This window comes from Arthrobacter sp. Y3221160 (assembly GCF_059092585.1).
On the sequence record NZ_JBNHHU010000001.1, the window covers coordinates 1,201,295 to 1,315,279 of the forward strand.

Here is a 113,985-nt window from a genome sequence, read left to right on the forward strand (position 1 = left end):
GGCTGCACCGGGGTGCTGTGGAAGGCGGCTGCCGGCAGATCGGGATGGCTCCGCGGTACTTGAAGATTGCCGGGAAATGGCAAGACCACAACCTACGGGGTGCGTCTCCGGGACTGGCTAGTGCTGTCCCTCTTACGTAGCGCGCGCCGCCGCAGGAGCACCGACATGGCGACAATAAAGAAAAGGATGTAAAGCCATGCGGGGAATCAGCCGCGCCCAGACGGGGGCGGATACGAGGATCAGAATCAGATTCGCCACTGTCAGCCCGAGTAGACAGATCGCAAAGGGCCACCACAGGGGGTCTGGCTTCCATGTCGCCATGCCCCGAGCCTAAACCTGAGGAGGAGGGAGGGGTACCTCCTTCGGCCGGCTATGGTTCCGTCCGCCTGCATAGCCATCGCGAAAGCGTGCGGGCACTCCCTACAGCACAGGAACCATGATGACACCGAGGATAATTGCGGCAATGCCGAGCAGCCTCACCTCGACTGCTGCGCCTGGCCGCTAAGAACACGGGATTCTAGCGGCCATCGCAAACGTCTCAGGGAGATTAGAGACTATACATTGAACCTAAATTCCACCACGTCCCGTAGCCGAATAACCTCACCCCGAATTCAAGTCCTCCCTGCCGAACGTGAACCCGGAGGCCTGTTCCAGACGACCGAACTGAACCTGACTCGCAAGCCCTTCGCTACTAGATCGAATAACAGGGCTAGGCTGTCATCTTGTTCGCCAGTTCGTGCTTCTCCGGGGTGAACTCCACCGGCAGGTTTGGCCTGACATAGTTGTCAAACCATGCGTCGTGCTGCGTGGCCGCCTCCCAAATCTCCACAACGGTCATTCCGCCTTCGCTCTCATAGGCGTAATGGGCGTTGAAGCCGGGGGCGGCCATGAGTTTGTCCCTGAGAGCGGCGGCGATGCCTTCGTACTGCTCCCGGGTCAGGCCGGGCACAAGGCTTTGGACCAGAACAGTCATGGCGGACTCCTTTGTAGGCGACTGCCGGCCGGGCGGACGGATCCCGCGGACAGAGCCGGCGCAGCCGAAGCCTACGCCGGTAGCGGCGCCTGCGACAGGGCTGGATGGTGCCCCGTGGGGCTGCGCCGACACCGTCGCCCACAGGGGGTCACAACCAGGGAGTCACTCACCGGTAGATGAAGACAAGTCCATTAGCTTCTTCAGACCAAGAATCAGCCTCGTACAGAACCGCCGACGGCTGCCATGCTGCAAAACGGCATCATTTGACTAGGTGCGGGTCACAAGAGGACATAGCCGCTAAGAACACATGTTCTTAGCGGCTATCGCAAAAGGTCTCAGGGAGATCAGGAACTGCACATTGAATCTAACTTCCACCACGTTCCGTAGTCGAATAACCTCTCTATGAACCAAACAGTTTAGACCGTATGTGGCGAGGCGAAGCGTGCCTGCGAACACTCACCCGAGATCGGGGTCCCAGCGTCTCCGCGACATCCATCCCGCGGACGCCCAGCATCCGGGAAGCTGTGGTGCCGAACCGGCCCGCTAGGTTGTCCATGTTTTTCCGGCCGCCGTCCACCCCGGTGACGCTCACGCACATGCCCCGCTGCCGCAGCCGTGAGGCTACGGCTGCGGCGCGGAGCTCTTGCCGGCGCCGTCGATGCCGGCCAGGGCAATGGACAGGTCACGTTTCTTGAGCATCGGTTTCATTCCCATCCATTGTCTCAAGCCCCTCGCGGCCGCGCGCCCCCTAGCCAAACCAGACGGGAGCCGTTCACCTCCATGCCACAGCTACCGGCGCATAATTGCCGGTTCCGCGCACGACAAACGCGTCTGCTGGCTGCTGCCGGGGATCATGACGACCTCGGCAGCCGGCAGCAGGAGCGGCCCCGCCCGGCCGGGCTGCCCGCAGACCTGATGCCGGAACGGAGTTTGCAGCCAGGCCTCCCCGGCGCGGGGACTGACCCTTTTCAGTGGGCGACTAGAAGTTTCACCGCCACGATAATGCTGGCAACGGCGGCCAGGGCGATACCGCCCCACAGGGCCCCTGCGCTAGCGGACCTGCCGCTCAGTCTTTGGACGACAAGACCGATGGAGCCAAGGCGGAACAGGATCAGCCCTGACGCTGCGGCGAGGCCCAGCCGGTCGTCAAATCTGCCCAGCGCGGAAAGGCCCACCATGACGGCCGGCATCAGCCCGGAGGTCAGGATCGGGACGGCATCGCGCAGCTGCTGAAGCATTTCCGTGCCGGAGACCTTGCCGCCCACCGCGGAGGCACTGAAAGTGTGCGCGAGAACGTGCGCCAGGAAAGTGGTCAGCGCTGTTCCCGTGATGTAGATCAGAGCTTCACCGGTCCGGACCGCGGACGGAGTGGAGGCGACAATGGCCGCCTGTACCAGGACATTGCCGTACACGTAGGCCGAGATCCGGCTTACGGCCCTGCGGGGATTCACCGGCCCGCCCGCCCTGTGGCGCAGACGGATGGACCACGGCCCGCGACTGGTCATGGCCACAGCCTTGACGGGTGCACGGCCGCACCGATCGAAGCCGGTGCAGGCCACCGGCGGGAAGCCAGCGACGAGAGGCGGGGCAGAAGAAGGCCGAAGCCTGAGCCCTGCCCCCGCTTGCCAGAGCGCAAACCGGGGAGAGGCTCCGCGGGATGACCGCAGCTTCCTTCCGCCCGTACTGATCGGGCTGCCCTGCACCAGCGCCGGGCAGATGCGGTGGACGAAACGCTCACCGACGGACTTTCAACTTGATGCTCTTCGGCCGGTACCTCAAATCCCGGTTCAACGGAGCTCCCGCGCTAAGCATCGCCGTCACCAACGCCGGCAGCAGCAGCGGGCGACGGGCTGGTCCTGACCGGATCAAGGTCAGGAGCGGCCTTCCAGGCGCCTTAGTGCTTCATCGCGGGCACGTTGAATCTTGTCCTGGTGCCTGCCTTTGCTCGCCTTCTCGGCAAGGACGGCAGCCTTATCAACTACCCTGCCACCGGCCTGCCTGACCTTCGGGCTTTGAAGCGCGCTTTTTACCTTCGGATTCCCTGCCACTTCCCTGATGATCCTGCTGAGGCCACTCAAACCTGCCATACGTATTGCTCCTCCATTTACCCGTCGGGCCGATCCCGACCACGACGTATCGGTGTCCCCAACTTAACGCATTCAGGACCCGGATCATCCCCGCTTCGGTAAGATCGGCGATTGCCGGCCCTCGGACGGGCGCGCCTGCTCATCATGCGCCGGAGGGCGTCGTGCGGCCAGCGCAACGGGACGACTGGACCATGCGCACAGGCTCCTTCCGCCAGAGGTACGTGAAGCTGGGAGCACCTGCGTGTACTGCCCGCAGTCACTCCGTTACCCTCGGCACAAAAATCGCGCGCAGTGATTCAACCTCGGGTGCGTCCCGGCTGCACACAGCGGCATCGCTGGTTAAGGAGCCGGGACGTGCAGCAGCGCTGGTGCCGGCCCGGGTTCCGATTGGTCTCCGGCTGCGAAACCCGGATAGAGTGAAAATACGTAAGGGAGTATTCCGAAGCGCTGCATACGTCAACACGTCAGGCACCGATGCCTTGCCGGGTGCAGCGGCCAGCCGGAGGGCGGGCGGAGAGACTTACCCGGCTCGCTGCTACCCACCTTACGAAAGCAGGAATACCTTGACTGTTCCTCCCCTGATCTGGGGCATCACCATTGTCGTTATTTTGGCCCTGCTGGCCTTTGATTACTTCTTCCACATCCGCAAAGCGCACGTTCCCCAGCTGAAGGAAGCGGCCATTTGGTCCGCCATCTATGTGGGCATCGCCATCATCTTCGGCATCCTCGTCCTGATCTACGGTGGCCCGGCTATGGGCTCGGAGTATTTCGCCGGGTACATCACGGAGAAGGCGCTCTCGGTCGACAACCTCTTTGTCTTCCTGATCATCATGGCCAGCTTTAAGGTCCCGCGCGAAGATCAGCAGAAGGTGCTGCTGTTCGGCATCGTGTTCTCGCTGATCGCCAGGACCGGATTCATCTTCCTCGGGGCGGCCCTGATCAACTCCTTCGCCTGGGTGTTCTACGCTTTCGGATTGATCCTCCTGATCACTGCCGGCAACCTGCTCAAGCCCGAAACCTCCGGCGGCGAAGCGGACAACTTCATGATCCGTCTGGCCCGCAAGCTCTTCCACACCACGGACCACTACGACGGCGACAAGCTGTTCACCATGGAAAACGGCAAGAAGGTCATGACGCCGATGCTGCTGGTCATGGTGGCCATCGGCGGAACGGACATCCTCTTCGCCCTCGACTCCATCCCGGCGATCTTTGGTCTTACCCAGAACGTGTTCATCGTCTTCACGGCCACGGCCTTCTCGCTGATGGGTCTGCGCCAGCTGTACTTCCTGATCGATGGTCTGCTGGACCGGCTAATCTACCTCTCCTACGGCCTGGCCGCCATTCTGGCCTTCATCGGCGTCAAGCTGATCCTGCACGCCCTGCACGAGAACAACCTTCCGTTCGTCAACGGCGGCGAGCCGGTCCCGGTCTTCGAGATCACCACCGGCCTCTCGCTCACCGTCATCATCGGCGTCCTGGTCATAACCGTGGTCGCGTCGCTGCTGAGCAAGGCGGGCAAGGCGCAGACCGCGATCAATAACGCCCGGCGGCACGCGGTCAACTACCTGGATCTCGAATACACTGCGGACCCGGCCGAGCGCGAGCGTATTTATAGTGCCCTGCGTGAGGAGGAGCGGCAGATCGAACAGATGGAGCCGAAGTACCGCAACAAGGCCAAGGACGTGGACAACATCCGTGCCAAGGTCGCCGAGGCACACCGGCAGCACGGGCAGCACCTCGCCCGGCAACCGGCCGTAGTCGGGAACGAATCGAAAACCCGGAAGTGATTTTCGAACCCGGCTATAAGCTGCCCCCGCTTCAGTAGCCGCGGCAGGGGCCGCGTCCCTGGCCCGGGGTGGCACCCCGGTCTGCCCTCGGGCCTTGATAAGTCGGGGAAACCGGGATGAAAGGAAAAACTTGGCGCAGCTTGAAAATGCGCGGGAACTAAACGGATTCATGGCACAGGGCAGGCACGTCCGGCACTTCATGATGTCTTACAAGTTCGCCATCGACGAGACGATGACGAAACTGAACATCCTGAAGGAAGAGTTCAACCACGCCCGCGATTACAGCCCCATCGAACACATTAGCCACCGGCTTAAATCCCCCGAAAGCATTGTGGCCAAGGCCCGGCGTCAGGGCCACGGGCTGTCCCTGGACGAGATCCGCGAAAACGTCCGTGACATTGCCGGCGTCCGCGTCACTTGCAGTTTCATTTCCGACACCTACAAGGTCTGCGACATGCTCACCGGGCAGCACGATGTCACCGTCGTTCAGATCAAGGACTACATCAAAAACCCCAAACCCAACGGCTACAAGAGCCTGCACGTGATTCTGCGGATACCGGTGTTCAGGAGCGACCGGGTCGAACACGTGAATGTGGAGATCCAGATTCGGACTATTGCCATGGATTTCTGGGCCAGCCTTGAGCACAAGATCTACTACAAGTACGACCGCGACATCCCCCCGCGCCTGCTGCATCAACTCAGGGACGCCGCGGACGTGGCGAACCGACTCGACAAGGAAATGGAACAGATCCACGACGAGGTAGCGAACCGTCACCCCGCCCCCGATCAGCCGCCGGGGACCTACCTGCCGGAACCGTTCCTGCACGCCGTCGGCAGGAACACACCAGTCTCCGGCAGCCCTGTTGCCGAAGAGAGCTTTGCAGCCCGGGCTCCTCTGGCCTGAACCCATCCCCGGAAAGCGACCGCTGAACGCAGGACGATGACTAACCGCCTCAGTCCTTGCAACAACGTTTACTTGTTAGCCAGTGAAAGAAGGAGAACTTCCATGGCATCCGAAATTAATCGGGTCGAACATACTCCCACTCCAGCCCGCCTTGATGACGTTTCCGGCCTTCGTCGCGGCGACCAGATCGAGGCCACCGGCCCCGGCAGAGTCCGCTATCGCGGCCGGGTGGAAGAGACCGCCCCGGAAATAGGGGTCGTCTGGATCACGGACGAACCTCTCGGCAACCGCAGCATGCTCGACACCGTCGACTACAGCATCCGCGTCATCCGGAGCTGAGACGCAGAACTGCCCGGTTTAAACAATGGGACCTCCCGCGTGATCCGATACCACAGGATCGACCCAATACAGCGGATTTGGCAGGACGATCAGAGACAAGTGCGATTCCAAACAATCATGTATGGACCCCGAAGCCCTGCAGCCAGAACCCAAAAAATCCGGTGAAGGCCGATAACAGCGCGCATATGCCCCCGGCCGGAGTCGCAAGTGCCAATGGACTCCCCCAGCCGACCCCCGGGCCCAGGTATTTCGACAGTCTCTGTCTTGCGGCGTCCGCGTCGGACCGATTGTCCGGTCGGCGCCGTTGTTCTGGGCGCTTAAGCTGGCAGTATGACTGGTTCCTCTCCCGGGTGTTTTGAGCGGATTGTTCTCATCTACAATCCGGACGCCGGCAAGGCCCCGGTATATTTGGCCGAACAACTGCGCGGGGACCTAGCCCGCCGACTGCCGGATGTGCCGGTTCAGGTGCGCCACACCGAATCGGCCGGCCACGCCCGCGAACTGGCGCGCGCTACGGCGCAGGACGGCAGGCCGCTGATTGTTTCCGTCAGCGGCGACGGCGGCTTCAACGAAGTGGTCAACGGGGTGATGGATGTCCCGGGCACGGGTGCAGTCTGCGCCCTGATGGCCGGTGGTAACGCCAACGACCACCGCCGCAGCACCCGGCGGCAGCTTCTGATCGACGCGATTGCCGGCGGCGAAGTCAGGCGGATCGACCTGCTGAGGCTGCGGGTCGGCGGCGGGGCACAGCAGTGGTCGCGCTACGCACACTCCTATATCGGGTTCGGCCTGACGCCGCTGATGGCCATCGGGATCGAAAGGGGCCAGAAGGGAGTAGTAAAGGAACTCGTCTCGGTAGCCCGCACGGTCACAGGACTGCGGCCCTTCGAGATCGTCCGGGCCGATGGCGCCCGGGCGAGACTGGACAGCCTGGTCCTTGCCAACATCCCGGATATGGCCAAGTATTTCAGGCTCAGCGAGTCCGGCCATCCCGCGGACGGGAAGTTCGAAGTAGTGATGCTGCCCCATGCCAGCAAGTGGCGCATGGCACTGATGACCCTCCGCGCGGTGACAGTGGGCTTGGGCGAACAGCCCAGCGTCAGCCGCTACGCGTTCACCACGACTGATAGCATCCCGGTCCAGACTGACGGCGAAATCATGACCCTCGCTGCCGCGTCGGAGGTGTTGGTGGAGTCGGTGCCAGGAGCCTTGGCCGTCATCGGCTGAAGCTGTCCGGGTGACGGTCCGCCTGAACGGAGCTTCATGCCGCCAGCAGGAACCTGCCTTCGGTCAGCGGGACTGGCTGGCTTCCGGTTTCAGGTCCTCTCGGGTCCGGGCGTCAGCGGACACGGAGAAGTCCGCCTACGGCCGCGATGAACAGGACCAAACCAAGATTGACCTCTCGGCATTCGTCCTTCGTCCAAGCATTAGGCCAACCGTTGCCACTCTGCTCTTACGCGGTTTCTCGCCCTACGCGCAACTACAGCCTGCGCTGTCGGAACATGGGGAAGGACTCCCGCACCCTGGCTACCGTCTCAAGCGAGATATTCACCGTCCCAAGACCGGGTTCGAGGCCGAGGTCGGCTTCGGTGGCGCCCATCGGGTCCACCAGAGTGCTTCGGCCTACCGAGACCGGCGGCGCCTGGCACACTCCAGCCACATATACGCTGTTTTCGATGGCGCGCGCGGCGTTCAGGGCCAGCCACTGTTCGGTCTTGTGCGTACCTGGCACCCAGGACGAGCAGACCAGCAGGACCTGGGCGCCCGCGTCGGCAAGCGATCTGGCCAGTTCCGGGAACCGCAGGTCGTAGCAGGTCATCAGGCCGAAGCGCGTTCCTTCGGATTCGAACACTACAGGACGAGTGGACGGGCCTGGCTTGATGAACGTCGACTCGCCGAAGCCCTGGGCGTCGAAAAGATGGATCTTCCGGTAGGAGGCCAACCGGTTCCCGTCTTGCCCGAACGCCACCAGGGTGTTGTACGCCTTGCCCGGTTCGTCCGAGGTTTCCACCGTACCTGCCACCAGCGCGATGCGGTGGCGACGGGCGGTGCTGGCGAGTTGCTGGCAGACAGGACCGTCCAGGGGCTCCGCCACTTCGGGGAACGTCGCGTCCACAGCCTTTTTCTCGTATGTGGCGTATTCCGGGAAGGCGACCAAGGTGGCGCCGTCGCGGGCTGCCTCAGCGGCGAACCGGTCGATCGCGTCGAGGTTGCCATGGATGTCGGTGCCCGACGAAAGCTGCCCGAGCGCTATCCTCACGATTGTTCCTTCCATTGGGTCAGGCGTCGGACCCTATCAGGCGGTCGCCTCAACCGTGGCCTTTTCCGTGGCGGTCATTTCCGGGGGTGCCGCCTTAAAGCCTTTGGTAATCAGCGCCAGGACAACCGCGCCAAGTACCAGCCAGGACACTCCCAGCGTGATCGCGTTACTGTCCAGCTGTGAGAGCAGGTAGGCGCAAATCACGGCTCCGATCACCGGGACCACGACGTAGGACACGGGATTCAGCCGGCGCCCGGCACGGCGCTGGCGCACGTAGTGGAACACCACCGAGGCGTTGACCAGGCTGAAGGCTGTGAAGGCGCCGAAGTTGATGAATGATGTCGACGTGGCCACGTCGAGGAAGATCGCGATCAATCCCACGATGCCAGTGAAGATCAGGTTTACCACCGGAGTGTGAAATTTCGCGCTGAGTTGGCCGAAGACAGCCTTGGGCAGGACGGAGTCCCGCCCCATGGCATAAAGGAGGCGCGAGGCGCTGGCCTGCGCGGCGAGGCCGGAGGCGAACTGCGCCACCACCAGGCCGGCGAGGAAGACCGCGCCGAACAGCTGCCCGCCGATCTGCAGTGCGATGGAACTGGCCGCTGAGGCCGAGTCCTCGAACACGCCGCCGGGGTGGACCAGCTGGGTCACGTAGGACACTGCCACGAAGATACCGCCGCCGATCAGGGCGATGAGCATGATGGCGCGGGGCATGTTCTTGCGCGGTTCGACGGTCTCCTCGGTGAGGGTGGTGACGGCGTCGAACCCGAGGAACGAGTACGCGGCGATGGCGGCGCCGGCGGAGATGGTGGCGAAGCTCGAGGTGTCGTTGAAGAACGGCTGAGTGCTGGCCAGGCCGCCGAAGCCCGCGGTGGACACCACATTGCCGATGGACAGGGCCACAAAGAACACGATGACCAGCAGCTGGAACGCCATGAGCACGTAGTTGGCCTTGTCCGCCACCTTGATGCCGAGGATGTTCAGCAGCGTGGTGATGAGGATGAAGCCAACGATCCAGACCCCAACGGGGATCCCGGGGAACTGCGCGCTCAGGTACGAGCCGCCGATAAGCCAGATCACCATCGGCAGGAAGAGGTAATCCAACAGGATGGCCCAGCCGACGAGGAATCCGACCCTAGGATCGATCGACCGGCGGACGTAAGTGTAGGCGGAACCGGCCACGGGGTATGCGATGGCCATCCGACCGTAGCTGTGGGCCGTGAACAGCATGGCGACCATTGCCACTAGGTAGGCGGACGGCGATGCCCCGCCGGTGGTCTCGGCAATGATGCCGAAGATTCCCAGGACAATCAAAGGGGTCAGGTACGCCAGGCCGAACAAGACCAGGGAGGGCAGTTTCAGCGTGCGGGTGAGGGTTGGTGATGTCGTCACAGGTGTTCCTTAGGCGATGAAGGACTGAGGAGCCCAGGTAGCAGGGCTTATCCTGCCCTGGTAAACGGGAAGTTCGACGGCGTCTTCTCCGTCGCGGAACTGGGACCAGGGCCGGTTAAGGTTTTCGGTGCCGTGGGTTCTGACATGCTGGACGGCGGCGAGGTCCAGATCCGCTGTCAGCAGCACCGGGGCGTCGTCGTCGGCCTCGGCGAGGGTGTTGCCCTCCGGGTCGACAATGATGCTCCTGCCTTTGCCTGTGGGCCCGGCACAGTTGACGCTGACCACGAAGACCTGGTTTACGATGGCGTTGGCCTTGGCCAGCACGAGTTCTTGCCGCCGGTCCGGCGTCGTGGTTTTCACGACGTTGAGGATGACCTCGGCGCCCATCCAGGCGAGCTGGCGGGACACCTCCGGGAACCACGCGTCGTAGCAGATGTTCAGACCTACTCTGCCTATTCCCGCCAGATCCACGGTGGTGAACCGGTCGCCGGGGTCATAGGGCTCAAACGGGCGCCAAGGGAAAACCTTCCGATAGGACCCCGCAAGCTCGCCCTCCGGGGACAGGACCAGCTGGGTGTTGAACAACTGCCCTTCTGGACCGCGCTCACAGACGCTGCCGGGCACCAACCAGATGCCCAGGTCGCCGGCGAGCTGCCGGAGCTCGTTGACCCGGGGTCCGTCCAGCGGTTCTGCGGACTCCTGGAGCATTTCGGTGCGCTGCTGGTCCGGGTCAGAATCCCCAAACAAGTGCAGCTCAGGGAAGACCACCAGCGTACTGTGCGGCTTGACAGCGAGGGCGGCTTTGACCTCGTCCGCGAAAGCCGAGAGGGGTTCACCGATGAGCCGGGGCGGGGCTTGGGCAGCGATGAGGGGAAGAATGCGTTGCATGTTATCTCCACGTTGGGGATGTGATCCGGACTATATTAGATCAGAATGATCTAATTATGGGAAGGGGTGATGAGAGGCCGTAAAGTAGCGCTTATGATCCGTCTGTTTGAGGACACCGCCGAGCCCTCGCCCATCCGTTCCGGAAGGATGCCCGGGACAGACCGCCGAAGCGCGATCGATGCCGTCCGACTGCGGATTGGCATGGCGATTTCGCTGGGGTTGCTACAGCCCGGGGAGCGACTGCCCGACCAGGAGGACGTGGCCCTAGGCCTGTCGGTCAGCCCGATCACTGCTCGCCGAGCGTTAGCGAGTCTGGCGCAGCAGGGTGTGTTGGTCCGCCGTCGCGGCCGGGCCGGGGGTACGTTTGTTGCGGACGAGCCGCCGCGGAGCGTGTTGGCCGAACTGTCGGCAACACCGGCCGAGTTTCAGGCTGTAAATCGGTTGGTCGACAGCAGACTGCTCTTCGAATGCGCTGTAACGCATTACGCGGCGGTCAACGCCACAGCTGAACAATTGGAGGAGCTGGACCGACTGACCGTTGAGATGGCAAAGTCCACGGACTGGTCCTATTATCACCAAGCGGACGAGCGGTTCCATCAACTGGTCGGCACCGCGTCAGGGCTGGGCACCGCCGTCGAGGCTTACCACGATACGCTCACGGAGCTCTATGAGTACTTCATCCCCTACCCGATCGAACGGCTGCATAAATCGAATGGCGACCACATCGCGCTCGTGGCGGCCATGCGCGCCGGCGACGTTCAGGAAGCCGTAGAGGTCTCCCGCAGACACGTGGACATCCTGCACCGAACCATGTTCATGGGCTTGGTTCGTGGCGAGGCCACATCCACCTCTACCTAATGCACCCCCCTCGAAATACACCTTCGCTCCGCAGACACGAAGTTTCGGGTGACTTCTTGGTCGCGCAGATCTTTGAGAAAGCGGGCCTGCCTGAGAGTGTCCTTCACTTAACCTCTGGGGATGCCGCCACGGGTACAGCGCTGGGCGCTGACCCCAACGTCCATTCCTTTAGTTTCACGGGATCCACGGCTGTGGGACGTGCAGTGGTGAAGGCGGCGGCCGAGGCCCTCAAGCCGGTTCAGGTCGAGCTCGGAGGCAGCAACCCTTTCATCGTTCTCGAGGACGCGGATCTTGATGTTGCTGTGCAGGTCGGTCTGGCATGTTCTGTTTTCGCAACGGGCAAGAGTGCCTTGTCGCCAGCCGCCACCTCGTGCACGGGTCTGTCATAGCCGAGTACACCGAAAAGATCACCGCAGCAGCACGCGAAGTGAAAGCGACGGACCCCCGCAGCGATCCGACCACCATGCAAGGTCCCCTCATCAACCAGACTTCGGTCGATCGCGTGCTCGACCTCATCGCAAGAGCAGAAGCAGCCGGAGCACAAAGCTCTGCGGCGGCAACCCGGAGGGCCAGTACTTCCCGGCAACGGTGCTTGAAAACGTGCATCGACAACCCGCTCTTCCAGGAAAAGACTTTCGCACCGGTCGTTGCCATCACCTCATTCAAGTCGGACGAAGACTCCTTGGAACTGGCTAACGCAACCGAATACGGGCTCACGGCTGCCATTTCAGCCGGGACGTCGATCATGCGGAAGTCATTGCCAGTCAGCTCATCGTCGGAAACGTCCACATGAAACGACCTCACCGCTCTGGCTGTCGCATGAGCCCCGCTGGCCGGCATCGGTGCCTCCGGAAACGGGGCAGCGTTCGGCGGCTCCTCCGATGTGGAGGCCTACGCCCGCTGGGAGTGGCTAACGAGGAGCTGAGGGAAGGACGCGCGGCAGCTCCGCTCCGTCAAGCACAGGCATCACCGCAGCTAGAAATACCCAGGAGCCGAGTGCAGAAACCAGTCCCTAGTTTCTACAATCCGACAGGCGCCAACGCCGGGACTGAAGTTGCTGAGCGCACCCCAACGGTGTGCCTTCCTGTCCACCGGGGTGTTTTCCGTTGTGTGCCGGTTTAGGCGGCCAGGGCAATACCAGTGGGGGTCCGTGCGAGTCTGGCCGGGGGGATGATGCTAAGCCGGCATTCGGACTGGTCCGGATCGACCCGGCGCGGCAACTGCCGTGCCTCACAGCACCCCAGAAGCTGTTCCATGGCTTCGGCTTGAACGGTTGCCCGCTTCAGGTCAAGGACGATGTCCAGGCCGAGAGTAAGCGAATTGGCTCGTCTGGCCACGATATACAAGGCCTTGACGTTTCGGGTAGTCACCCGGCCCCTGATCCCGATTCGGGCCTGTGAGCCATCAAGGTCCAGTTGAACGAGGGCTTTCACCTTGTCGCTCGTCCGGTCGCCACCCGCAGCATCCAACGCGCTCGAGGTCGGATTGGGCGCCTCTGTCTGGTCCTCAGACAAGGACAAGGCCCGCGAGTGGCCGCCCGGACCCAGGCAGGCACCGTGTGGATCAACAAGCACGGTGCCGTGGACCCGCGGGTTCCGTTCGGTGGTGCGAAGCAGTCCGGCTATGGCCTGGAATTCGGCGTCGAAGGCCTCAAACACCTCGGCCAGCCCCAAGTGATCAGCTACTAAGCACAGCGCCGGTCCGTGCGCTCAACTTCACGTATATGACGAGGGGCTGGTCCCGCAGCATCACCTGCGGGACCAGCCCCTCGTCATAGGAAACTTAGACATTGAAGCGGAACTCCACCACGTTCCGTAACCGAATAACCTCTGGCGCGGCCATAGGCAAGTCTTCATGTGGCTAATGTTCCGCTCGCTCCCCACGGAGTTCGTCGAACTTTCCGCTTCGCGATATGAATTACCAATCCGATGCTTGTCCAGAATTTAACAAAGGCCAACCAGTAGCATTTCTGTACGAACAGGAGGCGGGTGTGGCCGTCACAGCGAGCGAAGCCCGGCGCAACCTTGACAGTTTCATTGACGAGTCCACCTCGACCGCACCGCAGTAGAGATTGTGTCAAAGCGTGGGTCCGCGGTCTTGACGTCGAAAGCCGAGTACGACTCGTTGATGGAAACAAGCTACCTGCTGGCGTCGCCCAGGAACGCGCACCGTCTCATGTCGGCTCTGGAATCCGCCCGCGCGGCCGATACCGAGCGCAGGCGATGACCCAGTTAGGCCATGGTTCACGATTCCCGGCCCTGAGTGCGGATTGACTGGAGCCCTTTGGTTCCGGGATTGATACTAGGCCGACACTAGACTCCGGAGTATGAGCAATCCGCAGACTTTCCCTGATGCCTCGTCAGACTCACCCACACAACCGGTTTCGACCCGGCCGCGCGCTGAAGTGACCACGCGGGTGGCATTCGCGTGCGCGCTGGTCGCGGTCGTGTTCACCTGATTCACCACATTCGCCGCGCCCTTGGCCGCGCAGCAGGCGGCGGCCCGTGGGGACTACGGCAACCTTTTCACGTTCTGGACCATCGCCTGGGGCATTGTGCTCGTCCTCGATCTCTTAGCCCTTGTCCTTGGAACCAGAGGCGCACGGCAGCCCACAGGGAAGGTGCCCTCAGGTGCCGCGATCGGTATCGGCGCGACAGGCGTGCTCGGTGTCCTGGTGTACAACCTCGTGACATTCCAAGTCATGCCCTTCATCAGCTGAGAGCAGGCCCAGTCTCCAACGGTCTCGACGCGTCCGACATGCGGTTCTCGGCGCGGGCCAACAGTCCAACAGGTGGGCGGCTCCATGGCAAATAACGCCGGAGACTTACGTGGCCGGCTCGACCATTTGAAATCTACGGTCGCCGCAATCACCTTGACTACACGCGGCGGGGCGCACTCGATGCCATCTCGCCCCAGTTCATGGCGACGTAGAGGGCCGGGACCCCGCCGTTGAGGGCGTCGGCACGATGTTGTGGTTGAGGCGGAACAGGTTCTGCGGGTCGAAGCGGTTTTTCAGGGCCACCAGCCGGTCGTACGTTTTCGGCCCGTAGGCCTGGCGCGCGGCGTCGGTGGCGTCGTAACCGACTTCTGCACCGAGGAAGTTGACGTATTGGCCGTGCTCGGCAAGCGGCTGCATATTGGCGTAGGCCTTCCGGGCGAACCCGCTGAGCCGCTCGTCCTCCGCTGGGTCCTTCCAGAAGCCGTATACATTCAGCCAGTACTTCGCCGAACGGTTGGGAAACGCTGTCGCATCCTCGGGCACACGTCCGAAGGCCCCTTGCATGTGGTGGATGTCGATCCCCGTTCCGAACCACGTCACCTCGGAGGCGAAGCCGACCAGGACATCGACGGCCTCTTCATCCAGTCTGGAGAATGACACGTTCTTCCAGTACCCCCGGGCTCCCTTGGGAAAGAGGCTGTCCATGGCGGACTGCCACTCCAGCCAGGCCGCGGGCCCCACTTCCTCCTCGTCCGGGAGTGCCGCTTCCCGCAGCTGCCCAATCAACTCGAGCCCTGGCTGATGGTTCTCGGAGGCCCAGGCAAAGCCGATGATCATCCACGGCTCCTCCCCCATCTCGAAGTCGGGCGGCAGCACCAGGATCGAGATGATCGGGTTCATCTCATCGGGCAGGTCCTGGGTCCAGCGATCAAAGGCCTGCAGGGCGTCCCTCCAACGCTCCGGGCGGTAGAAGAAATTTCCCCCCAGTACGGCAGCCGGCAACGGACGGGCCCGGAAGGTGAAAGATGAGACCACTCCGAAGTTCCCGCCCCCACCGCGCAGGCCCCAGAACAGCTCGGGGTTTTGCTCCTCGCTGACCTGCAAGTGCTCGCCTGTGGCGGTGACGACGTCGGCGGAGACAAGGTTGTCCAAGCTCAGCCCGTTGGACCGGGTCAGCCAGCCCACACCGCCACCAAGGGTCAGCCCGGCGACCCCGGTCGCGCTGATCACCCCGAGCGGGACGGCAAGTCCGTGCGGAACAGTGGCATGGTCGACGTCCGCCAAAGTCGCACCGGGTCCGACGGTCACAAGCCGCTGCCCTGCTTCGACCTCCACACCGCGCAACTGGCCCAAATCCAGCACCAGGCCGCCTTCGACCGTGCCATGGCCGGCGATGTTATGCCCGCCCCCGCGCACAGCCAGCGGCAGCCCGGTGCTCCGCGCCATGTCCAGGACGTGGTCGATGTCAGCAACCGTGCCCGCCCGGATAACCGCCCGCGGGTGCACGTCGATCATCCCGTTCCACACTGCTCGGGCCTCGTCAAAGAGCGGATCCTGCGGTTCAACCACCGACCCGGCCAGATGGCTGCGCAGCTCCTGCAGGGCGCGGTCGGTTTCGCCGTCCTGGTCGCCATGATCCATTGTGTTCATTGGTCTGTTGCTTCCCTGACGCGGGGGTTTGACGTCCCTTAATCCAGCAGTGGATTAAAATTCGCCGGTGCCGGCGATGCCCGGGCGGTACCTGCCCAGGACGCGCCCTGAGGTGTTCCGGCCCGGGAATACGGTCCAGCCGACAATGCACTGGAACAGCGCGTGGTGGCCTCAAGTATAGATTCGCCCGAGTCACCGGACAACAGACCCACCGGAGTGCCTGCTTTTCAAGGAAGAGCGAATTGGCCGATCTTCCCTGAAGACCCTGACATGGAGCACCCCTCCGCCCTACTCAGACAAGCTGAGGGTGGTCCGGGAAGCCGCCGTCCGCCGTCATCATGCAGGAAACGACAACCCCTAGGCAGCCCGGTCAGAGCGGGAGTAGCATACCGAAATGGATCACCCGGGAGATGCCGGGCAAGGGCTGGCGCCGCCACTGCCAGGGACCGCCCAGCGGGCAACCGCACTAGCCTGGAGGGTCGTATGGGACAGCATGTGAAGGCCGGGGAGCTGGAGACCTGGACGGAGCAGGTCGGCCAGGGCCCCGACGTGCTGCTGATCGGCGGGCTCGGGGACACAGTGGAGTCCTGGCAGTTCCAGCTGGACGGGCTGGCGGACCGTTACCGGATGACGGCTTTCGACAACCGCGGGGCTGGCCGGACGGCCATGCCCCAGGGGCAGCCGACCGTGGAGGCGATGGCTGACGACGCTGCCGCGGTGCTGCACTCGTTGGGAGTCTCCTCGGCCCATGTGGCCGGGTTCTCCGGCGGCAGCATCATTGCCCAGGAGCTCGCGCTGCGCCACCCCGAAGCCGTCCGCAGCATGGTGCTGCAAAGCACGTGGTCAGCGATGGACGACTTCATGAAGACGATGATCCGGGCCTTCCACTGGCAAGCCGAGCTGGCGCCCAGCGAGCGTGACTTCCTGGAGGGGTTCTTCATCTGGGTCTACACCGCCAGGGCCCACAATGACGGGACGGTCGACCGGTTCATCGAGGACGCCATGGCCTTCCCGCACAAGCAGAGCACGGAGGACTTCCTCGCGTTCGCCGACGCCTGCGCGCGGCACGTAACGGCCGGCAGACTGAACGCCATTCAGGTTCCAGTACTGGTGCTCGCCGGCGGCGCCGACAGGATGAGCCGCCCTGAGCTCGGTAAGGCGGTGGCCGATGAGATCCCCGGAGCCCGGTTCGAGGTAATGGAGGAGGAAGCGCACCAGCCCTTCCAAGAGGTCCCGGACGCCTGGAACGCGCGGGTGGATGAGTTCTGGCAGGAGGCGGAGAGGCTCCACTCGGGTACGACGTCGAGCTAACCCCGGCACCCGATGTCCTTCTAAGTGTCGGAACGCCGGGCAGCAGCGTCTGCCATTCCGGGATCCCCGGTTCAAGGACTGTTGGCCAGTGACTCGCTTTCGGCCCGAGGCCTCGCTCTCCGTCTAGGCGGATCGCCCCGCCAACCAGGCGAAAGCAACCACCAAAAATGAGTATTTTCCCGAATTGTTGAATCCGCCAGCGCCTGGGCCAACAGGTCCGCGGCGCGGACGAGCCGCGGACCCAGCCTGGGCGAACCGGAGCGGATAACGGCGGCGACTCGCTATTATGTACCCCTCAACGGGTCTTAGCCTTTGCCAAGGGTAGAGCGAGCATAAGGGAACTCTCTATGTACAACCCTTCTCGCAGGCGCTGCGTTCGACCAGCCCTTTTGCATGTTTACGGGCTGCTGCGCCCGGCCCAGGCCGCCATCAGGAGTCCTGTCAGCACCGCCGCCCCGGCAAAGCCTTCCGACGAGGTCCAGTCAGTGGACGGCTTGGTCAGTGCGACCGTAATGACCAAGCAGGAGAGCAGGAACTCAGTGCCAGCCCGCACCGGCTGCCCCCGATAGACAGGAGATGCGATGAAAAGTGTCAGCGGCACCCACTGCACCGCGGTGAGCAGGAGGGGCCGAAGATCGGATAGAACCCGGACATAACGAAGAACAGCCAGGATGCGGCCAGGGTCGGCACGAACAGGGACAGTTTCACGGCCTGCCGTTTCCTTGATGCTGAGCGCCCCTTTCTTCATCAGGTTCGCTTTCCCAGGTTTGGTCGGGTCTTAGGAGCGGGTGAATGCCAGTATGCCGGCTGCCATTCTGGTTGCCGCTCCGTGCTGGACGATGTGCGGCTTGCCCTGTATTTCCAGGAAGCGGCCGTGCGCAGCGATGGCTGCCAGTTTTTGGCACCAGGACCGGGGCGCCACCGGATCGCGTGAGCCGCGGACTACCAGAACGGGCTGGGCGATCCGGCTCACTCTCGCTTCCAGATCGTAGGACATCATCACCGGAAGTTCGGTCAGGTACCAGCGTATGCCGGAGCGCACGTAGTCGGTGAATACGATGGCATTGCCCACCGGGCTTTCCGTGAGCGAGTTGGCCCCCAGGGCGAGGGCTTGGAGTAAGACGCTTCGGCGTGCTGAATCGACAACGGGGCCGATCAGCACAACGTGCGAGACCAGGTCAGGCCGTATCAGGGCAAGTTCGGTGGCGAACTGCGTTCCCATGGAATGCCCGACCACCACGACCGGTCCGGTGCCCAGCTCAACGAGGGTGCCCGCGATGACAGCAGCATACTCTGCGACGGAAATCTGCCGGTCCGGCTTCGCGGCAGCACCGAATCCCGGTAGGTCGAAGGAATGGACTTCTCCGTGTCCCGCCAAGATCCGCTGCAGCCTGCGGTAGTAGCGGTGGGACATGCCGATACCGTGCAGCAACACGAAAACAGGGTTTCCCGACGTGGCGTGCGGCCCGGCCAGAGAGTAAACATGGGCGTCCCAACGGCCGGTGGTCACAATCCTTGCCGATATTCTGGTGTCCGCGTCCCCACCCGGGGTTCCGCGCGTGCCGCGCCTTCCAGCCGCGGCTGGAGTTTCTGCGCTTTTGGGATCCATCAGGTCACCTTACGGGAAGGAGCAGACCGGGCCGGCAGATCGGACACCACTTATTCCCGGACCTACCGTACCTAAACCTTCGAAGCTATCCAATACGGAATCTTAACGGGGCCTCCGACAACGGGAGGGAGGATGAAAGCTGCGCTGGAGCCAAGCAGTCGGCTTCAGCGCTTGACCCTGCTGCCCTGCAGCGCTCGGGCTTGCCCGGTAGCCCTGGACACTTCACGTTCGCTATCACGGCCGGTCCAGGTCATCGGGACCGCGGAGTACTCGGGGCCGCGAAGGTTCACCCACCAGGCAAGCCGCGCAGACTCAGGCGCGTCCGCGGGTAGCGGGACGGCCTTAGCAACGTGTTTAGCCGAGAATCGGCAGGGCCGAGGGTGCGCTCTCGACCTTGACGAAGGTGCCGGCGTCTACGGACTTCACTTCACCGTCGATCTGATAGGGCAGGGGCTTGAGCGTGGTGAACTCGTAGCTGCTTACGCTGGGCTGGTCCCCGAGCCCCTGGGTGGTGGCGCGCAGGGCCTTCAGCAGGACCCGCCACTTGGACATGTGCGGGAAGATAACCACTTCGAATTTTCCATCCGAGAGCTTGTCGTCGGCCTCGCTGAGCGTGGCGTACTTCGCCATCTCGGCAATGTTAGCGAAGACGATACTGTCGAACTTCCGGCGCTTGCCGTCGCTCTGGAGGATTGCGAAGGGCTGAAACTTCGAAAATGTCCGCACCACGGAGAACATCTCCTTGAGGGCGCCTTTGCTCCCCTTTTCCAGATCGATCGCCATCACCGGCGTCAGACCGAATCCGACATAGGAGTGCGCGTATTCATCCGGAGCGTCCGGCCCTTGGCCGGTGTGGATGCGCAGCAGGTCGATATGCCGCACCCGGCCCTGGGCGATCGCTTCTGCCAGCGGCATCGTGCCCGTGGTCCGCCGGTGATCATTCGCGTTTCCAGCCGCCATCACAGCACACACCGCGTTAGGGTTGCCGGACTGCATGACACCGTTGACCACTTCGTTGTACCCGCCGTCACCGCTGACGGACACGATGAGCACGTCGCGGCCTCCGGCAGCCGCCTCACGCGCCAGCGTGACGGCATGGCCCGCATGCCCCGTTGGCTGCAGCCTGATATCCGGGGCATAGGACAACAGCTCCCTCAACCCGTCGCACAACTGCTCCGCCAACTTCGGTGCATCACCGGTGCTGTTGGGATTGAAGATGATGACAATCGATTCAAAGCTCCGTGCAGAATCCATCACGCACTCCAGTAAAAACTAGTGGATGCCCACCGTGCACCGACCCCGTCGAAAATACAAGGCCAGCCCCGGAATCCGCCTCGCCGCCCGGACAGCTGCCATGGTCCCACTTCATCATGAACAGGCCACGCAGGCCTAGAACCAGCACCGTTTAGCCGCCAGGCGGAGAACGCCGGCAACGGCGCTTCTGTCCTTGGACATTCAGCCCTGTCCAAGCCTGCCGGACATTTCCGTGACCAACAGCAAGGACTCACATACGCGGTCGAGTCGGTGCCGAGCGCTGCGGCCAACGACATACCCTTGAAATTGACGACCAAAGTAGCTCATCATTGCGCTTGGAACGACCGACCGATAAGCAGGCAAAGCGAGGAAAACGGTGAAGCAGCGTCACATCTCCGACGACGGCGGCGTGACCTGCCAACGCAGTCCAGATCCCGACGATTCCCCCGGGGCTCTTACGATCGACCAACTACTCCTTGAGAGCCGCATCGGGCTCGAGCGTGTTCACGCTTCGGATCTTGAGCGGGAGATGGCTGGGGGCGCCCTTGTTGTTGACACACGGCCGGTCGATCAGCGAGAACGCGACGGAGATCTGCCGGGAGCGGTCGTCATTGACCGAAACGTTCTCGAGTGGCGGCTCGACCCTTCCAGCCCCCACCGGCTCCCGATCGCTGACGACCCCGCTCGACGGATCGTGGTCGTCTGCAATGAGGGCTACAGCTCCAGCCTCGCTGCCCACACCCTGCAACGGCTGGGACTGACCCGTGCGAGCGACCTTATCGGCGGTTTCCAAGCCTGGGCAGCACTGCGCAAGCAGTCCGGCTAAAAAGCGTGTCAGGGCGGCGGACCGTTTCCTCGCCAAAGGTTGGCCGGCGCCGAGGCCCGGCCGCAGATAGCGCAGCGGACGACGCATCGACTGGTTTCGATGATCCAGTTGTGAACAGGATCGTCGACGACGAAACCCCTATCCATGGGCAATGGCCGCGGGTCAGAGGACTTTCTTCACCACACTGGACTTTAGTTGCATCCGCCCAAACCCAGGAACAGTCGCATCAATGTCGTGATCGCCCACGCCGTCCTCAATGAGTCGGATGCCGCGCACCTTCGTGCCGACCTTCACGACACCGCCACCGGCGCCCTTGACCTTGAGGTCCTTGACGATCGTGACTGTGTCACCATCGGCGAGCACATTGCCAACGGCATCCTTGAACGAAGCGGTCTCGGGCGTGGTCTCGGCCGAGTCTTTCGGCCATTCATGGCCGCACATCGGGCACACCAGCAAGGGGCCCTGCTCGTAGGTGAACGCCTCGTGGCACTCCGGGCAAGCCGGCAGACCGTCAGACATTGAAGCGGAATTCAACCACGTTCCGTAGCTGAATAACCTCAGGGTACGGCCTCCCTGAGCTAGGCCGTCATGGACCAGCGGACCTGTTTGGATCGCGATGCCGAAGGCCACGAGATTAGCCGGGGGGCGAAGTACCGCCAGCAAAGCTAGGACTCACCGCATCGCCACACGTAGAAACGTCAGGAGACCAGATCCTCATCAGCAGGTGCCTCTGACGAGTCGTCGGCGTCGTCTACCCAGGCGAAGGCTGCAGATACTGCAGCCTCGTCAGTCTTGAGGATGCGCAGTCCCGTGCGTGCGAGCGAGTAGAACTGGTCCACCCAGGCTGTAGCCAACTCGACGTTTCCTCCCATGTTTAGCGACAAACTGGGAATGAGGTGCATCCCGTGGAGAACATTCAAGCAGGGCTCCATCACATGCGTTTCCACTGACCACCATTCAGAGTGCGCTACCCCACTAGAGAGCGAGTACGTCTGCCGATAGAAGTCCAGGAGATCAGTTTCTTTAGCCATGTCGCGGATAGACTTGCCGTCAGCGAAGGTGTCTCGAGTATCGACTGTTCGGTGATCGAGCACGTCATCGTTGTGGCTTAGACGCTGGAGTTCGTCGATGCTTTCGCGAAAGCCAGCGGCTCGCGCTTCGTCAGGCAACTCGTCTGAGATGCGTGCGTAGAGCTTCGCCTTGCCGGCCCCATATTCCTGGAACTGCCTATAGATAGTTGGGTCCTGCTGCGCCATCCAGTGAAGGTAGATCCTGGTCTCTACCAACATGCGACCGATGTGTGCGCCGTGTTCCAGGCACCACAGATCGGGAGCACCCAGCACCGCCACGAGATCACGACCGGCACGGGCCACAAGCCCGGAAACAACTTCCTGTCGTTCGTTCGCGTACAGGTGGGCCGGGGCAGTTTCCAGCGCCTCGACGAAGCTGCTCAGCACGTCCAAAGTGAATCGGCGCAGGTTCTCACCGCCATCGGGCATGGAAGTTGGCTCGGCTTCATCGGGGTGGACGGACGATGCAACCCGCCCATCCTGTCGGCTGTCAGCTGGTTCCGCGGGGCCGCCGTCGGGGCTTTCGGCGTCCCGCTTCCGAATGCATCTGGATGTCATCGAGTTCGCTCCCCAGAACACGCGTGCCCACTTGATCGCTTCATCGAAGTGGTTTAAATCATCGGCCTGCACCACCCCTCTGTGTGCACCCCACATCGCACGCACCGTCGTGTCAGCCGACGCACGGGTGGCGAGGTCACCCGGGTAGTTCTTCAGCAGATCGATCGTGGGGCCGCTTGACCTGAACGTTCCGGCCTGGACGGTGCTCCAAGTACGGAAGCATTTCAGCAGTGCCTCATGATGGCCGTCCCGAAGGACAGAGAGCAGCGCATCCCGGATCAGTTCCAAGTCTCGTTGTTTCGGTGGTGTGACCTCGACGTCACCGACAAGCCACGGGGCCGGCAGATACGGGTACGACGCCAGCGCGCTGCGGACGCCTTCAGAAAGCAGGCCATGTCGGCTGGCCTCGTCGACGACGATTTCGGATGCATCGGAGAACTTGGCGTCCAGGGCAGCCAGATGCGAGAGTCGGCCGTCCAACGCCTCTGCGACCCACGCCACCTCTCCATGATGGGCGAGCCCTTCCTGTACAGCTTTCTGCCATTTCACGAACTGCCGGAAGCTGTCAGCGCCTTGCTCTGCAAGTACGAGTGCGGGCCAGAGGAGATCCGGGAAGTCGTCCTTGATCCAGTTCCCCAGAATTAACATGCCGGTCGCTGCTAGAGGAGACTTGAACACGCGGCCTTTTTTCACATGGCCAGCCATGGGCCCCGAGTGTTGGTTTGGCTTCCGGATGCTCATGTCAGAAATCTACCTCGTTGATCCGACACAGCCGACTAGCTTCGCAACCGCGTCGATGTGTCGATGGACCGCCCGCGCCGAACTCAACGGGCCTCCCGGCCGGCGCGTGCAGATTGGAGCGCCCGAGCAGTCAATTGCATCGCTGTGACAGCACCTAATAACCTCTGACATAACAACTGCCCAAAGGCCGTACGGGGCGGCCACCCAATGAAAAAACCTGTGGTGCACGCCTATGCGTTCGGCCTGTTATCCAAGCCGAAGCAGTTTCACTTCTGCCATGAATTCTTTGCGGCCAGGGGCCGTGCCACACCATCTCCGACTCTATGACAATGCTGTTCACTACCCGACTAGGAGACCAGAGCTTGAGCAGGTCATGCGGCAGCCCCTTCCGTGCTAACGGATTAGATGTTTCGGGCCCCTTTAGATCCTCGGACTCGAAAACGGCCTCGAGACTCGATTTGCCATGCAGCATCATGGCGTAGTGCGCCATCTGCCCTGTCTTCTCGAACATATGACGGAACACACTGAGGTAGGCATCTTGAGAAATCGAGCTAGGTGAGTAGTGGATATCCTCGAACACGGAGTGCGATCTTTCGTCCATTCAAGCGCTGAGCGCACTACTTGTATTTGCCTACTGTGGCGGCGTGTTCAATCTTGGCCGCCATGATATTGCCCTGATTCCAAGGTGAGCCCGTAGGGGACCTTGGTGCTCAACTCGACGGTGAACCGGCCCGGAGCCAATTTGGTCACCAAGATGCCTCTGGTGGGGTTGTTTCTGGCGACGTATTGAAGCTCCTGTACCGAGGCGTTTAGCTTCTCATCGGCTTCGGAGCTTGTGGCCGCCGCTACCGTGATGTGGGCAGCGGTTATTGTCATGTTTGACCTGCCTTTTCTTATAGATGTTCTTCCGGCTACGGGCCGGTCGGACCGGTTTCTGCTTTGACTGGTAGATGACTATTAGATCCAGCGTGGTGCTGCTGGCGTCCCATTTTTGCTGGAGAACACGCCGTTCCGGGAGCGGCCGCAGGCGAACGCCGTGATGTCCGACAAGGTGCCGGAAATGATGTCTGGGTCTGTAGAGGCTGCGTCGCCGAGTTCAGTGACGGTGGGGGCACCGGCGATTTTCAAGAGCAGATCCTTGTCCTGCCCGCGCGCCCTCCATGCTCCGGTGATGTCTCTGAGCAGGCGTTCGAGGACGTCTGGAGGGATTTGGTCGAAGTTGGCTCCGTTGTCTAGGTCGATCGCGTGTACCCAAACTTCGCGAGTGCGCATCCATACCGTTTCCGAAGCGGGGACCGTGCGGCCTTGGGCGGTTTTGATCTCATGGTTCCAGGCTGCGGACGGGGTGTCGCGCCATTCCACGTTGAGGTGGATAGCGGAGTGTTCATAGAGATTGCGCAGTGCGGCCGGGGACAGGGTGGCACCGTAGTCGATTTCATGGTTGCGTGCCTCGGCGGAGGTGTACATGGGGGTCTCGATGCCGGTATTGGCCCACTCCATGAGGCGGGCGATCGCGCGGGCGTTGTAGCCGACATGCGCGATGACGTGCGCGCGGGTCCAGCCGGGCAGCAGCGAGGGTGCACCGAGTTCGTCATCGGAGAGTTCGTTGAGCTTGCGGCCGAAGAACGCAGCGCCGCGGCGGGCGGTGAGCAGAGCTGCCTTCAGCTCCGAGTCCTGGGTGAGGTCCTGCCGTGCGACCATAGGTACTCCTTCGGGGAGGCGTGGAAGATCGGTGCGGCGAGGCCCGCGCAGTGACGGGCCACGCCAGGATATCCGTGTTGCTGCTAGACGATGGCGGGAACCACTGCCATTGCCCTGTTGCGCAGGGCGCCGAGGCCGTCGATGGAGGTCTCTACTGTCTGGCCGTCGGTGAGGTAGCGCTGGGGGTTGCGGGCGTGGCCCACACCGCCGGGGGTGCCGGTGATGATGACGTCGCCGGGGTTGAGGCTGATCATCGTGGAGATGTAGGAGACGAGGAATTCGGGGCCGTGGACCAGGTCGCCTGTGGAGGCTTCCTGCATGATTTCGCCGTCCACGGTGGTGCGGATGGTTCCGCCGGGGGTCCATTCGTCGGTGGTGACCAGGGTGGGCCCGAGCGGTGTGGAGTTTTCCCAGTTCTTGCCCTGCAGCCATTCCTTGGTGCGGAACTGCCAGGTGCGCATGGACACATCGTTACAGATCGAGTAGCCGGCGATGTGTTCTGCGGCATTGGCTTCGCTAATGCGGCGGCCGGATTTTCCAACCACGACGGCGAGTTCGGCTTCCCAGTCTATGGCCGTGTCCTCGGACGGCAGTTCGATGTCGTCGTTGGCGCCGATGAGGGTTTCGGCGTATTTGGAGAAGAGGGTGGGGTATTCGGGCAGCTCGCGGCCCATCTCGAGGATGTGGGTGCGGTAGTTCAGGCCCACGCAGACGATCTTGCCCGGCCTGGTTACCACGGAGGCCAGGTCCGCGCCGGCGGCCGGATGCTGTCGGCCGGTTGCTGTAGCGGCAAGGTTGCGCCAGTCAGGGTTGATGAGGAGTTCTCCGACGTCGGCGAACCCGGGAATTTCTGTATATGTTTCGTCGTCCAGGCGGGCGGCGCGGGTGGATCCGTTGATGCGGAGGGTGGCGAGCTTCACTTGGTGGTTCCTTCGATGTAGGTGCGGTTGAAGTTCAGGCGTTCGATGATGGGGTGGTCGCCGAACTGAAAGAGGTCGAATTCGGTTTCGGCTTGCAGCGACCAGGCAGCCCAAGACGGGACGACGACCAGGTCGCCCTTTTCGAGAGAGGTGGTTTCGCCGTTGATCACAATGGCGCCGCGTCCTTCGAAGACCTGGTAAACGCTTGAGCCGACTTCTCGGGTGGTCTGGGTCTGTGCGCCGGCCCGGAGCCGGTGGAACTGGGCGCGGATGGTCGGCATGACATCGCCGCCGGTCGTCGGATTCACGAACCGTATGGCCGCGTGCCCTTGGGAAACGGTGGCCGGATGGCCTTCGTCCTCAAGTTTGAGCTGCTCGGCCAGTGCCCGGTCGGTGTGTTCCCACCGGTACGCGCCGATTGGGGAAGAGACGGTGTTGTCCAGCCCGGAGAGCGGGCGCAGGCCCGGATTGGCCCAAAGCCGTTCGGAGCGGGAGATGTCCGGGGTGGACTCGTCCGTGACCCGCTCGGTGCCGAATTCGAAGAACGCTGTGTCCGTGTAGTGCACGAACGGTATGTCCAGGCCGTCGATCCAGGCCATCGGCCGATCTGTCTCGTTGTGGTGGCCGTGGAAGTTCCAGCCCGGGGTCAGCAGGAAATCCCCGCGGGACATACGTACCGGATCGCCGTTGACAACGGTCCAGACGCCCTCACCCTCGACGACGAACCGGAAGGCATTCTGCGAGTGACGGTGCTCGGGAGCGGTCTCGTGTCCGCCGAGGTACTGGATCGCAGCCCACAAGGTCGGGGTCGCATAGGGGCGCCCGCCCAGCCCGGGATTCGCCAGGGCGATGGCACGGCGTTCTCCGCCTCGGCCCACCGGGACCAGGTCCCCTGCACGCTGTGCCATGGGCAGCAGGTTGTTCCACCGCCATACGTGCGGAACGGCTTGGGGCCTCGGATGCATCGGCATCAAATCGCCGATTTCCGTCCACAACGGGATCAGGTTCTCCGCGTCGAAGTCCTTATACAGCTGGTCCAACTGCTCTTGCTCCTCGGCAGTAGGTGCCGGAGCGAGCATCTGATTGTCGGTCATTAGGAGGTCCTTTATGTACTGAAGTCGATATAGCTGGTGTAACTAGCGGTCTGAAGAGCAAAGCCGACCGGTCAGCGGCTTTTGACCTCTAGTTCCATGAGGTCCCTGCCTACATGCAGTTTCCCTTTGTACCCGTGCCGGGCTTCCCTCCAGCGGCGGTCGGGAGTGGTCGCGGGAACCAGATGCGAAAGCACGAGGTTCTTGGCGCCTGCCCGTTCTGCCACGTCACGACCGACTTGCTCGATCGTGGTGTGCGAAGCAAGGAGGTGCTCTTTCACTGCCTGGCCCCATTCAAGAGGCAGTGAGGCAGCCAGTTGGTCTGCGAAATCGGGATCGATCACTTCATGCACCAGGTAATCGGCGTCCTTGGCCAGATCAATCAGATTCTCGCTAACGCAGGTGTCCCCGGATACAACTACTGATCCGTCGGGGGTGTCGAACCGATATGCAAACGACGGTGCGGTGGGACGATGATCCACCAGCGTGGCAGTGACGGTAACCTCTCCGTCTTTCCAGACGTGGATCGGTGTCTGAAGCCGCGGGGGTATGCCTGCTGGATCGATTTCCCAGAGTGAGCCGAGGTCTATGTCGTGGACTTCGAAGCTGGTGTCCGGCGAGGCAGCGTTGCTGTCCCGGGCTCTGTCGTTGAAGTCGGCGGAGAACGCCTGGCGTAGGTAGCCGGTCATGTCCGTAATGCCGGGCGTCGGGTTGTCCGGGTTGAATGGTTCCGGCTCGGGACGGTTGGGCGGGAATACGCGGGTCATTGACCCGCGGTTGCCGGGTCCGAACACCTGCACGGGGGCGTTGGTTCCGTTGATCATGTTCATGCTGCCGGTGGAGTACATCGCTGGCCACTCCGCCACGTGGTCGCTGTGCAAATGGGTAAAGAACACGCCGCGGATATTGCTGAATGCGTTCCCGCCAAAGCCTTCTCCGGCCAGACCGGCCGAAAGGAGCCGGACCTGTGAGCCATGGCCAAGATCGACGAGGTACACCTTGTCCTCGTAAACCACTGCTGTGGATACTCCAAGGCGCTCGTCCGTGAGAATGTTGGGGCCGCCTGCGGTGCCGAGCAGCACAAGCCGTGTTCGGGCCTTCTTCTTTCCCGGTCCAGCATGGGCAGGAGCTGGGGTGGCCACCAGGGCGGCTCCGATGGTGCCAAGCGTTGCCAGTCCGGCGCCTTGAAGCAATTGACGACGGGAAGCAACGGGAAGGCCTTCTAGGGCCGACGAGATGATGCTGCACATAGCAAATTCGCCTCTCTGGAGGTTCGCGTGGGGTTGCAGAAAAGAAGTGTCCGGCCCCAGCCGGAGCAGGACACTTGTGATCGCTCGTGCTGGCAGACCTGGAAGGGCAGAGCGTTTAGGTCAGACGCCTGCCACTTCCGGCGTGCCGATCCCGCCTGCCACGCTTTCGGCGCCGGGCAGATCCTGGGTGAGGACTGCGCGGTTGAACAGGCCCTGGTCGGCGACGATCGTCTGCCCGGTCATGAGGGTGTTGTGGCGGGAGGCGAGGAACGCGTAAAGCCAACCGTATTCTTCCGGCGTGGGCAGGTGTTTGAGCGGCATGAGTTCCTGGAACTGGGCCAGGAAGTTTTCCTTGGGGATGTCGGACTGCTTCATGTGGTCCATCCCCAGCGCGCGGGGTCCTTGCAGCTGGCTGTTCGCGATGCCGGAGGGGGCGATCCCGTTGACCCGCACGCGGGGCGCGAACTCGAAGGCCAATTGGTTCACGACGCTGCGTACGGCGCCCTTGCTCGCGGAGTAGAAGAGGCCGCCGCCGTCGGCAGCGTAGGCCGCGGTGGAAGCGGTCAGCACGATAGCGCCGTCATTTTGTTCCAGCAGGTCCACAAAGATCTTGGCCGAGAGGACGTAGCCCAGGACGTTGACGTGGAAAAGCTCGTCGAACAGCGAGGGAATCTTCTCGAGCGGTGTCTTCGCCAGGGGAAGGTTGCCGTCGAAGACGCCCTGGGATCCGATGAGGGCGTTGAGCTTACCGTAGCGGTTCTCGATGGCAGCCCGCATCGTCTGCAGGTCTTCGATGCTGCGGACGTCGCCCTGGCGGATCAGGATGCGGTCGCCGAATTCGGCTTCAAGGTCGGCGACCTTGGCGGCCGAGACTTCAAGGATGGCGACGTCGGCGCCTTCGGCAAGGCATTGGCGCGCTACGCCGAGGCCCAGGCCGGAGCCTCCGCCGGTAATCAGAACGACGTGGTTGTCTAGCAGTTGCACGGGTGCTCCCTGTATTGGTTGAGAAAATTTTGGTGGTCAGGTGCTGGAGGCCTGCAGGTCACCTGCTGCGGCCAGGGCCTCGTCCCAGCTGGCCTGGCGGCGCAATAGTTTGAGGTACTTTCGCAAAGAGCGGTCGCGCCCGCACGAGAGTACTGCGTGGAACGCTCCGGCGCTTCCGTAGAGCACGAGGTACTCGCTCGATTCGACCGAGCCCTCGGCCACCACAGAGGCGTCCTCTGGATGGCGGCGTCCGTAGCATTGAATTTTCCGGTCGAACTGGTCCGTCCAGTAGTACGGCACTGCGGTGTAGGGATCCTCACGCCCGGCAAGGATGTTTGCGGCGACGTGCCGGGCCTGCTGGGAGGCGTTGGTCCAGTGTCCGACGTGGGTGCGCGGACCGAGCAGCGGATGGTCGTACAGGGCGACGTCGCCGGCCGCCCAAACGCCGGAAACAATGGTGCGCCCGGCAGCATCGCAGACGACGCCGCCAAAGGTTTCGTCGGGTTCGACGCCGGATCCGATGAGCCATTCGGTGTTCGGCTGGATACCGGTGCCGGCTACCACGTACGGCGTTTGGTGCACGGCGCCGTCGGAAAAGGTCAAGGTGTAGTCCCCCGGGCCGCCTTCGACCGCGACGACGAGGGCGCCCATCCGCAGGTCGGTGCCCTGGATCAGGTGCAGGTCCCTCAGGTCGGATGCCACCTCCGGTCCCACACTCTGATTAAGCGGCAGGTCTGTGGCACCGAAAACTGTGACATCAATGCCGCGGGTGCGCAGAGAGGCAGCGATCTCAAGACCAATGAAACTGGAGCCAATCAAAGTTATGCGTCCGTAGTTTGCAGCCGCACGGCGCAGCGCAAGTACGTCTTCGACGGTACGCAATGAGGGTAGCGGCTCTCCGGTTGCAGTGGTTACGGTCCGGGGACGGCTGCCCGTGGCGATCACGACGGCGTCCCAGGGCAGCGGATCCCCGTCCGTGGTGATGACGTAGTGCCGGTCGATGTCCAACCCGGCTGCTCCCTGTCCCAGCATCAGATCGATGCCCAGTTCGGCGAAATGCCCCGGGTCGCGCAAGGGGACGGCTTCGGGTTCCTCATGGGATGTCAGCAACTGCTTGGACAGCGGCGGCCGGTCATACGGCAGGTGCCGTTCGTCGGAGAGCAGGGTAATGGATCCGTCGAAGCCGCCTTGCCGTAATGTGTCCGCGACGGTTACCCCGGCCACGGACGCACCGGCGATGACGATGTTCCGGGGCAGGCCGGTCATGATCCTCCCTCGGGCCCGGACAGACTCAGGGCCTGCGCCGGGCAGGCGAAAACGGCCTCTTCGACATCCTCGCGGTCTTCTTCATTAATGATCTGGCGATGCAGTACGGCTGCGGGGCTGCCTTTGGGCAGCTCGAAGACGTCCGGGGCCAGGCCGACGCAGATACCGTAAGCGCGGCATCTGGTCGTGTCCAGATGCACTTGGAGCGACCCGTCGGGCTGCACGCCGACGGACATGCCAGTCACAGGATCACCGCCAGGTTCGGTGTCTCGAGCGAGGTTTCGGTGTTGAGGACGCGCCGTGTCAGCAGTCGCGGGCCCTCTGGGGTGAACCGGATGGTGTCCTCGCGGCGGGCAGGGACCAGATCGAAGTAGGGGTCGATGCCGCGCTGCCTGTATAACAACAGGGCGCTGGCGACGGCGACGACGTCGGGCCGGTCTGTCGGGGAAATTTCGATGCTGCCCACTAAGCGCATGGTCCGGGACGGCGGGACCTCCGAATAGGCGATGCCTGTGTTCAGGCGGGCGATGCGGGTGCGCAGATGCTCTTTGGTGTCGCGCATGCGGTACCCGGGCTGTGCATATTCCTGGCTGCGCGGCTCCGATGCCTGCCTGATCGGCACTTCGTAGAGCAGATCCTCGTCAAGCAGGTCCAGCCATTCGCCCTCGCGGCCCTCGTCGAGCAGGCGTGACTCGGTGGCAAGGAACTGGGTGATTGCCGCGCGCAATTCCGCGTCGGTCTCGAGGGGAACGTTGTTGGTGACAGTCATGGCGTTAGTTCTCCTCGGTAGTAGTCGTCGCGGGTGCGGTGGATGGTGTTTCGCCGCGCATGACCTTCAACCAATGGCGGTAGAACGCCAACTGGCTATGCTCGCCGTAGCCGGTCGGTCGCTGGATGCCGGGGCCTTTCCAGTCCGGGTTGGGTGACTGGTCGACCTCACTGTTGTTGCCTTGTTGGAAGTTGAACTTCATGCCGGCTTTCCGTGCCCACGGGCTGGCGGCGGCACGCGGGATGCCTTCCCACGCAACTGTGTCGTCCTGTTCAAAGATGCCCGCAGAACCGAACACGAACTGGCCAGTTGTGTAGGTTTCCTGGACTTCTTCCGGGGACTGGAAATCCCAGACGAATTGCCAGCTCCACAGCTCGATTTCTCCGGGGCCGATCGGCTGCCACTGGCGGAAGCTCGTAACCACCGAGACAGGCCCCCCCGGCACGGCCGGTGTGGCGAACCGGATCATCGACAGGTTCGGAAAGATGGTGCCGACCGTCGGAGGCTCGTGGTTGACCATGTTCAGTTGGGCCTCGTCGAGACCGGACAGATCGAACTGCGACTTGATCTCGTCCGGGTATCCCCACAAGGTGAAACCGGGATGAATGGCTTTGGTCCAAGCGTGCCCGACGAAGTTGTGGCCATTGCCAAAGTGGTACGCCCGCGCGATTTCGCAGGAAAACTCCAGGCCTTGTGAGACCTGAATTTCCTGGGTGCCCCAGTGCAGCACGTCGAGGTGGTAGACGTCCCCGGAAAAGTTTTCCGCTGCGGTCTTCCAGTCTGCTTTCACCTTGTAACGGTCCGGTGGGCCGGCAACCCGCATCCCCTGGGGATGGAGCCCGACGATGGCGTCCAACATCCAGCCGGCTCCACCCAGATATTCGTCCAGCGGCGGAACGTCCTCGGACAGTGACGCGAAGATGAAGCCCTGGCGCGTATCGACACGAGGGGCGCGCATCAGGCTCCAGTCATCGGGGTCCAGCCTCTCGCCATAAGCATCCTGCATGTGGGGAGTTCCGACCAGCTGTCCTTGGCTGTTGTACGTCCAGCCGTGGTAGGGACACTTGAAGAACCGGGAGTTGCCGCTGTCTGTCTGGCAAACCTGAGTGCCGCGGTGCCGGCAGAAGTTCGACAGGACATTGATGCCGCCTTTGCCGTCGCGGGTGACGATCACCGGGTCCACGCCAATGCGCCGCTGCACGAAGTCACCGGCGTTGGGAATCTCGGTCTCGTGTGCGACGAAAACCCAGTTATTGGTGAAAATGCGGTCGATCTCCGCTTGAAAAACAGTTTCGTCATTGAAGATTTCGGCGGGCACCAAGTCCTGTGCGAGTCCCTCCTCGACCCGGTCCAGGATCGCGTCCAGTGTCCTGGACGGGGTCTGCGGCGGAAAAGTCTCTGTCTGCGTCATGTCCGGTTGTCTCCTTCGACATGTGGCGGCCCGAGGGCCGAATGAAAGTCCCCTGTAATTGAGTTGCACTGGACGCCACAGGCATCCCGAAAATCTGTGTTGGGTGTCACACCTGTTGCCGTTTGACCAGCTTAGGGAGCGAGCAGCTACCACCGGAAGTGAATGTTGGCGATGCCTAACATCACTCAAATCGATAGTCGAAGGTCGAGGACCCGAGTGCCTCGTCATTTAGCTGTTGAGGGGCGCGCCCTCCAGGCGGCGGAACGGGCGGTTGAGCTGTTCCTCTATGAACGCCGCCTGCCCGGGCAGATGGGTACGCAGGCCGGCCGCGAATTGCGGGAGGTGGTCGGCGCTAACAGCCATCTCCGCCAGAAGAATGCGGTGGGAGACCTCTTGGACCAGCTGCGTCCGCGGCGCGCGGAGGGCCGTGACGGCGCCAAGGGACTCCTCGACCGGGCGTTCAACTGCGAGTTCATCGGCCAGAACGACTGCGTCCTCCAATGCCATGGCGGCGCCTTGGGTAAGGTTCGGAGCGGAGGCATGCGCGCCGTCGCCGAGCACGATGACCCGGCCGCGGTGCCACGGCGGCGGCAGATGGACTTCGCTCAGGGGGCTGTAAACGATTCCGTCGTCCGGAAGCATTTCGCGCAGTTGGGCTACGAGGCCGCCGTAGCCGGCGAGGCGTTGATTGAGGAATTTTTTGAAGTCTGCGGGCGCGTAGCGGGCGTTCTCGGGTTCCGCGCAGACATGCAGCAGGTACATCTGCGTCGGCGACAGAGGGATGAGGCCGGTGTTTGAATGATCGCCGTGGAAGAGCATCGTGTGGTCTACGGCTGCGGGCCGTGGCAGCATCGCGCGCCACACGGCATAGCCGGTATAGGCAGGCTCGCATCCGTCACCGAACAGGCGCCGGCGCATTGGGGAGCGTATTCCATCAAAGGCGGCTACGGCGTCATATTCTGCGCGTGTTCCGTCCGTGAAGCGCACGGCAATGCGGGCTCCGTCGTCGTGGAAGTCTTCCACCGTGGTTCCGTAACGGATCACGGCTCCGTGACCGAGCGCCGCATTGGCCAATATGTCGTGGAGGGCCGAGCGTCTAAGCGCGTTATTCGGCGGTACCCGCTCGCTGCCGAGCCCGCAAACGGTCTCGACGATCGGTGAACCCTGCCAGTCGTAGTGGCTGTTTCGGTCAAACGCGAATCCGGCCTCTAAGCATTGCTCGAGGACGCCCAGAGCGTCGAGTGCACGCAGCGAGTTGCCGGGCTGGTTAATGCCCACACCCACGACGGCGTTGTCCGGCTTGAGCTCAACCACGTCCACCTCGGAGCCGTTACGTGCGAGAGCAGCGGCAGCCGCCAGGCCTCCAATCCCTGCCCCCACCACGAGGTACTTTTTTACAGGCAATCCGACCACCGCTTTCTTTTGCTGTTCCGGTTTCCGTACGGTAGTTGGCACACTAGGCGCGGTGGACTGGCTTCGGAACGGGATATTGTCGATGAGAGGCATCGCGGCGATCAATACCTGAAGTTTTTGCGTCCCCGGCACGGCGGGACGCGGCTTCCCGGCAGCCTTGACTGGCGCGTCTCCCTTCCTGAAAGGCAGCAGAGTATGGCGAAAAACCTGGCCAATATGGATCTGAATCTGTTGGTGGCTTTGGACGCATTGCTGGCAGAGCGTAACGTCACGCGCGCGGCCGAACGCCTGCTGGTGGGCCAGTCGGCCATGAGTTCGACGCTGGCGAGACTGCGGCGTCTCTTTGATGACCCTTTGCTGGTCCGGGAGGGCAGGGGGTTGGCGGCGACGCCGTTGGCAGAATCACTCATCGACCCGGTGCGCCAGGCTTTGGGCATCATCGAGGGGGTCTTGACCGTGCGCAGCAGCTTCGACCCCTCTATTGACCACCGTACTTTCACGATCAGTGCCAGTGATTACGTCACGCTGGTTTTGCTGCGGCCGTTGATTGAAAAGCTGGCGAAGGAAGCACCGCACGTGCGGGTGACCATTATCCCGGTCTCCGCGGGAGACTACACCGAGGATCTGAGGCGGGAACAAGCGGACCTGCTGATTGTTCCCCGCGAACTGCTTCCAGCACAGACCGGCTACGCGCAGGCACCCTTGTTCTCGGACGGGTACGTCGTCGCAGTGGATGCGGACAACCCCGACGTTGGCAACGAGATCGACATGGATCAGTTCAGCACCCTCCCGTACCTCGCCTATCAGTCCGCAGGGCGGGCCTCCTTGGCCGATCTGCAGCTGGACCAGCTGCAGATCCGGCGGAATGTGGAAGTTACCGCGCAATCGTTTCTGATCGCGCCGTTGCTGCTACGGGGGACGCGGCTGATCCTGCTGGCCCATTACCAGCTCGGGCGGCTCCTGGCCCAACAGCACCGGCTGCGGCTGTTGGAACCGCCCATGCAGCTCCGACGCCTGGAACAGGTGATGGTGTGGACCCCGCGGCACAACACCGATGCCGGCCATGAATGGCTCCGCGGGCGCCTGATGGAAGTTGCACGCGAGCTCACCACTTCAGAGCAAAGGACAAACTAGCGGCCCGGGCATTGACCGAGTCAATGCCACGCATGCAGCATCGACCACTTCCGGGTCGCTGCCGCGTTTCATACCGTGCAAAGGAGAAGCGCTCCGCACACAGACCTCCACCTGTGCGGGGCCCAGACCTACGCAGAGAGGCGTCTTGCCGTGTTTGAGATCTTTCCCGAGAAGTACGTATGGAACCTGTCGGCCAACATTGCACTGAGCAGCGGCGGGGAAATCGAGGAAATCCTCGAGGCCTGCCGGCCCCTCGTCGACGCCCAGAACCGCGGTGAGGAGCCCGGAACGGAAGCCTTCTTCGAGTCATGGCAAACCGTCGCTGACCGGCAGGTCGAGCTGGCCCACGAGAACATTGACGCCGGCCGTGAACTCAGCGCCGCCACGCGCCTGCGGCGGGCCGCGATCTACTACCAGATCTCCGAGCGCATGCAGAGCCGTTGGTTCACGCCCCGGGAAGGTGCTTATAAGAAGATGCTCGCGGCCTTCGCCGATTCCGTACGCCTCGGCCGGGAGAACTGTGAATTGGTGGAGGTGCCCTACGGCGACTCGACGCTTCCGGCGTTGTTCGTCCGTGCGGACAACGTTGACGGGCCGGCGCCGGTGATGGTTCACTGCAACGGCCTGGACAGCAGCAAGGAGATGATCTACTGGTCTGGCATCGGTCAGGAGTTGGCCCGCCGCGGAGTCTCCACGCTCATGGTGGACCAACCGGGCACCGGCGGCGCCTTACGGCTGCAAGGGCTCACCGCCATCCATGATAGTGAGCGCTGGGCTTCGGCCTGCGTGGATTTCCTGGAGCAACGCCAGGACGTGGAATCGAAGCGGATCGGGATGATGGGCTGGTCCCTCGGAGGGTACTTTGCTCCCCGGGCGGCAGCCTTCGAAAAGCGGTTCAGCCTCTGCGTGGCCTGGGGCGCCAACTATAACTGGGGCGAGTTGCAAAAGCGGCGGCTCAAGCGTGAGGGAGACCGGCCGGTGCCCCACTACTGGGACCACGTGCTCTGGGTCTGGGGACAGGACAATGTCGAGGAGTTCATGGAATTCGCTCCCCGTGTCACCTTGGAAGGGGTGGTGGAGCACATTACCGTCCCGTTCCTTGTCACCCATGGCCAGAACGACCGGCAGATCCCGCTGGAATACGCGCAGGCGCAGTACGACCAGGCGGTGAACAGCCCCAAGCGTGAACTCAAGATTTTCACGCCCCGTGAGGGCGGTGTGGAGCATGTGAGCGCGGACAACCAGCCGGTCGCCACAAACTTCATCGCCGATTGGGTTTCAGAAAACATCTAGACCCTCTTTGCGGCGCTGCCAGCGCCCCGACGACGAGCCCCGTGCCAGCGTCCTCCGCACCGACGGAGGAGCCCGCGCGGGGCTCTTGGTGCTGCCCGTCGGGGTGTCCCCTGGTGGCACCCGGCTCTTCAAATTATTAGCGATGCACGCATTGATCGCATCAATGACAGTCATGCGTTTTCGGTCCCTTCCGGGGCGATGGTGACCTGCACGACAGTTGAACCAACGCTCGAATCGGAGCGCACCAGCCGCCCGGCGTGCCGGCGGAAGAAACCACCCATCAGGAGAACACTCGTGGAAAAGCTCCTCTCCCACATTGCCCATCTTGAAATCGCCAGCCCGGATGTCGAAGCTTCGGCCGAGTTCTATGAGAAGCACTTCGGTCTGCGAATTGTCGACCGCATCGACGGCGCCGTCTACCTGCGCTGCTGGGGCGATTACTACCGCTACAGCCTTGTGGTCCGCGAAGGCCGGGCCCCCGCGCTGACCCGCATGGCTTGGCGGACCGAAAGCGCAGATGCACTGGAGGTCGCGGCGGCACGCGTGCAGGAATCCGGCATTGAAGGCGCCTGGGTCGAAGGCGGCAACGGCCACGGCCGGGCCTTCGAATTCATCGGTCCCTTCGGACACCCCGTCCGGCTGCTCTGGGAGCTGGATCGCTTCGAGTCCGGGCCGGAGTGCGCATCGATCTATCCGGACCGCCCCGAGAAGCGCTCCAGCCACGCCGCCGCCCCCCGCTTCCTGGACCACGTCACCATTGCCAGCACCGACGTCGATGGCTTCGCCGAATGGCACCGCGATGTTTTGGGATTCCGACTGATGGCGCGCACCCAGCTCGACGACACCAACGTCAGTGTCTTCTCCGTTCTGACCACCAACGAAAAGTCCCACGACCTCGGCGTCGTCCTGGATCACTCGACGACGCCCGGCCGCGTGAACCACATCGCCTTCTGGGTCGACACCCACGAGGAACTGCTCATCACCGCCGACGTGCTGATGGAAAACGGCACCCCGATGGAGCACGGCCCCGGCGTGCACGGTATCGGCGAGCAGCAGTACCTGTACTTCCGGGAACCGAGCGGGCTGCGCGTCGAGCTGAACTCCGGCGGCTACCGGAACTATGTGCCGGACTGGGAGGCCAACACCTGGACCCCCAGCCGGGGCGGCAGCAACTTCTACCGCAACGCACCGATCCCCGACTCGATCTTCCAATCCTTCCCGGCCGCTGACGGGCTGACCGCCACCGAAGAAGGAATCCACCCGGATATGTACGAGGCACTCGTCAACTCCTAACCGCTCTGCGGGCTGCGCAGGCCGGCCAATGCCGCCGGCGCAGCCCGCACACCACGTCCGCATCACAAGCGGGTTCCACAATCCCCTGGAGAAGCCATGGCAAAAATCAGCCCTTATCGGGAGTTCAGGACGGGCTGGCCGACACTGGTGTCGGTGACCGTCGGATCCGCCGTCGGCGTCACCGCCCTCCTGTTCTACAGCCTCGGGTCCTTCACCTCGTCCCTGGGCGCGGAGTTCGGGTGGAGCCGTGCACAGGTCTCGTCGTCCTTCCTCTACACCACGATCGCCCTAACCGTGATGGCCGCTCCGCTCGGCTGGCTGCTCGACCGGTTCGGGCCCCGCCGCATCGCACTCGTTTCCGTGCCGGGACTCACGCTTTCGTTGCTATTGCTAAGCCAGTTCCAAGGCGACCTGATGTCCTTCCACCTGCTCTTTGGCGTAGCTGGACTGCTCGGGGCGGGAACGACCTCGGTGGTATACACGAAAGCCCTGAACTCGAAGTTCTTCGCCAAGCGCGGAATGGCCCTGGGCATCAGTCTCGCCGGCCTCGGCGTAGCCGCCCTGGCCCTCCCCGCGCTCGTCACCGCCGTCGTGCAGCCCTTCGGATGGCGGGCCGGGTTCCTGGCCCTCGCCGCCCTCTCGCTGCTGGTCATCCCGTTCGTGTTCTTCGGTTTCCGGACCGATCCGGCGGCACCACTTGCACCCCTTCAGGCCGTCGGCTCAACGCGCCGGGAGGCACTCAGTTCACGCACCTTCTGGATGCTGCTCGTCGGCTTCCTGCTGGTGGGCGGCTCGGTCCCCGCCATCATCCCGCACATGGTCCCGCTCCTCACCGACGCCGGACTCACGCCCCAATCCGCCGCAGGCATCGCCGGACTCATCGGTCTGGGCGTCATCATCGGCCGGCTGTGCATCGGCGCCCTCGTTGATCGGTTCCACGCCCCTTTCGTCGCCGCACCGCTGTTCCTGCTCACCGCACTGGGATGCCTGCTGCTGCTCTGGGGAGGACCACTCATGGCCCCCGTGGCCGCGTTCATGGTGGGGCTTTCGTTCGGAGCCGAGGCCGATCTCATCGCTTTCTTCTGCGGCAACTATTTCGGCCTCCGCAGCTACGGCTTCATCTACGGCCTGATCTACGCCGCGTTCTCCGTGGCAATCTCGATCGGCCCGATTTGGGCCGGAGCCTTCTTTGACCGGACCGGCAGCTATGACGGCGCGCTCATCACCGTCGCGGCATTGCTCGCCGCGGGCTCCGCCGTCGTACTCGCCCTCCCCCGCGATCAACGCTACGCCCGGACCCAAGACACGCAGAACCTTCCCGAGCCTTTGCCCGCCACCACCGGCGCCTGAACTGCCGACGCTGCCCCGACGCCCAAACAACCTTGACACCCACCACTATTCAAAGGAGTGACGGACCTTGACCCTCACCACCGACCTTCCCGGCGCTTTGCCGGCCGAGACGACCCACGGTTGGGCCATCGGCACCGATGTAGGCGGGACCTTCACCGACCTGTGGCTCCGCTCCCCCGCCGGCGAGTCTTATGTCTGCAAGTCCCCGACTACCGCTGACGTCGTCACCGGCGTCGTCAACGCCATCCACCTGGCCGCCGACCTCGCCGGACTCACCACGCGGGAACTTTGCGAGCAGGTCCATCGCTTCGGGCACGGCACCACTGTCGGGCTGAACGCGCTGCTCACCGGCCGCTCGGCCAAGACCGGACTAATCACCACCCGTGGCTTCGGTGACGTCTTGGAAATCGGACGGTTGCGGCGAGGCACCGCCAGCCTGAAGGGCCTGGACCTGGGGGATTACTTCCTGCGCGGGCAGATCCCCCCGCTTGTCCCCCGTGAACTCGTCGTCGAGGTCACTGAACGGGTGGACGCCAACGGCGGCGTGCTCACCCCACTCGACATCGAGTCAGTCCGCACGGCGGCGAAAACACTGAAGGCCGAGGGGGTCGAAGCGGTGGCCATCTGCCTCCTGTGGGCTACCGAATACCCCGGTCACGAGCAGGCTGTCGCCGAGATCATCGCCGAGGTCCTCCCCGACGCGTTCGTCAGCATGTCCCACGTCATCGCGCCCTCCGTGGGCGAGTACGCCCGCGCATCCACCACCACTGCCAACGCCGCGCTGGGGCCTATCGCCGGGCACTACCTGCTCAACTTGGAACGCGAGCTGCGCGCCCTGGGCATGAACGCGCCGATCATGATGACCACCAATGCCGGCGGCGTCGTCCCGGCGGGAACGATCACCTCGTCCCCGGTCAACGGCCTGCTGTCGGGTCCGGCCTCCTGCGTCGTCGCCGGGCAGTCCCTGGGCAAAGAACAGGACCGCCCGAACATCCTGACCATGGACGTCGGCGGCACCTCGTTCGACGTCGGCGTCGTCGTCGACGGCGTGCCACTGCTCCGCGAAGACGTCACCTTCGGCGGAGCGGACATGCGCGTTCCATCCGTCGACATCGCCAGTGTAGGAGCCGGCGGCGGTTCCATCGCCGCCGTCGACGGCGGGATCCTCAGCGTCGGCCCGCGCAGTGCCGGCGCCGTCCCGGGCCCCGTCTGCTACGGCAAGGGCGGCACGGAGCCAACCACTACGGACGCTGACCTGGTGCTCGGGGTCCTGGACCCGGATGCCTTTGGCTCCGGCGGCATCACCTTGGACCGCGAGGCCGCGGCCCGGGCCATCGAGGAGCAGGTCGGCCGCCCGCTGGGGTTGAACGCCATGGAGGCCGCCCGTGCGATCCGCGTGGTCTTCGACACCACGATGTCTGATCTGCTGCGGTCGGTCACCATTGAGCGTGGCCACGACCCCCGCGAATTCACGCTGGTAGCCGGCGGCGGCTCGGGCCCCTCCCACGCCTGGGCGCTGTGCCGCGAACTGGGCTTGGAAGGATTCCTGGTTCCGGCAACCGCCACCGCCCAATCCGCGTACGGGGCAGGAACCAGCGACCTGAAGACCACCTCGTCGCGCACCAGCTACATCCGGCTTGCCAGCGGCGCCACCCCCACCACCGAGCACGCCGCAACGCTCACCCAAGCCATGGCGGCCACCACCCGGGCCGCCCTGGATGCCATCCCCGATCCTGACCACGCTGCGGTCACCCATACTGTCGCGGTCCGCTACCACGGCCAGGCCCATCACCTGGATGTAGTCCTTCAACAGTCCCCGGACGCGCAGGACCTCGCCGACATGCTGTCCCGATTCGAGGCCGACTACGAATTGCTCTTTGGTGCCGGCTCCGGATTCCGGGAGGCCGGGTTCGAGATCCTCTCGGTCCGCTCCGTGGCATCCCGTGCCGCCGAAGTCCTGGCCGCCGCTTCGAACGGTGAAGCCTTCGAGGACCTCGGAGTTCGTCCCGTCGTTTTCGATGACCCGGATACCCCCGAGAACACCCGTGTCTACGGGTGCCGCTGGCCGGCCGGCGGCCAAAAACTCGCCGGACCGTGCCTGATCCATCTGCCCGGTTGCGTCGTTGTAGTGCCGCCGGGTGGTTCCGCCGAAACCGACGACGCCGGCGTCATCCATGTGAAAGTAGGAAACCAGTGAGCCTCCTCGAGACCTCCACCATCCCCGTAGCCGCAGCAGCGGTCCCCGGAACCGACCCCGTCACCGCACAGGTTGTCCGCAGCCGGCTCGTCGCGATTACCGACCAGATGCGCGTCGCGCTGCAGTCTGTCAGCGGCAGCCCGACCGTCACCGAGGCCAGTGACTTCTTTACCGGCCTCTACCTGCCGGACGGGTCCTTCGCCACCATGGGCCACCAAGTCACGTTCGAAGCACCGCCCGTAGGAGCACTAATCCGTCACCTGCGCCAAAGCAACATGAAACTGCGCGAGGGCGACCGAATCATCGGCAACGACCCGTTCATCGGAGCACTGCACCAGAACGACGTGCAGATGTGCGCCCCCTTGGTGGTCGACGGCGAAATCGTTGCCTGGGCCGGCGTGATGGCCCATGAAACGGACATGGGCGGCATGGACTTCGCGTCGTGGTCGCCGAAAGCCAAGGAGATCTGGCAGGAGGGACTGCGCATCCCGGCGGTGAAACTGGTCGACGGCGGTGTCCTGCGCGACGACGTCCTCGACATGATCCTCGCCGCCACCCGCCTGCCGGCCCAGGTTGGCCTGGACATTCGCGCGTTCATCGCCACACTGAACGTCGCCGCGGAACGTCTCACCGAGCTCTGCCGCCGCTACGGGACCCCCGTGGTGCAGGCCGTGATGGTCGCCATGGTGGCCGACTCCGAGCAGCGCATGCGCCAACGCCTGCGTGAAATCCCGGACGGCGTTGTGCATACACGCGACTTCCTGGAACACGACGGCCACACCGACAAGCTCTATACCGTCGACCTTCTGGCCACGAAGAAGGGTGACTCCCTCATCCTTGACTTTTCCGGATCCTCCCCGCAGGCCCAGGGATTCGTGAACTGCTCGCGGGCGGGCCTCATGGGCGGCGTAGCCGGCGCGCTCATCCCTACCCTGGGCTTCGGCCTGCCGTGGAACGACGGCCTCCTGCGACCCGTCGAGGTGACGGCGCCCGACCGGCTGATCTGCACCGCCATGTCGCCGGCCCCGGTGGGCAGCGCCACCGTCGAGACCATCTGGGTGGTCAGCAATGTCGTCTCGGCAGCACTGAACAGGCTGCTCACGGCAGCTCCTCAGCACGCGCACCGCGCCCAGGGAATCAGCAGCGGCACCATGGCCACCTTCAACCTGAGCGGAATCAACCAGTACGGGGAGAAGTTCGGCCTGCACCTGATGGACCCACTCGCGGGTGGATTCGGTGCGTTCACCGCACATGACGGGCAGGACGCGGCCGGTCCTATCAACGCGCCCTGCCCGTCCATCGCGGACGTGGAGGTCAACGAACAGAAAACTCCCCTGGTCTACCAATACCGACGCCTGGCCCAAGACACCGGCGGTGCGGGCCGCCGCCGGGGCGGCGTTGCCGCGGAAGTCGCCCTGACCGTGTCCATCCCGGAAGCCGAGGCACTCGTGATGACTCACGGCGTCGAGGTACCCAACTCCGCCGGTCTCTCCGGCGGCCTGCCGGGCGGAACCATCAGCCAAGCATTCGCGCCCGGATTCCTGGATCGTGCGGATCCATCCGCCGAGCTGAACGCTTCGGTGCAGGTCCCGGAAGCCTTTCAGGACCTGGGTTCGAAACCCGGAGCGTTCCCCATGCGTGACACGGATGTCTTCGCCGTGACTTGGCAGGGCGGCGGCGGGATCGGCGACCCGCTGGACCGTGATCCTGTCGATGTGCTCGCAGACGTGCGCCGCGGCGTGGTCAGCGTGGCCGCTGCCCGGGAGACCTACGGCGTCGTTCTCATCGGCGCAGAGACGGGCCGCCCCTCGGGCTGGGACGCCGACGCCACGCTCCGACTGCGGCGCGACCTTCGGGCGCAGCGCCTGGGCGTTGATCCGGAGACGCTTCCCCTGGCTGCCGACGCCGTGGGTCCCGACGTGGTTCCCCATGAAATCGCCGCCGGGGAGCGCTGGCTCGCGCTCGGCGACCGGCTGCGCGCCGTGGTCTCCGCAGCCGGACAGTGGCGCGTGCAGACGCTCTCCGGCGCCGTACTCTCCACCGGGTCCACCCGATGGCGCGACGGGGCGGTGCGCGTCGATCTGCCCCTCCCGCATCGTGTCGGCCGAACCTTACACCGGGATCTGAAGGCGACCGGCTGGCTCTGCCCGTCGAGCGGTGCCCTGCTGGCCGTGGACATCCATCTGGTCTCCGAAGAGCCCTTCCACGACCTCGAACTCAACCTCGCCTCCGGCATCACCGCCGATCTGGCAATCACCGCAGAGGAGAACTGACATGGCCAAGAACGCCGAATTCGGCCCGCGCAAGGTCATTGTGACCGTCGCTCCCACCGGAGGGATGGCCACCAAAGACAAAGTCCCGAACCTGCCCGTCACCCCGGAAGAAATCGCCGACGACGTCGTCGCCTGCTACGAAGCCGGCGCAAGCGTTGCCGCCATCCACGCCCGCCGCCCCGATGGCCTGGCAACCTGCGACCCGGACACCTATGCCCGCATCAACTCCCTGATCCGGTCCCGCTGCGACATTGTGCTGAACAATTCCACCGGGGGTGGCATTCACGGAGACATGATCCACCAGTTGGACAACGGCCTCTGGGAAATCGACTTCAACGAAAGGATCAAGGGACTCGACGGCGCCGGAGCGGAGATGTGCACGCTGGACGCACATACGGTCTGCGCCCACGGCGGCGGCAGGGAACTGCTGGTGACCACCACGCCGTCGCGTTCGCGCTGGCTGGCCGAGCAGATGAAGGCGCGCGGAATCAAACCCGAGTGGGAGGTCTTCAGCATCGCTCACATCATCCAGGACGTGACGGAACTGATCGAGGAAGGTCTGGACGAGGCACCGTATTTCATCAACATGGTCCTCGGCGCGCATAAGGGATTCCAAGGCGCACTCCCCTACACGCCCAAACTGCTGCAAAGCATGGTCGAACACCTCCCCGAAGGCTCCATCTTCAACGTCAGCGCCATCGGCCCCGCGCAGCTGCCGGCCACGGTCCACGCCTTGCTCCTGGGAGGGCATGTCAGGGTCGGCCTCGAGGACAACCTCTCATATGAAAAGGGCGTCCCGGCCACCAATCTCGCGCTGGTCGAGCGTATGGTCCGCATCATCCGCGAACTCGGCATGGAACCGGCAACCCCATCCGAAGCCCGCACCCTCATGGGTTTGCCCGCCCTGGAACGGGACACCGCCAGTGCAGTGACGGGCTGAGCGATGGAAAATCCTGGGAGCCTGCACGGTCAAACCACTGTCGCCTGGGTCGATACGGATGCATCGGGCCGGATCCACTTCACTGCCGCCTTCCGCTGGGTCGAAGCCGTGGAGCACAACGCTTACCGGGCCGCAGGGCTCGGAGATCACATCCAGGCACTCCCCCGCCTCAGCATTGGCGCCACCTATCGCCGGCAGCTCACTGCCGGCGATGGGATCGAAATCGAACTGCGGACGGCCCGCGTCGGCAACACTTCGATCGGTTACGAATGGACGATCCTCCACAAAGGCGAGCCCTGCATTGACGGCCACCACACCGTTGTCCATGTCGGATTCGAGGGGAAGCCTGCTCCCCTTCCAGAGGAGCTGAGGGCCCTGCTCGCAGAATCCGCTCCCGCCTAACCCACTAAACTCCCGGCCCCGCCCGCCAGCTCTGCTCAACGGGCGGGGCCGTGAGGCACGCACACCGGGCGTGCCAGGTTCCACCAGCTACATCATCTGTTCAACGACGAACTAAGGAATCCAATGATGCACAAAAAGATCTGGCTCGCCGCGGCCTTCACCGCCGTGGCACTCAGCACCGCAGGCTGCAGCACCTCCGGGGCTGCAACACCAAGTGGGCAAGCGAGCAACCCGGACACCAACTTCGCTACGATCGCGGACGCGGACTTCGCCGGTACGAGCGGAAAGGCCCCTACAGCCACGGTCGAGACGGAGCCCGGCCAGGACGTCTGGATCCTGTCCTGCTCCCAAATGTCCGAGGGTTGTGCCACGGTCAGCGCTGCCGCGACAGAGGCAGCCGAGCTGCTCGGATGGAAAACCACGGTCTACGACGGTGCATTCGGCGTTGGTGGCGCCTATTCAAATGGAGTCCGACAAGCCATCGCAGCCAAGGCCGACGCGATCATCGTCGTGAGTGTTGACTGCAACCTGATCCAGGCACCTCTTCGCGAAGCCAAGGACGCCGGTATCCCCGTAGTCCAGGCTTTCTCATTTGACTGTGACGACCCCCAGATCGGCGGGGAGCCTTTGTTCACTGCGTCCATGAAGATGACCGAGGAACACCCGGATCTGGCAGGCTGGATGCAAGAATGGGGCGCGGCCAAGGCCCGGTGGATTATGTCGGAAACGAACGGCGAAGCCAAAATCATCAACACTGTCTTCGACGGTAAGATCCTGGGCAACCACGCCAACAAGGGTTTCACTGACCAACTGGCCGAGTGCGGCAAATGCGAAATCCTCGAAGACGTACACGTCGCCGACTCCGACATCGCCTCCGGCGTCCTGCGCCAGAAGTTTTCCGCGGCCTTGACCGCGAATCCGACGGCGAACGCCACCAACGCTCTCTTCGACGGATGGATGAGCGCGTCCGGTCTGGCTCAGGCCATTAATTCTTCGGGCCGGGGTGCCACGATCGCCGCCATGGGCGGCGAGGGCCTCGCGCCCAATATGGGATTCATCAAGGAAGGCCGAGGCCAAAGCGCAGCCGTCGCCTATGACGCCGAGTGGTTGGGATGGGCCACTGTAGACGTCCTGGCACGCGCCTTCGTCGGACAGGAACAGGAGGTCCAAGGCCTGGGCTGGCAGACGGTGGACGCCGCGCACAACACGCCCGACGGGGAATCGGCTTACAAATCGGCGTATGACTTCCGCGCCGACTACCGGACCGCCTGGAACGTTAAGTGACAGCGCCCCGTCTCGCTCTTCATGGTTTACGAAAGGCTTACGGGAACACAATTGCGCTGGATGACCTCGGCCTCGAGATAGGGGCCGGGGAGGTCCATGCCCTGTTGGGTGCCAACGGGTCAGGGAAGTCCACGCTCGTCAAAATTCTGGCGGGCGTGACAACCGCTGACGCCGGGACCATCTGCCTGGCAGGCCGGGAACTGGCAGCACGGAATGTGACCCCGCAAGAGTCGAAGAACCTGGGACTGCGCTTCGTTCACCAGGATCCCGCAGTGTTTCCCACAATGTCGGTAATGGAAAATCTGGCCCTCGGCCATGGTTATCAGACAAGCCTAGGACGTGTTTCCTGGTCGGCTCTAAAGCAGCGGGCCGGGGCCCTGATCGACCGTTTCGACCTCGATTGCTCGCCTGAGACAAAAATCGGGCGACTCGGTCCTGCCCAACGGACGATGGTTGCCATCGCACGGGGGCTCCAGGACGAGCTCGATGACGCGAACGCCGGCCATTTGTTGGTCCTTGATGAGCCGACGGCATCACTCTCCGCCACGGAGGCCGACCTTCTGCTGAGCTACGTACGCACTCTGGCGGATAAAGGGACATCAATCCTCTACATCACGCACCGGCTCCACGAGCTCCAGCAGGCCGCCGACACTGTGACCGTCATGCGAGACGGGGCGAGGGTCCATACCGGGCCTTACAAGGCGGACTCCCTCGACGACCTGACCGAGCACATCGCTGGACAGGCACTGGGCGAGGTCTACCCGAGGCCTGCCGCGGCACCGGCAGAACCGGTCCTGACACTCGAAGGGTTGTCCGCTCCCGGGCTTCAGGACATTTCGTTCGCCGCCCACGCAGGGGAGGTACTAGGAATTGCAGGCTTTCTTGGCAGCGGGCGCAGCCACTTGTTGGAATGCCTTTTCGGGTCGGCTCCGTATAACGGCAGCGTCATTGTCGACGGGCGACGCGTTCCCGACTGTGACATCAGGGCGGCCATGGACGCCGGTATAGCCTTGGTTCCCGAGGACAGGCTCGGCGTGGCGGGGTTCCCTGGCCTCTCGCTACGGGAAAACCTCTCGGCTGGCCAGACAGACCGCTACTGGCGCAAGCTCAGGCTCGATGCCCGCCGTGAGCGGACGGAATCTTCTGCATTACTGGCCGAATACCTTGTGAAATCAGACTCTCAGGAGCAACCTCTGTCCTCATTGTCAGGGGGCAACCAGCAGAAACTGATTATGGCCCGATGGCTGCGCAGGTTCCCGCGCGTCATGCTGCTCGATGAACCAACGCAAGGCGTCGACGCGGGCGCCCGTCCCGAAATTTACCGCATGATCCGATCCCAAACGGACGCCGGAGCGACCGCCCTTGTCGTCAGTTCCGACTTTGAAGAACTGGCGAACCTCTGCGACCGGGTGCTGATCCTCAACAACGGCCGCATCATCCACGGAGTGGCTGGTAGCGAACTGACGGCAAACAACTTGACCCGCCTTTGCTTCAACCATGACGAAAGCAGGACAGCATGACCGCCACCACGACTGCAGCGAATCACCGCAAGCCGGCGCAACGTCCGATCAGCACTTGGGGCCGCACCCGACACCAAATCGTAGAAAACTACGGTCTGGTCGGAGTCTCGATCATCGTCTTCGTCTTTTTCTGCCTCTACGGCCAGACCGCCGGCATTTTTCCATCGCAAGCAAACATCACTACAACAATCGGCAACTCGTCAGTCGTCGCCTTGGCAGCGCTTGCCACCGTCATCCCATTTCGGGCTGGTTTCCTCGATCTGTCCGTTAGCGCCAATATCGGTGTCGCCTCCGTCGTGACGGCCGCAGGCATGGCACACTTCGGGCTGCCCTTATGGGGAGCCATCGCGGCCGGCGTGCTGTCAGGGATTTTGGTTGGAGCTTTGAACGGCTTCCTAGTGACCGTCGCGAAGCTTGACGTCTTTATCACTACGTTGGGCATGGCAACCATTCTTTCCGGGATCCTTCAGTGGTACACCGGCGGAATGCCCATCACCACAGGCCTGTCGCTGGCCCTACAGGACTTCGGCTCGTTGACGTGGTTCGGGATCCCGCGCCTGGTATTCCTGCTCATTCCGGTCATCGTGATCGCCTGGTACCTGCTTGAACACACGCCCTTCGGCCGCGAGCTGACTGCGATCGGCTCAAATCCACGGGCGGCCCACATGGTTGGCATCGGGACCAAGCGCGTAATCTGGACCAGCTTCCTTCTCAGCGGCGCCATTGCCGGAATCGCCGGAGTCTTGCTCACAGCCCGCTCGGGAGGCGCCGACCCGCTGACAGGCCCCGGGCTGATGTTTCCCGTCCTGGCCGCCGTTTTTCTTGGCAAGACAACGATCCGTCCGGGACAGGCCAACGTGTCGGGAACCATCATCGGCGTCCTGTTCGTGGCCTTCACCGTGAGCGGACTGAGTATTGCGGGAGCACAGGCATGGGTCGGGCCGGTCTTCAACGGCGTGGCCCTTGTCGGAGCAATCGCCCTCTCAACCTACTTCGGCCGCCGAAGAACCCCGGCGTGACCCTAACGGAAGCTCACCATCCGACGAGACATTTCGGTCGCCGCGGTAATACGTGAAACCGGCGAACGACGGTCAGGTGCCCGGCCGACCACCATCGCGATGTGGTCGGCCGCGGCGCCGGGACGGGCGCCCCGATATGTCGTCCACGAGATGCGTCAAAGTTTCCCGCAGCCAACGGTGCCCCGGGTCGCTTTCATGTCGCTCCGTCCACACCATGATTTCCCGTACCGGTTCAAGCTGGATCGGTGGTTCAAGCAGGCGTAGTTCAACTTCGTTTGCCACTAGGAGCCCAAGCTTCTCGTGGATTAGGGACATCAAACGGGTACCGCGCAGCAGGAACGGGGCGAGGGTCATGCTGGTAGTCAACTCTACATTGCGGCCGATGCCGAGCGCGTTAAGCTGCATCTCGGCCAGCGACGGGAGACCGCCAACCCGCGTGGCGAGGTAGGGCAGCGCGGAGAATTCCTCGGCAGTTATTGACTCGCCAACGTCCGGATTATCGACCGCGACCGCGCAAACGTAGCGATCGTTAAAGAGGGGCGCGTGGTGATACTTCGTGTAGTCCGGCAGCGCGCCTGCCGGGACAATGAGCAGGTCCACCTCGTTCCCTGCAATCCGTTCCGCAAAATCGGCGCCCAACGGCTGAATGTGAAGCCGGACCCCAGGGGCGTCTTCGGTGAGCCGGACCAACATCTCGTGCAAGAGAATCAAGGTGACGTAGTCGCTGGCCATGATTGTGAACTGTCGTGAGTCGGTGGCCGGATCGAATTCCTCGGCACGGCGTTCCAACAACATTTGGAGATTCGCGAGCGTTTCCCTTACAGGACCGGCCAACTCCTCCGCGAACGGCGTGGCGGCGAATTCCCGGCCTTGACGGACGAGAATAGGATCTCCGAAAAGTCTCCGGATCCGACCAAGGGTCGCGCTCATGGCCGATTGCCCTACAGAAAGCCTGGCCGCCGCTTTGGTGACGTTGCGCTCCGTCATGAGCGCGTCGAACGCCACCAGCAGGTTCAGGTCGACGCGGCTCAATTCCAACAATTCATCTCCCAGCAGTCAGTCCCTTTATCGTAAACTCTCCATCAAAGCTTCCCGCGTGCTTCCCTGGCAGGACGTCCAATCGTCGGCGAAAATTCGACGGGATGGGCATCGAACCCATCAAGCTTCTCGATTCGGCTCTATGGAAGAGAGCGGGTTTAGGATCCCAATCCGAGGAGGCCTTCCCAGGTGGGAAGAGTTCACCCCTGGGGGTGGGGGCACAAAACAACGCAGCTCAGTCGAATCCAATCGACTGAGCTGCGTTATCGCACTGCTAAAGCGAAATTTTAAACATTAAATCTAAATTCAACCACGTTCCGTAGCTGAATAACCTTCGAGGTTTCCGTTGGTTGTAAGCTACTCCCCTGATGTGTCCCCTGAAGCTTCTAGCACCTCTTGACGACGCTGGACGGTTGAGTCCGCCAATGTGGTCTCGAAGACATCGCTCCGGACTAGAGCCACAAAGACCTTCTGCTGGATGTACTCCTAAAGCGTCCCTAAGGTAGCGCCGACCCTATGCCCGGCCGGCGCCGGTGTCGCGGACAGCTCTGCTACCGCCCGCGCCGTCGTCGTTCGTCGCATGGTCCCGGGACTCATCCATGGCTGTCGGCGCACCATCATCGGAATGTGCCGCGTCATCGGCGGAGGGACTCGCCGGCGTGAATGAGATGTCGCGCACGTACCGCAGCACGACGATGCCGACCGCCGTGACCGGCGCAGCCAAGAGCGCGCCCGTGATACCGAACAACGTGCCAGCCACGGTCACCGACGACAGCACGACGGCGGGGTGGATATGGAGCGCGCGCCCCACCAGCATCGGCTGGAGAATATTGCTCTCCAATTGCTGAACCAGCAGCACAATGCCGAGCACGATGAGCGCCGTCGTCCAGCCGCCGGAGAGGAGAGCCACCAGGGTAGCCAGCGCTCCGCTTGCGATGGCTCCGAGGATCGGGATGAAGGCCGAAAAGAAAATCAGCACCGATAGCGGCAGTGCCAACGGAACGTCCAGAATCCAGAGCCCCAGCCCAATGAACACGGCATCCACGAGGGCGACGGTAGCCTGAGCCAGAATATACCCCGATAGCGTCTGCCATGCCTTCACAGAGACCGCCTTTATATGCCTATAAGCACGGGCGTTGCTCCAGTGCGCGACCCACGGCAGGAATTTGTCTCCGTCCTTGAGGCTGAAGAAAACGAAGACGACGACCAGCAAAAAAATGATGATCCACGATGCCACCATCCCCACACCGCTATAAATCCCGGAGGTGATGCCGGAAAGGATGGCCGAGATGTTCTCCCGCACCTGTTGCAGTCCGGTGTCGATCAACTCGTTTAGGTCCACGTTCTGCAGATTGAACGGAGGACCCGTGAAAAAGGCACTGATCTGGGTCAGTGCTTGCCGTGCCTGCTCCGCCAGCCCGGAGGTCTCCGACAGCAGGGACGGAATCATCCACCGCATGATGCCGTAGATCACCGCGAACAGGGCCGCGATGGTCACCAGCGCTGCCAGTGCGTTAGGCAGCGCTTTGCGCAGCAGTCGATTGACGGGCCACAGGATACTGCTGAGCAGCAGCGCCAGCAGGATGGGAAAAATTATGGTCCACAAGTAGCCGGCAATATTCCAAAGAACTGCCGCTCCAAGAATGAGGACGATTCCCCCGGCCACCCATTTGACGGTCCCGACAAATATTCTGGCGAATTCTCCTGCTCCTCTCTGCCCTAAGGCTCGGCAGCCCTCGGCTTCGCTTTGCTGGTCACGGTTGGCTTGCGGCGTCCGGCGCCCACGGTCTTGGGAGGAATCCATACTCTTTATCCTGTCGGAACACGCCGCTCCGTAGTAGTCACTTGGTGCGGACTATGGAGCGATGTTCAGCCCTGATTTTGGATTCCGCCCAGTTCTCACCGCCTGCTCCGGCCAGCACCACCTAGGCTCCCGCAACCTCGACTTGCCTGCCTCAGAATCTTCGGAGTCAGAATGTAGGTCTCGACCTGCATGTGGATGAGGTAGTAGATGCTGGAGCCCATGCCGCCGGCACAGGGCCCCCAGGGCCGGGACTACTCGGAGCGGCTTTGAAGTTGAGACCGACGCCGCAGGGGAATCCGCACAAGGATGCGACCCCTGAAGAGGGGTGGCCTCGCTAAAGGCTGCACTAGTTCGGATTTACACTCCACATGAGACGGGGCCCCACCGTGGCCAGGACGGGGACCAGCCGCCAAGCGGTAGCCGCCGGGTCGGTCCCCGACCTGTCGTGGCGGCTGCACATCCGGGCGCGCTTTCCTTTGGACCGACCACGGGCGAAACCAATACTCGGCTGGACGAGGGTTGCAGGCTGCCGTTCCTATGGTGCATGAGATGGTGGGTGCCTACCGACCGGTGCGCCACGACCCCGACCGCCTTTTGGGAGATCACAGCGTCGGTAATCGCCCTCTTCAGTCATCCTGAATGAAAGACATGTCGGCCACGCTCGTAGACATCAACCGGGCCGTCGTCAGAAACCTTGATTGCCAGACCACAAATGCTCGCGTTCCATGCCGCCGTGCTCCTTGCGCCAGGAAACCGCTCGAGATCCTGCCGACCCGCTGCCGCAAGAGCGGCAGGGCTGGGTTCAGTAATCATGCTTGCGACGTCGATGATTCTACCGCGATCATCCAAAAGAACGGCACCATCAATACCGGAGGCCGCCTGCAGAACCCTGATGGATGTCGGATCGCCCAAGATGCCGCCCGACACGGACGACCGGAGGATGCGCGCAGCTCGATCCGGGTTTGCATGGTCAGGAACGATCTCGGACGGATCAACGCCGGCGTCCAGAAACACAAAGAGCGACCCGCGGCGCTCGTATCTGCATCCCGCCACGAGCCGCAGCGCGTGCTCGGCAACATCAGCGCCTAAACGGGCTTCCAGTAAGCGCCTCAGCACGCCCCAGTCCTGATACAGCCAACTGCCCTGAGAGTTAATGAAGGTCACTCCTGTCGGCAGTGCGAAGTGGATATCGCCGGACCGCGACGCAGAGAGGATCGACGTGCCCGTCCGGAGAAATCCGTACAAACCTTTCAAATCCTCAACCGGGGCCAGCACCATGGATTCTCCCCATTCCCCCGAAGTGTCAACGAAGCCTTGGGCAGCACCGCTTTGACCACCGGCAACTAGTGCAAATTTGCCGTTCTGGAGAAATGCCTTTAACCAGCTCTCTCTGAGAAGCGCTTGCTCGAACGAAAGCGGTTGATGAAACGCATGGAATCGCACATTTGCGTGTTTCGTGAACGTGGGCAAATGCTTGACGAGCACCACGTTCCCCGTAAATCGGATACCTTCGTATGTTTGGCGCGCAGCCGCCTCGAAGATTCTGATCCATCGGAGAAGCGGCGTGGCGGAGAACGGCGACAAACGAGCCGCGGCTCGCAAGAACTGAGTTGATGCCAACGCACTCCATAGATCCTGTGCCACCGATACATCGCCTACAACCTGTAGGTCCGATCGGAACACGGACAAAACTCTCTTGATCAGACGGATTTCATTCGGCGAAACCAGCCGTCCGGCCGGGAGGCCAATAGTGACTCTCTCTCGATGATCAGTCGAAGCAACCCAAACCTCGTAACGGCCATCAATTACATGCGCGTAGCCCACGCGCTCCGTGCTCGGGGGTGCGTTCTCGGTGCGTTCAGTGGACCAACCTTGGACAACCTCGTTAAGCAAGCTGGCCAATTCCGCAGCAAGGTCGTGGGTCGTCAGAACTGGCATGAGGCAACCGTAGGTTGTCGACGCGTCCGGTCATAATAATCTCTAGCGTCGAGTCTGGGACGATCCAATTGGACCTCCGTCGTTACCTTGCACTCGTTAAGGCGGGTCGTGGAGCTTTTAGCCAAATGAAGTAGTCGAAACGCCCGCGGCCAACCTTGGCGATGCCGTGCTTTTCACCCTACTCCCCTCACGATCTGACTTTCATCCGTTGGGAGGGCTTTTCTGCTTCGCGGCACTGTCACCTGCAGTGATGGTTCGATTTACCTAACAAAACTAAATTGCGTAGGGTCGGGGTCGTCAACAGTCCAGTGCAGTAAACAGAGAGGCAGAAGCCTACCAATCGTTCCCCCAGAGTGTCGGCTAGGACGGCCTCGTGGCGGCCCCTGCTCCTTCGGTGACGCAGAAGCCCTCGGGGACCCGCCACCCGATGTACTGGCGGCTGGGCACTACTGGGGCTGACCGTTGCCGCGTCTTCGGTGCCACGTCGCGGCCGTATTGCCACCCTGTGTCTCGTGCTCCTGAACTGCCGTCGTCGTCGCCGGAGGGCTTCTGCCTGCTTTTCCGCACCCAAACCCCCTCCCTTAAAATTTTGTGAAGGAATGACTGAATGAGTGAAGGCATCGAAATAGGAGAAACGGTGACGTCCAGCTGCGCGCTCAGGCGGCACACCCCACTAAACTTGGCCGAAGCCCTTTTCGCATTCTGCGCACTCTGTGTCCATACGGCGTAGAAACCCAGTTGGCTTCCCAGGTACGGGCCTGGCGGCTCGCGGCCCGAGCCCGGGCCGGGGGGCGCTGGGCATCGTGAGAGGTCGAAGGGTCTACCAGCGGGGGAACGTCATCGCCGTAGGAATAGTTCTCCTAGGCGCACCTCGTCAGGGGTCATTCCCCTCCTTTTCGAGGTGCTGTGCGCACCGGAATCCGATGTGGGTGGTGGCGGAGTCGCGGTCCTGGGGCTGCCGGCCTGCGGGCCTGTACCGGAGGCAGTACTCGGGAGCGCAGAGGTGGGATCCGCCCTTGACCACGAACGCATCGCGGGAGTGTTTTGGGCCAGTGTGTGGCGTGCGGGGATCGGTGGGCACGCAGCACGGGGACCCCGCAGCGTCCGGGTGCTGGGTCCAGCGATCGGCCGTCCACTCCCAGACGTTGCCGATCAGATCCACGGCGCCGTAGGCGTTGGCCGTGTAGGCGCCCACCGGGGAAGTGGTTGGCCACCCGTCCTCGGCAGTGTTCCACCAGGGGAAGGAGCCTTGCCAGGTGTTCGCCACGTGGTGGCCGTCCGGGGCGCGTTCGTTCCCCCATGGATAGGTCGTGCCCTCGGTCCCGCCCCGGGCCGCGAACTCGTGCTCAGCTTCGGTCGGGAGGCGCCGTCCGGCCCAGGCCGCGTAGGTGGCGGCGTCCTCCCAGGACACCTGAGTGACCGGGTGCTCGGCCCGCTCCTCCAAGGCGGCCGAGGCGGGGCCCTCTGGCGCACGCCAAGAGGCGCCGGGCACCCAGGACCACCACCGTGACGGGTTTGACAACGGTACCGGGGCGCTGGTGCCAGTGAACACCAGCGCCCCGGGCACCAGTAACTCCGGGTCCACCCCGGGGTATTCGCCGGGGTCGGGGCTCCGCTCGGCCACGGTGAGGTAGCCGGTGTCCGCGACGAAGCGGGCGAACCGTGCCACGGTGACGGGCGCACGCTCCAATAGGAACGGGGACACGCGCACCGGGTGGACGGGCCGTTCTTCGGGGTAGAAGTCCTCCGAGCCCATCGGAAAAATCCCACCGGGCACCAGGACCATGTCCGGTGGGATGTTCCGCATGGAAGCTGCCGGGCTCAGAACTCGCCCTCACGTTCCGCTGTCCCGGGGCCGGGTCCGGCCGGTTGCCTGCCGGCCGAAGTCTCTGTTTCGATGACCTCCGAACGGTAGCGCACCTCCCGGGTGCCGAACAGGTCCAGGTCGAAGGGGCGCTCGTCCTCGCCCAGCTCCGTGTCGATGAGGTGCGCCAGCTTCTCAAGCATCGACGCGACCAACTGCTCGTCGTAGTCCGGGTGGGTCGGGTCCCCGATGTTGTGCAGCTCGCCGGAGTCCTCGGCGAGGTCGTAGAGAGCGACATCAGAGCTGGCGTGTAGCTCCTCGACCGTCCGAGGGGTCTCGTACTGGGTGGGCGCGAACCAGCGCACCAGCTTGTACCGCCCGTCGGAGACGGCCCGGAAGAAGGTGCGCTTGTCCATGTCCGGTGCCCCGTAGACCTCCCCCACCCTCCGGCAGTCCTCCAAGGTCTTGTCCGGTCCGTGGCCGAGCTGGGCCAGCTCCCGCAGGGCGCCCTGGATCGCCCACTCCGGATCGAGCATGTTGAGCCCATCCCAGTTGACCAGCGCCCCGTCACCGGGCTCGGCCGACGAGCCCCGAGGCGGGCTCACCTTTCCAGGAGCTTCAAGCAGGTGCCGCAGGTTCCGGCCCTTCAGCGCGGGGTACCGTTCCCGGGTCTCTGCCTCCCCCAGCCCGGCCCAGGACAGGAACGTGGTAGCCAGGTCGAGGTGGGAGCCAACGGCGTCGGATTGGACTCCACTGGGCCCGTACGGTGAAACGACCGTCATGTTCACGATCGAGGCCTCCTGAAAAGGAATCGCCCCCTTCTGTGCCAGTCCGTGCGCCCCGTTCATCTCACCGTGGTCAGAGGTCAGCACCACGACGGTGTTCCGCCACAGGTCCTGCCGGTCGAGCTCGTCCAGGATCTTCTGAAACTCGCCGTCGACCATCCGCAGACAGTTGATCAGATAGTTGCGCCGCACCTTCCACAGGTCTTCCCGGCCCTCCGGGATCCGGCCGTAGTTCCACTCGACGTTGCGCTTGTAGGACCGCACCCCGAGCGGTTGTCCCTCGAGGTCGTCGTGGAAATTGCCGGGAAGCTCGACGTCAAACTCTCGCATGAACCCCAGATCCTGGGGCGGATGGGCCAGCGGGGCCAGCGCGCCGTTGGGGTGTGCCTGCTCGTCCGCGCCGGCGCGCAGGAACATGATGTCGTGCGGGTTCACCATCGAGGAGATCAGCAGCCAGGGCCTGTCGTGCGGGCGCTTGTGGCGCAACCAGTCAACGGTCTCGAAGGCCACCGCACCATCGAGCTGCTCGCCGTGCAGTGGAGCACCCCAGTTGTCGCCCCAGGACTGGTAGTCCGAGAAACCGTAGCCCTCCAGCGCCGCGGAGGAGCGCGCCGGGTGGGACAGGTGCCACTTGCCCTTGAACGCGGTATAGTATCCCTGCTCCCGCAGCATCGTGCCGATCGTCGGCACGTCCTGGTCCAATACGTCGGTCCAGGCGAAGTTGGTGTTGTCCCACAGCCCCACGTTCTTGGCATGCTGGCCCGTCCACATGGTCGCCCGGGACGGCGTGCACTGGGGCACCGTGCAGTACTGGTTGGCCAAGCTCACGCCGGCGCCCACCAGCCGCTGGATGGCCGGCAGCTCCACACCCGGGGGCAGATCCATGTGCACGTCCCATTGGTCCATGCACAGCACCAAAATATTCGGTCGTTCCTCACGGGCAGAACTCATGATTCGGGGTCTCCTCTTACGTGTGGTGTCTACGGGTCGTGCTCGGATTTCCCCGGAGCGTCGGCGGCTTGGGGAATCAGGAAGGCGAAACTGTTTTCCCTGCTCATCAGCTTCGCGGCAACGACGAGCATGACCACCCCGAAGGTGTTGAGCAAGGTGATGAGCACCAAAACCCGCGGATCCTCGAAGTTGTCTTGTGCGACGATCAGGGCCGCAGCGGTGCCGCGCTGGCCGGTGCTCAGCCCGCCCACGCCCTGGAGATGGTCGTGCCCGTCGCCCATGGTCCAGCCCAGGAACAGGGCCAGTACTAGTACCACCATGCCCACGCCGACCGCCTTCCACAGCCCGGGATCGGTCATGGCCGGCAGGTATCCGATGACGATGGCGACGATCAGCACGTACAGGGAGATGTTGGAAATTATCGCCACCCACGGCTGCACGGCGGCCACCACGTTCTCGTTGAACTGCCGGACGAGCTTCCCGACTACCAAGGGCAGGACCATCTGCGTGAGCAGCCCCTGGACCAATGCCCAAGTGTCCACCGTCACACCTTCCAGCACCTGGGGAAGCAGGAGCGGGAGCCAGAGGACGGTGCCGACCATGAGGACGAGCATCACGGTCGCGCCCAGAGCAATATCCGAATCGGAGACCCCGGTGAGCTTAATGGAGAACGGAGCCCCGGCAGTCAATCCGAACAGCAAGAAGCCCGCCACGGACACGGTTGCAAGCTCCACCAGATCAGTGGCGGCCATCATCAGGGCCGGCACCACAATGAAATTCAGCAACAGCATCCGCAGCAAAAACGCCTGGTTGGACAGGTGCATGAGCAACCGTGTGGGTTTCTGGGTCAGACCCACGTTAAGCATTGAGGTAACCACGAAGACGGTCACCCCCCACGAGCCCAGGGCCTGGAAAAACTCGTACACCGCCCACCTGCTTGGTCGTCAGCACGGTCACTGCTCCGGCCCCTAAGCGGTGCAGGTCACCCCGAATAATACTAAGCTAGCTTACGAAATCTCGTTTAGGCTAGTCACAGCTTTGCGCCGCGTTCGAGCGCGGTCCGCCGCTCGTGCACCTCACCGCTCCTCGCGCCGCGCACGCCCACCGCAGGCACGCGGCATCAGCCCGAAACGTTCCAGGACGGCCAAGGGACACAGATGAATGCCAAGACGTCGTCCGGGTTTGTGCCCCGGATGAAAAACCTTCCCGGGGATGCACTGGCCGGCCTCGTCAACGCCGTGGTCAGCGTGCCCTCCGGAATGGCCACCGCGGCGATGGCCGGAGTCAACCCCGTCTGCGGCCTCTACGCCACATTCGTGGCCGCACATCGGGCACACCAGCAAGGCGCCCTGTTCGTAGGTGAACGCCTCGTGGCACTCCGTGCAAGCAGGCAGACCGTCAGACATTGAAATTGAAGCGGAACTCAACCGCGTTCCGCAGTTGAATAACTCCTGACGCAGTCGCGCTACCCTTGGAGGGCGGCGAAGGCGAGACCGCTTCAGCGAGTCGCCGCAACTCCTACAGGTGCCCTCCCCGTTGTCGTACATGATTCCGCAGCAGCACGACGGCCCACCGATGACCTCAAAGCAGGCTTCGTGCCAGTCTTCCCCGTTGAAGTCGATGTGGCTGTTGTCGTCCTCGATCGCTTCGTCGCAGCCTTCACACATGAGTGCCGTAACTGGGTTCCCTCCCTCACCCAAACTCCGCCGCGTCCCAGCCCCAGCAATCGGGGACTTGAACGAATTCAGGCAAGACAGCCTACCGTTCCGGACATGGCTGTCCGTATACAATGTCGTTTCTGCCGTAGAGGGCCTGGACCACCCGTCCGAGCACCGGGACGGTATCCCGAGGGTGACTGGCAGTCCGGGGAAGTGCCATGTCTGCCCGGTCAAGCCGGGCCCATAAGTCATCCTCCCCACGGATTCCGTCAGGCAGGCGCAGGAACCAGCGGTAGCCCCGCGGCCTCGACGGCAGCCCGGCGTCCTTCAGGTAGGCGTCGATGTCGTCCTCGATGCCGCGCACATCGTCCTCGGTGATCGGCTCTTCCCAGAAAGAAACCGTGCCGTCGGGCTTCTCGCAGGTCACGCGGACCATGCCGGTCCTGACTCCCATGGGCTCGCGACGCACGTTATCGGGCCCGGCATACCAAGCTGCCACCGCACCCCAGCCATTTTCGCTCAGCTCGATCCACCCTTCGGGGTGCGCTCCCTCGGGAAAGTCATCCCACATGCTTAACCGCCTTTGCATCATGGTTTCGGACCATCAAGGCAGTGCCCGGTTGAACCATCATCCCATCCGGAGAAGCATCTGGAGTCGGTGTTCTTTGGGTATCAGGGCTGTTGGGAGTGTCCAGATTTCCGGCGGTGTATTTCGCATAGCCTGGCGTGAACTGTGTGGCGTACTTCGACGCCGATAAGCTCCGCTAAGTAAAGTGATTGCCTCAGCTAGGATGCCCCGTACTTGGCTAGCCTGACCGAGGAAGGGCGCGCGGCTCTCCGCCGGCACCTGGCAGCCCTACGCCGAATACTATTTCTGGGGCACTCCTTAGCGGACGTCTTTGAGTTCAAACTGGCAGCCAGCCGAGAGTCACCATGTTGGTCCGGTCGGGAAGTCGATCGCCAGAAGCAATTCCTCCGGTATCCCTTCGATGTGATCGGGGCTCAGGTTTTCGATGGCGATGCGATCGGCGCCGTGGGGAGAAACGACTTGTTCCGGGTTCCAGGTCCGAATGACACAAACCCCGCTCACGAAACGTGTTTCGCTGGGCACCGCCCGTAGCCATTCGACATAATCGTCCCCGGTTGGCACGTCCGGACGAAGGCGTCCCCCACCCCGCGCCACAGCAGAGTCGCAGTCACAGGAGTTCAAGGTGAGGGTGAACGCCGTCGCGGTTTTGGAAACGAGAGGGCTGTCTTCGATTCGAAGCGCAGATACCTGGGGTTCCGTGCCAATGCGCTTCAACGTCCACTCCCTGAATTCCGGGGTGAACGCCGCACGATTTATGGTCCACAGGACTGTCGAGCACATGCCGGAATTCTCCCACCCTCGGAGAGGACCCGGGACTGTCCCTTCCTGCAAGGAATATGAGCAGTTCTAACCACTGTGCAAGCTACCGGTGCCATCCAAACGTGTCACAGCGACCTGGTCTAGCCTTCGTCCTTCCTCTTGCTGCGTCCAAGTACAATCGCAAGCAAAAGGAAAGCCATGCCGGTAACTGTGGCCCATGACGCGGTACTGCCGCTCGGCGGATCGTCGTCGTCTGCAATGAGGGCTACGCTCAAACCTCGCAGCACACACCCTGCAACGGCTGGGACTGACCCGTGCGACCGACCTTATCGGCGGTTTCCAAGCCTGGGCAGTACTGCGCCAGCAGCCCGACTAAAAAGCGTGTCAGGGCGGCGGACCGTTTCCTCGCCAAAGGTTGGCCGGCGCCGAGGCCCGGCCGCAGATAGCGCAGCGGACTACGCATCGACTGGTTTCGATGATCCAGTTGCGAACAGGATCGTCGACGACGAAACCCCTATACATGGGCAATGGCCGCGGGTCAGAGGACCTTCTTCACCACGCTAGATTTCAGTTGCATCCGCCCAAACCCGGGAACGGTCGCGTCGATGTCGTGATCGCCCACGCCGTCCTCAATCAGTCGGATGCCCCGCACTTTGGTGCCGACCTTCACCACACCGCCACCGGCGCCCTTGACCTTGAGGTCCTTGACGATCGTGACCGTGTCACCCTCGGCGAGCGCATTGCCAACGGCATCCTTGATCGAAGCGGTCTCGGGCGTGGTCTCAGGTGTGGCCTCGGCCGAGACCTTGGACCATTCGTGCCCGCACATCGAACATACCAACAAGGCGCCCTGCTCGTAGGTAAACGCCTCGTGGCACTCCGGGCAAGCCGGCAGAGCGTCAGACATTGAAGCGGAATTCAACCACGTGCCGTAATCGAATAACCTCATATCTGCGCGCATGATTGCGAGAGGGGTTTCCAGTGCTGGGACGACTCGCATCTCGTGCCCTTGTCCGACGAAGAGTAAACGGCAGGGCCATAAAGGAGTTTCTGTGAACGGTGTCAAGATCACCTGTTTGTCCGCTGGCGCAGCGCGACCCCTGAGGTGTCAGCGGATCAGGGATCGGCCAGCACATTCGTCCACCGCCGGTCGTCCGTCCGCCGCGTATACGCCGAGACCCAGGAATCTGCTGTGGCAGTCGGTGGAGCAGGGCGTGCTCTGGGCCCGGTAGACTCTATCCTTGCTCCTCCCCCACTGACTAGGGCCGCACGGGGTCAATGGCCATTGACTCCAGCAATTCGGCCAGATCCTTTCCGCATTGGCCGTAATCATAAAGTGTTGCCTGCACTCGCGGACGGCATCTAGCTGTAACCCTAAGAGGGGGAGCCGATGATTGATATGACAGGTGAATGACCTCTCCCCAAGACCAAAAGCTGCCCTTGACCTGGATTTCGAGTCCCGAGTCTGTCGTGGTGATTGATTTGTACTTGCGATTTGACTGGACTATTCCAGTTATTCGCTCCACCAATGCCTCCACGCTATGGTGCCAATCAAATGCAGTCGACGCCGATACCCCTTTGACCTCGATGCCTTTCATGCTTGTTTGCTCGTAGGTCTTTCGGGTCCGATGTGCCAAGAACCACAACAAAACGACAATCGCCATGAGGCCGATTACTAGGGCAACTACTACGAAAACCAGTCTTTGATCAGCCATCACCGAGTCACCTTTCTAACCGTTCGGGGCCGTCGTCGCTGCATCAGCCAACTACCCAGCCTAGGCCCGGTATCTGCGACTGCTGTAGCGGCACGTCCTGGGAAACCAGGCGGTGGCTGGCTTCCAGCCTTCACTTCATTTTCGGCCCCGCATCCGGTGAGCAGGGCAGCCGAGAGCGGTCCTGCAATTGCTAGAGCCGGCACTAGTCGTTGCTTCATGCGCTGAAGCTAGCAGGTTGGCAGAGAAACAGCCTCTGATTGATGTGTTCGTTATCGGAGCGTTGTCCGCATTTCCGGTAACTGCGGGAAAGGTGGTCCGCCGATAGGTGGCCATCTGGCCATTATGCTCGCCTGCCTAGGGGAACTAGGTTCGCTGCTTCAGACGGCAGGGTAGGGCTGCTTGGTTTCCACTCTGCTGTAGCCTACGGTTTTGCCCTGAGTTGCCGGTTCCTTGGCCTGAGCATTATCCAAATGGCAGCTGCGAAGACCAAGAAAACTAGGGCCATCGGCAGGACCCGTGCTGGTGTCGCCGGCCGCTACTGTCACACCGGCGATACATCCGAGAACGATTCCGACGGCTGCCGGCATCAGGGCGATCCTTGCCCAGGTTATGGCATCACCATCACTGAGGTCGGCAGCCCTAAACAGGGCACTCTTTTCCGGTTCGTAGAGCTGGGCAACGAACAAACCAATGATCGCCCACGGTTTGCCTTGAATCGCTAGGGATTCGAGGCGCAGAGGTTTCGAGACACCCAAATTGGGAACCTAGAACGGCACATGATTGCGAGAGGTCCCCTGCCGCCCTAATCACCCGCCAGTGATTAGCTAGGGAACATGGATTCAAAGTTTGTACGCTACCAAGCAAGCAGTCCCAACGGTCGTGGTAGCTACCCAGGAATTTTCGCTCTTGCCAACGGTCTAGCCAGAGACGGGAAACTCAGCGACAAAGACTGGGTTGCCTGGAGGAAAGCGAATGATCATTTCAATTCCGTGTACACCGACCCTTCAACGGTGGACAAGCTGATTTACGACCGAGCAATCAACCCTTTAGCGCAATCCTGGTTCAAGCGCACGGCCACGGATCTAATCGCAGGAGTGGAGTTCTACACGGATCTTCTTAGCCGCTATGGCGTCGGCTGGCAGGTTCTTCACTCGAACGACCCGGGAAAGCTTCTCTACGAAGACGACGTGCAAGTAGTCATAGCGCCCCACACAGTCACCTCCCGCTCAGCATCTGACTCTGGCTACACAGGACACCATCCAGCGAACCTTTAATGCCACCAGGCCCATCCAAGGGTGACTGGCCCAGTTGTTAACTCGGTCTTTGGAGAGTTCCACAGGGCCTCCGGGGCCTGGAATCTTCTCCACGGCATGGGCCAAGGCGACCTCCAGAGGCGGTCGGAGACCCGCAGGCAGGCTGGAATTCATGTGGCCACGATACGGCCCCCCAAGCTGGCGGTGCACGGATGAGTTCACGCAGCAGCAGACAATGATGCTCCTCGCCGTCAGTTTGATCCTGAATATGGGATCGGCCATTTATGCCATTGCACGGCCACGGCAGGAAGGGGAACCGCTAGGGCCTCAGCGGAAAGCACTACTTTCCCTGAGTTTGGTCGGTGCGCTCTGCTTCGTCTGTGCGGTTGGACTTTTCGCCGCTGGTGATCGGTGATCAATTCTCGATCGTCGTCCCACGGTAAGAGACTAGGGTCGGTTTCTTTCGGCGCGGCTCTCGGCTATGCGCCACGCCACCGACATGAGCCCGGCGGCGACGAAAAATCCTGAGGAAATGAGCAGGCGGACAAGAAGGGACTCACCGTTCGCCAGACGCAGCACAGCGGTAGCAATACCCCCCCACCATCCAGACAACAGCCAAGAGCAGCGCTTGTTTTTGCATCAAAGCGCCGAACCTACCGACCGACTCTTTCCCCATGCCAGCATCGGCTGGAGAATATTGCTCTCCAATTGCTGGACCAGCAGCACAATGCCGAGCACGATGAGCGCCATCGTCCAGGCGCCGGAGAGGAGAGCCACTAGGGTAGCCAGCGCGCCGCTTGCGATGGCTCCGAGGATCGGGATGCAGGCCGAAAAGAAAATCAGCACCGAACCCTCCGCGATGACACCGCGTCAACGTGCAAACCATGGCTTCTGGATTGCAGAAATCCATGACGCAGCCTGGCGCAACTAGCACCGTCCCCCATGCTCCAACAAAAGGGAGCATGGGGATAGCCCTCTGGCTCAAGAGAACACGGCGATGCCATAGACCGCAAAGAGCACGAGATGGGAGGCGCCGTGCATCGCGGTGACTTTCTTGGAGGCAAGCGTTGTCACCGACAGCATCAGCGTGACGCCAAGGAGTAACAGGTTCACTGGCGACTCGCCGAGCACGACGGCCTGATCGGTGAGGGCACCGATGATCAGGACGGCCGGGATTGTCAGACCTACCGTGGATACCAGGGCGCCGTGACATAGATTGCTGACACGCTGGATCTCGCCCTGTAGCGCTGCGCGCACTGATGTGATCGACTCGGGCAGGAAAACAATCATGGCGATAAGAATGCCTGAAAGTGCCACTGGCGCACCGACGCGTTCGAGCCCGTCGTCCAGCAGCGTGGCCATGTCGTGTGACAGCAGCACGATGGGCAATACCGTCACGATAAGCAACGCGGTCCGCAGCAATACCTCGGTCCGATGTTCGGCGATGATTTGAGTGACGCTACTGCGGCCCTGCTCCGCTGCGTCACTGCCGTGGGCGCTTAGCCCGGCGGCGAAGCGAGAATCGACTTCTCGGAAGTCGTTGGCTTGCCTGCCCATCTGCCGGTACAGGAAGAAGGCATAGAGGGCGAGGGTCAGCAAGATGATGGGGGTTGCCTGCCCCGGCGTGTAGGAGCCGTCACGCCCGATCAGAGCCGGCAGGGCAAACGCCAGCGAGGCGAGAACGATGAGCAGGGCGAGGTAGGAGGAAGTGCCGGTTCGGTTGTGGCCCAGGTTGCCGTGTTTGATCGCCCCGACGAGAACAGAGAGCCCGATTACGCCGTTAAGAATGATCATTGATACGGCCATGACCGAGTCTCGGGCGATGGTGGGGTACTCGCCGGGTCCCAGCATGACGGCGGAAATGAGCACTACCTCGATCAGCACGATCGAGAGTGTGAGGACCAGCGAGCCGTAGGGGTCACCAAGTCGGTGGGCTAAATGCTCGGCTTCATGGACCACCCCGAAGGCGCAGACCAGTATGACGCCAACGATGACAACGAGTGCCGTGACGAGCAGCCATTCGGGAACTGGTGGCTCGAGCAGGGGACCGGCGAAGACCAGTCCGACGACGGCGCCCCAGCCGACAACGAGGCGCACGAGCGCGGCTGGAGTGAAGATGGATTGCGCGGTTGAGGAAACCATAGGGTTAAACCCCATTCCACGAGGCCGTCCCCGTGTCGATCGAGGCGAACGGGCCGTCCCATCCGCGGCGTTATCTCTGGTGTTCATGCTACTTGAGCGGGGTCTGGTCTTGTGTTCGGCGACTTCCTGAACGACCTCGAAATGCTCGACCGCGCCGAGCTGGCGTTCGCTATGGACAACGCCCACCCGATCCTGCGTTCCCGCGCCCGCTACACTGCGCCAAGGAACAAGGAGCACGGCGTCGTGACCGCCCTGTCCAACCTGCTCAATTAGAGATCCTTTCGGCCGAAGATCTTCTGCCGTCGCCCTGCGGAAGCACATCGAGTGCTGCCCGGAAGCCAAAGCGGCCTCAGCTCCAGCTTCCGGCCCGGGCCGCAGCGGGCAGCCTCTGATCATGGAATCCCCGACTACTGGGGAGCCATCCTGGCAGCAGCGCAGGTCGGGGTCATTGGCGCTGGAGCTCGAGTCCTTAGGCACCCAGGTCTTGGGCATCTACGCCGACGAAGAGACCGTCCAGTCCTTTAATGGGCTGCTGACCCATGTAGTCCGCGCCGACTCCACCAAAGACGAAGTGCTGCGACTTGTCGGTGCATGAGTTCGACCGCGCCGTGGTGGGCATCGGCACCGATGTAGAGGCCAGCATCCTCACCACTTCGCGGCTCCTAAAGTTCGCAAGGCCCGGAATCTGGGCCAAGGCCATCAGTGAACCGCACGCGGAGATCCTCGAACAGCTGGGCGTGCACCATGTGATCCGGCCCGAACACGACATGGGCCGCCGGGTGGCGCATTTGGTCCGCGGGGCGATCTGGACTATGTCGAATTCGAAGATAATTTCATCATGATTCGAACCACCCCGCCGGAGGAGGCCCGGGATCGTCCGCTGGGCGTGCTGCACCTGCGCTCGAAGTTCGACATCACAGTAGTTGCAGTCAAGCGCAAGGGTGGACAGTGGGAGCACACCACCCCACCCCACAGACAGTGCTCTACGACGACGATCAAATTATCGTGCAAGGGACAAAAGACAGGGCTGAGGCCTTCAGCAACTTGGTCTGATCAGTCTCTTCAGGGCAACAGGGGGTTTCCCGCCGGAAATAGAAGCTCTCGCCGCCACCCCCGTAGCGACGAGAGCCGCACGGCCCCCGAGCCCGAAAGGTTAAAGCGCGAATCACGTTCCGTACGCAGCAACCTCTGCCTCTTGAACCGTCACAGGGTGGCGGACCCCGAGATGACGACTTCGGCTCGCCCACCGACCCAGAGCTTGCAGTCGTTGTCGCTGATATGGATACGGCCGCGTCGGCCCATCGCGGTGCCCTGCGCGGCGACATAGGGCGCGCTCGCGCGGCCTGTCGCGATGAGCCATTCCGCGGCTGCGGCGTTCAGGCTCCCTGTCACTGGATCCTCGCGCAGCGGCTCATCGCCCTCGGTGAAGAACGCCCGCAGTTCGAACGCGGCCTCCGAACCGAGGTCATGAGCGCCGATCACGCCGATGTCCCAACGGCCCGGATGCGCGGTCGCGTCCGGGCGCAGCGTCAGCACCGTTTCCGCGTGGTCGAGCAGGAGCCCCACCCAGCCAGGGCCGTTGTCGAGCCATTCCGCGTCCACGACCTGCTCGCGCTCGATCCCGAGGACCTCGACCAGTGCGGTCAGCAGGTCGGGGTCGACCGGGCCCGAGCGCTGTCGCGGAGGCGCTGAGAAGGCGAGCCTGTCCCCTTCGATTCGGACGGGAACCAGGCCGGCACCGCACTGTTGCGTCACGACGCCGGGCGCCCCGGGAACACCTCCTGAATCCAGCCAGGCCCGCGCAGTTCCCAGGGTCGGGTGCCCCGCAAACGGCAACTCCGTGTTCAGGCTGAAGATGCGCACCCGATAGTCCGCGCCGGTGCCTGTCGGTGGCAGCACGAAGGTGCACTCAGACAGGTTCGACCAGACCGAGAACCTCCGCATCGCCTCCTCGTCAAGCCCCTCTGCGTCTAGGACCACTGTGACGGGATTGCCGGTGCAGGGATCCTCGCCGAACACATCGACCTGGCTGAATCTGCGCTTCATGCCCCGAATCCTCTCTCTTGCTCGCCCACGGCATCGTCTGCGATCGGGGTCAAGGGGAATGCGCTGATACCGATGAAGACGCTCATGACCGGTCCTGCAGCTCGGGCGTGTGCTCCAGGCCGAGTGCCGGGTCGCCGTAGACGGACTGCACCTCGGAGATCACGACCCGGTACGCGCCGAGCCATTCTTCGTGCCGCGACTTTGCGAGCCGGTGGGTGTCCATGCCGACGAGCTGTCGGAGCGCGTCCATATTGGTCCAGTAGTACACTTCGGAGTGCAGGCCGGTGTCTTCGTTGTGCCACACCTCTTCCCCGAGGAATCCGGGTATCTTGCGTGCTCGCTGGGCGACCTCGTCGTTGATGCGGTGGAAGTCGTCGTCGAGCGCGCCGACCTTGAAGATGAACGTCGAGGAGTACCTAGGCGTGGCGGTCATGGGATCTCCTTCGTCGCTGAAGCGGGTAGGTCGGTGGTGGTGATGCGGTCGGTTGTTCGAGCACCGCCGCGCTGTGCTGCGCCTCCGGCGACGATCACGATGGCGATCCCGAGCAGTTGCATGAACGTGGGCGTCTGAGCGAGCACGAGCAAGCCGATGAGGATGCCGAAGGCGGGCTCGATGGAGAGCAGCGTGCCGAACGCGGGGTGGGTCATGCGGCGCAGCGCGAGCATCTCGAGCCCAAATGCGAGTACCGGGGTGATCAGCGCGATTCCGGCGGCCGCGGGCAGCACCCACCAGGCGAGATCACCGCCGATCACCTGCGGTAACCCGACCGGCAGCGTGGCCAGCGCCGCGATCGGGATCGTGAGCGAGAGCCCGCTGATGCCGGAGAACCGGTCGCCGACGTGTTGCGTGAGCACGTTGTACAGACCCCAGCACGCACCCGCGGCCAGGGCGAATCCGACGCCAGCGAGATCGATGTTTCCGTGCCAGGGTTCGGTGAGCAGGACGACGCCGATGAAGGCGAGCAGCGGCCACACGAGCGCCTTTCGGCGCTTGCTCATCAGACCCGCCACGGTCAGGGGGCCGAGGAACTCGATCGCGACCGCAGTGCCCAGCGGGATGCGTTCGACGGCGGCGAGGAAGAACGTCGTCATGAACCCCGTGACCACACCGAGCGCGAGCAACGCGGAAAGGTCCTTGCGGCGAAGAGAACGGATCGCCGGGCGGGCGATCATCCACAAGAAGGCCATCCCGAAGCACATCCGTAGCCAGGCCGTTCCGCCGGCCCCGACCTGCTCGATCACCGGGACCGAGAGGGCGTTGGAGAGCTGCACGGCGAGCATCGCCGCGACCGCCATCGACCACGGCGGGATCCCACGGGCGCTGCGCCCGCCGATCATGGAGCGCCCATCAGCCGCCGCGAAACACGGACCTCAGAACCGACGGCAGAGAGCGCGTGGGCCAGGGCGTCCGCAGCGGCGGTCAGCTCCGCGTCGGTGACCGGGGCGAGGGCGTCGAGGATGAAGAACGCCGTCCGTGTGTCATCAGAGAGCCCGGTGCGGCGGCCCTGTCTCCAGTTCCACCGTCTGCATGTCACGGCTACCTCGTCGTGCCAGACGACCTCGCCGGCCTCGGGGTGCTCGATCACGGTCTCGCCGTCGGCGACCGTGTCGAAGGTCTCCTCACCGACGGCGCGCGCCAGACGAGCGGGACCTTCGTACCGGTGGAAGTCCTCGCCGCCGAGCGGAATCTGGTGCAGCACCGAGACCGCGTTGTAGACGTCCGTGAGCGGGTTCACCCGCGGCAGACCCTTCTCCGCGCGGCGGGTGAGAGCTTCCAGGCTATTGCGGGTGCGCTGCGGCTTCGCGCCGAACGCCCGGTACGCCTCCCGCCAGGCCGCGATGTGCGGCAGGTCCTCCGCTGACGACACAGCGAGCAGCGCCCGGGCATGGGCCTCAGCCCGGTCGATCAGCTCATCGGCCAACGAGGATGCGGCCTCCAAGTCGAGCCCGTCGACGACGAGCAGAAGGGCACGGTAGTCCGGCCGCAGTTCGAACACGGCAGGATCCACCGCGCACGCGGCGAGGAACGCTTTCGGGGACAGGGGCTCAGACATCGGGGTTCTCCGTTCTGTGCGCGTGCCCCACCCCTGGCTCATAGACGACAAGCGTGAAGCGGGCGGGGGCATGGCTCGGGTTGGAATACGAGTGGTCGGCGTCGCCGAAGAACGTCAGCGCGTCTCCGGCTTCGAGCGTGTGGGCGTGTCCGCCGACCTCGACCATGATCGAGCCCTGCTGGACCTGGAGCAGTTCGCGTGTGCCGGCTGCATGGGCCTCGCTCGTGTGACGCTCGCCCGATGAGAGCGTCCAATCCCAAAGTTCGACCACGTCGGGCGGCTCCGTGCCGGCCACCAACACACCGCGGCCACCGGCAGCGCCGGTCCACAGCACCGCGCCGTCATCGCTCCGAGTCACCTTCGCGGCCCTCGAGGCGGGGGGCTCCACGAGAGCGGGCAAGCCGACACCGAGCGCATCGGAGAGCCGCAGAAGGGTGCCGACGCTCGGGTTCACCGAGCCCTGCTCAACATTGACGACCATGCGCCGGCTCACCCCAGCGCTCTGGGCGAGCTGGTCGAGCGTCCAGCCGCGAGCGCTCCGCTCCTGCTTCACCCGCGCGCCGATCGCGCGCGCCAGTGTCTCTGCGCCTTCATCCATACAGTGCATCGTAGTGCACTGTATGCGCAGTTTCCTACCCTAGAAGACACAACAGCAGGCACTGCCGTCCAGACACCTCGCCCCTAACCTCCAAGCAACGGCGTCGTAGATGTTAAAGCGCGAATCTAAATTCCACCACGTTCCGTGGTGGAATAACCTCTTGGAGCGCCGCCGTCCGCAGGTCTGCCCGTACCTGCAGGCGCCAGAATCCGACGTCAACGATGTTGCCCTGCCCCGGCCAGGCAGGCGGGTCTGATTTTCACCAACTCCACCGACTACAACCTGGCGGGTACATGCCAGCGAGTCGCCGCGTCATATAGCTCTCGCCGTTGTACTACCCAACGGGTTGCTCGGGGCCAAATGTGTTTTCTCCAGGACGGAGCTCTGCTGACGAGGCGTCCTTTCCAGCAGCTGCCCTACTCGCAGGATCGCATCATGTATTGAACCGGTATCGGCCACTGTCAGTTGCTGCAGGACCAAGCCGTCGAGGGCTGCGAAAATTGCGCGCGCCAATGGGCCTGTGTCTTGATAGCCGTGTTTCTGCAGTGCCTGTTGCATCGAGGCGACGTAGTTCTCATAGAGCTTGACCGCTGAGGGGCGGAGTTCTGGTTTTCGCCGGGATTCCAAGATCATTTCGTACTGGAACAGCTGCAGCTCTGGTTCTGACTGGACGAGTTCCACCAGGGCGCGAGCGAAATCCTCATTGACTTCCTCGGTGGCCGATAGATCGCTGAGACGGATGGACCGAGCAGAGGCCCATTCCATAGCCGCTTCCAACAGTGCGCTTCGTGAACCGAAGTAGTGGGAGATCAGCGTGTTGTTCACGCCTGCCCGCTCCGCAACGGCGCGGTAGGTCAGGCCCCGCAGCCCTTTTTCAGCCACGACTCCTACGACGGCGGCCAAGAGGGCTTCCCGCCCGTCACCGTATTTGTGCGCTCGTCCACTGGGCATGAAACGAGTCTATCTACACAAGCGGTCCGATCTCCCAAGAGCCCTCGGCCCAGAAAAGAACTTTTCCAAACCTATTGACGTTCGGAACTAAGCAAGTGCATAGTTGTGGGTGGACGTGCCCCACCTCACACTCACTTGTCGATGCGTTCCGGCATTCTTCATTGAAAGGTCCCGTGATGACCAACCCAAACTCACCCGCTGCCGCCGTTCCGGCAGCGGAACCGTCACTTCACAAGACGCTGCGCTGGCAGGATGCTTTTGCTCTGGCTATGGCCGTCTCCGGCGGATTGTTTGTCTCCTTCGGCGCCACGATGGCCGCCATCGGCGCCCTATCCGCCCTGTTCATCTGGGCACTGGCGGCAGGAATCGGCTGGCTCCAAAACAATCTCTTTGCCGAAATGGCGTCCATGTTCCCGAACAAGCCGGGCGGAGTCCCCGTCTATGCACACGAGGCATGGAAGGAACGTTTCGCGCCCGCCGGTGCGCTGGCCACTTTCGGCTACTGGTTCGGCTGGTCCGCGGTCATTTCAGTCGTTAGCTTCACCGCCGGCGCGATCATCCAGGCGCGTTGGTTCCCGGACCAGACCTGGGTGCTGGACCTCGGCATCGCCCAGATCGGACTGAGCCAACTGATCGGTATCGCCCTGATCCTGGCCATCATGGTCCCGAATCTCTTCGGTGCGCAGCCCGCCGCCTGGGTGAACAAGCTCCTCGGTGCGCTGCTGGTCATTCCGCTGCTGATCTTCGTCGTCTCGCCCATCATCAGCGGTAACTGGCACGTCGAGAACCTCACCTGGGGCCTCGGCGGCGAAGGTGCCGACCACTGGGGCGGCTGGCAGGACGCGATTGTCTGGCTGTATCTGGTGGGCTGGACCGCCTACGGCACCGAAATGTGCGCCGCCTTCACCCCGGAATACAAGTCACGCAAGGACGCCAAGCGCGCCCTGTCGGCGTCGGGTGCCTACACCTTCGCCATGTTCGCCTTGGTTCCGCTGGGCGTTGGAGGATTGATCTCCCGCGAAGACGCGGCGGCCGACGTCGGCGGCGTCTTCGTCAACGCCTTCGCCAGCGTGCTGCCCGCAGGCCCGATGGCTGACATCATGCTGATCATCTCCATCGGCGCGCTGCTCATGGGAGTCAACGCCAGCATGGCCGACGGCTCGCGTGCCCTCTACGGCGCGGCGCTGGACGGGCTCGTTCCCCGGCAGTTCGAGAAGCTCAACAAGCACCAGGTTCCCGCCCGGGCCATCCTTACCGCCGTCGTCATGAACATCCTGCTGATCATCTTCGTCTCCAATCCGATCTCGATCCTGGTCGCGGCGAACCTCGGCTACCTGCTGGCGATCCTGCTGGCCGTCAGCGGCTTCATCATCCTGCGTAAAGACCACCCCCAGATGCCTCGACCATTCCGTGCCGGGCGCACAGCAATGCCACTGGCGATCACCCTGACCATCTACGGTGCCGTCGTTCTGGTCGTCGGCTCGCTGTCCTCCGAACTCACCGGTTATGGCGGACCGCTGGAACTCTCCATCGGCGTCGGCATCCTTTTGCTCTCCCTGGTCCTCTACGCCATCCGCCGCCGCGGGCAGGAAAAGCTGCCGTTACTCCGCGAACCGCGACGCACCGAGTACCCGGCTGAAGATCCCGTATCCACCCCCGAACCAACCAACTAGCCCCCAAGGAGATCACCATGACATCACCCGTTTTCCACGCCGACCACACCGAAACCCAATATGAGCCGTTCGAGGTCGGCCAGGTCCAGTGGCTGCGCCGCAACGGCGACGGCGGCAACCAGGCCCTCGCGTCCGGCATCTGGCATGTCACGCCCGAAGACGCCCCGGAACCGTTCGACCTGCCGATCGAAGAAGACGAAACCATCTACATCGTCTCCGGCCACCTCCACATCGAAGTCCTCGACGGGGACACCTTCGACCTCAAGGCCGGCAGCATGGCCTCCTTCTCCAAGGGAGCCAAGACCCGATGGACAGTGGTCGAACCCACCGTCGAATTCTTCGTCTACAGCTAACCATTCCCTGAAAGAAGCAACCAATGAGCACTACTACTGACGTCGTCGTCATCGGGGCCGGGTTCGCCGGCCTCACCGCAGCCCGCGAACTCTCGCAACGTGGACATACCGTGAAGATCCTCGAGGCGCGCGACCGGATCGCGGGCCGCACGTGGGTGGAAGAGCGGATGGGCCGCGGCCTTGAACTCGGAGGCACCTGGGTCCACTGGGTCCAGCCCCACGTATGGGCGGAGATGACCCGCTACGGCATCGGCGTGGTCGCCGGCCCGGAGTTCGAGAAAGCCTATTGGTGGGCCGACGGACAGCGGCACGAGGGACCGGCCGAGCGGGTACTGGAGATCATCGACGAACCCAACAAACGCCTGCTGGAGCAAACCCGCGAACTGATCCCGTTGCCGTACCAGCCGCTGAGCAACCCCGCGGTCAAGGGCGTGGACCACGAAAGCCTCTCCGCCCGGATTGACGCGCTGAACCTGGACGAAGAAGCACGCCAACTGCTGCGCACGTTCTGGTCGCTGAACTTCAACGGCAAGATCGAAGACGCCGCCTTCACCCAGGCACTGCGCTGGTGCTCGGCCGCCAGCGGCGACTGGATGCTCATGTTCGAAGCATGCGCCACCTACAAGGTGCAGGGCGGAACGGCCGCCCTGGCCGCCGCGATCCTGGCGGACACGACGGCGGACCTGCACCTCAGCAGCACCGTCAAGTGTGTACAGCAGAACGACGCCGGGGTCACCGTCACCACCGCGGACGGGGCGACCCACGCCGCCAAGGCTGTGATCGTTACGTTGCCGCTGAACGCACTGGATTCGGTTGAGTTCTCGCCCGCGCTCTCGGAAGGCAAGCAGGCCGCTGCCTCACGCGGCCAAGCAGGCCTGGGGGCGAAGGTGTGGATTAAGGTTAGGGGCAAGTGGGACCGGTTTGTCGCTTTTGGCGCAGAAGACTGGCCAATCAACTTCGTCCAGTCCGAATACTTCGACGAGGACAGCACTACTCTGGTCGCCTTCGGACCGGACGGAAACGCAGTCGATGTCGAAGATAGGGACGCCGCGCAGGCTGTGCTGGAGAAACTGGTCCCCGGCATTGAGGTCCTCGAAATCACCGGGCACTCCTGGGTCGGCGACGAGTTCGCCAAATCCACCTGGCCCATGCACTACACGGGATACCTGTCGGAAAGTCTAGAGGAAATGCAGCGCCCCGAAGGGAACGTTTTCCTCGCCGGTTCCGACTACGCCAACGGCTGGGGCGGCTTCATCGACGGCGCCATCGAAAGCGGTCTGTCCACCGCGCGCATCGTCGCCGCCAAGCTCGAATAACACAGGTAACCCACGAGGCTTGAGCCTGCAAAAGAACGGATACATACACGCCATGACGAGCAACGACACCGCAACTGCACACGCCGAAGGACAAGGCTACGTCCCACAGGACGAATGGCCCGCCGTGACGGCGATGCTCGAAGGCTTCGGCGACCCGACCCTCCCGGTGAGCGACAAACTCGAGGGCAGTTCGTTCGACCTCGCCTTCGACAACGGATGGACCATCAGCCACTCCTTCGACCGTGGCGAGGTCACCTGGACGATCACAGGCGGCTCCGACGCCAGCGCCTCCGGCACCCACCCCTATAGGGCGGTCGAAGTGCGCGAGGAGATCTTTTACATCGACTTCCTCAAGGGCGAAGGCACCGGCACCCACGACGTCACCATGATCTTCAACCGCGCTGACGGCCGGGTCACGGTCGCTGACTCCTTCTTCGTAAACCGCCACGGGGACGTGCGCATGCACACCGATTTTCTCTCGGGTCGTGTGGCCGGCACCGGCGCGATTGAACCTCGCGCGGAAAGCAACGAGCTAACAGGCAAGCGCATTTTCTACCGCTACAGCCCTACCGAACGGTACGAGCACATCTACCTCAACTCCGGCACGTTCGTCTGGCACTGCGTCCAGGGCGCGGAACGGGGCCTGAGCGACGTCGATCCCATACGGGTATTCGAACTCGCCGATGGGATCGTGCTCCTGTACTGGAGCGAAACCGTCATGCCAGTCGAGTCATTCGTGGTCATCGACCTCGCCAACGAGCGCTCCATCGGGCGCATGTTCTGCTGGGACGGACCGACCCTGGCCCCCATGCACCTGCCCTTCGACAGCAGGTTCACCGTCCTGAACGAAACCCACTACCCCGCCGAATAACCCACAGGCCACGCGCACGCACAGCACCCCTGAATCCGCCTATACCAAAAGGACCAGACATGACCACGCAATTCGAAACCCCAGTCATCAGCTTTGAGGAGCTGCTCTCCGTCATCCAGCCGTCCGAGGGCGGCCGGGAAATCAAGGATCCGGCCACGGGCGAAGTCGTAGGCCGCGCGCCCGAACACACGGCTGCGGACCTAGAATCCGCCGTCAGTGCTGCCCGCGAAGCGCAGCCAGGATGGGCGGCCCTCGGCCACGAGGAGCGCAGCGCTTACCTGAACCGTGCCGCCGATGCCGTCGAGGCCTCGGCCGAGGCACTCGCCGAGCTGCTCTCCCGCGAGCAGGGCAAGCCGCTGAACGGGCCGAATGCCCGCTTCGAGGTCGGGGCCTGCGCGGCATGGCTGCGCGCCACGGCGTCCTTCGAACTCGAGACTGAAGTGCTGGTCGACGACGACGGCGGCCGGGCCGAACTCCACTACCGCCCCTTCGGCGTGGTCGGCGCGATCGGCCCGTGGAACTGGCCCATGATGATCGGTGTGTGGCAGCTCGCCCCCGCCCTGCGCATGGGCAACACCGTCGTGATGAAGCCCTCGAGCTCCACGCCGCTGTCGGTCCTCGCACTGGTGCACGTCCTGAACACAGCGCTCCCGAACGACGTCTTGCACGTAGTCTCTGGAGATCGGACCGTGGGCAACCTGTTGGTCGAACACCCCGGCATCGCGAAGATCATGTTCACCGGCTCTACGGCCGCGGGCAAGGCGATCATCCGCAACTCCGCAGATACCGTGAAGCGCCTGACCATGGAACTGGGCGGCAATGACGCCGGCATCGTGCTGCCCGACGCCGACCCGCAGGCGATCGCCCAGGACCTGTTCTGGGGCGCGTTCATCAACACCGGCCAGACCTGCGCTGCCCTGAAGCGCCTGTACGTGCACGAGGACATCTACGACGACGTCGTCAGTGCCCTGACCGAGGTCGCGAAGGCTATGCCCATGGGCGTTGGCCTGGACGAGAACAACGTGCTCGGCCCGCTGCAGAACAAGAACCAGTACGACATCGTCGCGAACCTGGTCCAGGCGGCCAAGGACTCCGGTGCCCGCGTAGTCCTTGGCGGCAACCCCGAACAGGGCCAGCCGGGCTACTTCTACCCGACCACCCTGGTCGCTGACATCGACAACGACAACCCGCTGGTCGCCGAGGAACAGTTCGGCCCGGCCCTGCCGATCGTCAAGTACTCCAGCGTGGACGAAGCCATTCAGATGGCCAACGCCCTCGAAGTCGGACTGGGCGCCTCTGTCTGGTCCTCCGACAAGGACCAGGCCCGCGAAGTGGCCGCCCGGATCCAGGCCGGCACGGTGTGGATCAACAAGCATGGAGCCGTGGACCCGCGGGTTCCGTTCGGCGGTGCCAAGCAGTCTGGCTACGGCCTTGAATTCGGCGTCGAAGGACTCAAACACTTGGGCCAGCCGCACGTGATTAGCTACTAAACTGCACCGCGGCAGTGGGCCATTGCGTCAACGGCCCCACTGCCGCGCTAAGAGGTTAGAGCGCAAACCTAAATTCGACCACGTCGCCGTCGACCATCACGTAGTCTTTGCCTTCGATCCGCACCTTGCCGCGGGCCTTGGCCTCGGCCATGGATCCCGCCTCCACCAGATCGGCAAACGAAACCACTTCCGCCTTAATGAAGCCACGCTGGAAGTCCGAGTGGATCACGCCGGCAGCCTGCGGAGCAGTGTCGCCGCGGTTAATAGTCCAGGCGCGCGCTTCCTTCGGTCCGGCCGTCAGGTAGGTCTGCAGGCCCAGCGTGTGGAAGCCAACCCGCGCCAGCTGGTCCAGCCCGGACTCGTCCTGGCCGTTCATCTCCAGCATCTCGCGGGCCTCTTCCTCGTCCAGCTCCACGAGGTCAGCTTCGAGCTTGGCATCCAAAAACACGCAGTCGGCGGGTGCCACCAGCCCGCGCAGCTCGGCCTGCCGCTCGGGGCTGCCGAGCACGGCGTCGTCCACGTTGAACACATAGATGAACGGCTTGGCCGTCAGCAGGCTCAGCTCCCGGAGGTTCTCCATGTCCAGCTTGTCGCTTGCGACGGAGGAAAAGACGGTGTCGCCGCGCTCCAGGACTTTCTGCGCCGCCTGCAGCGCAACCAGCTCCGCGGCGTCGCGCTTCTTGATCTTGACTTCCTTCTCCACCCGCGGGAGGGCTTTTTCCAAGGTCTGGAGGTCGGCCAGGATCAGCTCGGTGTTGATGGTTTCCATGTCCGAACGCGGGTCGACCTTGCCGTCCACGTGGACCACGTCGGGGTCGTCGAACACACGGATGACCTGGGCGATCGCCTGCGCTTCGCGGATGTTCGCCAAAAACTGGTTGCCCAGCCCCTCACCCTCGGAAGCCCCCTTGACGATGCCGGCGATGTCCACGAAGGACACGGTCGCGGGCAGGATCCGCTGCGACCCGAAGATCTCCGCCAGCTTCTCCAGCCGGGGGTCCGGCAGCGAGACCACACCGACGTTCGGCTCGATGGTGGCGAACGGGTAGTTTGCCGCGAGCACGCTGTTGCGGGTCAGTGCGTTGAAGAGGGTTGATTTGCCGACGTTGGGCAGTCCGACGATGCCAATAGTTAGAGCCACGGTAGTCAAGGATACCGTGGCCCGGACACATCGACCCGCGTGCCGTATTTTGTCCGGGGCGGCTGGCATGGTGAAGGTATGGATGCATCGCATGTACTTCTCGCCCTTCTAGCCCTGCTCGTGGGCGCCGCCGCCGGCGCCGCGGCCGTGGCCGTCCTTCTCCGCCGCCGGCTGGCGGATCTGCAGGACGCCGCGAAGGACGACGGCGACCGGCTGGCAGAGCTCTCGGCCCGCCTCGCCGGGGTGGAGGCGGAGCGCCGGATGCTCGCCGAGCAGAACGCACAGCTCTACGCCCAGGACGAGCAGGAGAACACCGTGCTGCGCGCCCTGATCCCGGTCGGTGAGAAGCTCAAGCTCGTCCAGCAGCAGGTCAGCCTGCTGGAACGGGACCGGGTGGAGCAGTTCGGCCAGTTGGCCGAACAATTGCGTGCAGCCCAGCGCAGCGACGAGGCGCTGATGCGTTCCACGCAGACGCTCGCCTCCGCGCTGCAGTCCAATTCCGCCCGCGGGCAGTGGGGCGAGGTGCAGTTGCGTCGGGTGGTGGAAGCTGCCGGAATGCTCGCCCGGGTGGACTTTGACGAGCAGGTGCACCTCGCCGGGGCGGACCGGACCGGCCGTCCGGACATGATCATCCGGCTGCCGGGTGGAAAGTCCATCGTCGCGGATGCCAAGGTCCCGCTGCGCGCCTACCTGCAGGCCCAGGAAATTCCGGCGGCCGCATCGGCTGCCGAACAGCAGCAACGGGTGGATCTGCTGAACGCCCATGCCAAGGCGGTGCGCGCCCACGTGGATGCCCTGGCGGGGCGGAAGTATTGGGAGAGCCTGCAGGCGTCCCCGGAGTTGGTGCTCTGTTTCCTGCCCTCGGAAGCGGTGCTCTCCGCCGCCCTGCATGCTGATCCCGGCCTGCTCGACCACGCCTTCGCCCGCAGCGTTGCGCTGGTCTCCCCCGTCTCGCTGCTGGCCACGCTGAAGTCGGTGGCCTTTACCTGGCGGCAGGAAGTGCTCAAGGACAACGCACGCGAGATCTTCGACCTGTCGCGGCAGCTCTACGAGCGGCTCGGAACGCTGGGCGACCATGTCACCAAGCTGGGGTCGTCGCTCAAGAGCTCGGTCGAGCGCTACAACTCGTTTGTGGGGACCCTGGAATCAAGGGTGTTGCCGACCGCGCGGAAGATCTACGCCTTCGACGGCACGTCCCTGGAGGAGCCCGCCGCCCCGGCGGCCCTGGAGAACACGCCCCGGCTACTCTCGGCCCCCGAACTGATCGAAGGCCGCGACCCGGCCGCCTAGCAGGGCAATCGTGGCGCCGTGCGGGGTGGAACCACCGCTTTGGGGCCACCCTGCACAGCGGATACCAGGGCTAGCGTCCCGGGCGGGTGACGCGGCCGCCGAGGCCGCGCGTTTCGTCGCCGCGTTCCTTGAGCGTGGCGCGCAGTTCCTTCGGCAGCGAGAAAAGGATGTCCTCTTCGGCGGTGACCACTTCTTCCACGTCGCCGTAGCCGTAGTCACCCAACAGGCGCAGCACCTCGCGCACCAGGACCTCGGGCACGGAGGCTCCGGAGGTCACGCCGACGGTGGCCACGCCCTCGAACCAGGACTCGTCTACCTCGTTGGCGAAGTCCACGCGGTAGGCCGCCTTGGCGCCGTACTCGAGGGCGACCTCGACCAGCCGCACGGAGTTGGATGAGTTTTCGGAGCCGACCACAATGACCAGGTCCGCCTGGGGTGCGATCTTCTTGATCGCGGCCTGGCGGTTGGAGGTGGCGTAGCAGATGTCGTCGCTCGGCGGATCCTGCAGAGCCGGGAAGCGGTCCCGCAGGATGGAGACGATTTCCATCGTCTCGTCGACCGAGAGCGTCGTCTGCGACAGCCAGATCAGCCTTTCCGGATCCCGCACTTGCACTGTCCGCGCCTCGTCCGGGTTGTTGACGATCGTGGTGTGGTCCGGCGCTTCCCCGTAGGTCCCTTCGACTTCTTCGTGTCCCTCGTGACCGATCAGCAGGATCTCGTTGCCGTCGCGGGCGAACCGCACCGCTTCCCGGTGCACCTTGGTCACCAAGGGGCAGGTCGCGTCGATGGTCCGCAGCTGGCGGTCCTCGGCGGACTGCACCACGGCGGGCGAAACCCCGTGCGCCGAGAAGACGACCAAGGCGCCTTCGGGAACCTCGTCGGTCTCTTCGACGAAGATGGCGCCCTTTTCCTCCAGCGTGGAGACCACGTGCACATTGTGGACGATCTGCTTGCGGACGTAGACGGGCGGGCCATAATGCTCCAGCGCCTTTTCCACCGCGATCACGGCCCGGTCGACGCCGGCGCAGTATCCACGCGGGGCCGCCAGCAGCACCTTCTTGTCACCGTCCACGGGTGCGGCAGCCCAGACCTCGTCCGGGGTGCGGCGCTTGCGGGGAATGGTAGGCATGGAAAGGGAAACAGCAGTACTGGCCATGCCTCTATGCTAGCCCGTGGGCCCGGTCCGCCGGGCCCCGCCCAGCACCGCGCGCAGGGTGAAACCGGCCACCGCGACCCCCAGTCCGGCGGCGGCAAAGACGGCGGCCCAGGGCCGGAAGTCGGCGACGGCCAACTCGACCAGCCTCCCCAGGACCACTCGGGCCAACGCACTTTCGCCCGCCGCATTCACTGCCAGCGGCGGTGCAAGCCCGGCGGCCAGCCAGAGGACCCCGCCCAGTAATCCCGCGCCAATACCGGCCCAGGCCAGCGCCGTGGCGGGACGCCGGGCGGCCAGCAGCATCAGCACCAGTGCCGCGGCCGCTGCCACCGCGGCAACCCACCACTGCGACGGCAGGTCCCGCACCGAGGCCAAAACGCCGCCCGCCTCTGCCGAGCCCAGTGGCAACAACACCTGCTCGGGGCTGCGGATATTAGTACCCAGCGCGTCCGCTACCCGCGAAACCGCCAGGGCCACCATGGGGGCGATATCCAGCGTGACGGCCGCCTCTCCCCCGGAAGTCCCGGAGAACGTATGCGCGTGCGACAGGGCCAGCGACTCGTTGAGGGCCCGCGGGAATCCGGCCAGTTCGGTCATCGCTCCAGCGGTTCGCTCCACGATGGGCCGCACGAGTTCCTGCAGGCCGGCCGGCAACTCGGCACTGCCGGCAACTTCTTCCGTGATGGTGGCGGCCAGCGCCGACCGGAACCCGGCGTCCTCGCCCAGCGGGGCGGCCAGCGACACGAAGCCCCCACGGTCGAGCACCCGTTGGTCGGCCCAGGCCCCGCAGAGCGCGGCCCCGGCGAGGAGCACGGCCAACATCCCGCCGACCGCAGCCAACAACGTCCGCACGGTCTCCTCCGTTTCCTTGCTTGCTTCAGGCAGATCCGGCGGGGCTCGAGGAGCGCCGCCTACCCCTACCCAGTACAACAGAGAATCCGATTGACAGGGATAACTGGTAAGAATGTAGGGTCTCCGGCAGCCGTCGGAATCACACCTCCGGAAGGGGCAATTCATGGAGTCAAGCGCGGTCCAAGGCGCCGGCACCGGACAATCGACCCTGCCCCCGACTGCCAACCAGACGACGGCGGACAACCCGTGGCCGCTGCGGCTGCTGTCCCAGAAGCTTAAGATGCACATCGACCGCGTGCCGCCCACCTGGGTCGAAGGCCAGGTCATTGAGCTCAACCGCCGGAACGCCACCACCTACCTGACGCTGCGGGACACCGACGCCGAGGCATCCTTCAGCCTGGTGGTCTGGGGCAGCGTGATGGCGCGCCTGGAGCTGCCGCTCGAACCGGGCTCCCGGGTGGTGGCCCAGATCAAACCCGACCTGTACGTCAAGACCGGGCGGCTGACCATGCAGACCCGGGACATCCGGCCGGTGGGGCTCGGCGACCTGCTGGTCCGGTTGGAGCGGCTGCGCCGGGCGCTGGCCGCCGAAGGCCTCTTCGATCCGTCCCGCAAGCGGCGGCTGCCCCTGCTGCCGCACCGCATCGGCCTCATTACCGGACGCGATTCCGACGCCATGAAGGATGTCATCCGGAATGCCTCGCTGCGCTGGCCCGCCGTCGAATTCGAGGTCCGGGAAGTTGCCGTCCAGGGCGTGAATGCCGTGGCCCAGGTGATGCAGGCACTCGCCGAGCTCGACGCCCGCAACGATGTGGACGTCATCGTCATCGCCCGCGGCGGAGGTTCACTGGAGGACCTGCTGCCCTTTAGCAACGAGGATTTGGTCCGGGCGGTGGCCGCCGCCGCCACGCCGGTGGTGAGCGCCATCGGACACGAAGCGGACCGGCCCCTGCTCGACGACGTCGCGGACCTGCGTGCCTCCACGCCGACCGACGCCGCCAAGCGCATTGTTCCGGACGTCAGCGAGGAACTGCATCGGATCGGGCAGGCCCGCGCCCTGCTTGCCCGCCGGGTGGAGCAGTTGGTCCACCGCGAAACCGAACGCCTGGCCGCGCTGCGCAGCCGCCCGGTGATGGCAAACCCCGCGGGCATGGTGGACGTCCGGGCGGAAGATCTCCACCGGCTCGTCTCCCGGGCCCACCAAGCCGTCTCGGCGGCCGTGCACCGTGACAGCGACCGGGTCGCCCACCTGAAGGCACAGGTGCGCGCACTGTCCCCCCAGAACACCCTGGACCGCGGCTATGCCGTGGCCCAGCTGCCCGACGGCCGGGTGCTGCGCGACGCGGCGGACGCACCGGCCGGAACACGGCTGCGGCTCCGGGTGGCCGTCGGCGAAGTCTCCGCCGAAGCCCTTCCCTGACGTCGTTCCCGGAATCCCAGACACCACCACACAACACCGGCACCGAAAGCGAGACCCCATGACAGAGCAGCCCGCACCGCCCGACGTCGCCTCCCTCTCCTATGAGCAGGCGCGCGAGGAATTGGTGGCCGTCGTCAGCCAGTTGGAAGCCGGCGGCGCCAGCCTTGAACAGTCCCTGGCGCTGTGGGAGCGCGGCGAGGCGTTGGCGGCCCGCTGCGAGGCATGGCTGGAAGGCGCACGGCAGCGGCTCGACGCGGCACGCCAGGCGGCAGGGACCGAGCCGTCGCCGGCCAGCCCGGGCAGCCCCGGAACCGCCGCGTCCCCGGTGTCACCCCTCTAGGCAGCCCCGGAACCGCCGCGTCCCCGGTGTCACCCCTCTAGTCCGCCCCGGCCCGCCCGGTTCCCGGGCATCGGACCGTCGAACCCGGCGGGCGTGCGTTACGAGGCAGCCAGGCGGGCCTTTTCCGCCTCGACGTCAAAGTCCGCCGGCGGCCACTGCGGGTCGATGTCTTCCAACGCCTGCAGCAGAAGCTCCTGGACGGCGATCCGTGCATACCATTTGTGGTCCGCCGGCACCACGAACCACGGCGCGTCGACGGTGCTGGTCCGCTCCAACATGACCTGGTAGGCCTGCTGGTACTCGTCCCAGCGCCGCCGCGCGTCCACGTCGCCGGGATCGTACTTCCAGTGCTTGTCGGCCCGGTTGAGCCGGTCGCGCAACCGTTTGCCCTGTTCGCGCTTGCCCAGGTGCAGCATGACCTTGATCATCCGGATGCCCCGGCGGGCCACCATCGCCTCGAAGTCGATGATCTGCCCGTAGCGTGCCTCCACCTCCGCCAAGGGCGAGAGCCCGTGCACGCGGTGGATGAGCACATCTTCGTAGTGCGACCGGTCAAACACTCCGATCATGCCGGGACCGGGCAAGGCCCGCTCCACCCGCCAGAGGAAATCGTGCTCCAGCTCCTCCGGCGTCGGCGCCTTGAAGGCCCGGTGGGAAATCCCCTGCGGGTCTGCGGCTCCGACCACGTGCCGGACGATCCCGCCCTTGCCGGAGGTATCCATCCCCTGCAGCACCAGCAGGACCGCGTCCGGCGCCCCGGCGCGGCTCTGCGCGAAGAGGCGTTCCTGCAGTTCGGACAGCCGGCGGTCCGAGGCCCTGAGCAGGAGTTTTCCCTCGGTCCTGCCGCCGAGGAATCCGGGTGTGGAGCCGGTATCGACACCGGCCAGGCCGAATCCCGGGCCGACCCGCAGCATCTCCGACGGCGTCCGCGTGAACTCGGGCAATCCGGTCTGTTCCACCTGGTCCTCCTGTTCGGCCCCGGCCGGCTTGGCCGGCAGTGCGGGTGGCGACAGCCTACCGAGCCGCCGGCGGCGCGGCTACGCAGACGCGGCTGTTACTGCCGGTATCCGGCCAGGAACTCCTCGATCCGCCCCACGGCTTCGGTCAGCACGTCCACGTTGGGCAGCGTGACCAGCCGGAAATGGTCCGGCTGCGTCCAGTTGAACGCCCGGCCGTGCGAGATCAGGATCTTCTGCTGCTTGAGCAGGTCCAACGCGAACTGCTCGTCGTCCTTGATCCCGTAGACTTCCGGGTCGAGCCTGGGGAACAGGTAGAGCGCGCCCTTGGCCTGCTGCGTGCTGACGCCGGGGATGGCGTTCAGCAGTTCATAGGCTTTATTGCGTTGCTCGAGCAGCCTGCCGCCGGGCAGGATGAGGTCGTTGATGCTCTGGTGGCCGCCCAGGGCGGTCTGGATGGCGTGCTGGGCGGGCACGTTCGCGCACAACCGCATGTTGGTGAGCAGGTTGATGCCCTCGATGTAGTCCGCGGCCAGGTGCTTCGGCCCGGAGATGGCCATCCAGCCGCTGCGGAAGCCGCACACGCGATAGGCCTTGGACAGGCCGCTGAACGTCATGACCAGCACGTCGTCGGCCAGCAGCGCCGTGTTCACATGCTCCGCATCCTCGTACAGGATCTTCTCGTAGATCTCGTCCGAGAACACCACCAAATTGTGCCGGCGCGCCAGTTCCAGCATCCCCTCGAGGATGTGCCGCGGATAGACGGCGCCGGTGGGGTTGTTCGGGTTGATGATCACGATGCCCTTGGTGTTGGGCGTGATCTTCCGTTCGATGTCTTCGAGATCGGGCAGCCAGCCCTCTTCCTCGACGCAGAGGTAGTGCACCGGGTGGCCGCCGGCCAGCGACACCGACGCGGTCCAGAGCGGGTAGTCCGGGGCCGGGATGAGCACTTCGTCGCCATTGTTCAGCAGCGCCTGCAGGCTCATGGTGATCAGCTCGCTGACCCCGTTGCCCAGGTACACGTCGTCCACGCCGATCTCTTGGATGCCGCGGGTCTGGTAGTACTGCGACACCGCGGTCCTGGCCGAGAAGATGCCGCGCGAATCGCTGTAGCCCTGCGCGGTGGGCAGGTTGCGGATCATGTCCACCAGGATGGCGTCCGGAGCTTCGAATCCGAACGGCGCCGGGTTGCCGATGTTCAACTTGAGGATGCGCTGGCCCTCGGCCTCCATCCGCTGGGCATGCTCGAGGAGCGGACCGCGGATGTCGTAGAGGACGTTGTGGAGCTTGTTGGACTGCTTGTACTGGGCCATCCAACGATCTTCGCACACGGCACGCGCCGCCCCGGAGACCGAAGCGGCGCGTGCACGGGAGCCGGGACCCTAACCGGCCAGGCCCTTTTCCGCCAGCCAGTCCGCGGCGGCGTCGGCCGGGTTGCGCTTCTCGTCCCCGCTGACCTGGCGGTTGAGGTCGATCAGGTCCTCGGTGGTCAGCGCTGCCGAAACCTCGTTGAGCACCCGGGCCGCCTGCTCGTCCACGGCGTCGCTGCGGATCAGCGGCAGCACCTGCTGGGCGATGAAGTTGTTCTTCGGGTCTTCCAGCACCACCAGGTCGTTGTCCTCGATGGACGGGGTGGTGGTGTAGATGTCGGCCACCTGAATCTTGTCGGTGATCAAGGCGTTGAGCGTGGTCGGTCCGCCGTAGTCGTTGATCGGTTCGAAGGACTTGGGGACGCAGCCGTAGTTGGCTTCCAGCCCCGGCAGCCCGTACTCGCGCTCGGCGAATTCGGGGTTGGCTCCGAGCACCAGTTCGCCGCACACCGGGCCCATGTCCTCGATCGACGTCAGCTGGTATTCCTCCGCCGTAGCCTTGGTCACCACCATCGCGTCCTTGCTCTCCGCCGATGCGGGCTCCAGCACGCCGAGTCCCTCGGGCAGGGCATCAGCCAAGGCTGTCATGACGTCCCCGGCGGAGGCCGCCGTCGCCTCGGTGTCCAAGAACAGCAGGAGGTTGCCGCTGTAGTCCGGGATGATATCCACAGACCCTTCCTGGACGGCGCTGACGTAGACCTCGCGCGAGCCGATGCCCGGTTTCGTGGTGACGTCGTAGCCGGCGGAGGTCAGGGCGCCCGCATAGATTTCGGCGATGATCTGGCTCTCCGTGCCGCCGCTGGCGCCGACCACCAGGGACCCGCCGGTGCTGCCTTCGGGGGCCGGCGTCGGGTCCTGCAGGGGGTCGGATCCCCCGCCGCAGGCAGCCAGCACCAGGGCCAGGGCGGCCGCCCCTGCGGCGAGCACGCTGCGCCGCGCGGCCGGGTTCTTGTCGTGTCCGCGGTTGCTGGCGTTGTTCCCGGGGTGGTCCTTCATGCTCATCTCCTCATGTGCCGGCAGTGGCTGTTCCAACCTTACTTGTTCTGCCTTTCGGACCGACCCCGGGGCCGCGCAGGCCGGGCGATACGGCGACTTTCTGCACCGCGGCCAGCAAGGCATCGACGAGCAGTGCCAGCGCCGCGATCAGCAGCGCACCGGCAAACAGCCGCACCGAGTCGCGGACCGCCAGCCCGTCGATCAGATACCGGCCCAGGCCGCCCAGGTTGATGTAGGCCACGACGGCCACCGTGGCGATGACCTGCAGCACGGCGGCACGCACACCGCCCAGCAGCACGGGCAGCGCGTTGGGCAATTCGGCGCGGAACAGGACCTGCCACTCGGTCATGCCCATCGCCCGGGCGGCGTCCACCAGCTGGCGGTCGACGGCGGCGATCCCCGAATAGGTGCCGGCCAGCAGCGGCGGAATGGCCAGGATCACCAGGGCGTAGATCGGCGGCATCAGGCCCAGGCCCATCAGGATGACGAACAGGGTCAGCAGGCCCAGCGTGGGCATGGCCCGCAGTCCGCTGGCAATGCCCACGACGGCGAGGCGCCCCCTTCCGGTGTGGCCGACGAACAGCCCCAGCGGCACGGCGATGGCCGCGGCGATCACCAGGGTCAGGGCGCTGTAGTACAGGTGCTCGGCCAGCCTGGCCGGCACGCCCGCCGGACCGGCCCAGTTGACCGGATCCGCCAGCCACGCCGCGGTTTCCTCGAACAGGTTCATCCGCGCACCGCCGCTTCCGCGGCGTCCGGCCGTTCCCCTGCGGCGGCAAGGGAGCCCGCCCCGGCACCGCCGGCCGCCGGCAGCGCGCCGGTCGCGCCGCGCGTCCGCGGCCCGGTTCCGCCGGCGGCCGCACCCGGGCGCCGCCACGGCGTGAGCACCCGCTCAAGCGCCAGCAGGAGCACGTCCATCAGCGCCGCCAGCACCAGGGTCATCAGGATCCCGACCACGATTTCGGTCATGAAATAGCGCAGCAGCCCGTCGGTGAACAGGAAACCGAGGTTCCGGACGCCGATCAGCGCGCCGACGCTGGCCACCGAGATGTTGCTCACGGACACCACCCGCAGCCCGGCCACCAGCACCGGAATGCACAGCGGAAGGTCCACGCTGAAAAACCGGCGGACCGGCAGGTAGCCCATGGCCACCGCGGCCTGCCGGATGCCGTCGTCCACGGAGTTCAGCGCGTCCACCGCGGCGCGGACCAGCAGCGCGACCGAGTACACGGTCAGCGCCACGATCAGGTTGGACATTTCCAGGATCCCGGTACCCAGGATGACCGGCAGGATCACGAACAGGGCGAGCGAGGGAATCGTGTACAGCACCGAGGAGAGGGACAGAATAACGCCGCGCACTGCGCGGATCCGCCAGGCCAGGTAGCCCAGCGGCAGCGACAGCACGAGCCCGAGTACCAGCGGGAGCGCGGACTGGAACAGGTGGAGGGCGCTCAGCTCCAGCACATAGGGCAGGTTCGCGAGGAACCACTCCATCAGCTGCCGCCCGCTTGGAGCCTCTGCAGCACGGCCGCGGGATCGACCAGGCCGGCCACCCGCCCGTCGGCGTCGACGGCGACGCCGGCCCCGGACGGCGACGACAACGCCGCATCCAGCGCCTGGCGCAGGCTGGACCCCACGGTGAACAGCGACCCGCCGATGCGGGCCCGCGCCGGGTCCACTTCCCCGGGCGGCAGCCACCCCGCGGGTGCGCCGTCGTCGTCGGTCAGCAACAGCCAGCCTTCCCGGGACGCCTCGCCGACGCTGTCCGCGGTCGCGGTGCGGGCAGGCAGCAGCGGCAGCCCGTGCGCGCTGCTAAAGGACAGCGAGCGGAAGCCGCGGTCCCGGCCGACGAAACCGGCGACGAAATCGTCCACCGGCGCCCGCAGGACCTCCTCGGGCGGGGCGAACTGGGCCAGCCGGCCCCCGGTGGCGAAGACGGCCAGCTTGTCCCCGAGGAGGGCCGCTTCGTCGATATCGTGCGTGACGAAGACGATGGTTTTCGCCAGCTGCTGTTGCAGCCGCAGCAGTTCCTGCTGCAGCTCGGCACGGACCACCGGATCCACCGCACTGAATGGCTCGTCCATGAGCAGGATCGGCGGGTCCGCCGCGAGCGCCCGCGCCACTCCGACGCGCTGCTGCTGGCCGCCGGAGAGTTGGGCCGGATACCTGCCGCCCAGCTCCCGGGACAGCCCGACGACGGCGAGCAGCTCGTCGGCCCGCTTGCGGGCCGCGGCCCGGCGGACGCCGTTCAGCCGCGGCACGGTGGCGATGTTGTCCAGCACCGTGCGGTGCGGCAGCAGCCCGGCGGCTTGCATGACGTAGCCCATGGACCGGCGCAGGGCCGCTGCGGGCCGGCCGGAAACGTCGTGGCCGTCCACGAGGACGGACCCGGAGGTCGGCTCCACCATCCGGTTAATCATCCGCAGCGAAGTGGTCTTGCCGCAGCCCGAAGGGCCCACGAAGACGGTGATCGCGCCGCGGTCGATGTCCAGCGTCAGGTCTTGGACCGCCGCCTGTCCGGCGTAGGTCTTCGTGACGGCGCGGAACTGCACCATGGGGCCTGCACCGGCTCCGGCCGAGCGTTCGGCCTGCAGCTCATCCGGCCGGGCGGCCGGCCTCGTGGGCTCGGGCATGCTGAACCTTCCGTGGGGGGGGGTCCTGCGGCCGGCAGGCCCACAGGTGCTGCCACCGAGTCTAGTCAACGGCGCGGCCCGCGAGCACCCGGTCAGCGCCTGCCGCGATGGTCCTTGGCCTGTGCGGCGGCCTTGGCCGCCTTACCGAACTGCCGGCCGGCCCGGCGCTGCTCCGCCACGTTCTGCCGCAGGTGCAGGCGGGCCAGCTCGCGTTCCATCTTCCGGTAGCTGTCCCAGCGCCGCTGCTCCAGGCTCCCGGCGGCGAGGGCCTGGCGCACGGCGCAGCCGGGCTCGGCGTCGTGGGCGCAGTCGTTGAACCGGCAGCCGGCGGCCAGGTCTTCGATGTCCGCGAACATGGTCGCCAGCCCCTCCTCCGCGTCCCACAGCGCGAAGCCGCGGATGCCCGGAGTGTCCATGAGCACAGCGCCGTTGGGCAGGGGAATGAGCTCGCGCGCCGTGGTGGTGTGCCGGCCCTTCCCGTCGCCTGCCCGGACGGCTCCGGTGTCCTGCACCGCCCGGCCTGCGAGCGCGTTGATCAGGCTGGATTTGCCCGAGCCCGAGGGCCCCAGCAGCACCATCGTCCGGCCGGGGCCCAGGTATTCGGCCACGGCATCGAGCCCGTCGCCCGTTTCAGCGCTCGTCGCCAAGACGTCCGCGCCGGCGGCCTGCTCGACGATCTGGGCGGCGACCTCGTCATGGCGGCCGCTCAGGTCGGCCTTGGTCAGGATGACCACCGGCAGCGCCCCGGAATCCCACGCGGCCACCAGGGTGCGCTCCAGCCGGTTGGCCGACAGCGGCCGGTCGAAGGGCACCGCGATGCCGACCAGGTCCATGTTGGCGGCCAGGATCTGCTCGGCCGCCAGCGGGTCGTAGGCCTGTTTGCGGGACAGGGCGGAAAACCGCGGAAGCAGCCCGGCGATGGCCGGGCCGCCGGCGGAAGCCGGCCGGGCGGCGTCGTACGCCACCCAATCTCCGGTGGCCGGCTGCGGGCTGAGGCCTGCGGTGGCCAGGTGCAGCAGGCCGCCGTCGGCCGCCAGCAGGACGCGGCCGCGGTCGGTGCGCACCACCCGGGCGGGGCGGAGCGCCGGGTCGGGAAAATGGAGGTTGAACTGCGCGGCGGTGTGTCGGGTGTAGCCGTAGCTGCGCAGCAAGGAGTGCGGGTGATGGGTGTCGGTCACGACGGTTACCTCGGGGCGTGAGGCCTCCGCCCGGGGACGTTCCGGCCGCTAGCCGCGGCGCGGGCGGGGTACGGAGGCTGGGCTGGTGATGGCAGCAGGATCTGCGGGATAAACGGTCATCACACCCACCTCCTCGGGGTTGTCCGGCGGGCTGGTCAGCCCGGCAACTGGATCAGCATAGCGCTCACCGGCCGTTTGCGGAATGGCCCGCCGGGACGCCGTCCGGGAAGTAGAGGCGCAGCCCCAGATCCACCAGGTCGACCCGGTCCAGCGTCGGAACCTCATGGAGCGGGATCCACCGGGCCAGGTCCGTGGAGCCGTCGGCCTCGTCGGTCAGTTCGCCGCCGACAACGCTGGCCGCGTAGATGACGCGGAAGGCGTGCAGCGGCCGGTGCCCGTGCAGGCGCTTCGCGGCCGGAATGTGCTTGCTGTCCACGCCCAGCAGCTGCTCGAGCCTGGCGGCGTAGCCCGTTTCTTCCCGGATCTCGCGGACCGCGCCGGTTGCGGCGTCTTCGCCGTATTCCAGGCCGCCGCCGGGCAAAGTCCAGCGCGGCCAGCCTGCGCCGGTCCAGCGGACCAGCAGCACGGCGCCGTCGGCAACGATCACGCCGTAGGCGGCCACGCGCGTGTCGAATTCCATGTCCCCCAGTCTAGGGCGACGGCCAGTGTAGGGGGGCGGCTAGTGTAGGGCGGCGGGCGAGGCGGCTATCGGACGCGGAGGCCGCTGTGCGCCGCCGCCTGCGCATCCGTGCGCAGTTCGTCGCGGGCGCGCAGCAACGCGTCCCGACGTTCCCGCGGCGCCACCGCGGCGGCCCACGTGCCGGGCCGCAGGCGCTGCGCTTTCCGCCGCGCCCGCCGCTCCCCGGCCCGCACCAGTGCGCGTCCGGCGCGGATCAGCAGCGACTCGAAGACCGGTGGCCGGATGCCGGCGAGGGCCGACGACGGCGGGCGGTACGGCTGGGTGGGGACAGTTGTCATGATGGGCTCTCACAGGTGATGTGCCGGCCGGTCCGACCGGGAGTCGATGATGGGAAAGGCATTGACGTGGAGCTGAACCGGGCGGACGTCCTCCGCGCCCTCGGCATTTTGCTCCAGGTAGGGTTCGGCCAGTTTCCGGACAAAGGCGGCTGCCTGTTCGGCGATGTCGGCCAGCTGTTCACGGGTCAGGCGGACGTTGATGGTGCTGGCCACCGACGCCTCCAGCCATTCCTGCGGCAACAGGTCGGCACCGCGGGTCATGAAGTCGGCCAGCAGGTCGGCGCGGCTGCGCTCGAATTCGCGGGTGACCAGGCGGGCCGCCTCCCGGGTGGCCGGAGTGCCGGACAGATCGCCGGCGCTGAGGGTCAGGCTGCCGGGAGTGCGTCGCCACCAGCGTTCGCGGGCCGTGCCGCGGCCTTCGACCTCCCGGACGAAATCGTGCCTGGCCAGCTGGCGCAGGTGATAGCTGGTGGCGCCGCTGGACTCCCCCAGCCGTTCCGCCAGTCCGCTGGCTGTTTGCGGGCCGTACTGGGACAGCGCGTTGAGCAGCTGCACCCGCAGCGGATGCGCGAGGGCCTTCAGCGCGACCACGTCTACGTGGCGTTCGTCGCCGTAGCCGCCGCGTCCGGGCTCGCTTTCCTGCTCTCTCTGCTGCTCCATGGGCACCAGCGTAGCGGTGCAAACCACCCTTTGCAAGCGTTTCTTTGCAATGCTTCCTTTGCAATTTGTCGTGCCGGCCGGCGGTTTGTAGGCGAGGTTCCGCGCGCCCGTTCGGGGAGCGCCGGGGCATTGCGCCCACCCCTGTTCGCGGCTAGAACTAAGACCATGGGGAACGCGCCAGCTGGGTTCCACGGCACAGCGCTGCGGAGGCGGGGCGGCCGTGCCTGAGTCCGCCGCAACGGTGCCGCGCGGGCTGATCGCCGACCGCCTGCGCGCCGTGCTGGAGAGCGCCGGCCCCGACCCGGCACGGTTCCCGTCGTCAGCCAGGGACTGCCTGGACCGCGCTTACGAGGCAGCCTATGCCGAGAACCACGCGGGCGCCCGTGCCCTGGCGCAGGCCGGACTCGCCCGGTCCTCGGACACCGAACTTGACGTCCGGCTGGGCTTGTACTCGGTGCTGATTGCGCTCGCCCAGCTGGCAGGCGAAGAGAAGCAGGCCCGGGAATATCTCCACGCCCGCATCGCCTTGCTCCGCAGCCACGGGCTGGAAGCCGAGGCCGCGGCCGGTGAGCGGCTGGGAACGGCGTTGTTCCGCGAAGCCGGCGACGACGACCTCCCGCTCCTGGAGGCTGAACTGGACCGCCTGCTGGAGGCCCGTGCCCCGGGGTCGGTGACGGCGGACGTCCAGCTGGCCATCGCCGTCGTCCGTTCCCAGCGCGGGGAAGCGAAGCAGGCGATCGCGCTGCTGGAAGACGCGGTGGCCGGCTATGAGCATTCCGGCCGGACGGACAGCTTGTCCGGCGCGCTGATGTACCTGGCCAACACCTACCTGCAGGCCGACCAGCCGGAACGGGCCGCCGCAGTTGCCGACCGTATGCTGGCATTGCCCGGCAACCGCGCCACCACCGCCAGCATGTGGCTTTTGAAGGCCAATGCCGCCGGCGGCGACGGCGCGGCCGGGCTGGAGGAAGCGCTGACGGCGCTGGAACTGTATGCGGCGGCCGGGGTCCGGAAGGGTGCGATCAGTGCCGCCGTCGTGCTGGCCCGGCTCTGCGCCGGCATCGGCGACTATGAGGACTCGGTGCTGGCCTGGCAGGCGGCGGTCGCCCAGGCCGAGCGCGGCGAGGTCCAGGAAGAGCTCACGCTGCGCCTGGCGCTGGGAAACCAGCTGCTGGAGGCGGAGGAGTACGAACTGGCGGGCGAGGTGCTGTCCAAGCTGCTGGCGCGGCTGGAACACACCAAGGCGCCCCATGCGCAGGTGGCGCGGGCGCTGATGAGCCTGGGCCACGCCCACCGGCACGCCGGCCGGACCGCCGATGCCCTGGACTGCTGGCGCCGGGCGGTGGCCGAATTCAGCCACGGCGGCGAGTTCGGCGAGGCGGCCCGCGGCCTGCTGGCGACCGGGACGCTGCTCTCCCGCGAGGACCGCGACACCGACGCGCTGGTCTGCTTCGAGGCGGCGGTGGCCGCGGCCCGCAAGGCCGAGGACGACGACGCCGCGCTGCCGCAGGCCCTGCATGCCCTCGGACATGCCCTGTGCGAGGCCGGCGACCCGGACGGGCTCACTGCCTTGGACGAGGCGATCCGGCTGGCGCACCTCTACGGGGCCCGGTGGTACGAGGCGGACTACAGCGACACGCGGGCGAGGGGGCTCTGGGCGCTGGAGGACGGCACCGGGGCTGTTTCGGCGGCGCTGCAGGCGGCGGACCTCTACTCCGCTGCCGACGACGCAGCCTCGGCCGGCAACGCCGAACTCTTCGCGGCCCATGTGCTGGCCGAGATGGGGCGGGCCGACGACGCCGTGCCGATGTTCAAGCTGGTGCTGCAGGAGCCCGACGTCAGCCGCACACTCCGCGTCGCGGCGCAGCTGGGGCTGGCCTCGGCGCTGGACGCCCTGGGCCGGACGGTCGAGGCGGACATCGCCCGCCGCGCCGCGGACGCCGCGGCCGACAGCCCCGACTGACCGGCGGCCGACGCGGCCCGGCGGGGTTGGGCCGCGGGGCAGGGTTCTCATCTTGGTCTCATCTGCGCCGTGGATACTGGTGTCATGCCCCGTACAGCCATCCGCACCGTCCTGGTGGCGCTGGCCGTGCTGCTCGGGCTGGGCGCCGGAGGGGCCGCACTGGCCGCTACCCTGCGCGAGCCCGGGCCCACCGACCTGGGCCCGTCCATCACCGTCACGCAGTCCGGGCCGCCGTCCCCTGCCGGCGGCCCGGGTCCGGCCGGCAGCGAGCAGCCGTCCCCCACGCCCACGACCACCGCTACCTCGTCCCCGGCCACTCCGACCCGCCCGCCGAAAAGCAACGGACCGGTTCCCGTCCAGCCGGCGCCGCCGCAGGACTACGACGACGATGACACGGACGACTGGGACGACGATGGCGGGGACGATGACTGAGTCCGTCCCCCTGTCCCCACACCCCCACGCCTTTCGGCACCGCGGCGGCGCTCCGCGTGGTGCGGGCATCCCGCGCGGCGGCGTCGCTCCGGGGGGCGGCGGCAGCCCGCGCGGCGGCGGCGCTCCGGCTGGTGGCCGCATCCTTTCCGGCGGCCGTGCGTAGGCCGTCGGGCGGGCCGTCTGTCCGCGTCCGGGTACTGGCCGCTGTGCTCGCCCTTTCGGCCCTGGGCCTGCTGGTTGCCGGATCGGTGGCGTTCGCGCTGCAGCGCTCCCATATCATCCAGCGGGTGGACGACTCGCTCCAGCGCAGCGTCAGCGAGTTCAAGACCCTGGCGGAGACAGGCATCGACCCGGACACGGGCGAACCCTTCACGCAGGCCAGCCGGTTGGTCTTCCTGGCGATGGAGCGGACGCTTCCCTCCGCCAACGAAGGCATGCTTGGCCTCGTCGACGGGAAGGTGACATACACGGCGAGCCCGTCCGTGCGGCTCCGGCTCGAGCGGGATGCCGAACTCGTAGCCCTGCTGGGCCCGGACGCAACTGCGTCCGACCGGGTGGTGCTCAGCACCATGGAGACGCCGACCACGACGTACCGGGTGGTCACGGTGCCGGTGCAGCTCTCGTCCGACCCGGCCCACAGCACGTTCGTGCTGGCCTACGATTACGACGCCGAGCTGCAGCAACTGGACGACATCTTCCTGACCTACGCACTGATCGGGTTCGGTTCGCTGGTACTGATCGGCGTCGTCGGCTGGCAGGTGGCCGGCCGGCTGCTGGCACCCATCCGGCTGGTGCGCGAAACGGCACAACGGATCACCGACGCGGACCTGACCCAGCGCATCCCGGTGGGCGGCAACGACGATATCTCCGAACTCTCCCGCACCTTTAACGACATGCTGGACCGCCTGGAGGCGTCCATGACGGCGCAGCGGCAGCTGCTGGACGACGTCGGGCACGAGCTGCGCACCCCCATCACCATCCTGCAGGGCCACCTGGAACTGCAGGACCCGCACGACCCGGCGGACGTCGAGTCGGTGCGCGGCATCGCCTTGGACGAGCTGGACCGGATGCGGCTGCTCGTCGACGACCTGGTCCTGCTGGCCAAGGCGGAACGTCCCGGCTTCGTGAACCCGTCCGACGTCGAGGTGGGGCAGTTGACCGACGACGTGCTGGACAAGGCCCGGCCGCTGGGCGCCAAGCGCTGGACCGTCGATGCACGGGCCGAAACCCGCTGGCATCTGGACGGGCGGCGGATTACCCAGGCCTGGCTGCAGTTGGTGGCCAACGCCGTGAAATTCTCCGAGCCCGGGTCCACGGTGGCGATCGGTTCGGCCGTGCGCGGCAATGAGCTGCGGCTGTGGGTCAGGGACGAGGGAACGGGCATCCTCCCGGAGGACCAGGGCAGGATTTTCGACCGTTTCGCACGCGGCAGCAACGGGACGCGGGCGGAAGGCTCGGGACTGGGGTTGACCATCGTCAGCGCCATCGCCGCGGCGCACGGCGGCAGCGTCGAACTGGCCTCGGCCCCGGGCGCCGGATCCACTTTCACCGTCGTGCTCAGCGGCCCGGAGGCGGGCGCAGACAAGGAGGAGAGCGCGTGAGCCAAATTCTGATCATTGAGGACGAGGACAGGATCAGTTCCTTCATCGCCAAGGGCCTGAAGGCCGCCGGCTACGTGCCCACGGTCGCCGGCACCGGGCGGGAGGGCTACCATCTGGCCATGACCGGGGACTTCGAGCTGGCCATCCTCGACCTGGGACTGCCGGACCAGGACGGCTTCACCGTGCTGCGCCGCCTGCGCGAGGGCCGCAACGACATCCCGGTGATCATCCTCACCGCCCGCAGCTCGGTGGACGACACCGTTGCCGGGCTGGAGAACGGCGCGGACGACTACATGTCCAAGCCGTTCCGGTTCGAGGAGCTGCTGGCCCGGGTGCGGTTGCGCCTGCGCTCCGAGGCGCAGCCGGCCGACCTGGCCGTCCTCGGCAGCGGCACGCTGAGCCTGGACCTGCGGACCCGGCGGGCCAGCGTCGGCGGCCGGGAGGTGGATCTCTCCGCCCGGGAGTTCGCCCTCGCCGAGGCCTTCCTGCGGAATCCGGGCCAGGTGCTCAGCCGCGAGCAGTTGCTCTCGCGGGTCTGGGGATACGACTTCGACCCCGGCTCCAACGTGGTGGACGTGTACGTCCGCTACCTGCGCAATAAGCTCGGGGCGGAGAAGTTCGCCACCGTGCGCGGCATGGGCTACCGCCTCGTCGCCGACGCCTGAGGGAAGGGCCCGATTAGGCCGCGCCGGCGGCCAGGTCCTCGGCGATGGCAAGCCGTTGCCGGGCGTCCTGCTGCCACCCGTCACCCTCCCCGGGGGTCTTCGCCCCGGCCACCAGCGACAGCGCCACGCCGGCGGCCCGGCCGCGCAGGGCCGCCGGGTCCACCACGGTGTCGAACGCGGCAGCGAAACGTTCCAGCGCGGCCGGGACATGCACGTACCCCGGGTGCACGGCGGGCAGCACGGCCAGGTGCCCGAGGAAACAGGCCAGGTCGTCCACCAGATGGCCCGGACCCAGCGAGTCCACGTCCATGAGTCCGGTAATCTTCCCGCCGTCCACCAGCAGGTTCGCCTCGTAAAAGTCGCCGTGCGTCGGGACCAGCGGGCCGGCGTCGGTGGCCGCCAGCAGCTGTTCCACCCGATCGGCCAGGTTAAACACCCGCTCCTGCTCGTCGGGGAGCACGGCCGCCGCTGCCTTGGCGTAGTCGGCTGCGCGGTCGGCCCAGGCCGGGCGACGCGAGAGCTCCAGCACACCGGCCGGGAGCTCATCCAGCAGCGCCAGGAGGGTTTCGGGCGCCAGGCTGGCGGCGCCGTCGTCCATCAAAGCCTGGGCCAGCGGCACCCCCTTCGCCTCCGTGAGCACCACCACGCCGTCGGCCGGTCCGGCGGAGGCAACCGGGGCCGGCAGCCCGGCGTCGGTCAGCAGCCGGTGCCGGAGCATCAGCTGCGCCGCCCGGTCCGGACGGACCACCTTCAAAAAGACCCGGTGTCCGTCCTGGACGGCTTCCAGCACGGCCCGCCGCAGCGGCCGGTAGCTGACCATTTTCAGGTCGGCTTCTCCCCCGCCGAAAACGCTGCGGCCCACCGCAGCCGGGTCGCACGCCGCGGGCAGTCCGACCAGCACCGGGTCGGACGGATACAGCCAGGCGGTCAGCGGGACGGGCCCGCCGTCCAGGCGTACCAGCGGAAGCCCGCAGTCGGGCACCGGCGCCGTGGTGACGCAGACGTACTCGGTCCGCTCGCCGCCGTCGTGCCCGCGGAGCCGCACGGTGTAGATCCCGGTCGCGCCGGCCCCGGGCCGGTGCTGCAGCTTCGCCAACTGCCAGGACCGGACCGTCCCGCCGACGGTGCCGACGGCGAGTTCCAGCGCTTCGCGCATGCCGGGACTTTCCAACACGTCGATGCCGGCGGTCTCGGTGGCCATCAGGTCAACGTTCGCTGCGTCCATGTCTCCATTGCACACCATTGCGGCCCGGAACGCTCGGAACCGGGGACCGGACAAGGCTGCGGCCCGTCCGGGTGTGGACGGGCCGCAGCCAACCTGCCGGGCGCCTCGGGTCAGGCCCGCCGGCGCTGCAGGACGTCGTCCAGATTGAGCCGGTTCGCGGCCGACTGCTGGGCGGATGCCTCGGCGGCCGAGGCGCCGTCCGCCGGCTGCTGTGTGGCGGCAGTCTTCTCTGATGTCCGGGCGGCGGCCTCGTCGGTCCGCTGCGCGGCGGTCTGCTTGATCGATGTCTTGGTCTGCGGCTTCTTGACCTCGGGGACCGGCAGCGGCGCGGGAGCCGGGCGGGTGGCCTTGGCCGCCGCGACGTACGTCGGTTTGGGCACGTCGACCGGCTGCCAGGGAGTGCCGGACGGCTGACCCGGCGCGGCGGTGTCGCCGGCGTCGGCGGCGACCTTCAAGGCTTCCTCGCGGAGCTCGGCGGCCGTCAGCGGCGCCGGACCGGGCTGGGCGGCCTGCTGCGCGGCCCAAGTGTCCCCCGCGGCCCCGTCAAACAGTTCGGTGGGCTTCCGGGGATTCTTCGCGGCTCCCGCCGGCTGCGATGCCGATGCCGCGCGGGAGGCCTGCCGGGCGCGTGCGGCGGCGCGCTTGCTGCGGTCGCGGACCGCCAAGGAGCGCAGGATAACGACGACGGCGCCCACCGTCAGCAGCGCGAAGCCCGGCACGCGGCCCGAAACTGCGCCGGCCAGCGCCAGGGCGCCGCCGACGACGAACACCAACAGGGCGGAGGCCCCGGCAAGTGCCAGCGCGGTGCGGCCGTAGCGGATGCGGAACTCGGGCTGCCGGGCGGGCGGGGGCACGGGCGACGATGTCGAGGGTGCCGGCTGGGCGTTGTATTCCATGATGATCCCCTGGTTGCCGCCCGAGGCGGTTGCGGGTACTGAAACTAGTGGTGCTGCATGTCCCGGCGCCGGTTCAGCCAGCGCGGGACGGAATGCTCCGCGGAGCACGTACGGTCCTACCCAGACAAACCACAGCCCGACGATGACCGCCAAGATCACAGAGCTCTGAATGTCCACTCTCAAAACCGTAGAAGCTCAAGCATGCCGTACGCGGCATTCATCACGGTGTGTCGGATAACGATTCCGTGCGGCGCTGCCTTATGGTGTCGGGCCGACGTCGCCGTGCTCCAGCCAGCGGTCCAGCAGGCCGCCGGGAACCTCCTCGGCAGTGAGCGCGAAGCTGCGGTGGTCTGCCCAGGCCCCGTTGATGTGCAGGTACCGCGGACGCAGTCCTTCGTCTCGAAAGCCGAGCTTCTCCACGACGCGCAGGCTGGCGCGGTTCTCCGGCCTGATGTTGATCTCCATCCGGTGGAGCCCGAGCGTTTGGAAGCAATGGTCGGTCGCCATGGCCACCGCCGTGGGCGCTATCCCGCGGCCGGCACGCGCCTCATCCACCCAGTACCCCAAAGTGGCCGACATTGCAGAGCCCCAGACGATGCTGGAGACAGTCAGCTGCCCGACCAGCGCCGGCCGGGGCCTCCCCTCCTGCAGTTCGGTGATGATCCAGGGCAGGGCCGTGGCCAGCCGTGCCTGGTGCTTGAGCGAGCGGACCATCTCCGAGAACGAGGGCAGATACCCGTCCGGAGCCGGGTTCGTGGCCTCCCACGGTTCCAGCCAGCGGGCGTTGCGGCGCCGCACGGCCGTCCACTCGCTCCGGTCCCGGTACCGGATCGGGCGCAGCGACAAGTCCCCGCATGCCAGCGTCGCTGGCCAGATTGCCGGTCCGTACCCCATGTGAAGTTCTTAGCGGTCGCGACGGGGCTCAGTCGCCCGAGCCGTCGATAAAACTCTTCAGCCAGGTCCGCAGTTCCGTCCCGATGTCTTCACGTTCGGAGGCGATGGTCACGACGGCCTTGAGATAGCTGAGCTTGTCGCCGGTGTCGTACCGGCGCCCGGAAAAGACCACGCCGTAGACGCCGCCGCCTTCGCCTTCGCGGCCGGCCAGGGCTTCGAGCGCGTCGGTCAACTGGATTTCGCCGCCGCGGCCGGGCTTGGTGTCCTCCAGCACGTCGAAGACGGACGGGTGCAGGACGTAGCGGCCGATGACCGCCAGATTGGACGGGGCCTCGTCCGGCGAAGGCTTCTCCACCAGTTCGTTGATCCGCACGTAGCCGCCGTCGCCCATCGGGGTAACGTCCGCGCAGCCGTAGGCGCTGATCTGGGCGGGGTCCACCTCCATCAGGGCGACCACGGAGCCGCCGGTCTGCTGCTGGACCGTGATCATCTGGGTCAGCAGGTCGTCGTGTTCGTCGATCAGGTCGTCGCCGAGCAGCACGGCGAACGGTTCGTCGCCCACGTGCTGGCGGGCCCGCAGGACGGCGTGGCCGAGGCCCAGCGGATCCCCCTGGCGCAGGTAGTGGATGTCCGCCAGTTCCGAGGCGGCCTGTACGGCGGCGAGCTTCTCCAGATCGCCCTTCTCCTCCAGGATCTGCTCGAGGTTGGGCACGCGGTCGAAGTGGTCTTCCAGCGGGCGCTTGTTGCGGCCGGTGATGACCAGGACGTCGCTCAAGTCTGCACGCACGGCTTCCTCGACCACGTACTGGATGGCCGGCTTGTCCACCACGGGGAGCATTTCCTTGGGCATGGCCTTGGTGGCGGGCAGGAAACGGGTTCCCAAACCAGCGGCCGGGATGACAGCTTTGCGTACCGTGCGATGAGACGTCATGGGTTCAGACTACCGAACGAAGGTGCGAAGCAAGCCGATCCGGGGGGAAGCAACTACGATGTCGGCCATGGAGATGCAAACCGGCATGGACAAGGAAACCGCCCGCGCATTCTTCCGGGCACGCCGCCGGGCCCGCCCCGAGGAAGAGCAGATCAAGGCCGGGACCGCCCTGGCGCACCAGGTGCTGGACGGTCTTCGGCGGCTGAACGTCCCGGCCGGAACCATCGTGCCGGCCTACCTGTCCGTCGGTTCCGAACCGTCCACGCGCATGCTGCTGCCGGCCCTTGAGGAGGCCGGCTACCAGGTGGTGGTCCCGATCTGCGAACCGGACTACCGGCTCAGGTGGGCACGCTGGTTCAGCGGGGTGGAGCTGGTCCGCAGTCCCCGGGCTTGGATCGACGAGCCGGTCGGAGAACGTTTCGGAGCGGAAATCATGGCCGGCCTGCCGCTGGTGCTCGTGCCCGGGCTGGCCGTCGACTCCGAGGGCAACCGGATGGGCCAGGGCGGCGGTTATTACGACCGGTTCCTGGCGTCGCTTGGCGACGGCGAAGACCGCCCGAGGTTTGTCGGGGTTTTCTACGCCGACGAGGTGGTGGCGGCGGGAGCCTTCGAGTCCACGGTGCTCGACGCGCCGCTGGACGCCGCCGTGTCGCCCGACGGTTGGACGTGGTTCCCCCGGCGGACGGTGTAGAATTGGCACTCTGAGCGGGTGAGTGCCAACGCCTGGCCGGGCGCTTCCTGCTCCTGCCAAGTTTTTTCTCAGGAGGAATTACTGTGCCCACGTACGCCTACGCCTGCAAAGACTGCGCCCATGCCTTCGACATCCAGCAGTCCTTCAGCGATGAATCGCTGACCGTCTGCCCCGAGTGCGGCGGCAACCTGCGCAAGAAGTTCAACAGCGTCGGGGTCGTCTTCAAGGGCTCGGGCTTCTACCGCACCGATTCGCGCGACTCTTCCTCGGCAGGCTCCGTTCCCGCTGCCGCCTCGGGGTCCGCCGGCACCGGGTCAACCGCCTCTTCCGAGGCGGCGAAGCCCGCCGCGGCCGAAGCCTCCAAGCCTGCCGCCGCCCCGGCTCCGGCGGCAGCAGCCAGCTAGCCGCCTCGGACGCCGGCGGCCGCTCCTACACCGCGAAGCGGCGGCGGCGCTGATCCACAGGCGGGCCTACCCCGCGGACCCGTGCGGCCCGGATGCTTTTAGCGTAGCCGCATGCCCGTTGCTGCCGCGTCCCGCACCGCCCGCCCTGCACTGTCGCCGCGCCGCCTGCTGCGCCGGCATTACCGGCTGCTGGCCGCCCTGCTGCTCTGTGCGGCCGCGGCGCTGGTGGTGCAGCAGCTGACCCCTGCGCCGGGCCCCACCGACTCCGTGGTGGTCGCCGCGTCCGACCTCCCGGCAGGCGCCGATCTGTCCGCCGACGATGTGATGCTGGGCGAGCTGCCGGCCGGTTCCGTACCCGAGGGAACTGCCGACAGTCCGGACGAGGTGGTGGGCCAGCGGCTGGCGACGGCGCTGCGCGCCGGCTCTCCGGTCGTGGACACCTCGATCGTCGGCCCCGGCCTGTTGACCGGGGCGCCGCCGGGGACGGTGGCCGTGCCCGTGCGCCCCGCAGACCCCTCCACCGTCCAGTTGGTGTCGCCGGGCCAGTTGGTGGACATCGTGCTCAGCAGCGGCAACGGGTTCGAAGAGCCTGCCGAAACCACAGTCCTGGCGCGGGCCGTTCCGGTGCTGTGGAAGGCCGACGACGGCGCTGCCGCGGCCGGCCTGCTCGGCGCGGGCGAGCCCGACGGGCTCGTGGTGGTTGCGGCGGCACCGTCCGACGCAACCGCGTTGTCCGGCGCCTCCAGCCGGGGCAACGTCTTCCTCGTGTTGGTCGGCTGATGACTGCCCCGGACCGGCCGGCCCGCGGACCGGCTCCCGGCCTAGCCCCAGTGCGGCGGCCGCTGCTCCCGCAGCCAGGCGTCCCGGTCCTCGTCCCGGTCGCCCCACGCTCGGGGGTCGTCCTCCGCTGCCTTGGTCGGCAGCGTCGGCGACTGGTTCCGCCTGGCCCGGCGCGGCCGCAACCGGTCGTCGCCGGCCTCGCCGGCCTCGTCCGCCGAGCCTGCTGAGTGCGCGGAGTGCGGGGACTCCTCCGCCCGCGGGGTCTGCTCCGCCGCCGGCTTCGGTCCCCGTGCGCTGGCGGGACGGTCGTCCTTGTCTGCCGGTTCTTCCGGCTTCTGCAGTCCCAAGTAGCCTCCGATCAGGTCTGCGCATTTCTCCGGATCCGTGAACACCTCGATGGTCCACAGCGTCAGCGGCCGCCAGCCCAGCCGCTCTAGCTGTTGCGGGCGCAGCCGGCTGCGCTCCCGCACTGTCAGCTCCTGGTACTGCGGGCTGCCGTCAGACTCCAGGGCCACGGGCAGCGTCGGTTCAACATCCGGCGAATACTGCACCGTTCCGGTGCTGGCGGCGATGTCGATGACCCCGTAATAGTGGTCCCAAACGCGTGCGCCGCGGGTGCGGATGCGCTCCACGAGGTCCGCGACCAGCGGGTCGTCGATCCCGGGAGACAGTTCGGGCGCCGCGAACCGGCCGTCGCCGAGATGGCGGTCCAGCAGGTCATGGAAGTCGGCGGCCCCATGCCGCAGCCGCTCGGGGTCCAGATCCTCCGGGCGGAAGCAGCTGAGGACGTGCAGCGACTGCCGGGAACGGGTGACCGCGGTCGCGAAGAGCGACCGCCCGTGCGGCGCCGACAGGGGTCCGAAGTCGTGGACCGCCCGCCCGTGCGGCGTCCGGCCAAAGCCGAGCGAGAAGATCACATCGTCGCGGACCAATCCGGACGCGCGTTCGACGGGAACCACGCGGAAGGGCTCCTGCCGGCGGTTGAAGAAGTCCGCCGCCGCCGGATAGTTGGGCATCTGCAGCCGGATGGCCTCCGCCACGCGGGCGGCGTGCCTGGCGCTGGCCGTCACCACCGCCAGCGACCGCGACGGCCGAAGGCTGATGTGCTCGAAGACAAGGTCCACCACCCGGTTGAGTTCGGCCGGGACGCTCTCCACGCCTTCGTGTCCGGCGCCGGGCATCCCGGTACCGTCGGGCAGATATTCCACTTCCAGGCCGCCACCGCGGATGGAGCTGGCGCCGGGCAGGCGGGACAGCGATCCGCCGTAGAACTTCTCACTCAGCGAGCGGGTCAGGTCGAGGTCGACGGCACGGTAGGCGGTGGTCAGCGCCACCACCGGCAGCACCTCGGAGAGCGCGTGGAAGCAGCTGGCCAACGGTTGCGGTGCTTCGCCGGTGACGGGGTCATTCCGCCGGTCCACGTTGACTTCGAAGGGCTCGGCGCGGCCCAACTCGCCGTCGCCGAACGCCACCACCTGGTGCGCCCGGGAGACCGCGGTCAGCGCCGACGGCAGGCTGGTGGCCTCGGCGTCGAGGATGATGACGGCATCGAAGTGCTTGCCTTCCGGGAGCAGGAGCGGCAGCACCAGCGGGGAGGCAGTCCAGATCGGCAACAGCGCCGAAACCAGCGACTCCGACTGCTGTCCCAACGCGGCCAGGGTGGGTTCGCCGGCCTTGAGCAGGTCGCGCAACCGCTGCGCGGCCTTGGGCTTGCTCTTGAGCGAATGCCGCCAGTTCTGTGCCAGTTCCCAGCGCAGCCGGGCGGGCCCGGACGCGATGTGCGCGTTGTCCGCGAGCCGGTAGACCGCCTCGAGCTTGCGGAGATTGTCGCCGTCCGACATGGCCAGGTAGTCGTCGCCGCTGATCATCGCTTCGAGTGCCGACTGCCACCACGCCAGGTCCAGTTCAGCACTGACCTCGCCCGCACCGACTTCGCGTGTGGCCAGATCGTCCAGCAGTTCGGTCAGCCCGTGTTCGCGCATCTGCTCCAGCAGCAGCGTACGTTCGGGCAGGTTTACCAGCGTTTCGCGGTCCGCTGCCAGGGCGTCCAGCTGTTCCTGGAGTTCGCCGTCGGGCAGGGCCGCGAGGGCCCGGTCTTCGGGCACCGGTGCCAGCAGGGCGGCCAGTTTCTCGAGGCGCTGCGCCACCTCCCGGTAAAAGCCGTTCAGGTCCGCCAACCCGGAGGGCACCGCCGGATGCCGCTGCGACGTTGCGTAGTCGGCCCACTTTGTCCGCTGCTGCTGCACCTCGAAGAGGGACTCATGCAGGTCGGAGATGTGCACGCCCGGGCGGATGTATTCCTTGGCCACCTTGCGCAGCCGGGAACGCGTCATCGAACTCATTTCGATTCCGCGGTCGCGCCGCCAGGAACTCGGCGCGGTCGCGGAAATCAGATCCGTGACCGGCCGGTCGAAGATGTCCGGGGTGAACTTGTCGAGGCTGCCGCGGACCTCCACCAGCAGCTGGAGCTGCTCCCCCCACTCGCGGAACGTCCCGGCGAGGGCGATCTGCGAGTGTTCAGCGACCTTGTTCATCCGTTCGCGCAGCCGCGGGACGTCCTTCGCCAGGTCGGCGGCCAGCTGGTGGGCGTCTTCGGTCTCCTTGCGGTTGAGCAGCTTGGCACCGAACCACGGGCTGGTGGTCGCGGACTTGCTGAAGCTGCCCAACTCGGCCGCCCGGACCAGCCGTGCCGCCAGCTCCGCCCGGTCGGTGATGTTGTCCAGCACCGACCGCTTCAGCCGCACGGTGGTCGCCGGAGCCGGATCGAGCGAGGTCAGCTTGGCCAGCGACTGCATCGCCTGGTAGGGGGAACAGCGCCAGCGACTGCGCACATTGTGCAGCGACTTCACATGCTCCATCAGCTTGTGCCGGTGATCGGTGAGGGTGGTGTGCAGCTTCTGCAGCTGCGGCTCCTGCGCCTTTTCGTTGCGGCTGATCGCGCGGATCATCGCCCGGCGCAGCTGCTCCGGCGTCAGGTCCGCGCTCAACTGCAGGGCCAGCGACCCCAAATCCACGGTTTCCAACTGCTGTGTGAATTCGACCAGCGTGCCTCGGCGTTCCGCGACCACCAGCACGCTCTTGCCCTCGTAGGCCAGGGCGGCCGCAGCGTTGAGTGCCGTCTGGGTTTGTCCGGTGCCCGGCGGCGCCGAAACCACCAGTGAATGCCCGGCCTGGACCAGGTCCAGCACCCGTTGCTGCGCGGCGTCTGCGTCGAGCAGCAGGAACTCATCCTGCGGATCGCGTTCGTCGATCGGCGGCAGCTCCACCTCCGGCACGGGCACGGCGTTCCGGCCGGCCGGGGGACGGGGACCGGCCTGGGATCCCGCGCCGGCTTCGGCCAGCGCGCGGATCACCGGGTGCCCGGCATCGAGCAGGACCGGGTCGGTAACTGCTTCCAGGTCCGCGAAGGTCGACACCAGCAAATGGTGTTCGATGGTCATGTTCCGCACGCCGGCGGTGAGCAGGCGCAGCCGTTCCAGCACCGGGTGCGGATCCAGGCGGGCGGTGCTGTAGGCCAGCCGGGCGGTCGCCTCGGCGTCGATACCGATCCCCTGCTCCGCGGAGAGGTGGCGGACGAGCGCCGGGTTCAGCCGGGCGCGGTCGGTCAACTGCAGTTCGAAGTCATCCTGGCTGGGGCGGACGGTCAGCGCCACCGGGATCAGCATCACCGGGGCATTCAGGGACTCCGACCGGCCGATGTCGGGAACCCGCCAGGAGGCCGTTCCGGCGGCCAGATACCCGACGTCGATACCGCGGTCCGAACCCAGTTCGTAGATTTTGGCGCGCAGGCTGCGGGCGGTACGCATGGCCGCGGCGTACTGGTTCGGCTCGCGCAGCAGGGTGGAAAGACGGGTGCGGCGGCCGGCCAGCAACTGCGCCAGGCCGGAAGGGTGGGCATGCGTCAGGTCAATGCTGTTCGACGACGTCGGGGCGAACCGCAGCAGCGTGTCCGACCCGGCGAGATCGCCCAGGTTGTCCAGCCACGATGCCACAACGTCTTCAGCAGCCTCAGCTACGCTGGCCAGCGACACGGCTGCCCCCTTTACTTCACTCTCGGCGACTTGCCTCGACCACAACGGCATGTCAAACAAGGTATCGGACTTTAAACGCCAAACGGGCGACCGCAACACTGCTCGGCGAAATTGCCTCGCAGTTCACCCGCAGCCGCGCTGCGGGCGGGCAGCGGTCGCCCGTTGTGGCTACTCCCACTCGATGGTTCCCGGCGGTTTGCTCGTCACGTCGAGCACCACGCGGTTAACGCCGTCCACTTCGTTGGTGATGCGGTTGGAGATCCTGGCCAGCAGGTCGTAGGGAAGCCGCGACCAGTCTGCGGTCATCGCGTCCTCGGAGGAGACCGGACGGAGCACGATCGGGTGTCCGTAGGTGCGGCCGTCGCCCTGAACGCCCACGCTGCGCACGTCGGCCAGCAGGACCACCGGCATCTGCCAGACTTCCTGGTCCAGACCCGCAGCGGTCAGTTCGGCGCGCGCGATCGCGTCCGCCTTGCGCAGCAGGTCCAGCCGCTCCTGGGTGACTTCGCCGATGATCCGGATGCCAAGACCCGGGCCGGGGAAGGGCTGGCGTCCGACGATTTCGGCCGGCAGGCCCAGTTGGGCGCCGACCGCGCGGACCTCGTCCTTGAACAGCGTCCGCAGCGGTTCCACCAGCTCGAACTGCAGGTCCTCGGGCAGCCCGCCCACGTTGTGGTGGCTCTTGATGTTCGCGGCGCCCTCGCCGCCGCCGGACTCGACCACGTCCGGGTAGAGCGTGCCCTGCACCAGGAACTTCACCGACTCCCCCTCGGCGGCCGCCTCGGCCAGCACGGCCTTTTCGGCGGCTTCAAAGGCGCGGATGAACTCGCGGCCGATGATCTTGCGCTTGGTCTCCGGGTCGGTGACACCGGCCAGCGCGGACAGGAAGCGCTGCTGTTCGTTGGCTACGTACAGCTTCACGCCCGTGGCCGCGACAAAGTCACGCTCCACCTGCTCGGCTTCGCCCTCGCGCAACAGTCCGTGGTCCACAAAGACACAGGTCAGCTGGTCGCCGACCGCGCGCTGCACCAGGGCCGCGGCGACGGCGGAGTCCACGCCGCCGGACAGCCCGCAGATCACGCGGGAGTCGCCGATCTGGGCGCGAATGCGCTCCACCTGCTCCTCCACGATGTTGCCGGTGGTCCAGTTGGGCTCGAGCCCGGCACCACGGAACAGGAAGTTCTCCAACACGCGCTGGCCGTGGGCCGAGTGCTTGACCTCGGGGTGCCATTGCACGCCGTACAGCTTCTTCTCGTCGTTCGCGAAGGCGGCCACCGGGGCGCCGGCCGTGCTGGCCAGCACGTCGAAGCCTGCAGGTGCCTCCTGCACCGAGTCGCCGTGGCTCATCCAGGTGTTCTGGACGGAGGGCACCCCGGCCAGGATGGACCGGCCCTCCCCCACCGCGGTGGCGTCCGTGGCACCGTACTCGCGCAGCCCGGTCCTGGCCACCTTGCCGCCCAGGGCGTTCGCCATGGCCTGGAAGCCGTAACAGATGCCGAACACCGGGACGCCGGCTTCGAACAGGTCCGCGCCGATCCTCGGCGCTCCTTCGGCGTAGACGCTGGAGGGCCCGCCGGAGAGGATGATGGCCACCGGGTTCTTGGCCATCAGCTGTTCGGTGGTGTAGGTGTGCGGAACGATCTCGGAATACACGTTGGCCTCGCGCACGCGGCGGGCGATCAGCTGCGCGTACTGGGCCCCGTAGTCGACGACGAGGACGGGCCGGTGATCCGTAGTGGCGGGGGGAGGAGTAGTCACCCTTACAGGATAGTCGCCGGGTCCGGCGCCTCGCACTCCGGCGTCCGCCCCCGCTGCGTGAGGTAGCGCACGCCCGGCTCCGGTCAGTAGCGCTTGGCGGCTTCGGGGTGGGCGGCCAGTTCCTCTTCCACCTCGCGGTGCACCTTGCGTTCCAGGATGATGGACAGGAACGGGATGACGCCGCCCAGGGCGATCAGCACGAACTTGCTGAACGGCCAGCGCATCAGCGACCAGAGCCGGAAGTCGGCAATCAGGTACAGCACGTACAGCCAGCCGTGCGCTATCAGCACCGCGATGGACAGGTTCAGGCCGTCGATCACGGACGGTTCGGCCTGCGCCAGGCCCAGCGCGAAGGTCTCGCCCGTCAGGGTGTTGGTGGCCCCGGCGAACAGGAACAGGTTGAAGCCGTACCGCAGCACCATCTCCACGCAGAGCAGCAGCAGCATGATGCCGGTGATGTAGGAGGTGACCTTGTAGAAGGTCAGGGCGGAGCGGATCTGGGCGTGGGTTCCGCCGAAGCGGCGTTTGGCCGGACGCTGGGTCGCGGCGGAACGGTCGGGGGCGTTTTCGGTCACGTGGACTACCTCGTTGTGTGGGGTGAGCTGGGTGTGGTCTGGTCGGCGGCGGCATCGCCGCCCTGGCGGGTGCCGGCGGGGCCCGCCGCGCTCCCCCGCCCGGATTCGGCTGCATGGCGGGCCGCTTCGGCCGCGTCTTCGGCCGCCTCCAGGTCGCGGCGGTAGTCGTCGGCCACCAGCCGCCACCAGAGGAAGATTGCGAATCCGGCGAACACCACCCATTCCACCGCGTAGAAGACGTTCATCCAGTTGACCGGCGCTTCCTGCGGCTGCGGTCCGACAACCACCGGCTGCATCGAGGTCCCCTCGGTCGCGGTGCCAAGGTCCGTGCCGCCCACGGTGAAGCCGGTCCCGACCACGAAGCCGGAGTAGCCGGGCGCGTTCCAGCGGTTGATCAGCTCGGCCGCCGACAGCGAAGCCACCTGGCCGGCGGGCAGGCTTCCGGGCAGCGGGGCTTCCGTGGGCAGCAGCCGCCCGACGACGGTGGCCTCACCGTCCGGGGCGGGAACGGCATCCGCCGGTTCCTCGACCCAGCCGCGCACCACGGGGATGACCACGTCTTCGCCAAACTGCTCCACGCCGTCCACGGTGAACGGGTCGACCACCCAGAGGCCTTCTTCGCCGTCCTGCAGGCGGTTCCGGACCAGCACCTGCCCGCCCTGGACGAAGCTGCCGTCGAAGGTGACCATCTGGTCCGCGGTGGCGGCGGTCATCGGGATGCCCGGTTCAAAGACGTCGGTGAGCGGCTTGACCGTTTCGGTCTCGCCCGGGGGCGGGGGCGGTTCGCTCTGCGACGTGGAAAACTGCCACTGGCTCAGCAGCACGAACACCGTGGACAGCGCCAGCGCAAGCACCAGGGCCGCTATCCAGCGGGGTTTCAGGGCAGTCTTGAGCACCCATTAAAGGTACTTCGCAACCATGTAGAAAACGAATCCTGCCCGGTGCCCTCAGGCCAGCGGAACGATGTCGTCGACGCCCATCCGGGCGCTGTCGGCCGTGACGTCGTCGGGCTGCTCCTGGCTGAGCCGTTCGGCTTCGACCCGGGCCAGGTAGTGCTTCACCTCGCGTTCCACCTGTCCTTCGCTCCAGTCGAGGAGGGGCGCCATCAGCCGGGCGACGACCGGGGCGGCGGAGACGCCGCGGTCCCAGGCCTCGATGGAGATCCGGGTACGGCGGGTAAGCACGTCGTGGATGTGCCGGGCTCCCTCGTGCGTGGTCGCATAGACCACCTCGGCCGCCAGGTAGTCGTCGGCGCCGGGCAGCGGTTCGGCCAGCTCCGGCCGTTCGGTGATGATGTCCAGCACGTCGCCGGCCATGGCTCCGTACCGGTTGAGCAGGTGTTCCACCCGGGCAACGTGGATGCCCGTGCGGTCCGCCATGCGGCTGCGCCTGTTCCAGGCCGCCTTGAAACCGGAGGCGCCGAGCAGCGGGATGGTGTCGGTGCAGCTTGGCGGGACGCGCTCGTCGAGGGCCCGGGCCGCCTCGTCCACCGCGTCCTTGGCCATCACGCGGTACGTGGTGTACTTGCCGCCGGCCACCACCACGAGCCCGGGGACCGGGTGCGCCACCACGTGTTCGCGCGAGAGCTTGGCGGTGGAATCGTTCTCGCCCGCCAGCAACGGCCGGAGCCCGGCGTAGACACCCTCGACGTCCTCCCGGGTGAGCGGGCGCTGGAGGACCCGGTTGACGTGTTCCAGCAGGTAGTCGATGTCCTTGGACGAGGCCGCCGGGTGGGCCTTGTCCAGATTCCAGTCGGTATCGGTGGTGCCGATGATCCAGTGCCGCTCCCATGGAATCACGAACAGCACCGACTTCTCGGTGCGCAGGATCAGGCCCACCGTGGACTGGAACCGGTCCCGCGGCACCACCAGGTGGATTCCCTTGGAAGAACGGACGCTCAGCTGGCCGCGTTCGGTCACCATGGCCTGGGTCTCGTCCGTCCACACGCCGGTGGCGTTGACCACCTGCTTGGCCCGGATGTTGAACTCGCTGCCGTCCTCCTGGTTCCGCACCCGGGCGCCGACCACGCGTTCGCCCTCGCGCAGGAAGTCGACCACCGCCAGCCGGTTGGCCGCGTGCGCCCCGAACGCCGCCGCGGTGCGGACAAGGTTGACCACCAGCCGGGCGTCGTCCACCTGCGCGTCGTAGTAGCGGATGGACCCCACCATGGCGTCCTTTTTCAGGCTGGGTGCCGCCCGGAGGGTCCCCCGCCGGGAGAGGTGTTTGTGGAAGGGGACGCCGCGGCCGCGCCCGGAGGCGATGGCCAGGGCATCGTACAAGGCCACGCCGGCGCCGACGTAGGGCCGCTCCACGTACCGCCTGGTCAGCGGGTACAGGAACGGCACCGGGCGCACCAGGTGCGGCGCGATCCGCTCCAACAGCAGTCCCCGTTCCTGCAGCGCCTCGCGGACCAGAGCGAAATCCAGCATCTCCAGGTACCGCAGCCCGCCGTGGATCAGCTTGGAAGACCGCGACGACGTGCCCGAGGCCCAGTCCCGGGCCTCCACGATGCCCACGTCCAGCCCGCGCGTGACCGCGTCCAGGGCGGCCCCGGCGCCCACCACCCCGCCGCCGACGATCAGCACGTCCAGCTCGGCCCCGCGCTCCTGTGTGGCGCGCAGCGCGGCCAGCGCCTGCTCGCGGCTCTCGGGACTCAGGGCTCCGGTGGTCATCGCCTATCAGCCTCCCAGCATGGTCGGATCAGTCGCGGGCCTGGATCGGCGCCAGCACCACTTCGCAGCGCTGGAACTCTTTCAGGTCCGAGTACCCGGTGGTCGCCATCGACCGGCGCAGCGCACCGACCAGGTTGGAGGTTCCGTCGGTGTGGTTGGACGGGCCGTGCAGCACCCGCTCCAGCGGTCCGACGGTTCCCACGTTCACGCGGTCGCCCCGGGGCAGTTCGTCGTGGTGGGCCTCCTGGCCCCAGTGCCAGCCGCGGCCCGGCGCTTCCTCCGCCCGGGCCAGGGCGGAACCGAGCATCACGGCGTCCGCCCCCATGGCGATGGCCTTGACGATGTCGCCGCTGAAGCCCACGCCGCCGTCGGCGATCACGTGCACGTAGCGGCCGCCCGATTCGTCCATGTAGTCCCGGCGCGCGGCCGCCACATCGGAGATCGCCGAGGCCATCGGGGCGTGGATGCCCAGCGCCCGGCGCGTGGTCGTCGTCGCTCCCCCGCCGAAGCCCACCAGCACGCCGGCCGCGCCGGTGCGCATCAGGTGCAGCGCCGGGGTGTAGCCGGCGGCGCCGCCGACGATCACCGGCGTGTCCAGCTCGTAGATGAACTGCTTTAGGTTCAGCGGTTCCTGCGTCTTGGAGACGTGTTCGGCGGAGACGGTGGTGCCGCGGATCACGAAGATGTCCACGCCGGCGGCGACCACGGTCTTGTAGAACTCCTGGGTGCGCTGCGGCGTCAGCGAGCCGGCCACGGTCACCCCGGCTTCCCGGATTTCGGCCAGCCGGGAGGTGATCAGTTCCGGCTGCACGGGGGCGGAGTAGAGCTCCTGCATCCGCTTGGTCGCGGCCGGGCTGAAGTTCTCCGTGCCCAGCGCGGCGATCTCGTCCAGCACCGGCAGCGGATCCTCGTACCGGGTCCACAGGCCCTCGAGATTGAGGACGCCCAGGCCGCCGAGCTTGCCCAGCGCGATGGCGGTGGCCGGCGACATGACCGAGTCCATCGGCGCGGCGATGACCGGCGCGTCGAACGTGTAGGCGTCGATCTGCCAGCTGACCGAGACATCCTTGGGATCGCGCGTCCGGCGCGAGGGGACGATCGCCACGTCATCGAGGGAGTAGGCTCGGCGCCCACGCTTGCCACGGCCAATTTCAATCTCGTAAGTCACGGCTCTAGGTTATCCCACCACTGGAACGCTTCACCTTGGAACGGGCAGGGAGAGGACTTTCGCCGGCGCCTGGCGGACAGGGCGGACCCCTCGTGACGGCTGCACGGCTCTCCTCTTCGGACTGCTGGCGTCGTCCCGGCGCAGGCGGTACGCTCGACCTGCCGCACGGCCGGCAAGCGCACCGCAGGCCCTCTCTCTTGACGGTTGCCGCGGGCCGGCCGCAGGCAGCCGGAGCGGGAAGTGGTCAGTCATGGGAGGAAGATTCCGGCGGTCCGTCGGGCGCATGCGACCGTTCGCGAGCGGCTTGGCGGCCACCCTGTGTTTTGGCATCGCCGGGCTGGTCTGGTCCATGCCCTCCCTTCATGCGCGCCGGTTGCGGCGAGCCGCATCGTGTACCGTTTGCGCTTCCCACCAGCGGGTGCGCGGCACCGCCCTCTTTGTGGTGGCGGCCCTCCTGGTCGCCGGAGCCGGAGCCCGCGTCCAGGAGGCGCTCTCCCCGCAGATCGTTTGCCACAGCCATATCACTGCCGACGGGCAGATCAAGCCTGAGCCGCGCCTGCAGATTTCACCGCCGGCCCCGTGGCGCATCACCCGCAATTTTCTGGTCGCCCCCATCAGCGGCGTCGGGGTCCTGACCGGGCGCAGCCTTGATATGGAAGCGTGCTCGGGACCGTCGCTGTTGGTCATGTTCTGGCCCCCGCCGCGCACCAGCGGCGGCGGAACAATGCTCGGAGACGTGTTCGTTGCGTGGATGCCGCCGGTGGACCCGGCCGGTGCACTGAGCGTCAACGGATATGGCATTGCCGATGAAGGCCAGTATGTCCGCTACGGCCCGAACATCTCCCAGACCCGGACCGGGGACGAGGCCCTCGCCCTCCACGAGTCGCGGCATGTTGACCAGTGGGCCGTAGCTAATCTGCTCGCCGGCCCGTTCGCATTTCCGGCGGCGTACATCATCGACGGGGCACTGTTCCCCTCCTCGCGCAACCACTTCGAGCGGGCCGCCGGATTGGCCGATGGGGCGTATCCGGCCGCGCCGGACAACTGGCCGGCGCCGCGCTGGCCTGACACCGCGGCCCTCGTGCTCATCGCGCTCCTGATCTTCCGACGCCGGCTCCGTTGGCTCACCCGCGTCGCGGTCGGTGGCCGCGCGCACGCCCGGGCCCACGCGCCGAGGCGCTGTCCCGTCCATACGCGGGGCTGGTCGCGGGGCGCCGGCGAAGGTCCTGCCGCTGGTTAACGCGAGTGGCGCCGCTCCCCTGGTGCGGGGAACGGCGCCGTCGACGACTGCGGGACTACCGCTTGTAGTTCGGTGCCTCCACGGTCATCATGATGTCGTGCGGGTGGGACTCCTTCAGCCCCGCCGCGGTGATCCGCACGAACTTGCCCTTGGCCTTCAGCTCGGCGATGTTGCGGGCACCGGTGTAGAACATGGTCTGGCGCAGGCCGCCGACCAGCTGGTGCGCGACGGCCGAGAGCGGGCCGCGGTAGGGCACCTGGCCTTCGATGCCCTCGGGGATCAGCTTCTCGTCGTCGGGCACGTCGGCCTGGAAGTAGCGGTCCTTGGAGTAGGAGGTGTTCTTCCCGCGCGTCTGCATGGCCCCCAGCGAGCCCATGCCGCGGTAGGCCTTGAACTGCTTGCCGTTGACGAACACCAGGTCCCCCGGGGATTCCGCGGCGCCGGCCAGCAGCGAGCCGAGCATCACCGTGTCCGCGCCGGCGACCAGGGCCTTGCCGATGTCGCCGGAGTGCTGCAGGCCGCCGTCGGCAATCACCGGGATGCCCGCCGGGATGGCCGCCTTGGC

107 protein-coding genes and 2 pseudogenes (1 of these 109 running past the window's edge) are annotated in these 113,985 nt (G+C 65.4%); 44 read left to right on the forward strand and 65 right to left on the reverse strand.

Annotated features, from left to right (window positions below):
• Window positions 1–709 precede the first annotated feature (709 nt).
• The 3 genes from AC5RWG_RS05435 to AC5RWG_RS05445 form a co-directional block, all read right to left on the reverse strand.
• Entirely contained in the window at window positions 710–973 is a 264-nt protein-coding gene (locus AC5RWG_RS05435; RefSeq protein ID WP_494166523.1) for a hypothetical protein, read from the reverse strand.
• A gap of 968 nt (window positions 974–1,941) precedes the next feature.
• Window positions 1,942–2,478, reverse strand: coding sequence for a hypothetical protein (locus AC5RWG_RS05440; RefSeq protein WP_494166524.1), 537 nt, complete (start codon window positions 2,476–2,478; stop codon window positions 1,942–1,944).
• A 366-nt stretch (window positions 2,479–2,844) separates the two neighbouring features.
• Window positions 2,845–3,060: a hypothetical protein gene (locus AC5RWG_RS05445; protein WP_494166525.1), complete on the reverse strand. Its 216-nt coding sequence runs from the start codon at window positions 3,058–3,060 to the stop codon at window positions 2,845–2,847.
• Window positions 3,061–3,623: 563 nt separating this feature from the next.
• On the opposite strand from AC5RWG_RS05445, the gene AC5RWG_RS05450 reads away from it, so the two are divergent.
• From AC5RWG_RS05450 to AC5RWG_RS05465, 4 genes are all read left to right on the forward strand, one after another.
• Window positions 3,624–4,847, forward strand: coding sequence for a TerC family protein (locus AC5RWG_RS05450; RefSeq protein WP_494166526.1), 1,224 nt, complete (start codon window positions 3,624–3,626; stop codon window positions 4,845–4,847).
• A 130-nt stretch (window positions 4,848–4,977) separates the two neighbouring features.
• On the forward strand, window positions 4,978–5,751 hold the full coding sequence (locus AC5RWG_RS05455) for a GTP pyrophosphokinase (RefSeq protein ID WP_494166527.1): 774 nt from the start codon (window positions 4,978–4,980) through the stop codon (window positions 5,749–5,751).
• Window positions 5,752–5,853: 102 nt separating this feature from the next.
• On the forward strand, window positions 5,854–6,090 hold the full coding sequence (locus AC5RWG_RS05460; RefSeq protein ID WP_494166528.1) for a hypothetical protein: 237 nt from the start codon (window positions 5,854–5,856) through the stop codon (window positions 6,088–6,090).
• 330 nt (window positions 6,091–6,420) lie between these two features.
• Window positions 6,421–7,317: a diacylglycerol/lipid kinase family protein gene (locus AC5RWG_RS05465; protein WP_494166529.1), complete on the forward strand. Its 897-nt coding sequence runs from the start codon at window positions 6,421–6,423 to the stop codon at window positions 7,315–7,317.
• Between the two features lie 253 nt (window positions 7,318–7,570).
• Here the strand turns inward: AC5RWG_RS05465 and AC5RWG_RS05470 are convergent, their stop codons facing one another.
• The 3 genes from AC5RWG_RS05470 to AC5RWG_RS05480 are packed head-to-tail and all read right to left on the reverse strand — an operon-like array spanning window position 7,571 to window position 10,630.
• Window positions 7,571–8,350: a carbon-nitrogen hydrolase family protein gene (locus AC5RWG_RS05470; RefSeq protein WP_494166530.1), complete on the reverse strand. Its 780-nt coding sequence runs from the start codon at window positions 8,348–8,350 to the stop codon at window positions 7,571–7,573.
• 36 nt (window positions 8,351–8,386) lie between these two features.
• Window positions 8,387–9,742, reverse strand: coding sequence for an APC family permease (locus AC5RWG_RS05475; RefSeq protein WP_494166531.1), 1,356 nt, complete (start codon window positions 9,740–9,742; stop codon window positions 8,387–8,389).
• A gap of 9 nt (window positions 9,743–9,751) precedes the next feature.
• Entirely contained in the window at window positions 9,752–10,630 is an 879-nt protein-coding gene (locus AC5RWG_RS05480; protein WP_494166532.1) for a carbon-nitrogen hydrolase family protein, read from the reverse strand.
• Between the two features lie 93 nt (window positions 10,631–10,723).
• On the opposite strand from AC5RWG_RS05480, the gene AC5RWG_RS05485 reads away from it, so the two are divergent.
• The 6 genes and pseudogenes from AC5RWG_RS05485 (at window position 10,724) to AC5RWG_RS05510 (ending at window position 14,207) form a co-directional block, all read left to right on the forward strand.
• Window positions 10,724–11,488 (forward strand): FadR/GntR family transcriptional regulator, encoded by a 765-nt coding sequence (locus tag AC5RWG_RS05485; protein ID WP_494166533.1) that lies wholly within the window; start codon window positions 10,724–10,726, stop codon window positions 11,486–11,488.
• A pseudogene (locus AC5RWG_RS05490) lies at window positions 11,488–12,281 on the forward strand (aldehyde dehydrogenase family protein). The gene AC5RWG_RS05485 and the pseudogene AC5RWG_RS05490 overlap by 1 nt, the downstream one beginning before the upstream one ends.
• 671 nt (window positions 12,282–12,952) lie before the next feature.
• Window positions 12,953–13,176: pseudogene (locus tag AC5RWG_RS05495) on the forward strand (aldehyde dehydrogenase family protein); the annotation flags it as partial.
• A gap of 385 nt (window positions 13,177–13,561) precedes the next feature.
• Window positions 13,562–13,714 (forward strand): type II toxin-antitoxin system Phd/YefM family antitoxin, encoded by a 153-nt coding sequence (locus tag AC5RWG_RS05500; protein WP_494049631.1) that lies wholly within the window; start codon window positions 13,562–13,564, stop codon window positions 13,712–13,714.
• A gap of 100 nt (window positions 13,715–13,814) precedes the next feature.
• Window positions 13,815–13,946: a hypothetical protein gene (locus tag AC5RWG_RS05505; protein ID WP_494049630.1), complete on the forward strand. Its 132-nt coding sequence runs from the start codon at window positions 13,815–13,817 to the stop codon at window positions 13,944–13,946.
• 21 nt (window positions 13,947–13,967) lie between these two features.
• A complete protein-coding gene (locus tag AC5RWG_RS05510; protein ID WP_494049629.1) occupies window positions 13,968–14,207 on the forward strand; it encodes a hypothetical protein in 240 nt (79 codons plus the stop codon).
• Window positions 14,208–14,405: 198 nt separating this feature from the next.
• Here AC5RWG_RS05510 and AC5RWG_RS05515 read toward each other — a convergent pair whose 3' ends face one another.
• The gene (locus AC5RWG_RS05515) at window positions 14,406–15,857 is read right to left on the reverse strand and encodes an FAD-binding oxidoreductase (protein ID WP_494049628.1); all 1,452 of its coding nucleotides are present in this window, start codon (window positions 15,855–15,857) and stop codon (window positions 14,406–14,408) included.
• 483 nt (window positions 15,858–16,340) lie between these two features.
• On the opposite strand from AC5RWG_RS05515, the gene AC5RWG_RS05520 reads away from it, so the two are divergent.
• Window positions 16,341–17,168, forward strand: coding sequence for an alpha/beta fold hydrolase (locus tag AC5RWG_RS05520; RefSeq protein ID WP_494131993.1), 828 nt, complete (start codon window positions 16,341–16,343; stop codon window positions 17,166–17,168).
• A gap of 397 nt (window positions 17,169–17,565) precedes the next feature.
• On the opposite strand, the gene AC5RWG_RS05525 is transcribed toward AC5RWG_RS05520, so the two are convergent.
• The 3 genes from AC5RWG_RS05525 to AC5RWG_RS05535 all read right to left on the reverse strand — a co-directional run bounded on the left by AC5RWG_RS05525 (window position 17,566) and on the right by AC5RWG_RS05535 (window position 20,031).
• Window positions 17,566–17,916: a hypothetical protein gene (locus AC5RWG_RS05525; protein ID WP_494110098.1), complete on the reverse strand. Its 351-nt coding sequence runs from the start codon at window positions 17,914–17,916 to the stop codon at window positions 17,566–17,568.
• A gap of 30 nt (window positions 17,917–17,946) precedes the next feature.
• A complete protein-coding gene (locus AC5RWG_RS05530) occupies window positions 17,947–18,603 on the reverse strand; it encodes an alpha/beta fold hydrolase (RefSeq protein WP_494049625.1) in 657 nt (218 codons plus the stop codon).
• A gap of 528 nt (window positions 18,604–19,131) precedes the next feature.
• A complete protein-coding gene (locus AC5RWG_RS05535) occupies window positions 19,132–20,031 on the reverse strand; it encodes a diacylglycerol/lipid kinase family protein (RefSeq protein ID WP_494049624.1) in 900 nt (299 codons plus the stop codon).
• Between the two features lie 529 nt (window positions 20,032–20,560).
• Between AC5RWG_RS05535 and AC5RWG_RS05540 the strand changes: the two genes are divergently transcribed.
• Entirely contained in the window at window positions 20,561–20,857 is a 297-nt protein-coding gene (locus tag AC5RWG_RS05540) for a rhodanese-like domain-containing protein (RefSeq protein WP_494050096.1), read from the forward strand.
• Between the two features lie 162 nt (window positions 20,858–21,019).
• Here AC5RWG_RS05540 and AC5RWG_RS05545 read toward each other — a convergent pair whose 3' ends face one another.
• The 13 genes from AC5RWG_RS05545 to AC5RWG_RS05605 form a co-directional block, all read right to left on the reverse strand.
• Window positions 21,020–21,376: a zinc ribbon domain-containing protein YjdM gene (locus tag AC5RWG_RS05545; RefSeq protein ID WP_494049623.1), complete on the reverse strand. Its 357-nt coding sequence runs from the start codon at window positions 21,374–21,376 to the stop codon at window positions 21,020–21,022.
• A gap of 179 nt (window positions 21,377–21,555) precedes the next feature.
• Window positions 21,556–23,190: a DUF5677 domain-containing protein gene (locus AC5RWG_RS05550; protein WP_494166534.1), complete on the reverse strand. Its 1,635-nt coding sequence runs from the start codon at window positions 23,188–23,190 to the stop codon at window positions 21,556–21,558.
• Window positions 23,191–23,874: 684 nt separating this feature from the next.
• Window positions 23,875–24,102 (reverse strand): hypothetical protein, encoded by a 228-nt coding sequence (locus AC5RWG_RS05555; protein ID WP_494049621.1) that lies wholly within the window; start codon window positions 24,100–24,102, stop codon window positions 23,875–23,877.
• An 81-nt stretch (window positions 24,103–24,183) separates the two neighbouring features.
• Complete coding sequence (locus tag AC5RWG_RS05560; protein ID WP_494049620.1) at window positions 24,184–24,927, reverse strand: maleylpyruvate isomerase family mycothiol-dependent enzyme; 744 nt, start codon at window positions 24,925–24,927, stop codon at window positions 24,184–24,186.
• An 83-nt stretch (window positions 24,928–25,010) separates the two neighbouring features.
• The gene (locus AC5RWG_RS05565; RefSeq protein ID WP_494166535.1) at window positions 25,011–25,847 is read right to left on the reverse strand and encodes a fumarylacetoacetate hydrolase family protein; all 837 of its coding nucleotides are present in this window, start codon (window positions 25,845–25,847) and stop codon (window positions 25,011–25,013) included.
• The gene (locus AC5RWG_RS05570; protein WP_494049618.1) at window positions 25,844–26,941 is read right to left on the reverse strand and encodes a cupin domain-containing protein; all 1,098 of its coding nucleotides are present in this window, start codon (window positions 26,939–26,941) and stop codon (window positions 25,844–25,846) included. The genes AC5RWG_RS05565 and AC5RWG_RS05570 overlap by 4 nt, the downstream gene beginning before the upstream one ends.
• 71 nt (window positions 26,942–27,012) lie before the next feature.
• Window positions 27,013–28,188, reverse strand: coding sequence for an MBL fold metallo-hydrolase (locus AC5RWG_RS05575; protein WP_494166536.1), 1,176 nt, complete (start codon window positions 28,186–28,188; stop codon window positions 27,013–27,015).
• A 120-nt stretch (window positions 28,189–28,308) separates the two neighbouring features.
• Window positions 28,309–29,172, reverse strand: a complete 864-nt coding sequence (locus AC5RWG_RS05580; protein ID WP_494049616.1) for an SDR family oxidoreductase — start codon at window positions 29,170–29,172, stop codon at window positions 28,309–28,311.
• A gap of 36 nt (window positions 29,173–29,208) precedes the next feature.
• The gene (locus AC5RWG_RS05585) at window positions 29,209–30,438 is read right to left on the reverse strand and encodes an NAD(P)/FAD-dependent oxidoreductase (RefSeq protein ID WP_494049615.1); all 1,230 of its coding nucleotides are present in this window, start codon (window positions 30,436–30,438) and stop codon (window positions 29,209–29,211) included.
• Complete coding sequence (locus tag AC5RWG_RS05590) at window positions 30,435–30,674, reverse strand: ferredoxin (RefSeq protein WP_494050095.1); 240 nt, start codon at window positions 30,672–30,674, stop codon at window positions 30,435–30,437. The genes AC5RWG_RS05585 and AC5RWG_RS05590 overlap by 4 nt, the downstream gene beginning before the upstream one ends.
• A gap of 5 nt (window positions 30,675–30,679) precedes the next feature.
• Window positions 30,680–31,207 carry an aromatic-ring-hydroxylating dioxygenase subunit beta gene (locus AC5RWG_RS05595; RefSeq protein ID WP_494049614.1) on the reverse strand — a complete coding sequence of 176 codons (528 nt, stop codon included), beginning with the start codon at window positions 31,205–31,207 and terminating at the stop codon, window positions 30,680–30,682.
• Between the two features lie 4 nt (window positions 31,208–31,211).
• A complete protein-coding gene (locus AC5RWG_RS05600; protein WP_494049613.1) occupies window positions 31,212–32,618 on the reverse strand; it encodes an aromatic ring-hydroxylating oxygenase subunit alpha in 1,407 nt (468 codons plus the stop codon).
• A gap of 228 nt (window positions 32,619–32,846) precedes the next feature.
• On the reverse strand, window positions 32,847–34,136 hold the full coding sequence (locus tag AC5RWG_RS05605) for an FAD-dependent monooxygenase (RefSeq protein ID WP_494166537.1): 1,290 nt from the start codon (window positions 34,134–34,136) through the stop codon (window positions 32,847–32,849).
• Between the two features lie 90 nt (window positions 34,137–34,226).
• Between AC5RWG_RS05605 and AC5RWG_RS05610 the strand changes: the two genes are divergently transcribed.
• The 11 genes from AC5RWG_RS05610 (at window position 34,227) to AC5RWG_RS05660 (ending at window position 48,736) form a co-directional block, all read left to right on the forward strand.
• Window positions 34,227–35,165, forward strand: a complete 939-nt coding sequence (locus tag AC5RWG_RS05610) for a LysR family transcriptional regulator (RefSeq protein WP_494049611.1) — start codon at window positions 34,227–34,229, stop codon at window positions 35,163–35,165.
• A gap of 150 nt (window positions 35,166–35,315) precedes the next feature.
• Window positions 35,316–36,458: an alpha/beta hydrolase family protein gene (locus AC5RWG_RS05615; protein WP_494049610.1), complete on the forward strand. Its 1,143-nt coding sequence runs from the start codon at window positions 35,316–35,318 to the stop codon at window positions 36,456–36,458.
• A 294-nt stretch (window positions 36,459–36,752) separates the two neighbouring features.
• On the forward strand, window positions 36,753–37,751 hold the full coding sequence (locus AC5RWG_RS05620; protein WP_494049609.1) for a VOC family protein: 999 nt from the start codon (window positions 36,753–36,755) through the stop codon (window positions 37,749–37,751).
• A gap of 96 nt (window positions 37,752–37,847) precedes the next feature.
• A complete protein-coding gene (locus tag AC5RWG_RS05625; protein ID WP_494166538.1) occupies window positions 37,848–39,101 on the forward strand; it encodes an MFS transporter in 1,254 nt (417 codons plus the stop codon).
• A 67-nt stretch (window positions 39,102–39,168) separates the two neighbouring features.
• The gene (locus AC5RWG_RS05630; protein WP_494049607.1) at window positions 39,169–41,298 is read left to right on the forward strand and encodes a hydantoinase/oxoprolinase family protein; all 2,130 of its coding nucleotides are present in this window, start codon (window positions 39,169–39,171) and stop codon (window positions 41,296–41,298) included.
• Complete coding sequence (locus tag AC5RWG_RS05635) at window positions 41,295–43,571, forward strand: hydantoinase B/oxoprolinase family protein (RefSeq protein WP_494023337.1); 2,277 nt, start codon at window positions 41,295–41,297, stop codon at window positions 43,569–43,571. Before AC5RWG_RS05630 ends, AC5RWG_RS05635 begins: the two co-directional genes overlap by 4 nt.
• A gap of 1 nt (window position 43,572) precedes the next feature.
• A complete protein-coding gene (locus AC5RWG_RS05640; RefSeq protein ID WP_494049606.1) occupies window positions 43,573–44,511 on the forward strand; it encodes a beta-keto acid cleavage family enzyme in 939 nt (312 codons plus the stop codon).
• Window positions 44,512–44,514: 3 nt separating this feature from the next.
• Window positions 44,515–44,913: an acyl-CoA thioesterase gene (locus tag AC5RWG_RS05645; RefSeq protein WP_494166539.1), complete on the forward strand. Its 399-nt coding sequence runs from the start codon at window positions 44,515–44,517 to the stop codon at window positions 44,911–44,913.
• 126 nt (window positions 44,914–45,039) lie between these two features.
• A complete protein-coding gene (locus AC5RWG_RS05650) occupies window positions 45,040–46,197 on the forward strand; it encodes a sugar ABC transporter substrate-binding protein (RefSeq protein WP_494166540.1) in 1,158 nt (385 codons plus the stop codon).
• Window positions 46,194–47,717, forward strand: a complete 1,524-nt coding sequence (locus AC5RWG_RS05655; RefSeq protein ID WP_494049604.1) for a sugar ABC transporter ATP-binding protein — start codon at window positions 46,194–46,196, stop codon at window positions 47,715–47,717. Before AC5RWG_RS05650 ends, AC5RWG_RS05655 begins: the two co-directional genes overlap by 4 nt.
• On the forward strand, window positions 47,714–48,736 hold the full coding sequence (locus AC5RWG_RS05660; protein WP_494049603.1) for an ABC transporter permease: 1,023 nt from the start codon (window positions 47,714–47,716) through the stop codon (window positions 48,734–48,736). The genes AC5RWG_RS05655 and AC5RWG_RS05660 overlap by 4 nt, the downstream gene beginning before the upstream one ends.
• A gap of 72 nt (window positions 48,737–48,808) precedes the next feature.
• On the opposite strand, the gene AC5RWG_RS05665 is transcribed toward AC5RWG_RS05660, so the two are convergent.
• The 6 genes from AC5RWG_RS05665 to AC5RWG_RS05690 all read right to left on the reverse strand — a co-directional run bounded on the left by AC5RWG_RS05665 (window position 48,809) and on the right by AC5RWG_RS05690 (window position 57,982).
• Window positions 48,809–49,774, reverse strand: a complete 966-nt coding sequence (locus AC5RWG_RS05665) for a LysR substrate-binding domain-containing protein (RefSeq protein WP_494049602.1) — start codon at window positions 49,772–49,774, stop codon at window positions 48,809–48,811.
• A 514-nt stretch (window positions 49,775–50,288) separates the two neighbouring features.
• On the reverse strand, window positions 50,289–51,578 hold the full coding sequence (locus AC5RWG_RS05670) for an AI-2E family transporter (protein WP_494166541.1): 1,290 nt from the start codon (window positions 51,576–51,578) through the stop codon (window positions 50,289–50,291).
• A 630-nt stretch (window positions 51,579–52,208) separates the two neighbouring features.
• Window positions 52,209–53,516: a hypothetical protein gene (locus tag AC5RWG_RS05675; protein ID WP_494166542.1), complete on the reverse strand. Its 1,308-nt coding sequence runs from the start codon at window positions 53,514–53,516 to the stop codon at window positions 52,209–52,211.
• A gap of 874 nt (window positions 53,517–54,390) precedes the next feature.
• Window positions 54,391–55,323 (reverse strand): formylglycine-generating enzyme family protein, encoded by a 933-nt coding sequence (locus AC5RWG_RS05680; protein WP_494166543.1) that lies wholly within the window; start codon window positions 55,321–55,323, stop codon window positions 54,391–54,393.
• A 14-nt stretch (window positions 55,324–55,337) separates the two neighbouring features.
• Window positions 55,338–57,056 (reverse strand): sulfatase-like hydrolase/transferase, encoded by a 1,719-nt coding sequence (locus tag AC5RWG_RS05685; protein ID WP_494166544.1) that lies wholly within the window; start codon window positions 57,054–57,056, stop codon window positions 55,338–55,340.
• A gap of 29 nt (window positions 57,057–57,085) precedes the next feature.
• A complete protein-coding gene (locus tag AC5RWG_RS05690) occupies window positions 57,086–57,982 on the reverse strand; it encodes a bile acid:sodium symporter family protein (RefSeq protein WP_494166545.1) in 897 nt (298 codons plus the stop codon).
• 231 nt (window positions 57,983–58,213) lie between these two features.
• On the opposite strand from AC5RWG_RS05690, the gene AC5RWG_RS05695 reads away from it, so the two are divergent.
• Window positions 58,214–58,465 carry a SulP family inorganic anion transporter gene (locus AC5RWG_RS05695; RefSeq protein WP_494090713.1) on the forward strand — a complete coding sequence of 84 codons (252 nt, stop codon included), beginning with the start codon at window positions 58,214–58,216 and terminating at the stop codon, window positions 58,463–58,465.
• Between the two features lie 349 nt (window positions 58,466–58,814).
• Here AC5RWG_RS05695 and AC5RWG_RS05700 read toward each other — a convergent pair whose 3' ends face one another.
• From AC5RWG_RS05700 to AC5RWG_RS05715, 4 genes are all read right to left on the reverse strand, one after another.
• On the reverse strand, window positions 58,815–59,285 hold the full coding sequence (locus AC5RWG_RS05700; RefSeq protein ID WP_494090714.1) for a DUF5956 family protein: 471 nt from the start codon (window positions 59,283–59,285) through the stop codon (window positions 58,815–58,817).
• 357 nt (window positions 59,286–59,642) lie between these two features.
• Window positions 59,643–60,083: a hypothetical protein gene (locus AC5RWG_RS05705; RefSeq protein WP_494166546.1), complete on the reverse strand. Its 441-nt coding sequence runs from the start codon at window positions 60,081–60,083 to the stop codon at window positions 59,643–59,645.
• A 517-nt stretch (window positions 60,084–60,600) separates the two neighbouring features.
• Window positions 60,601–60,969, reverse strand: a complete 369-nt coding sequence (locus AC5RWG_RS05710; RefSeq protein ID WP_494166547.1) for a zinc ribbon domain-containing protein YjdM — start codon at window positions 60,967–60,969, stop codon at window positions 60,601–60,603.
• Between the two features lie 1,185 nt (window positions 60,970–62,154).
• Window positions 62,155–62,532, reverse strand: coding sequence for a hypothetical protein (locus AC5RWG_RS05715; RefSeq protein WP_494166548.1), 378 nt, complete (start codon window positions 62,530–62,532; stop codon window positions 62,155–62,157).
• 78 nt (window positions 62,533–62,610) lie between these two features.
• On the opposite strand from AC5RWG_RS05715, the gene AC5RWG_RS05720 reads away from it, so the two are divergent.
• On the forward strand, window positions 62,611–63,051 hold the full coding sequence (locus AC5RWG_RS05720) for a hypothetical protein (RefSeq protein WP_494166549.1): 441 nt from the start codon (window positions 62,611–62,613) through the stop codon (window positions 63,049–63,051).
• A 618-nt stretch (window positions 63,052–63,669) separates the two neighbouring features.
• Here AC5RWG_RS05720 and AC5RWG_RS05725 read toward each other — a convergent pair.
• The gene (locus AC5RWG_RS05725; protein WP_494166550.1) at window positions 63,670–63,876 is read right to left on the reverse strand and encodes an AI-2E family transporter; all 207 of its coding nucleotides are present in this window, start codon (window positions 63,874–63,876) and stop codon (window positions 63,670–63,672) included.
• A gap of 135 nt (window positions 63,877–64,011) precedes the next feature.
• Window positions 64,012–65,172 carry a calcium:cation antiporter gene (locus AC5RWG_RS05730; protein WP_494166551.1) on the reverse strand — a complete coding sequence of 387 codons (1,161 nt, stop codon included), beginning with the start codon at window positions 65,170–65,172 and terminating at the stop codon, window positions 64,012–64,014.
• Between the two features lie 111 nt (window positions 65,173–65,283).
• On the opposite strand from AC5RWG_RS05730, the gene AC5RWG_RS05735 reads away from it, so the two are divergent.
• The 3 genes from AC5RWG_RS05735 (at window position 65,284) to AC5RWG_RS05745 (ending at window position 66,014) form a co-directional block, all read left to right on the forward strand.
• Window positions 65,284–65,445, forward strand: a complete 162-nt coding sequence (locus tag AC5RWG_RS05735; RefSeq protein WP_494166552.1) for an HAD family hydrolase — start codon at window positions 65,284–65,286, stop codon at window positions 65,443–65,445.
• 121 nt (window positions 65,446–65,566) lie between these two features.
• Window positions 65,567–65,767 carry a hypothetical protein gene (locus tag AC5RWG_RS05740; RefSeq protein WP_494167125.1) on the forward strand — a complete coding sequence of 67 codons (201 nt, stop codon included), beginning with the start codon at window positions 65,567–65,569 and terminating at the stop codon, window positions 65,765–65,767.
• Complete coding sequence (locus AC5RWG_RS05745) at window positions 65,760–66,014, forward strand: NAD-binding protein (protein ID WP_494167098.1); 255 nt, start codon at window positions 65,760–65,762, stop codon at window positions 66,012–66,014. The genes AC5RWG_RS05740 and AC5RWG_RS05745 overlap by 8 nt, the downstream gene beginning before the upstream one ends.
• Window positions 66,015–66,375: 361 nt before the next feature.
• On the opposite strand, the gene AC5RWG_RS05750 is transcribed toward AC5RWG_RS05745, so the two are convergent.
• The 6 genes from AC5RWG_RS05750 to AC5RWG_RS05775 form a co-directional block, all read right to left on the reverse strand.
• The gene (locus AC5RWG_RS05750; protein ID WP_494166553.1) at window positions 66,376–67,218 is read right to left on the reverse strand and encodes a PhzF family phenazine biosynthesis protein; all 843 of its coding nucleotides are present in this window, start codon (window positions 67,216–67,218) and stop codon (window positions 66,376–66,378) included.
• Between the two features lie 82 nt (window positions 67,219–67,300).
• Window positions 67,301–67,651, reverse strand: a complete 351-nt coding sequence (locus AC5RWG_RS05755) for an antibiotic biosynthesis monooxygenase family protein (protein ID WP_494166554.1) — start codon at window positions 67,649–67,651, stop codon at window positions 67,301–67,303.
• Complete coding sequence (locus tag AC5RWG_RS05760; protein WP_494166555.1) at window positions 67,648–68,556, reverse strand: EamA family transporter; 909 nt, start codon at window positions 68,554–68,556, stop codon at window positions 67,648–67,650. Before AC5RWG_RS05760 ends, AC5RWG_RS05755 begins: the two co-directional genes overlap by 4 nt.
• Window positions 68,553–69,272 (reverse strand): B3/B4 domain-containing protein, encoded by a 720-nt coding sequence (locus AC5RWG_RS05765; RefSeq protein WP_494166556.1) that lies wholly within the window; start codon window positions 69,270–69,272, stop codon window positions 68,553–68,555. Before AC5RWG_RS05765 ends, AC5RWG_RS05760 begins: the two co-directional genes overlap by 4 nt.
• The gene (locus tag AC5RWG_RS05770) at window positions 69,265–69,870 is read right to left on the reverse strand and encodes a helix-turn-helix domain-containing protein (RefSeq protein WP_494166557.1); all 606 of its coding nucleotides are present in this window, start codon (window positions 69,868–69,870) and stop codon (window positions 69,265–69,267) included. Before AC5RWG_RS05770 ends, AC5RWG_RS05765 begins: the two co-directional genes overlap by 8 nt.
• A 312-nt stretch (window positions 69,871–70,182) precedes the next feature.
• Window positions 70,183–70,821: a TetR/AcrR family transcriptional regulator gene (locus tag AC5RWG_RS05775; protein WP_494153141.1), complete on the reverse strand. Its 639-nt coding sequence runs from the start codon at window positions 70,819–70,821 to the stop codon at window positions 70,183–70,185.
• A gap of 176 nt (window positions 70,822–70,997) precedes the next feature.
• Between AC5RWG_RS05775 and AC5RWG_RS05780 the strand changes: the two genes are divergently transcribed.
• Genes AC5RWG_RS05780 through AC5RWG_RS05800 form a run of 5 tightly spaced genes read left to right on the forward strand, consistent with a single transcriptional unit; the run spans window position 70,998 to window position 76,524 of the window.
• Window positions 70,998–72,494, forward strand: a complete 1,497-nt coding sequence (locus AC5RWG_RS05780) for an APC family permease (protein ID WP_494166558.1) — start codon at window positions 70,998–71,000, stop codon at window positions 72,492–72,494.
• A 17-nt stretch (window positions 72,495–72,511) separates the two neighbouring features.
• Window positions 72,512–72,847 carry a cupin domain-containing protein gene (locus AC5RWG_RS05785; protein WP_452034436.1) on the forward strand — a complete coding sequence of 112 codons (336 nt, stop codon included), beginning with the start codon at window positions 72,512–72,514 and terminating at the stop codon, window positions 72,845–72,847.
• 23 nt (window positions 72,848–72,870) lie between these two features.
• Window positions 72,871–74,163 (forward strand): flavin monoamine oxidase family protein, encoded by a 1,293-nt coding sequence (locus tag AC5RWG_RS05790; protein WP_494166559.1) that lies wholly within the window; start codon window positions 72,871–72,873, stop codon window positions 74,161–74,163.
• 52 nt (window positions 74,164–74,215) lie between these two features.
• Window positions 74,216–75,034 (forward strand): MoaF C-terminal domain-containing protein, encoded by an 819-nt coding sequence (locus tag AC5RWG_RS05795; RefSeq protein ID WP_494166560.1) that lies wholly within the window; start codon window positions 74,216–74,218, stop codon window positions 75,032–75,034.
• Between the two features lie 59 nt (window positions 75,035–75,093).
• Complete coding sequence (locus AC5RWG_RS05800; RefSeq protein WP_494166561.1) at window positions 75,094–76,524, forward strand: aldehyde dehydrogenase family protein; 1,431 nt, start codon at window positions 75,094–75,096, stop codon at window positions 76,522–76,524.
• 55 nt (window positions 76,525–76,579) lie between these two features.
• Here the strand turns inward: AC5RWG_RS05800 and ychF are convergent, their stop codons facing one another.
• A complete protein-coding gene (gene ychF, locus AC5RWG_RS05805; RefSeq protein ID WP_494166562.1) occupies window positions 76,580–77,665 on the reverse strand; it encodes a redox-regulated ATPase YchF in 1,086 nt (361 codons plus the stop codon).
• 78 nt (window positions 77,666–77,743) lie between these two features.
• On the opposite strand from ychF, the gene AC5RWG_RS05810 reads away from it, so the two are divergent.
• On the forward strand, window positions 77,744–78,955 hold the full coding sequence (locus AC5RWG_RS05810) for a DNA recombination protein RmuC (RefSeq protein WP_494166563.1): 1,212 nt from the start codon (window positions 77,744–77,746) through the stop codon (window positions 78,953–78,955).
• A 70-nt stretch (window positions 78,956–79,025) separates the two neighbouring features.
• Here AC5RWG_RS05810 and AC5RWG_RS05815 read toward each other — a convergent pair whose 3' ends face one another.
• Window positions 79,026–80,111 carry a 4-hydroxy-3-methylbut-2-enyl diphosphate reductase gene (locus AC5RWG_RS05815; RefSeq protein ID WP_494025485.1) on the reverse strand — a complete coding sequence of 362 codons (1,086 nt, stop codon included), beginning with the start codon at window positions 80,109–80,111 and terminating at the stop codon, window positions 79,026–79,028.
• Window positions 80,112–80,120: 9 nt separating this feature from the next.
• Window positions 80,121–80,963, reverse strand: a complete 843-nt coding sequence (locus AC5RWG_RS05820; protein ID WP_494166564.1) for a hypothetical protein — start codon at window positions 80,961–80,963, stop codon at window positions 80,121–80,123.
• Between the two features lie 163 nt (window positions 80,964–81,126).
• On the opposite strand from AC5RWG_RS05820, the gene xseA reads away from it, so the two are divergent.
• Window positions 81,127–82,383: an exodeoxyribonuclease VII large subunit gene (gene xseA, locus AC5RWG_RS05825; RefSeq protein WP_494075589.1), complete on the forward strand. Its 1,257-nt coding sequence runs from the start codon at window positions 81,127–81,129 to the stop codon at window positions 82,381–82,383.
• 58 nt (window positions 82,384–82,441) lie between these two features.
• A complete protein-coding gene (locus tag AC5RWG_RS05830; RefSeq protein WP_494075590.1) occupies window positions 82,442–82,723 on the forward strand; it encodes an exodeoxyribonuclease VII small subunit in 282 nt (93 codons plus the stop codon).
• Between the two features lie 98 nt (window positions 82,724–82,821).
• Here AC5RWG_RS05830 and AC5RWG_RS05835 read toward each other — a convergent pair whose 3' ends face one another.
• The 10 genes from AC5RWG_RS05835 to AC5RWG_RS05880 form a co-directional block, all read right to left on the reverse strand.
• Window positions 82,822–83,637, reverse strand: a complete 816-nt coding sequence (locus AC5RWG_RS05835) for a PPK2 family polyphosphate kinase (RefSeq protein ID WP_494167099.1) — start codon at window positions 83,635–83,637, stop codon at window positions 82,822–82,824.
• 140 nt (window positions 83,638–83,777) lie between these two features.
• On the reverse strand, window positions 83,778–84,992 hold the full coding sequence (locus AC5RWG_RS05840) for a pyridoxal phosphate-dependent aminotransferase (protein ID WP_494000367.1): 1,215 nt from the start codon (window positions 84,990–84,992) through the stop codon (window positions 83,778–83,780).
• Between the two features lie 69 nt (window positions 84,993–85,061).
• Window positions 85,062–86,045, reverse strand: coding sequence for an ABC transporter substrate-binding protein (locus tag AC5RWG_RS05845; protein WP_494075591.1), 984 nt, complete (start codon window positions 86,043–86,045; stop codon window positions 85,062–85,064).
• Between the two features lie 10 nt (window positions 86,046–86,055).
• A complete protein-coding gene (locus tag AC5RWG_RS05850; RefSeq protein WP_494166565.1) occupies window positions 86,056–86,775 on the reverse strand; it encodes an ABC transporter permease in 720 nt (239 codons plus the stop codon).
• A complete protein-coding gene (locus AC5RWG_RS05855) occupies window positions 86,772–87,539 on the reverse strand; it encodes an ABC transporter permease (RefSeq protein WP_494166566.1) in 768 nt (255 codons plus the stop codon). Before AC5RWG_RS05855 ends, AC5RWG_RS05850 begins: the two co-directional genes overlap by 4 nt.
• On the reverse strand, window positions 87,539–88,600 hold the full coding sequence (locus AC5RWG_RS05860) for an ABC transporter ATP-binding protein (protein WP_494012998.1): 1,062 nt from the start codon (window positions 88,598–88,600) through the stop codon (window positions 87,539–87,541). Before AC5RWG_RS05860 ends, AC5RWG_RS05855 begins: the two co-directional genes overlap by 1 nt.
• Before the next feature lie 170 nt (window positions 88,601–88,770).
• Complete coding sequence (gene rsgA / locus AC5RWG_RS05865; RefSeq protein WP_494166567.1) at window positions 88,771–89,856, reverse strand: ribosome small subunit-dependent GTPase A; 1,086 nt, start codon at window positions 89,854–89,856, stop codon at window positions 88,771–88,773.
• Window positions 89,857–90,040: 184 nt separating this feature from the next.
• Window positions 90,041–90,496, reverse strand: coding sequence for an NUDIX hydrolase (locus AC5RWG_RS05870; RefSeq protein ID WP_494074119.1), 456 nt, complete (start codon window positions 90,494–90,496; stop codon window positions 90,041–90,043).
• Window positions 90,497–90,561: 65 nt separating this feature from the next.
• Entirely contained in the window at window positions 90,562–90,834 is a 273-nt protein-coding gene (locus AC5RWG_RS05875; protein WP_494166568.1) for a hypothetical protein, read from the reverse strand.
• Between the two features lie 9 nt (window positions 90,835–90,843).
• A complete protein-coding gene (locus tag AC5RWG_RS05880; protein WP_494166569.1) occupies window positions 90,844–91,494 on the reverse strand; it encodes an ArsR/SmtB family transcription factor in 651 nt (216 codons plus the stop codon).
• A 220-nt stretch (window positions 91,495–91,714) separates the two neighbouring features.
• Between AC5RWG_RS05880 and AC5RWG_RS05885 the strand changes: the two genes are divergently transcribed.
• From AC5RWG_RS05885 to AC5RWG_RS05900, 4 genes are all read left to right on the forward strand, one after another.
• Window positions 91,715–93,457, forward strand: coding sequence for a hypothetical protein (locus AC5RWG_RS05885; protein ID WP_494166570.1), 1,743 nt, complete (start codon window positions 91,715–91,717; stop codon window positions 93,455–93,457).
• An 84-nt stretch (window positions 93,458–93,541) separates the two neighbouring features.
• The gene (locus AC5RWG_RS05890; RefSeq protein ID WP_494166571.1) at window positions 93,542–93,889 is read left to right on the forward strand and encodes a hypothetical protein; all 348 of its coding nucleotides are present in this window, start codon (window positions 93,542–93,544) and stop codon (window positions 93,887–93,889) included.
• 206 nt (window positions 93,890–94,095) lie between these two features.
• Complete coding sequence (locus tag AC5RWG_RS05895) at window positions 94,096–95,490, forward strand: sensor histidine kinase (RefSeq protein ID WP_494166572.1); 1,395 nt, start codon at window positions 94,096–94,098, stop codon at window positions 95,488–95,490.
• Window positions 95,487–96,155, forward strand: a complete 669-nt coding sequence (locus tag AC5RWG_RS05900; protein ID WP_494000378.1) for a response regulator transcription factor — start codon at window positions 95,487–95,489, stop codon at window positions 96,153–96,155. Before AC5RWG_RS05895 ends, AC5RWG_RS05900 begins: the two co-directional genes overlap by 4 nt.
• A gap of 13 nt (window positions 96,156–96,168) precedes the next feature.
• On the opposite strand, the gene AC5RWG_RS05905 is transcribed toward AC5RWG_RS05900, so the two are convergent.
• The 4 genes from AC5RWG_RS05905 to galU all read right to left on the reverse strand — a co-directional run bounded on the left by AC5RWG_RS05905 (window position 96,169) and on the right by galU (window position 100,101).
• On the reverse strand, window positions 96,169–97,380 hold the full coding sequence (locus AC5RWG_RS05905; protein ID WP_494166573.1) for a phosphotransferase: 1,212 nt from the start codon (window positions 97,378–97,380) through the stop codon (window positions 96,169–96,171).
• A gap of 110 nt (window positions 97,381–97,490) precedes the next feature.
• A complete protein-coding gene (locus AC5RWG_RS05910) occupies window positions 97,491–98,453 on the reverse strand; it encodes a hypothetical protein (RefSeq protein WP_494166574.1) in 963 nt (320 codons plus the stop codon).
• Window positions 98,454–98,534: 81 nt separating this feature from the next.
• Entirely contained in the window at window positions 98,535–99,170 is a 636-nt protein-coding gene (locus AC5RWG_RS05915) for a GNAT family N-acetyltransferase (protein ID WP_494000381.1), read from the reverse strand.
• Window positions 99,171–99,198: 28 nt separating this feature from the next.
• Window positions 99,199–100,101 (reverse strand): UTP--glucose-1-phosphate uridylyltransferase GalU, encoded by a 903-nt coding sequence (gene galU, locus AC5RWG_RS05920; protein WP_494101694.1) that lies wholly within the window; start codon window positions 100,099–100,101, stop codon window positions 99,199–99,201.
• A gap of 67 nt (window positions 100,102–100,168) precedes the next feature.
• On the opposite strand from galU, the gene AC5RWG_RS05925 reads away from it, so the two are divergent.
• The 3 genes from AC5RWG_RS05925 (at window position 100,169) to cpaB (ending at window position 101,976) form a co-directional block, all read left to right on the forward strand.
• Complete coding sequence (locus AC5RWG_RS05925) at window positions 100,169–100,792, forward strand: 5-formyltetrahydrofolate cyclo-ligase (protein WP_494166575.1); 624 nt, start codon at window positions 100,169–100,171, stop codon at window positions 100,790–100,792.
• An 83-nt stretch (window positions 100,793–100,875) separates the two neighbouring features.
• Window positions 100,876–101,196, forward strand: a complete 321-nt coding sequence (locus tag AC5RWG_RS05930) for an FmdB family zinc ribbon protein (RefSeq protein ID WP_494000384.1) — start codon at window positions 100,876–100,878, stop codon at window positions 101,194–101,196.
• A gap of 111 nt (window positions 101,197–101,307) precedes the next feature.
• Window positions 101,308–101,976, forward strand: a complete 669-nt coding sequence (cpaB, locus tag AC5RWG_RS05935; protein WP_494166576.1) for a Flp pilus assembly protein CpaB — start codon at window positions 101,308–101,310, stop codon at window positions 101,974–101,976.
• A 41-nt stretch (window positions 101,977–102,017) separates the two neighbouring features.
• Here cpaB and AC5RWG_RS05940 read toward each other — a convergent pair whose 3' ends face one another.
• The 6 genes from AC5RWG_RS05940 to AC5RWG_RS05965 all read right to left on the reverse strand — a co-directional run bounded on the left by AC5RWG_RS05940 (window position 102,018) and on the right by AC5RWG_RS05965 (window position 112,180).
• Window positions 102,018–106,058: a DUF4011 domain-containing protein gene (locus tag AC5RWG_RS05940; protein ID WP_494167100.1), complete on the reverse strand. Its 4,041-nt coding sequence runs from the start codon at window positions 106,056–106,058 to the stop codon at window positions 102,018–102,020.
• Window positions 106,059–106,175: 117 nt separating this feature from the next.
• Window positions 106,176–107,765, reverse strand: a complete 1,590-nt coding sequence (gene guaA, locus AC5RWG_RS05945; protein WP_494000386.1) for a glutamine-hydrolyzing GMP synthase — start codon at window positions 107,763–107,765, stop codon at window positions 106,176–106,178.
• Window positions 107,766–107,848: 83 nt separating this feature from the next.
• Entirely contained in the window at window positions 107,849–108,340 is a 492-nt protein-coding gene (locus AC5RWG_RS05950; protein ID WP_494012646.1) for a DUF3817 domain-containing protein, read from the reverse strand.
• Between the two features lie 5 nt (window positions 108,341–108,345).
• A complete protein-coding gene (locus tag AC5RWG_RS05955) occupies window positions 108,346–109,236 on the reverse strand; it encodes an SURF1 family protein (RefSeq protein ID WP_494101698.1) in 891 nt (296 codons plus the stop codon).
• 51 nt (window positions 109,237–109,287) lie between these two features.
• The gene (locus AC5RWG_RS05960; RefSeq protein WP_494166577.1) at window positions 109,288–111,012 is read right to left on the reverse strand and encodes a glycerol-3-phosphate dehydrogenase/oxidase; all 1,725 of its coding nucleotides are present in this window, start codon (window positions 111,010–111,012) and stop codon (window positions 109,288–109,290) included.
• A gap of 28 nt (window positions 111,013–111,040) precedes the next feature.
• Window positions 111,041–112,180: a GuaB3 family IMP dehydrogenase-related protein gene (locus AC5RWG_RS05965; protein WP_494000390.1), complete on the reverse strand. Its 1,140-nt coding sequence runs from the start codon at window positions 112,178–112,180 to the stop codon at window positions 111,041–111,043.
• Between the two features lie 418 nt (window positions 112,181–112,598).
• On the opposite strand from AC5RWG_RS05965, the gene AC5RWG_RS05970 reads away from it, so the two are divergent.
• On the forward strand, window positions 112,599–113,420 hold the full coding sequence (locus AC5RWG_RS05970) for a hypothetical protein (RefSeq protein WP_494166578.1): 822 nt from the start codon (window positions 112,599–112,601) through the stop codon (window positions 113,418–113,420).
• Between the two features lie 55 nt (window positions 113,421–113,475).
• Here the strand turns inward: AC5RWG_RS05970 and guaB are convergent, their stop codons facing one another.
• A protein-coding gene (gene guaB, locus AC5RWG_RS05975; protein ID WP_494000392.1) for an IMP dehydrogenase crosses the window boundary here: on the reverse strand, window positions 113,476–113,985 show its 3' portion. It continues 996 nt past the right edge of the window; the window shows 510 of its 1,506 coding nt (coding positions 997–1,506); its start codon lies beyond the right edge, outside the window; it ends in the stop codon at window positions 113,476–113,478.

Excerpts from the sequence above, each read along its gene's own strand:
- AC5RWG_RS05435 (WP_494166523.1), bottom strand. The coding sequence starts at position 973 with ATGACTGTTCTGGTCCAAAGCCTTGTGCCCGGCCTGACCCGGGAGCAG.
- AC5RWG_RS05440 (WP_494166524.1), bottom strand. The coding sequence starts at position 2,478 with ATGACCAGTCGCGGGCCGTGGTCCATCCGTCTGCGCCACAGGGCGGGC.
- AC5RWG_RS05445 (WP_494166525.1), bottom strand. The coding sequence starts at position 3,060 with ATGGCAGGTTTGAGTGGCCTCAGCAGGATCATCAGGGAAGTGGCAGGG.
- AC5RWG_RS05460 (WP_494166528.1), top strand. The coding sequence starts at position 5,854 with ATGGCATCCGAAATTAATCGGGTCGAACATACTCCCACTCCAGCCCGC.
- AC5RWG_RS05465 (WP_494166529.1), top strand. The coding sequence starts at position 6,421 with ATGACTGGTTCCTCTCCCGGGTGTTTTGAGCGGATTGTTCTCATCTAC.
- AC5RWG_RS05480 (WP_494166532.1), bottom strand. The coding sequence starts at position 10,630 with ATGCAACGCATTCTTCCCCTCATCGCTGCCCAAGCCCCGCCCCGGCTC.
- AC5RWG_RS05485 (WP_494166533.1), top strand. The coding sequence starts at position 10,724 with ATGATCCGTCTGTTTGAGGACACCGCCGAGCCCTCGCCCATCCGTTCC.
- AC5RWG_RS05505 (WP_494049630.1), top strand. The coding sequence starts at position 13,815 with ATGAGCAATCCGCAGACTTTCCCTGATGCCTCGTCAGACTCACCCACA.
- AC5RWG_RS05515 (WP_494049628.1), bottom strand. The coding sequence starts at position 15,857 with ATGAACACAATGGATCATGGCGACCAGGACGGCGAAACCGACCGCGCC.
- AC5RWG_RS05520 (WP_494131993.1), top strand. The coding sequence starts at position 16,341 with ATGGGACAGCATGTGAAGGCCGGGGAGCTGGAGACCTGGACGGAGCAG.
- AC5RWG_RS05525 (WP_494110098.1), bottom strand. The coding sequence starts at position 17,916 with ATGAAGAAAGGGGCGCTCAGCATCAAGGAAACGGCAGGCCGTGAAACT.
- AC5RWG_RS05535 (WP_494049624.1), bottom strand. The coding sequence starts at position 20,031 with ATGGATTCTGCACGGAGCTTTGAATCGATTGTCATCATCTTCAATCCC.
- AC5RWG_RS05540 (WP_494050096.1), top strand. The coding sequence starts at position 20,561 with ATGGCTGGGGGCGCCCTTGTTGTTGACACACGGCCGGTCGATCAGCGA.
- AC5RWG_RS05545 (WP_494049623.1), bottom strand. The coding sequence starts at position 21,376 with ATGTCTGACGGTCTGCCGGCTTGCCCGGAGTGCCACGAGGCGTTCACC.
- AC5RWG_RS05550 (WP_494166534.1), bottom strand. The coding sequence starts at position 23,190 with ATGGCTGGCCATGTGAAAAAAGGCCGCGTGTTCAAGTCTCCTCTAGCA.
- AC5RWG_RS05555 (WP_494049621.1), bottom strand. The coding sequence starts at position 24,102 with ATGACAATAACCGCTGCCCACATCACGGTAGCGGCGGCCACAAGCTCC.
- AC5RWG_RS05560 (WP_494049620.1), bottom strand. The coding sequence starts at position 24,927 with ATGGTCGCACGGCAGGACCTCACCCAGGACTCGGAGCTGAAGGCAGCT.
- AC5RWG_RS05570 (WP_494049618.1), bottom strand. The coding sequence starts at position 26,941 with ATGACCGACAATCAGATGCTCGCTCCGGCACCTACTGCCGAGGAGCAA.
- AC5RWG_RS05575 (WP_494166536.1), bottom strand. The coding sequence starts at position 28,188 with ATGTGCAGCATCATCTCGTCGGCCCTAGAAGGCCTTCCCGTTGCTTCC.
- AC5RWG_RS05585 (WP_494049615.1), bottom strand. The coding sequence starts at position 30,438 with ATGACCGGCCTGCCCCGGAACATCGTCATCGCCGGTGCGTCCGTGGCC.
- AC5RWG_RS05590 (WP_494050095.1), bottom strand. The coding sequence starts at position 30,674 with ATGTCCGTCGGCGTGCAGCCCGACGGGTCGCTCCAAGTGCATCTGGAC.
- AC5RWG_RS05595 (WP_494049614.1), bottom strand. The coding sequence starts at position 31,207 with ATGACTGTCACCAACAACGTTCCCCTCGAGACCGACGCGGAATTGCGC.
- AC5RWG_RS05600 (WP_494049613.1), bottom strand. The coding sequence starts at position 32,618 with ATGACGCAGACAGAGACTTTTCCGCCGCAGACCCCGTCCAGGACACTG.
- AC5RWG_RS05610 (WP_494049611.1), top strand. The coding sequence starts at position 34,227 with ATGGCGAAAAACCTGGCCAATATGGATCTGAATCTGTTGGTGGCTTTG.
- AC5RWG_RS05625 (WP_494166538.1), top strand. The coding sequence starts at position 37,848 with ATGGCAAAAATCAGCCCTTATCGGGAGTTCAGGACGGGCTGGCCGACA.
- AC5RWG_RS05640 (WP_494049606.1), top strand. The coding sequence starts at position 43,573 with ATGGCCAAGAACGCCGAATTCGGCCCGCGCAAGGTCATTGTGACCGTC.
- AC5RWG_RS05645 (WP_494166539.1), top strand. The coding sequence starts at position 44,515 with ATGGAAAATCCTGGGAGCCTGCACGGTCAAACCACTGTCGCCTGGGTC.
- AC5RWG_RS05650 (WP_494166540.1), top strand. The coding sequence starts at position 45,040 with ATGCACAAAAAGATCTGGCTCGCCGCGGCCTTCACCGCCGTGGCACTC.
- AC5RWG_RS05660 (WP_494049603.1), top strand. The coding sequence starts at position 47,714 with ATGACCGCCACCACGACTGCAGCGAATCACCGCAAGCCGGCGCAACGT.
- AC5RWG_RS05670 (WP_494166541.1), bottom strand. The coding sequence starts at position 51,578 with ATGGATTCCTCCCAAGACCGTGGGCGCCGGACGCCGCAAGCCAACCGT.
- AC5RWG_RS05675 (WP_494166542.1), bottom strand. The coding sequence starts at position 53,516 with ATGCCAGTTCTGACGACCCACGACCTTGCTGCGGAATTGGCCAGCTTG.
- AC5RWG_RS05680 (WP_494166543.1), bottom strand. The coding sequence starts at position 55,323 with ATGCGGAACATCCCACCGGACATGGTCCTGGTGCCCGGTGGGATTTTT.
- AC5RWG_RS05685 (WP_494166544.1), bottom strand. The coding sequence starts at position 57,056 with ATGAGTTCTGCCCGTGAGGAACGACCGAATATTTTGGTGCTGTGCATG.
- AC5RWG_RS05695 (WP_494090713.1), top strand. The coding sequence starts at position 58,214 with ATGAATGCCAAGACGTCGTCCGGGTTTGTGCCCCGGATGAAAAACCTT.
- AC5RWG_RS05700 (WP_494090714.1), bottom strand. The coding sequence starts at position 59,285 with ATGTGGGATGACTTTCCCGAGGGAGCGCACCCCGAAGGGTGGATCGAG.
- AC5RWG_RS05705 (WP_494166546.1), bottom strand. The coding sequence starts at position 60,083 with ATGTGCTCGACAGTCCTGTGGACCATAAATCGTGCGGCGTTCACCCCG.
- AC5RWG_RS05710 (WP_494166547.1), bottom strand. The coding sequence starts at position 60,969 with ATGTCTGACGCTCTGCCGGCTTGCCCGGAGTGCCACGAGGCGTTTACC.
- AC5RWG_RS05720 (WP_494166549.1), top strand. The coding sequence starts at position 62,611 with ATGGATTCAAAGTTTGTACGCTACCAAGCAAGCAGTCCCAACGGTCGT.
- AC5RWG_RS05730 (WP_494166551.1), bottom strand. The coding sequence starts at position 65,172 with ATGGTTTCCTCAACCGCGCAATCCATCTTCACTCCAGCCGCGCTCGTG.
- AC5RWG_RS05740 (WP_494167125.1), top strand. The coding sequence starts at position 65,567 with ATGGAATCCCCGACTACTGGGGAGCCATCCTGGCAGCAGCGCAGGTCG.
- AC5RWG_RS05750 (WP_494166553.1), bottom strand. The coding sequence starts at position 67,218 with ATGAAGCGCAGATTCAGCCAGGTCGATGTGTTCGGCGAGGATCCCTGC.
- AC5RWG_RS05755 (WP_494166554.1), bottom strand. The coding sequence starts at position 67,651 with ATGACCGCCACGCCTAGGTACTCCTCGACGTTCATCTTCAAGGTCGGC.
- AC5RWG_RS05760 (WP_494166555.1), bottom strand. The coding sequence starts at position 68,556 with ATGATCGGCGGGCGCAGCGCCCGTGGGATCCCGCCGTGGTCGATGGCG.
- AC5RWG_RS05765 (WP_494166556.1), bottom strand. The coding sequence starts at position 69,272 with ATGTCTGAGCCCCTGTCCCCGAAAGCGTTCCTCGCCGCGTGCGCGGTG.
- AC5RWG_RS05770 (WP_494166557.1), bottom strand. The coding sequence starts at position 69,870 with ATGGATGAAGGCGCAGAGACACTGGCGCGCGCGATCGGCGCGCGGGTG.
- AC5RWG_RS05775 (WP_494153141.1), bottom strand. The coding sequence starts at position 70,821 with ATGCCCAGTGGACGAGCGCACAAATACGGTGACGGGCGGGAAGCCCTC.
- AC5RWG_RS05780 (WP_494166558.1), top strand. The coding sequence starts at position 70,998 with ATGACCAACCCAAACTCACCCGCTGCCGCCGTTCCGGCAGCGGAACCG.
- AC5RWG_RS05785 (WP_452034436.1), top strand. The coding sequence starts at position 72,512 with ATGACATCACCCGTTTTCCACGCCGACCACACCGAAACCCAATATGAG.
- AC5RWG_RS05790 (WP_494166559.1), top strand. The coding sequence starts at position 72,871 with ATGAGCACTACTACTGACGTCGTCGTCATCGGGGCCGGGTTCGCCGGC.
- AC5RWG_RS05795 (WP_494166560.1), top strand. The coding sequence starts at position 74,216 with ATGACGAGCAACGACACCGCAACTGCACACGCCGAAGGACAAGGCTAC.
- AC5RWG_RS05800 (WP_494166561.1), top strand. The coding sequence starts at position 75,094 with ATGACCACGCAATTCGAAACCCCAGTCATCAGCTTTGAGGAGCTGCTC.
- AC5RWG_RS05810 (WP_494166563.1), top strand. The coding sequence starts at position 77,744 with ATGGATGCATCGCATGTACTTCTCGCCCTTCTAGCCCTGCTCGTGGGC.
- AC5RWG_RS05815 (WP_494025485.1), bottom strand. The coding sequence starts at position 80,111 with ATGGCCAGTACTGCTGTTTCCCTTTCCATGCCTACCATTCCCCGCAAG.
- xseA (WP_494075589.1), top strand. The coding sequence starts at position 81,127 with ATGGAGTCAAGCGCGGTCCAAGGCGCCGGCACCGGACAATCGACCCTG.
- AC5RWG_RS05830 (WP_494075590.1), top strand. The coding sequence starts at position 82,442 with ATGACAGAGCAGCCCGCACCGCCCGACGTCGCCTCCCTCTCCTATGAG.
- AC5RWG_RS05835 (WP_494167099.1), bottom strand. The coding sequence starts at position 83,637 with ATGCTGCGGGTCGGCCCGGGATTCGGCCTGGCCGGTGTCGATACCGGC.
- AC5RWG_RS05840 (WP_494000367.1), bottom strand. The coding sequence starts at position 84,992 with ATGGCCCAGTACAAGCAGTCCAACAAGCTCCACAACGTCCTCTACGAC.
- AC5RWG_RS05845 (WP_494075591.1), bottom strand. The coding sequence starts at position 86,045 with ATGAAGGACCACCCCGGGAACAACGCCAGCAACCGCGGACACGACAAG.
- AC5RWG_RS05850 (WP_494166565.1), bottom strand. The coding sequence starts at position 86,775 with ATGAACCTGTTCGAGGAAACCGCGGCGTGGCTGGCGGATCCGGTCAAC.
- AC5RWG_RS05855 (WP_494166566.1), bottom strand. The coding sequence starts at position 87,539 with ATGGAGTGGTTCCTCGCGAACCTGCCCTATGTGCTGGAGCTGAGCGCC.
- AC5RWG_RS05860 (WP_494012998.1), bottom strand. The coding sequence starts at position 88,600 with ATGGTGCAGTTCCGCGCCGTCACGAAGACCTACGCCGGACAGGCGGCG.
- AC5RWG_RS05870 (WP_494074119.1), bottom strand. The coding sequence starts at position 90,496 with ATGGAATTCGACACGCGCGTGGCCGCCTACGGCGTGATCGTTGCCGAC.
- AC5RWG_RS05875 (WP_494166568.1), bottom strand. The coding sequence starts at position 90,834 with ATGACAACTGTCCCCACCCAGCCGTACCGCCCGCCGTCGTCGGCCCTC.
- AC5RWG_RS05880 (WP_494166569.1), bottom strand. The coding sequence starts at position 91,494 with ATGGAGCAGCAGAGAGAGCAGGAAAGCGAGCCCGGACGCGGCGGCTAC.
- AC5RWG_RS05890 (WP_494166571.1), top strand. The coding sequence starts at position 93,542 with ATGCCCCGTACAGCCATCCGCACCGTCCTGGTGGCGCTGGCCGTGCTG.
- AC5RWG_RS05905 (WP_494166573.1), bottom strand. The coding sequence starts at position 97,380 with ATGGACGCAGCGAACGTTGACCTGATGGCCACCGAGACCGCCGGCATC.
- AC5RWG_RS05915 (WP_494000381.1), bottom strand. The coding sequence starts at position 99,170 with ATGGGGTACGGACCGGCAATCTGGCCAGCGACGCTGGCATGCGGGGAC.
- galU (WP_494101694.1), bottom strand. The coding sequence starts at position 100,101 with ATGACGTCTCATCGCACGGTACGCAAAGCTGTCATCCCGGCCGCTGGT.
- AC5RWG_RS05925 (WP_494166575.1), top strand. The coding sequence starts at position 100,169 with ATGGAGATGCAAACCGGCATGGACAAGGAAACCGCCCGCGCATTCTTC.
- cpaB (WP_494166576.1), top strand. The coding sequence starts at position 101,308 with ATGCCCGTTGCTGCCGCGTCCCGCACCGCCCGCCCTGCACTGTCGCCG.
- AC5RWG_RS05940 (WP_494167100.1), bottom strand. The coding sequence starts at position 106,058 with ATGCCGTTGTGGTCGAGGCAAGTCGCCGAGAGTGAAGTAAAGGGGGCA.
- AC5RWG_RS05960 (WP_494166577.1), bottom strand. The coding sequence starts at position 111,012 with ATGACCACCGGAGCCCTGAGTCCCGAGAGCCGCGAGCAGGCGCTGGCC.